Annotated in this window: 108 protein-coding genes (2 of these 108 cut by a window edge); 49 read left to right on the top strand and 59 right to left on the bottom strand. The window is 67.5% G+C overall.

Going from position 1 to position 111,560, the window contains the following annotated elements; all coding sequences use genetic code 11:
- The 4 genes from E5P3_RS29810 to E5P3_RS29825 form a co-directional block, all read left to right on the top strand.
- Positions 1-575: the end of a PepSY domain-containing protein gene (locus tag E5P3_RS29810; protein WP_162589260.1), read on the top strand. Its footprint begins 1,642 nt before the window's first position; 575 of the gene's 2,217 nt are visible here — the last part of the coding sequence; its start codon lies off the left edge, out of view; it ends in the stop codon at positions 573-575.
- The gene (locus E5P3_RS29815) at positions 556-1,524 is read left to right on the top strand and encodes an FAD:protein FMN transferase (protein ID WP_162589261.1); all 969 of its coding nucleotides are present in this window, start codon (positions 556-558) and stop codon (positions 1,522-1,524) included. Before E5P3_RS29810 ends, E5P3_RS29815 begins: the two co-directional genes overlap by 20 nt.
- Positions 1,525-1,645: 121 nt before the next feature.
- A complete protein-coding gene (locus E5P3_RS29820; protein ID WP_162589262.1) occupies positions 1,646-2,005 on the top strand; it encodes an HPF/RaiA family ribosome-associated protein in 360 nt (119 codons plus the stop codon).
- A 15-nt stretch (positions 2,006-2,020) separates the two neighbouring features.
- Entirely contained in the window at positions 2,021-4,204 is a 2,184-nt protein-coding gene (locus tag E5P3_RS29825) for a hypothetical protein (RefSeq protein WP_162589263.1), read from the top strand.
- 24 nt (positions 4,205-4,228) lie between these two features.
- On the opposite strand, the gene E5P3_RS29830 is transcribed toward E5P3_RS29825, so the two are convergent.
- The 7 genes from E5P3_RS29830 to phnG all read right to left on the bottom strand — a co-directional run bounded on the left by E5P3_RS29830 (position 4,229) and on the right by phnG (position 10,500).
- Positions 4,229-5,383, bottom strand: coding sequence for an alpha-D-ribose 1-methylphosphonate 5-triphosphate diphosphatase (locus E5P3_RS29830; RefSeq protein WP_162589264.1), 1,155 nt, complete (start codon positions 5,381-5,383; stop codon positions 4,229-4,231).
- A 58-nt stretch (positions 5,384-5,441) separates the two neighbouring features.
- Positions 5,442-6,158: a phosphonate C-P lyase system protein PhnL gene (gene phnL, locus E5P3_RS29835; RefSeq protein ID WP_162589265.1), complete on the bottom strand. Its 717-nt coding sequence runs from the start codon at positions 6,156-6,158 to the stop codon at positions 5,442-5,444.
- A gap of 56 nt (positions 6,159-6,214) precedes the next feature.
- Complete coding sequence (phnK, locus tag E5P3_RS29840) at positions 6,215-6,994, bottom strand: phosphonate C-P lyase system protein PhnK (RefSeq protein WP_162589266.1); 780 nt, start codon at positions 6,992-6,994, stop codon at positions 6,215-6,217.
- 8 nt (positions 6,995-7,002) lie between these two features.
- Positions 7,003-7,890 carry an alpha-D-ribose 1-methylphosphonate 5-phosphate C-P-lyase PhnJ gene (locus E5P3_RS29845; protein ID WP_162589267.1) on the bottom strand — a complete coding sequence of 296 codons (888 nt, stop codon included), beginning with the start codon at positions 7,888-7,890 and terminating at the stop codon, positions 7,003-7,005.
- A gap of 107 nt (positions 7,891-7,997) precedes the next feature.
- Positions 7,998-9,092, bottom strand: a complete 1,095-nt coding sequence (locus tag E5P3_RS29850) for a carbon-phosphorus lyase complex subunit PhnI (protein ID WP_162589268.1) — start codon at positions 9,090-9,092, stop codon at positions 7,998-8,000.
- Between the two features lie 4 nt (positions 9,093-9,096).
- On the bottom strand, positions 9,097-9,726 hold the full coding sequence (phnH, locus tag E5P3_RS29855; protein ID WP_162589933.1) for a phosphonate C-P lyase system protein PhnH: 630 nt from the start codon (positions 9,724-9,726) through the stop codon (positions 9,097-9,099).
- A 258-nt stretch (positions 9,727-9,984) separates the two neighbouring features.
- Positions 9,985-10,500 (bottom strand): phosphonate C-P lyase system protein PhnG, encoded by a 516-nt coding sequence (gene phnG, locus E5P3_RS29860; protein ID WP_162589269.1) that lies wholly within the window; start codon positions 10,498-10,500, stop codon positions 9,985-9,987.
- Positions 10,501-10,578: 78 nt separating this feature from the next.
- Here phnG and phnF point away from each other — a divergent pair, with 78 nt between their 5' ends.
- Positions 10,579-11,349 (top strand): phosphonate metabolism transcriptional regulator PhnF, encoded by a 771-nt coding sequence (gene phnF / locus E5P3_RS29865; RefSeq protein WP_162589270.1) that lies wholly within the window; start codon positions 10,579-10,581, stop codon positions 11,347-11,349.
- Positions 11,342-12,832 (top strand): phosphonate metabolism protein/1,5-bisphosphokinase (PRPP-forming) PhnN, encoded by a 1,491-nt coding sequence (gene phnN / locus E5P3_RS36355; protein ID WP_332107397.1) that lies wholly within the window; start codon positions 11,342-11,344, stop codon positions 12,830-12,832. Before phnF ends, phnN begins: the two co-directional genes overlap by 8 nt.
- On the opposite strand, the gene E5P3_RS29880 is transcribed toward phnN, so the two are convergent.
- Both E5P3_RS29880 and E5P3_RS29885 read right to left on the bottom strand, forming a co-directional pair.
- On the bottom strand, positions 12,816-13,628 hold the full coding sequence (locus tag E5P3_RS29880) for a hypothetical protein (protein WP_162589271.1): 813 nt from the start codon (positions 13,626-13,628) through the stop codon (positions 12,816-12,818). The genes phnN and E5P3_RS29880 overlap by 17 nt on opposite strands.
- A 178-nt stretch (positions 13,629-13,806) precedes the next feature.
- Complete coding sequence (locus tag E5P3_RS29885) at positions 13,807-14,655, bottom strand: LysR family transcriptional regulator (RefSeq protein WP_162589272.1); 849 nt, start codon at positions 14,653-14,655, stop codon at positions 13,807-13,809.
- 107 nt (positions 14,656-14,762) lie between these two features.
- Between E5P3_RS29885 and E5P3_RS29890 the strand changes: the two genes are divergently transcribed.
- A complete protein-coding gene (locus tag E5P3_RS29890; RefSeq protein WP_232073373.1) occupies positions 14,763-15,809 on the top strand; it encodes a zinc-dependent alcohol dehydrogenase family protein in 1,047 nt (348 codons plus the stop codon).
- Between the two features lie 36 nt (positions 15,810-15,845).
- Here E5P3_RS29890 and E5P3_RS29895 read toward each other — a convergent pair whose 3' ends face one another.
- Positions 15,846-16,529, bottom strand: coding sequence for a peroxiredoxin-like family protein (locus E5P3_RS29895; protein ID WP_162589273.1), 684 nt, complete (start codon positions 16,527-16,529; stop codon positions 15,846-15,848).
- Positions 16,530-16,710: 181 nt separating this feature from the next.
- On the opposite strand from E5P3_RS29895, the gene E5P3_RS29900 reads away from it, so the two are divergent.
- From E5P3_RS29900 to E5P3_RS29930, 7 genes are all read left to right on the top strand, one after another.
- A complete protein-coding gene (locus E5P3_RS29900) occupies positions 16,711-19,701 on the top strand; it encodes a GAF domain-containing protein (RefSeq protein ID WP_162589274.1) in 2,991 nt (996 codons plus the stop codon).
- A 23-nt stretch (positions 19,702-19,724) separates the two neighbouring features.
- On the top strand, positions 19,725-20,801 hold the full coding sequence (locus E5P3_RS29905; RefSeq protein WP_162589275.1) for an ABC transporter substrate-binding protein: 1,077 nt from the start codon (positions 19,725-19,727) through the stop codon (positions 20,799-20,801).
- 16 nt (positions 20,802-20,817) lie between these two features.
- The gene (locus E5P3_RS29910) at positions 20,818-21,210 is read left to right on the top strand and encodes a response regulator (RefSeq protein WP_162589276.1); all 393 of its coding nucleotides are present in this window, start codon (positions 20,818-20,820) and stop codon (positions 21,208-21,210) included.
- A complete protein-coding gene (locus tag E5P3_RS29915; protein ID WP_162589277.1) occupies positions 21,207-22,448 on the top strand; it encodes an adenylate/guanylate cyclase domain-containing protein in 1,242 nt (413 codons plus the stop codon). The genes E5P3_RS29910 and E5P3_RS29915 overlap by 4 nt, the downstream gene beginning before the upstream one ends.
- A 149-nt stretch (positions 22,449-22,597) precedes the next feature.
- Positions 22,598-23,137 (top strand): hypothetical protein, encoded by a 540-nt coding sequence (locus tag E5P3_RS29920; protein ID WP_232073375.1) that lies wholly within the window; start codon positions 22,598-22,600, stop codon positions 23,135-23,137.
- 30 nt (positions 23,138-23,167) lie between these two features.
- The gene (locus E5P3_RS29925; protein ID WP_162589279.1) at positions 23,168-23,542 is read left to right on the top strand and encodes a hypothetical protein; all 375 of its coding nucleotides are present in this window, start codon (positions 23,168-23,170) and stop codon (positions 23,540-23,542) included.
- 101 nt (positions 23,543-23,643) lie between these two features.
- Positions 23,644-23,991, top strand: a complete 348-nt coding sequence (locus E5P3_RS29930; protein WP_162589280.1) for a hypothetical protein — start codon at positions 23,644-23,646, stop codon at positions 23,989-23,991.
- 17 nt (positions 23,992-24,008) lie between these two features.
- Here E5P3_RS29930 and E5P3_RS29935 read toward each other — a convergent pair whose 3' ends face one another.
- A complete protein-coding gene (locus E5P3_RS29935; RefSeq protein WP_162589281.1) occupies positions 24,009-24,404 on the bottom strand; it encodes a response regulator in 396 nt (131 codons plus the stop codon).
- Positions 24,405-24,551: 147 nt separating this feature from the next.
- Here E5P3_RS29935 and E5P3_RS29940 point away from each other — a divergent pair, with 147 nt between their 5' ends.
- On the top strand, positions 24,552-25,016 hold the full coding sequence (locus E5P3_RS29940; RefSeq protein ID WP_162589282.1) for a GAF domain-containing protein: 465 nt from the start codon (positions 24,552-24,554) through the stop codon (positions 25,014-25,016).
- Positions 25,017-25,094: 78 nt separating this feature from the next.
- Positions 25,095-26,009, top strand: coding sequence for a YihY/virulence factor BrkB family protein (locus tag E5P3_RS29945; protein WP_162589283.1), 915 nt, complete (start codon positions 25,095-25,097; stop codon positions 26,007-26,009).
- Positions 26,010-26,037: 28 nt separating this feature from the next.
- On the opposite strand, the gene E5P3_RS29950 is transcribed toward E5P3_RS29945, so the two are convergent.
- Entirely contained in the window at positions 26,038-26,817 is a 780-nt protein-coding gene (locus E5P3_RS29950; RefSeq protein ID WP_162589284.1) for an AraC family transcriptional regulator, read from the bottom strand.
- A gap of 126 nt (positions 26,818-26,943) precedes the next feature.
- On the opposite strand from E5P3_RS29950, the gene E5P3_RS29955 reads away from it, so the two are divergent.
- The 3 genes from E5P3_RS29955 to E5P3_RS29965 are packed head-to-tail and all read left to right on the top strand — an operon-like array spanning position 26,944 to position 29,265.
- Complete coding sequence (locus E5P3_RS29955; RefSeq protein WP_162589285.1) at positions 26,944-27,915, top strand: Bug family tripartite tricarboxylate transporter substrate binding protein; 972 nt, start codon at positions 26,944-26,946, stop codon at positions 27,913-27,915.
- Positions 27,908-28,810 carry a PhzF family phenazine biosynthesis protein gene (locus E5P3_RS29960; protein WP_232073377.1) on the top strand — a complete coding sequence of 301 codons (903 nt, stop codon included), beginning with the start codon at positions 27,908-27,910 and terminating at the stop codon, positions 28,808-28,810. Before E5P3_RS29955 ends, E5P3_RS29960 begins: the two co-directional genes overlap by 8 nt.
- Positions 28,807-29,265 carry a RidA family protein gene (locus E5P3_RS29965; protein ID WP_162589286.1) on the top strand — a complete coding sequence of 153 codons (459 nt, stop codon included), beginning with the start codon at positions 28,807-28,809 and terminating at the stop codon, positions 29,263-29,265. The genes E5P3_RS29960 and E5P3_RS29965 overlap by 4 nt, the downstream gene beginning before the upstream one ends.
- A 48-nt stretch (positions 29,266-29,313) precedes the next feature.
- On the opposite strand, the gene E5P3_RS29970 is transcribed toward E5P3_RS29965, so the two are convergent.
- Together E5P3_RS29970 and E5P3_RS29975 are read right to left on the bottom strand one after the other, a co-directional pair.
- Positions 29,314-30,297: a Bug family tripartite tricarboxylate transporter substrate binding protein gene (locus E5P3_RS29970; protein WP_162589287.1), complete on the bottom strand. Its 984-nt coding sequence runs from the start codon at positions 30,295-30,297 to the stop codon at positions 29,314-29,316.
- A gap of 60 nt (positions 30,298-30,357) precedes the next feature.
- On the bottom strand, positions 30,358-31,740 hold the full coding sequence (locus E5P3_RS29975; protein ID WP_162589288.1) for an FAD-dependent oxidoreductase: 1,383 nt from the start codon (positions 31,738-31,740) through the stop codon (positions 30,358-30,360).
- A 122-nt stretch (positions 31,741-31,862) separates the two neighbouring features.
- Here E5P3_RS29975 and E5P3_RS29980 point away from each other — a divergent pair, with 122 nt between their 5' ends.
- Together E5P3_RS29980 and E5P3_RS29985 are read left to right on the top strand one after the other, a co-directional pair.
- Complete coding sequence (locus E5P3_RS29980) at positions 31,863-32,645, top strand: IclR family transcriptional regulator (protein WP_162589289.1); 783 nt, start codon at positions 31,863-31,865, stop codon at positions 32,643-32,645.
- Positions 32,646-32,738: 93 nt separating this feature from the next.
- Positions 32,739-33,323, top strand: a complete 585-nt coding sequence (locus E5P3_RS29985) for a BPSL1445 family SYLF domain-containing lipoprotein (protein ID WP_162589290.1) — start codon at positions 32,739-32,741, stop codon at positions 33,321-33,323.
- A 30-nt stretch (positions 33,324-33,353) separates the two neighbouring features.
- On the opposite strand, the gene E5P3_RS29990 is transcribed toward E5P3_RS29985, so the two are convergent.
- Positions 33,354-33,596: a hypothetical protein gene (locus E5P3_RS29990; RefSeq protein WP_162589291.1), complete on the bottom strand. Its 243-nt coding sequence runs from the start codon at positions 33,594-33,596 to the stop codon at positions 33,354-33,356.
- A gap of 72 nt (positions 33,597-33,668) precedes the next feature.
- Positions 33,669-34,433: an alpha/beta fold hydrolase gene (locus E5P3_RS29995; protein WP_232073379.1), complete on the bottom strand. Its 765-nt coding sequence runs from the start codon at positions 34,431-34,433 to the stop codon at positions 33,669-33,671.
- A 207-nt stretch (positions 34,434-34,640) separates the two neighbouring features.
- Between E5P3_RS29995 and E5P3_RS30000 the strand changes: the two genes are divergently transcribed.
- The gene (locus E5P3_RS30000; protein WP_162589292.1) at positions 34,641-35,075 is read left to right on the top strand and encodes a hypothetical protein; all 435 of its coding nucleotides are present in this window, start codon (positions 34,641-34,643) and stop codon (positions 35,073-35,075) included.
- 82 nt (positions 35,076-35,157) lie between these two features.
- Here the strand turns inward: E5P3_RS30000 and E5P3_RS30005 are convergent, their stop codons facing one another.
- From E5P3_RS30005 to E5P3_RS30035, 7 genes are read right to left on the bottom strand one after another with little or no spacing between them, the layout of a single operon-like run.
- Complete coding sequence (locus E5P3_RS30005) at positions 35,158-36,438, bottom strand: porin (RefSeq protein WP_162589293.1); 1,281 nt, start codon at positions 36,436-36,438, stop codon at positions 35,158-35,160.
- Between the two features lie 42 nt (positions 36,439-36,480).
- The gene (locus tag E5P3_RS30010) at positions 36,481-37,446 is read right to left on the bottom strand and encodes a Bug family tripartite tricarboxylate transporter substrate binding protein (protein ID WP_162589294.1); all 966 of its coding nucleotides are present in this window, start codon (positions 37,444-37,446) and stop codon (positions 36,481-36,483) included.
- Positions 37,443-38,552 (bottom strand): CobW family GTP-binding protein, encoded by a 1,110-nt coding sequence (locus E5P3_RS30015; RefSeq protein WP_162589295.1) that lies wholly within the window; start codon positions 38,550-38,552, stop codon positions 37,443-37,445. Before E5P3_RS30015 ends, E5P3_RS30010 begins: the two co-directional genes overlap by 4 nt.
- Positions 38,549-38,923, bottom strand: coding sequence for a hypothetical protein (locus tag E5P3_RS30020; protein WP_162589296.1), 375 nt, complete (start codon positions 38,921-38,923; stop codon positions 38,549-38,551). The genes E5P3_RS30015 and E5P3_RS30020 overlap by 4 nt, the downstream gene beginning before the upstream one ends.
- Positions 38,924-38,931: 8 nt before the next feature.
- Positions 38,932-40,728, bottom strand: coding sequence for a hydantoinase B/oxoprolinase family protein (locus E5P3_RS30025; protein ID WP_162589297.1), 1,797 nt, complete (start codon positions 40,726-40,728; stop codon positions 38,932-38,934).
- Positions 40,725-42,809: a hydantoinase/oxoprolinase family protein gene (locus tag E5P3_RS30030; protein ID WP_162589298.1), complete on the bottom strand. Its 2,085-nt coding sequence runs from the start codon at positions 42,807-42,809 to the stop codon at positions 40,725-40,727. The genes E5P3_RS30025 and E5P3_RS30030 overlap by 4 nt, the downstream gene beginning before the upstream one ends.
- A gap of 14 nt (positions 42,810-42,823) precedes the next feature.
- Entirely contained in the window at positions 42,824-43,675 is an 852-nt protein-coding gene (locus tag E5P3_RS30035; RefSeq protein WP_162589299.1) for a fumarylacetoacetate hydrolase family protein, read from the bottom strand.
- Positions 43,676-43,830: 155 nt separating this feature from the next.
- Between E5P3_RS30035 and E5P3_RS30040 the strand changes: the two genes are divergently transcribed.
- Positions 43,831-44,769: a LysR family transcriptional regulator gene (locus E5P3_RS30040; RefSeq protein ID WP_162589300.1), complete on the top strand. Its 939-nt coding sequence runs from the start codon at positions 43,831-43,833 to the stop codon at positions 44,767-44,769.
- Between the two features lie 273 nt (positions 44,770-45,042).
- Here the strand turns inward: E5P3_RS30040 and E5P3_RS30045 are convergent, their stop codons facing one another.
- Genes E5P3_RS30045 through E5P3_RS30055 form a run of 3 tightly spaced genes read right to left on the bottom strand, consistent with a single transcriptional unit; the run spans position 45,043 to position 47,896 of the window.
- Positions 45,043-45,678, bottom strand: a complete 636-nt coding sequence (locus E5P3_RS30045; RefSeq protein ID WP_162589301.1) for an aspartate/glutamate racemase family protein — start codon at positions 45,676-45,678, stop codon at positions 45,043-45,045.
- Entirely contained in the window at positions 45,675-46,580 is a 906-nt protein-coding gene (locus E5P3_RS30050) for a polysaccharide deacetylase family protein (protein WP_162589302.1), read from the bottom strand. The genes E5P3_RS30045 and E5P3_RS30050 overlap by 4 nt, the downstream gene beginning before the upstream one ends.
- Positions 46,577-47,896, bottom strand: coding sequence for an MFS transporter (locus E5P3_RS30055; protein WP_162589303.1), 1,320 nt, complete (start codon positions 47,894-47,896; stop codon positions 46,577-46,579). Before E5P3_RS30055 ends, E5P3_RS30050 begins: the two co-directional genes overlap by 4 nt.
- A gap of 124 nt (positions 47,897-48,020) precedes the next feature.
- Between E5P3_RS30055 and E5P3_RS30060 the strand changes: the two genes are divergently transcribed.
- Positions 48,021-48,950: a LysR family transcriptional regulator gene (locus E5P3_RS30060; RefSeq protein WP_162589304.1), complete on the top strand. Its 930-nt coding sequence runs from the start codon at positions 48,021-48,023 to the stop codon at positions 48,948-48,950.
- Positions 48,951-49,005: 55 nt separating this feature from the next.
- Here E5P3_RS30060 and E5P3_RS30065 read toward each other — a convergent pair whose 3' ends face one another.
- From E5P3_RS30065 to urtA, 10 genes are all read right to left on the bottom strand, one after another.
- Complete coding sequence (locus E5P3_RS30065; RefSeq protein WP_232073381.1) at positions 49,006-49,635, bottom strand: ANTAR domain-containing response regulator; 630 nt, start codon at positions 49,633-49,635, stop codon at positions 49,006-49,008.
- Between the two features lies 1 nt (position 49,636).
- Positions 49,637-50,788 carry a transporter substrate-binding domain-containing protein gene (locus E5P3_RS30070; protein WP_162589305.1) on the bottom strand — a complete coding sequence of 384 codons (1,152 nt, stop codon included), beginning with the start codon at positions 50,786-50,788 and terminating at the stop codon, positions 49,637-49,639.
- 39 nt (positions 50,789-50,827) lie between these two features.
- Entirely contained in the window at positions 50,828-52,810 is a 1,983-nt protein-coding gene (locus E5P3_RS30075) for a nitric oxide reductase activation protein NorD (protein WP_232073383.1), read from the bottom strand.
- 15 nt (positions 52,811-52,825) lie between these two features.
- Positions 52,826-53,584, bottom strand: a complete 759-nt coding sequence (locus tag E5P3_RS30080; protein ID WP_162589940.1) for a CbbQ/NirQ/NorQ/GpvN family protein — start codon at positions 53,582-53,584, stop codon at positions 52,826-52,828.
- A 109-nt stretch (positions 53,585-53,693) separates the two neighbouring features.
- The gene (locus tag E5P3_RS30085) at positions 53,694-54,731 is read right to left on the bottom strand and encodes an aliphatic amidase (protein ID WP_162589306.1); all 1,038 of its coding nucleotides are present in this window, start codon (positions 54,729-54,731) and stop codon (positions 53,694-53,696) included.
- A 51-nt stretch (positions 54,732-54,782) separates the two neighbouring features.
- Positions 54,783-55,469 (bottom strand): urea ABC transporter ATP-binding subunit UrtE, encoded by a 687-nt coding sequence (gene urtE / locus E5P3_RS30090; RefSeq protein WP_162589307.1) that lies wholly within the window; start codon positions 55,467-55,469, stop codon positions 54,783-54,785.
- Positions 55,470-55,479: 10 nt separating this feature from the next.
- Positions 55,480-56,214: an urea ABC transporter ATP-binding protein UrtD gene (gene urtD / locus E5P3_RS30095; protein WP_162589941.1), complete on the bottom strand. Its 735-nt coding sequence runs from the start codon at positions 56,212-56,214 to the stop codon at positions 55,480-55,482.
- Positions 56,215-56,279: 65 nt separating this feature from the next.
- Positions 56,280-57,326 (bottom strand): urea ABC transporter permease subunit UrtC, encoded by a 1,047-nt coding sequence (urtC, locus tag E5P3_RS30100; protein WP_162589308.1) that lies wholly within the window; start codon positions 57,324-57,326, stop codon positions 56,280-56,282.
- A gap of 3 nt (positions 57,327-57,329) precedes the next feature.
- Positions 57,330-58,232 (bottom strand): urea ABC transporter permease subunit UrtB, encoded by a 903-nt coding sequence (gene urtB, locus E5P3_RS30105; protein ID WP_162589309.1) that lies wholly within the window; start codon positions 58,230-58,232, stop codon positions 57,330-57,332.
- A 40-nt stretch (positions 58,233-58,272) separates the two neighbouring features.
- A complete protein-coding gene (gene urtA / locus E5P3_RS30110; protein ID WP_162589310.1) occupies positions 58,273-59,466 on the bottom strand; it encodes an urea ABC transporter substrate-binding protein in 1,194 nt (397 codons plus the stop codon).
- 470 nt (positions 59,467-59,936) lie between these two features.
- Here urtA and acuR point away from each other — a divergent pair, with 470 nt between their 5' ends.
- From acuR to acuI, 5 genes are all read left to right on the top strand, one after another.
- Positions 59,937-60,572, top strand: coding sequence for an acrylate utilization transcriptional regulator AcuR (gene acuR, locus E5P3_RS30115; RefSeq protein WP_162589311.1), 636 nt, complete (start codon positions 59,937-59,939; stop codon positions 60,570-60,572).
- 88 nt (positions 60,573-60,660) lie between these two features.
- On the top strand, positions 60,661-62,325 hold the full coding sequence (locus tag E5P3_RS30120; RefSeq protein ID WP_162589312.1) for a GMC family oxidoreductase: 1,665 nt from the start codon (positions 60,661-60,663) through the stop codon (positions 62,323-62,325).
- A gap of 21 nt (positions 62,326-62,346) precedes the next feature.
- On the top strand, positions 62,347-63,606 hold the full coding sequence (locus E5P3_RS30125) for a CaiB/BaiF CoA transferase family protein (protein ID WP_162589313.1): 1,260 nt from the start codon (positions 62,347-62,349) through the stop codon (positions 63,604-63,606).
- Between the two features lie 28 nt (positions 63,607-63,634).
- Positions 63,635-64,519 (top strand): enoyl-CoA hydratase, encoded by an 885-nt coding sequence (locus E5P3_RS30130; RefSeq protein ID WP_162589314.1) that lies wholly within the window; start codon positions 63,635-63,637, stop codon positions 64,517-64,519.
- 22 nt (positions 64,520-64,541) lie between these two features.
- Positions 64,542-65,522 carry an acrylyl-CoA reductase (NADPH) gene (acuI, locus tag E5P3_RS30135; RefSeq protein ID WP_162589315.1) on the top strand — a complete coding sequence of 327 codons (981 nt, stop codon included), beginning with the start codon at positions 64,542-64,544 and terminating at the stop codon, positions 65,520-65,522.
- On the opposite strand, the gene E5P3_RS30140 is transcribed toward acuI, so the two are convergent.
- Positions 65,523-66,974 carry an amidase gene (locus tag E5P3_RS30140; protein ID WP_162589316.1) on the bottom strand — a complete coding sequence of 484 codons (1,452 nt, stop codon included), beginning with the start codon at positions 66,972-66,974 and terminating at the stop codon, positions 65,523-65,525.
- A 142-nt stretch (positions 66,975-67,116) separates the two neighbouring features.
- On the opposite strand from E5P3_RS30140, the gene E5P3_RS30145 reads away from it, so the two are divergent.
- On the top strand, positions 67,117-68,010 hold the full coding sequence (locus tag E5P3_RS30145; protein WP_332107399.1) for a LysR family transcriptional regulator: 894 nt from the start codon (positions 67,117-67,119) through the stop codon (positions 68,008-68,010).
- An 85-nt stretch (positions 68,011-68,095) separates the two neighbouring features.
- Here the strand turns inward: E5P3_RS30145 and E5P3_RS30150 are convergent, their stop codons facing one another.
- The 5 genes from E5P3_RS30150 to E5P3_RS30170 all read right to left on the bottom strand — a co-directional run bounded on the left by E5P3_RS30150 (position 68,096) and on the right by E5P3_RS30170 (position 73,107).
- Entirely contained in the window at positions 68,096-68,677 is a 582-nt protein-coding gene (locus tag E5P3_RS30150) for a hypothetical protein (RefSeq protein ID WP_162589318.1), read from the bottom strand.
- Between the two features lie 153 nt (positions 68,678-68,830).
- Positions 68,831-69,727, bottom strand: coding sequence for an NAD(P)/FAD-dependent oxidoreductase (locus E5P3_RS30155; protein WP_162589319.1), 897 nt, complete (start codon positions 69,725-69,727; stop codon positions 68,831-68,833).
- Positions 69,714-70,196, bottom strand: coding sequence for an Rrf2 family transcriptional regulator (locus E5P3_RS30160; RefSeq protein ID WP_162589320.1), 483 nt, complete (start codon positions 70,194-70,196; stop codon positions 69,714-69,716). The genes E5P3_RS30155 and E5P3_RS30160 overlap by 14 nt, the downstream gene beginning before the upstream one ends.
- Positions 70,197-70,289: 93 nt before the next feature.
- The gene (locus E5P3_RS30165) at positions 70,290-72,014 is read right to left on the bottom strand and encodes an adenylate/guanylate cyclase domain-containing protein (protein WP_162589321.1); all 1,725 of its coding nucleotides are present in this window, start codon (positions 72,012-72,014) and stop codon (positions 70,290-70,292) included.
- Between the two features lie 139 nt (positions 72,015-72,153).
- On the bottom strand, positions 72,154-73,107 hold the full coding sequence (locus E5P3_RS30170; protein WP_162589322.1) for a GlxA family transcriptional regulator: 954 nt from the start codon (positions 73,105-73,107) through the stop codon (positions 72,154-72,156).
- Positions 73,108-73,215: 108 nt separating this feature from the next.
- Here E5P3_RS30170 and E5P3_RS30175 point away from each other — a divergent pair, with 108 nt between their 5' ends.
- Positions 73,216-74,211 (top strand): SLAC1 anion channel family protein, encoded by a 996-nt coding sequence (locus E5P3_RS30175; RefSeq protein ID WP_232073385.1) that lies wholly within the window; start codon positions 73,216-73,218, stop codon positions 74,209-74,211.
- Positions 74,212-74,240: 29 nt separating this feature from the next.
- On the opposite strand, the gene E5P3_RS30180 is transcribed toward E5P3_RS30175, so the two are convergent.
- From E5P3_RS30180 to E5P3_RS30190, 3 genes are all read right to left on the bottom strand, one after another.
- Positions 74,241-74,594, bottom strand: a complete 354-nt coding sequence (locus E5P3_RS30180) for a DUF2200 domain-containing protein (protein ID WP_162589324.1) — start codon at positions 74,592-74,594, stop codon at positions 74,241-74,243.
- An 83-nt stretch (positions 74,595-74,677) separates the two neighbouring features.
- A complete protein-coding gene (locus tag E5P3_RS30185) occupies positions 74,678-74,941 on the bottom strand; it encodes a hypothetical protein (protein WP_162589325.1) in 264 nt (87 codons plus the stop codon).
- Between the two features lie 100 nt (positions 74,942-75,041).
- Positions 75,042-80,162, bottom strand: a complete 5,121-nt coding sequence (locus E5P3_RS30190; RefSeq protein ID WP_162589326.1) for a non-ribosomal peptide synthetase — start codon at positions 80,160-80,162, stop codon at positions 75,042-75,044.
- Positions 80,163-80,388: 226 nt separating this feature from the next.
- Here E5P3_RS30190 and E5P3_RS30195 point away from each other — a divergent pair, with 226 nt between their 5' ends.
- Complete coding sequence (locus E5P3_RS30195) at positions 80,389-80,889, top strand: glycine zipper domain-containing protein (protein WP_162589327.1); 501 nt, start codon at positions 80,389-80,391, stop codon at positions 80,887-80,889.
- Between the two features lie 52 nt (positions 80,890-80,941).
- On the opposite strand, the gene E5P3_RS30200 is transcribed toward E5P3_RS30195, so the two are convergent.
- Positions 80,942-81,850 carry a LysR substrate-binding domain-containing protein gene (locus E5P3_RS30200; RefSeq protein WP_162589328.1) on the bottom strand — a complete coding sequence of 303 codons (909 nt, stop codon included), beginning with the start codon at positions 81,848-81,850 and terminating at the stop codon, positions 80,942-80,944.
- Positions 81,851-81,956: 106 nt separating this feature from the next.
- Between E5P3_RS30200 and E5P3_RS30205 the strand changes: the two genes are divergently transcribed.
- The 9 genes from E5P3_RS30205 to E5P3_RS30245 are packed head-to-tail and all read left to right on the top strand — an operon-like array spanning position 81,957 to position 91,561.
- Complete coding sequence (locus E5P3_RS30205) at positions 81,957-82,841, top strand: dioxygenase family protein (protein WP_162589329.1); 885 nt, start codon at positions 81,957-81,959, stop codon at positions 82,839-82,841.
- Positions 82,842-82,871: 30 nt separating this feature from the next.
- The gene (locus tag E5P3_RS30210) at positions 82,872-83,678 is read left to right on the top strand and encodes a citryl-CoA lyase (RefSeq protein WP_162589330.1); all 807 of its coding nucleotides are present in this window, start codon (positions 82,872-82,874) and stop codon (positions 83,676-83,678) included.
- Positions 83,675-84,811 carry a CaiB/BaiF CoA transferase family protein gene (locus tag E5P3_RS30215; RefSeq protein ID WP_162589331.1) on the top strand — a complete coding sequence of 379 codons (1,137 nt, stop codon included), beginning with the start codon at positions 83,675-83,677 and terminating at the stop codon, positions 84,809-84,811. The genes E5P3_RS30210 and E5P3_RS30215 overlap by 4 nt, the downstream gene beginning before the upstream one ends.
- Positions 84,812-84,833: 22 nt before the next feature.
- Positions 84,834-85,799 (top strand): Bug family tripartite tricarboxylate transporter substrate binding protein, encoded by a 966-nt coding sequence (locus tag E5P3_RS30220; protein WP_162589332.1) that lies wholly within the window; start codon positions 84,834-84,836, stop codon positions 85,797-85,799.
- Positions 85,800-85,848: 49 nt separating this feature from the next.
- Positions 85,849-87,066 (top strand): amino acid ABC transporter substrate-binding protein, encoded by a 1,218-nt coding sequence (locus E5P3_RS30225; protein WP_162589333.1) that lies wholly within the window; start codon positions 85,849-85,851, stop codon positions 87,064-87,066.
- A 14-nt stretch (positions 87,067-87,080) separates the two neighbouring features.
- Positions 87,081-87,944 carry a branched-chain amino acid ABC transporter permease gene (locus E5P3_RS30230; protein WP_162589334.1) on the top strand — a complete coding sequence of 288 codons (864 nt, stop codon included), beginning with the start codon at positions 87,081-87,083 and terminating at the stop codon, positions 87,942-87,944.
- Positions 87,945-89,795 (top strand): branched-chain amino acid ABC transporter ATP-binding protein/permease, encoded by a 1,851-nt coding sequence (locus E5P3_RS30235; RefSeq protein ID WP_232073387.1) that lies wholly within the window; start codon positions 87,945-87,947, stop codon positions 89,793-89,795.
- A complete protein-coding gene (locus E5P3_RS30240) occupies positions 89,788-90,492 on the top strand; it encodes an ABC transporter ATP-binding protein (protein ID WP_162589335.1) in 705 nt (234 codons plus the stop codon). The genes E5P3_RS30235 and E5P3_RS30240 overlap by 8 nt, the downstream gene beginning before the upstream one ends.
- A gap of 43 nt (positions 90,493-90,535) precedes the next feature.
- Positions 90,536-91,561, top strand: coding sequence for a uroporphyrinogen decarboxylase family protein (locus E5P3_RS30245; protein WP_162589336.1), 1,026 nt, complete (start codon positions 90,536-90,538; stop codon positions 91,559-91,561).
- Positions 91,562-91,623: 62 nt separating this feature from the next.
- Here the strand turns inward: E5P3_RS30245 and E5P3_RS30250 are convergent, their stop codons facing one another.
- On the bottom strand, positions 91,624-91,833 hold the full coding sequence (locus E5P3_RS30250) for a KGG domain-containing protein (RefSeq protein ID WP_162589337.1): 210 nt from the start codon (positions 91,831-91,833) through the stop codon (positions 91,624-91,626).
- Positions 91,834-91,940: 107 nt separating this feature from the next.
- Complete coding sequence (locus E5P3_RS30255) at positions 91,941-92,861, bottom strand: manganese catalase family protein (protein ID WP_162589338.1); 921 nt, start codon at positions 92,859-92,861, stop codon at positions 91,941-91,943.
- 198 nt (positions 92,862-93,059) lie between these two features.
- Between E5P3_RS30255 and E5P3_RS30260 the strand changes: the two genes are divergently transcribed.
- The 3 genes from E5P3_RS30260 to E5P3_RS30270 all read left to right on the top strand — a co-directional run bounded on the left by E5P3_RS30260 (position 93,060) and on the right by E5P3_RS30270 (position 94,491).
- Positions 93,060-93,623: a DUF4142 domain-containing protein gene (locus E5P3_RS30260; protein WP_232073389.1), complete on the top strand. Its 564-nt coding sequence runs from the start codon at positions 93,060-93,062 to the stop codon at positions 93,621-93,623.
- 138 nt (positions 93,624-93,761) lie between these two features.
- Positions 93,762-94,043, top strand: a complete 282-nt coding sequence (locus tag E5P3_RS30265) for a hypothetical protein (protein ID WP_232073390.1) — start codon at positions 93,762-93,764, stop codon at positions 94,041-94,043.
- Positions 94,044-94,128: 85 nt separating this feature from the next.
- Positions 94,129-94,491: a hypothetical protein gene (locus tag E5P3_RS30270; RefSeq protein ID WP_162589339.1), complete on the top strand. Its 363-nt coding sequence runs from the start codon at positions 94,129-94,131 to the stop codon at positions 94,489-94,491.
- A gap of 60 nt (positions 94,492-94,551) precedes the next feature.
- Here the strand turns inward: E5P3_RS30270 and E5P3_RS30275 are convergent, their stop codons facing one another.
- The 4 genes from E5P3_RS30275 to E5P3_RS30290 form a co-directional block, all read right to left on the bottom strand.
- Positions 94,552-94,779: a hypothetical protein gene (locus E5P3_RS30275; protein WP_162589340.1), complete on the bottom strand. Its 228-nt coding sequence runs from the start codon at positions 94,777-94,779 to the stop codon at positions 94,552-94,554.
- Between the two features lie 17 nt (positions 94,780-94,796).
- Positions 94,797-95,684: a ZIP family metal transporter gene (locus E5P3_RS30280; RefSeq protein ID WP_443083301.1), complete on the bottom strand. Its 888-nt coding sequence runs from the start codon at positions 95,682-95,684 to the stop codon at positions 94,797-94,799.
- A 38-nt stretch (positions 95,685-95,722) separates the two neighbouring features.
- Positions 95,723-96,334, bottom strand: a complete 612-nt coding sequence (locus E5P3_RS30285; RefSeq protein WP_162589341.1) for a hemerythrin domain-containing protein — start codon at positions 96,332-96,334, stop codon at positions 95,723-95,725.
- Between the two features lie 69 nt (positions 96,335-96,403).
- Positions 96,404-96,901 (bottom strand): hemerythrin domain-containing protein, encoded by a 498-nt coding sequence (locus E5P3_RS30290; RefSeq protein WP_162589342.1) that lies wholly within the window; start codon positions 96,899-96,901, stop codon positions 96,404-96,406.
- 240 nt (positions 96,902-97,141) lie between these two features.
- Here E5P3_RS30290 and E5P3_RS30295 point away from each other — a divergent pair, with 240 nt between their 5' ends.
- Both E5P3_RS30295 and E5P3_RS30300 read left to right on the top strand, forming a co-directional pair.
- Positions 97,142-98,872, top strand: a complete 1,731-nt coding sequence (locus tag E5P3_RS30295) for a RecQ family ATP-dependent DNA helicase (protein WP_162589343.1) — start codon at positions 97,142-97,144, stop codon at positions 98,870-98,872.
- Between the two features lie 155 nt (positions 98,873-99,027).
- Positions 99,028-99,810, top strand: a complete 783-nt coding sequence (locus tag E5P3_RS30300; RefSeq protein ID WP_162589344.1) for an OBAP family protein — start codon at positions 99,028-99,030, stop codon at positions 99,808-99,810.
- A 56-nt stretch (positions 99,811-99,866) separates the two neighbouring features.
- Here the strand turns inward: E5P3_RS30300 and E5P3_RS30305 are convergent, their stop codons facing one another.
- The gene (locus E5P3_RS30305; RefSeq protein WP_162589345.1) at positions 99,867-100,553 is read right to left on the bottom strand and encodes a hypothetical protein; all 687 of its coding nucleotides are present in this window, start codon (positions 100,551-100,553) and stop codon (positions 99,867-99,869) included.
- A 127-nt stretch (positions 100,554-100,680) separates the two neighbouring features.
- Positions 100,681-101,259 (bottom strand): molybdopterin-dependent oxidoreductase, encoded by a 579-nt coding sequence (locus E5P3_RS30310; RefSeq protein WP_162589346.1) that lies wholly within the window; start codon positions 101,257-101,259, stop codon positions 100,681-100,683.
- A 183-nt stretch (positions 101,260-101,442) separates the two neighbouring features.
- On the opposite strand from E5P3_RS30310, the gene E5P3_RS30315 reads away from it, so the two are divergent.
- The 3 genes from E5P3_RS30315 to E5P3_RS30325 all read left to right on the top strand — a co-directional run bounded on the left by E5P3_RS30315 (position 101,443) and on the right by E5P3_RS30325 (position 104,910).
- Complete coding sequence (locus E5P3_RS30315; protein WP_162589347.1) at positions 101,443-103,008, top strand: ATPase domain-containing protein; 1,566 nt, start codon at positions 101,443-101,445, stop codon at positions 103,006-103,008.
- A complete protein-coding gene (locus tag E5P3_RS30320; protein WP_162589348.1) occupies positions 103,005-104,276 on the top strand; it encodes a sensor histidine kinase in 1,272 nt (423 codons plus the stop codon). The genes E5P3_RS30315 and E5P3_RS30320 overlap by 4 nt, the downstream gene beginning before the upstream one ends.
- A gap of 124 nt (positions 104,277-104,400) precedes the next feature.
- The gene (locus tag E5P3_RS30325; RefSeq protein WP_162589349.1) at positions 104,401-104,910 is read left to right on the top strand and encodes a ferritin-like domain-containing protein; all 510 of its coding nucleotides are present in this window, start codon (positions 104,401-104,403) and stop codon (positions 104,908-104,910) included.
- An 81-nt stretch (positions 104,911-104,991) separates the two neighbouring features.
- Here the strand turns inward: E5P3_RS30325 and E5P3_RS30330 are convergent, their stop codons facing one another.
- From E5P3_RS30330 to E5P3_RS30350, 5 genes are all read right to left on the bottom strand, one after another.
- Positions 104,992-107,373, bottom strand: a complete 2,382-nt coding sequence (locus E5P3_RS30330) for a phosphocholine-specific phospholipase C (protein ID WP_162589350.1) — start codon at positions 107,371-107,373, stop codon at positions 104,992-104,994.
- A gap of 117 nt (positions 107,374-107,490) precedes the next feature.
- The gene (locus E5P3_RS30335; RefSeq protein WP_162589351.1) at positions 107,491-108,252 is read right to left on the bottom strand and encodes a TSUP family transporter; all 762 of its coding nucleotides are present in this window, start codon (positions 108,250-108,252) and stop codon (positions 107,491-107,493) included.
- Positions 108,249-109,358, bottom strand: a complete 1,110-nt coding sequence (locus E5P3_RS30340; RefSeq protein ID WP_162589352.1) for a CaiB/BaiF CoA transferase family protein — start codon at positions 109,356-109,358, stop codon at positions 108,249-108,251. Before E5P3_RS30340 ends, E5P3_RS30335 begins: the two co-directional genes overlap by 4 nt.
- Positions 109,355-110,374, bottom strand: coding sequence for a LysR family transcriptional regulator (locus E5P3_RS30345; protein ID WP_332107400.1), 1,020 nt, complete (start codon positions 110,372-110,374; stop codon positions 109,355-109,357). Before E5P3_RS30345 ends, E5P3_RS30340 begins: the two co-directional genes overlap by 4 nt.
- Positions 110,375-110,420: 46 nt before the next feature.
- Positions 110,421-111,560, bottom strand: the 3' portion of a protein-coding gene (locus E5P3_RS30350; RefSeq protein WP_162589353.1) for an acyl-CoA dehydrogenase family protein. 15 nt of this gene lie beyond the right edge of the window; the window shows 1,140 of its 1,155 coding nt (coding positions 16-1,155); the start codon falls outside the window, past its right edge — the gene reads right to left on this strand; it ends in the stop codon at positions 110,421-110,423.

The following is a 111,560-nucleotide window of genomic DNA, read 5'->3' on the forward strand; positions in this document are numbered from 1 at the left end:
CCCGCTATTACTCCCTGGTCAGTTCGGCTTCGGACGGTGTGATCGAGATCTGCGTGCGCCGCCAGGTGGGCGGTATCTGCTCCAGCTACCTCACCGGTCTGTCGCCGGGCGCAACCATCCAGGCTTTCATCCGGCCACATGAGAGCTTCCGCCTTGCAGCCAGCGCGGCGCCAGTGATCCTCGTCGGCGCGGGAACCGGCATCGGTCCGCTGATCGGCTTCATCCGCCACAACAGCGCGGGCCGCCCGATGCACCTGTACTTCGGCGCGCGCGGCGCCGAAGACGGCTTTCTCTATCGCGACGAACTGAACGGCCTCGTCGGCGACCATCGGCTGCGCACGCTGACGACCGCCTTCTCGCGCGCCGCCAGCCCAGCCTACGTGCAGGACCGGCTCCTCGCGGATGCCCAGCGGCTGCGCGCGTTGATCATGCATGGCGCCGCCCAGGTCATGGTGTGCGGCGGACGCCAGATGGCCGACGGCGTGATGAACGCCTGGGAACGCATCCTGGAGGGCTCCGGCCTGTCGGTCGCACAGCTGAGGACACAGGGGCGCTATGCCGAAGACGTCTATTGAGTGGCTGCGCGATGAACGACTGAAGGACTGCCGCACGAGCGGCGCGACGATGGGCACCCGCTACACCGCGCGCTTCGTCGTGTCCCGGCACGCCCAGGTGCAGGCGATCGTCGCCGACCTCGAGTCGGCGGTCACCGCCGTGGACATGCAGATGTCCAATTGGAAGCCCGGTTCCGACCTGTCGCGGCTCAATCGCGCGGCGCCGGACACCTGGATTCCCGTCCCGGCGAACCTGGCGTCCGTGCTGGCGCGGGCGATCGAGATCGGGCGCGAGACCTGCAATGCATTCAACATCGGTGTCGGCGAGCTCGTCGACACGTGGGGCTTCGGCCCGGCGGGAGGGCGCGGCCCGCGAGGCGCATCGGCCGGTCCCCACGCGTGCCGACCGGTCGACGAACTGCTGGAGGTCGACGTGCCGGGGCGCCGGGCGCGCAAGCATGCGCGCGTCGCCCTGGACCTGTGCGGCATCGCCAAGGGCTTCGGTGTGGACGAACTCGCTCGCGTGCTCGACCGGCATGACGTCGGCTCGTGGCTCGTGGGCATAGATGGCGAAATGCGCGCCCGCGGCTGCAGGCCCGATGGATCACCGTGGGCCATCGCACTGGAGGCGCCCGAGGACGGCCGCCGCGCGGCAATGGGCGTGATCGAGCTCGGCGACGCCGCCATTGCGACCTCGGGCGACTATCGGCACTGGATCGAGATCGGTGGCGCGCGCATCTCGCACACCATGGACCCCCGCACGGGTGCGCCTTTGCAGGGAGACGTCGCCTCGGTCACGGTCATCGCGCAGACCTGTGCCGATGCCGACGCCTACGCAACGGCCCTGATGGTCCTCGGTGCAGAGGCTGGCCGCGGCCACGCACGGCGGCGGGGCCTCGATGCACTCTTCGTCGCGCGCAAGGACGGTGAGCTTCGCACGACCGGCACCGGTGTCTTCGGTGACGCATAGCAGCGGCGCCAGGGTTGGAATCTCCTGCGCAGGCATGCTCCAAATGCCTACGAAGCGAGGCCGTCAAGGCGGACACCCTGAGGGGCATTGACTCAAGCTCGAGAATCGAAAGGTACCTGACATGCAGATACAAGTGAACACCAGCAACGGCGTCGAGAACAAGGACACGCTCGAACGCTGGGCCGACGAGGAGATCAGGCAGTCGCTGGACCGCTTCTCCGCAGACGTGACCGGGGTCGAGGTGCACCTGAGCGACGAGAACCACGACAAGGGCGGTGCAGCGGACAAGCGCTGCGCGATGGAAGCCCGCATCGCGGGGCGCCCGCCGGTGGCCGTGACCCAGCACGCGCCGAGCATCGACGAGGCCTTCCGCGGCGCGACCGAGAAGCTCAAGCGCGCGCTGGACAGCGCCCTGGGCCGCCAAGACAAGCACCGCGACCGCGAATCGATTCGCAAGGATGGCGACGCATCCGTCGAGTGAGGGCTCCATCCGCGCATGCAGGAGGCACACGACTTCAAGTTCTTCCGCGCCGGCGGCGTGGACCAGGTCCTGATCCGCAATGGGTCCGACATCGCGCACATCGGTGAACTCGATCAGAAGCTCTGGGTCGCGCTCGCATGCCCGACGCGCGGTATCGAGTTCGACAGCGGCACGCTCGACCTCATCGACACCGACCACGATCGGCGGATCCGGCCGCCGGAGCTGATCGCCGCCTGCGAGTGGGCGTGCGCGCACCTGCGTGACGCCGACGAGCTGATCGACGGCGGCGACGGCATCGCACTGGGCTCCTTTCGCCAGCCGGAGACGGACGACTTCTCCCTGGCCGACGAAGCCCGCCACGTCCTGCGTCTGCTGCGCAAGGAGGACGCGAACGTCATCACGCTCGACGACATCGAGCGGCGCAATGACATGCTCGCCGCGATGCGCTTCAACGGCGATGGCATCGTCACGCCCGAGACTACGACCGAGGAGCCGGTGCGCCGCACGCTGCAGCGCATCATGGAAGCCCACGGCAGCGTGAAGGACCGCAACGGCCGCGACGGCGTCGATCGCGCGCGCGCCGAGGCCTTCTTCGCCGAGGCCGAAGCCATGCGCCGCTGGCAGGCCGGCGAGGGCAGCGCGGCCTGCAGCGGCGGGCACATGCTGGAGGCCGCCGAGGCGGTGGGCGCAGTCCGCGAGAAGGTCGACGACTTCTTCGTACGCTGCCGACTCGCGGCCTACGACTTCCAGGCAGTGCCGGCGCTCAATGCCACGCCCGGGACGTACGAGGCGTTGGCCACGCAGGCGCTCACGCTCGAAGACCAGCGCATCGCCGCGCTGCCGATGGCCCGCATCGCCCCGGGACGCACGCTGCCGCTGCGCGCAGGTGTGAACCCGGCCTGGGACGGCGCGCTGGCCAGGCTGCAGCAGAAGGCCGTCGTGCCGCTGCTCGGCCATGCCGGCGAGCAGGCCGACCAGCTCGACGAGCAGGCGTGGACCGAGCTCCAGCGCCGCGTCGAGTCCTGTCGCGCCTGGCTCGCGGCAAAGCCGGCGTCGCCGCTGTCGAACCTGGACGGCGCGGCCATCGGCGCGCTCCTCGCCACGCGGGACGCGGTCATGGCGCTCATCGACGAGGACAAGGAAGCCGAGCCGCACAACGCACGCTTGCGCGACCTCGAGAAGCTGCTGCGCCTGAAGCGCGACCTGCACCGGCTGCTTGAGAATTTCGTCTCGTTCAAGGCCTTCTACAGCGGCAAGGGTGCGATCTTCCAGGCCGGCACGCTCTACCTCGACAGCCGCAGCTGCGATCTCACGGTGCGGGTGGACGACGTCAAGCAGCATGCGGCACTGGCGGGCCTGGCCCGGACCTGCCTGGCTTATTGCGAGTGCCGACGCGGGGGCGAAAGGATGAACATCGTGGCGGCCTTCACCGCAGGCGATGTCGACTACCTCTTTGCCGGACGCAACGGCGTCTTCTACGACCGCCAGGGCCGCGACTGGGACGCGACCATCACGCGGCTGATCGAGAACCCGACGAGCGTCGCACAGGCCTTCTTCTCTCCCTACAAGAAGTTCGTGCGCATGATCGAGGAGCAGGTCGCCAGGCGTGCCGCCGCCGGGGATGCCAGCGCGCAGGGGGCGCTCGGCTCACTGGCGACAAGCATCGCGACCACCGGCAGGACTGCCGCGCCCGCCGGCGCGCCCGCCGCACCTGCCGCAACGGCACGCCTGCCCGGCAGCCGCATCGACGTCGGCACCGTGGCAGCGCTCGGCGTGGCCATGGGCAGCATCAGCGCCGTGCTGGTGGCGCTGTTCAGCAAGTTCATCGATCTGGGCCAATGGATTCCCATCGCGATCGCGGGCATGGTCCTCGCCATCTCCGGTCCGAGCATGCTGATCGCCTGGCTCAAGCTGCGCCAGCGCAGCCTGGGGCCGATCCTGGACGCCAGCGGCTGGGCCATCAACGGCCGCATGAAGATCAACGTGCGGCTGGGCGCCTCGCTGTCGAAGACCGCGCGCATCCCGCGGCAGGCGATGCGCGTGCTGCGCGATCCCTACGCCGAACGCGGCGGCGTGACGGGCGCACTCGCGGCGCTCGCCCTGGTGGCGGCGGTCGCGGTCCTCGCGTGGCGGCTGGACCTGCTCGACAGGCGACTGCCGCCTGCGCTGCAGCACACGGCATCGCCGCAAGGCAGCTGAGCCACCCGGCCGGCACGCGCCGGGTTAAAGGACCCGCTGCCCCTCGCGCCAGACTCCACGCACGACCGCGTGGCGCGAGCCGTCGGGCAGCTCGGTCATGCGCACACGCACCAGGTCGGCGCGCAGGCCAGGCTCGATCGCCCCGCGGTCGGTGAGGCCGGTGGCCTCTGCCGGCGACCGCGTGACCATGGCCACCGCCTGCGGCAGGGTGACGATGTCGTCGGCCACGAGCCGCATCACCGCGCCGAGCAGGCTGCCGGGCACGTAGTCGGAGGACAGGATGTCCAGCAGCCCGTGCCGCGCCAGTTCGGCGGCCGAGACATTGCCCGAATGCGAGCCGCCGCGCACCACGTTCGGCCCGCCCATCACGGTCGAGAGCCCGCGTTCTCGCGCGGCCGCGGCAGCAGCCATCGTGGTCGGGAATTCCGACATGCTCGCGCCCTCGGCATGCGCCTGCTCGACATGCGCCACGGTGGTGTCGTCATGGCTCGCCAGCGCGATGCCGTGCGTGCGGCAGTAGTCCACGAAGTGGCGGCGGTGCGGCTCGGCGAACCGGGCCTGCAGCGTGGCGGCATGCGCGACCTGGCGCTCGAACTTCTCGGCGCTCCAGCCCTTCTTGCCCGTGTAGTAGACGCGTGCGACCTCGATGTTCTCCCACTGGCGCTGGCCCGGCGTGTGGTCCATCAGCGAGATCAGGGACACGCGCGGGTGGCCATGGAAGGGCTCGAAGAGCTCGATGGTGTTGGGCGCGGGCAGCTCGCAGCGCACGTGCAGGTGATGGTCCGCGCGCAGCAGGTCTTTCTCGCTGCAGTTGTCGAGCGTGGCCACGGTCTTGGTCCAGGTGCTGCCGCGCAGGCTCTCGGCGTCGGCCTCGCCGACGCCCAGCGCGTCGAACACGGTGGTGATGCCGGCGGCCGCCACCTCGGCGTCGTGCGCCAGCAGCGCCGGCAGCTCGGCCCATTGCACCTTCGGGCGCGGCATCAGGTGGCGCTCGAAGTTGTCGGTGTGCACCTCGACCAGGCCGGGCAGCAGGTAGTCGTTCTCGAGGTCGACGATGCCGGCGGCCGTGTTGCCGCCGTCCAGCGCGGCGATGCGGCCGTTGGCGACCGAGAGGCTGCCGCGCACCACCTCGCCGGGCAGCACCATGCGCGCGTTCGAGAACACGATGGCCTCGGTCATTGGATTACCTCCGCGCCATGCGCTGCGGTGCTATTCGGCTCAGGAGCGGCCCGGCGTCTCATGCCACGCTCCTGAAGTCCGCAACGTTCACCCTGCGCGTCGCCACCGCCGCGCCCACCTCGGCGTCATGGAAGATGCCGACCAGCGCCGCGCCGCGCGCGGTCGCCTCTCGGATGAGTTCGATCACGGTGCGGGTGTTGGCTGCGTCGAGCGAGGCGGTGGGCTCGTCCAGCAGCAGCAGGGGCTTGGGCTTGATCATGTTGCGTGCAATGTTGATGCGTTGCTGCTCGCCGCCGGAGAAGGTGGCGGGCGGCAGGTGCCACAGCCTTTCGGGGATGCGCAGGCGCTCGAGCCACCTGCGCGCCTCGGCACGCGCGGCCTCGAGGCCCTCGGCATTGTCGCCGGCGTCCTCCGCCAGCGGCTCGGCCACCACGTCGAGCGCGGGCACCCGCGGGATCACGCGCAGGAACTGGCTCACGTAGCCGATGGTGTCGCGGCGCAGGCGCACCAGCTCGCGCGGCGTGGCCGCGGTCACGTCCACCGCCTCGCCCTCGTGCGGCTGCACCAGGATGCGGCCGGCACTGGCGCTGTAGTTGGCATAGATGAGCTTGAGCAGCGTGCTCTTGCCCAGGCCCGAGGCGCCGTCGAGCACCACGCACTCGCCGGGCGCGACGCTGAGCTCGACGCCGTCGAAGACCGGCAGCGAAAGCTGGTTCTGGTGATGGAGGGTGAAGCGCTTGGCCACCCCCTGGAGCTGGAGCAGGGGTCGATTCATTGGAATACCTTCGCCTTCGGCTGCGGTGCTATTCGCCTTCGGAGCGGCCGTGCGGCTCATGGTTGCAGCACCGAGGAGACGAGAAGCTGGGTGTAGGGATGCTGCGGGTCGTCGAGCAGCTGGTCGGTGAGCCCGGCCTCGACCACGCGTCCGCGCTGCATCACCATCATGCGGTGCGCCAGCAGCCGGGCCACCGCGAGGTCGTGCGTGACCACGATGGCGGCGAGCTGCATCTGGCGCGTGAGCTGGCGCAGCAGGTCGAGCAGGCGGGCCTGCACGGACACGTCGAGCCCCGAGGTCGGCTCGTCCATGAAGACCAGCCGCGGGCGCGTGACCAGGTTGCGCGCGATCTGCAGGCGCTGGCGCATGCCGCCGGAGAAGGTGCGCGGCGCGTCGTCGATGCGCGCCGGGTCGATCTCCACGCGTGCCAGCCATTGCGTCGCGGTGGCGCGCAGGCGGCCGTAGTGCCGCTCGCCCAGGCCCATCAGCCGCTCGCCGACATTGGCGCCGGCCGAGACGTCCATGCGCAGGCCCTCGGCCGCGTTCTGGTGGACGAAGCCCCAGTCGGTGCGCGCCAGCAGGCGCTGCTCGGCCTCGCTCATCGCGAAGACCTCGCGCAGGCCGCCGGCACGCGTCTGGAACTGCACGCTGCCGCAGTCGGGCTTGTCGCGCGCCGCCACCGCGTTGAGCAGGGTGGACTTGCCGGAGCCCGACTCGCCCACGATGGCCAGCACCTCGCCGGGCCAGAGATCGAAGCTCGCGTCCTGCAGGGCGACGCGATCACCGTAGCGCTTGCCGATGCCGCGCACGCGCAGCAGCGGCTGGGGGGAAGCCATGGCCGCGCTCATGGGGCAAGCTCCTCCATGCGCGCGGCCGGCAGCGGCGCGGGTGGTTCGGGCTGCGCCTGCTGCCGCGACTGGCAGTAGTCCGAGTCCGAGCACACATGCATGCGCGTGCCGTTGTCGTCGGTGATCAGCTCGTCGAGGAAGCTGTCGATCGCGCCGCACAGCGCGCAGGCCGCGTTCCAGCGCTGCACCTCGAAGGGATGATCCTCGAAGCCCAGGCTCTCGACCGGCGTGTAGGGCGGCACGGCGTAGATACGCTTCTCGCGGCCGGCGCCGAAGAGCTGCAGCGCGGGGTTCATGTGCATCTTGGGGTTGTCGAACTTGGGGATGGGCGAAGGCGACATCACGTAGCGATCGTTCACCAGCACCGGGTAGTCGTAGGTGGTCGCGATGTGGCCGTAGCGTGCGATGTCCTCGTACAGCTTGACGTGCATCAGCCCGTACTCGGCCAGGCCGTGCAGGGTGCGCGTGACGGTCTCGCGCGGTTCCAGGCGCTGCATGGGCTCGGGCACCGGCACCTGGTAGACCAGCACCTGGCCCTCGGCCAGCGGCGTCTCGGGGATGCGGTGGCGGGTCTGGATGAGCGTGGCTTCCCGCGTGCGGGTGGTGGTCGCGACGCCGGTGGTGCGCTCGAAGAAGCGGCGGATGTTGACCGCGTTGACGGTGTCGTCCGAACCCTGGTCGATGACCTTGAGCACGTCGCGCGGACCGATGACCGAGGCCGTGACCTGGATGCCGCCCGTGCCCCAGCCGTAGGGCAGCGGCATCTCGCGCGAGCCGAACGGCACCTGGTAGCCGGGGATCGCGACCGCCTTGAGGATGGCGCGGCGGATCATGCGCTTGGTGCGCTCGTCGAGGTAGGCGAAGTTGATGTGGGGGGTGGTCATGGGGCGGGCTCCGTGGCACTCTTTCGCTTGATCTCGTACGTTGCTGCTGGTTGGAGTCCGGAGCCGGGAATTCGCCCCGGCTCCAGCCTCAAACAATGCGCAAGATCTCATTCGTCATCGTCCTTCGCCACGTGGCCGGCGCGCATGCGGCGCACCAGCTCGAGCTCGGCCTGGAAGTCCACGTAATGCGGCAGCTTCAAATGCTGCACGAAGCCCGAGGCCTCCAGGCTGTCGCTGTGCGAGAGCACGAATTCCTGCATCTGCGCAGGTGACTCGACGGTCTCGCCGAGCTCGTCGGCGCGCAGCGCGCGGTCGACCAGGCTCATTGCCATCGCCTTGCGCTCGCTGTGGCCGAAGGCCAGCCCATAGCCGCGGGTGAACTGCGGCGGCTCGGTCTTGCTGCCGGCGAACTGGTTGACCATCTCGCACTCGGTGATCTCCAGATCCCCGATGGAGATGGGAAAGCCCAGCTCCTCGGGCGCCAGCTCCAGCGCCACGCTGCCGAAGCGGATCTCGCCGACGAAGGGATGGCTGTGCGAGTAGCCGCGCTGGGTCGAATAGGCCATCGCGAGCAGGAAGCCTTCGTCGCCGCGTGCCAGGTTCTGCAGGCGGGTGGCCCGGTCGGCCGGAAAGCGCAGCGGCTCGCGCGTCAGGTCCACCGGCGCGGGGTCACCGGGGGGCACGGGGCGGGTCTCGATCAGGCGCTCGTGGTTGAGCAGGTCCACCACGCGCGGCGTCGCCACGGGCGCCTCGGCCGGCGTCGTCGCGGCCTCGGTGCGCGCGGGCGCCTCGCCGTTGGCGAGCAAGGTGAAGTCGAGAAGGCGCTGCGTGTAGTCGTAGGTCGGGCCCAGCACCTGCCCGCCGGGCAGGTCCTTGAAGGTGGCGGAGATGCGGCGGTCCAGCTGCATGCGCGCGGTGTCCAGCGGCAGGCTCATGCCCAGCCGCGGCAGCGTGGCGCGGTAGGCGCGAAGCAGGAAGATGGCCTCGACCAGGTCGCCCGCGGCCTGCTTGATGGCGAGCGCGGCGAGCTCCGGGTCGTACACCGAGCCCTCGGTCATCACGCGGTCGACGGCCAGCTTGAGCTGCTCGCGGATCTGCGTGACGGAAAGCTCGGGCGTGGCGCTGTCGCCGCGGCGCTGTTCGGCCAGCAGGCGATAGCTCTGGAGGATGGCGGCTTCACCGCCCTTGACTGCGACGTACATCGGCTCAGTCCTCCAGCTCGATGTGCGTGGTGCGCGGCAGGCCGACGATCTGGTGCTGCGTCGCAAGGAACAGGTCCACGCCGCGCGGGAAGGCCGCCTGCTGCGCCGCGCGCTGCGCTACCAGCCGGCGTGCCGTGTCGCTGGGCAGGCCGTCGACGCACAGGCGCGCCTGCGTGCGGATGCCGGGGCCGCGCAAGGTCCAGCCTTCGTCGTCGTCGCCATCGGCCAACGAGGGCACGTCCACCACGCAGGTGGCGGACTGCTCGGGCGCGACGTCCGTGCCCTGCGCGAAGCGCTCCAGCGCCGGCGCCTCGTCGCTGCTCGCGATCCATGCGAACTGGGCCTGGGCGGGGTCGTCCACCAGCGTGCAGCCGCTGTGGAAGCGCACCCATGCCGCTGCGTCGCTGGCGGCGAGCGAAGGCGAAAGCCACAGCTTGCAGTCCGGGTCGAGCAGTGCGAGCAGCAGTGCGGCCGAAGCCGCATGTCCGCGCGAAGGCACTTGCGCGTCATGCGGCAGGTCGACGATGCGGCCCGGGTGCGAGAGCGCCTCCAGCGCGGCGCGGAACACGGCCTGGCTGCCGAGCGCGAGATCGGAGAAGCCTGCGCCGATGGCGGAGAGATCATGGGTGCTCATGGTGGTGCTCATCAAAATGGCTTCAGCTGCGGTGGGAGCGCCTTCGGGCGGGCGGTGCTCATAGGACAAACTCACTCGCGGTTCTCATTGCGACTGGTTGGCTTGGCTTGGCTTGGCTTGGCTTGGCTTGGCTTGGCTTGGCTGTCGATTCGTACGTTGCTGCTGGGTTGAGGCCGGAGCCGGGATTTCGCCCCGGCCTCAACCCAACAGCAACGTCCAAATCAGCCCACCGAGCGCTGGGGCTTGCCACCCGATGTCTCATTCGCCTTCCTCTTCGTCGCCATCGGCCCCACCAGCTTCACGCGCAACGGTGAAGAACTCGACCTTGCTGGCCTGCGCGCGCGCATGGCGCTCGGCACGTTGTTGCGCCAGGTGCCGGCGCACGGGCTCGAGCAGGCTGGCGTCGAGCGCCTCCTGCTGCGCCGGGTCCTGCAGCAACGCGTCGGCCACGGCAGCGAGCTGCGCGTGCCGGTGCGAGCGGCCCATCACGTACGCAACGCCGACGGCCGCGCCGTCCTGCGCGACGCCCGCCAGGCGCAGCGCGCAGCGGGTGACCGTGACTTCGCCGAGGTTGAAGCGCTCGCCCGTGCCGCCGGCGCGGCCCTGGACCATCATGAGACCTGTCTCCGGCGCACGCAGCCATTGCGGCGTACGCTGCGCATGCTCGCCCAGCGCAGGCTCCAGCATCGAAAGCGGTGCCCGCGCCAGCACGGCCATCCATTGCGCCCGGCCCGACGGCCGGTTCGCAGGGTGGTTGTCAAAGGCATGAAACATCGGGGTGATACTCTGGAAAAAGTTGTATAGACAAATTAGACCACTGGCGCCAGCTTAGGCGCGACCCATGTCCTTTTCATGACAACCTCGACGTCGTCTTCCCCTCCCCTGGCCTTCGCGCCGCGCCCTGCGCGCCCGTCGCGTGACAGCTTCTGGACCCGCATCGCGGCCGAGCTCGCCGAGGCCATCGCGCGCGGCGTCTATCCGCCCGGCGAGCGCCTGCCCTCGGAGCATGCGCTGGCCGAGCAGTTCGGCGTCAACCGCCACACCATCCGGCGCTCGCTGGCCAGCCTCAGCAGCCAGGGCCTGCTGCGCGTGACGCAGGGCAGCGGCACCTACGTGGAGGAGTTCGCGGTCGAGCTGGTGCTGGCCAAGCGCACGCGGCACCACCAGAACATGGCGCTGGCCGGCCTGCGCGGCGTGCTGCGCGTGCTCGATGCGAGCAGCGTGCGCGCGAGCGCGGCACAGGCGCGCGTCCTGCAGGTGCCGGTGCGCAGCATGCTGCTGCGCCTGCAGGTGCTGGGCGAGGCCGAGCAGCAGCCGCTGCACGTGGGCGAGCGCTTCTTTCCGCTGCCGCGCTTCGCGAAGCTGGAGGCCGTGGTGCGCGAGACCGGCTCCATCACCGCCGCCTTCGCCGCCCACGGCGTGGACGACTACACCCGCCACGAAAGCCGCATCACGGCGCAGATGCCGAAGCCCGAGGTGGCGGCGCAACTGCGGCAGTCCGTCGCGCGGCCGGTGCTGCTGGTCGAGAGCGTCAACGTGGACACCGAGGCGCAGCCGATCGAGTTCGCGCGCACCTGGTTCGCGGGCGACCGCATCACCCTGACGGTCACGCACGATGACTGAGGCCCCGCATCGCTTTGCGATCTACTTCGCGCCGCGCGCCCACAGCCCCTGGTGGCTGGCCGGCAGCCGTTGGCTGGGCCGCTGCGCGGAACTCGGCGAGCCACTGCCGCAGCCCCAGGTGCCAGGCTTGTCCACGCCCGATCAGCATCGGCTGACGAAGGCGCCGCGGCGCTATGGCTGGCATGGGACGCTCAAGGCGCCCTTCACGCTCGCACCGGGCGTCGACGAAGCACGGCTGCGCGCCGAACTGCGCGCGCTCGCCGGCGAGTTCGAAGCCTTCTCGCTGCCGCCACTCGAGGTCGCGATGCTCGACGACTTCCTCGCGCTGGTGCCCGATGGGGATGCACAGGCGATCGATGCCCTGGCCGCCGCCTGCGTCACCCGCCTGCAGCCGCTGGCGGCGCCGCTCGCGCCGGCCGAGCTCGAGCGCCGCCGCGCGGCCGGGCTCACGCCCGAGGAAGACGCGTTGCTGCTGCGCTGGGGCTACCCCTTCGTGCTGGAGCGCTTCCGCTTCCACCTCTCGCTCACCGGCTCGCTGAAGGACGCCACCCCCGCGGCGATCGACGCGTTGAAGGAGGCGGCGCGCCACCGCTTCGATACCCTGCCCGCCTGCCGCGTCGACAACCTCTCGCTCTTCGTCGAGCCCCGGCCGGGCGCGGACTTCATGCTGGTCGAGCAGATGGCGCTGGCTCCAGTGAGCCGCCCGGCCGCTCCGAAGGCGAATAGCACCGCAGCCGAAGGCGAAGGTACTCCAGTGAGCCGCCCGGCCGCTCCGAAGGCGAATGGCACCGCAGCCGAAGGCGAAGGTACTCCAGTGAGCCGCCCGGCCGCTCCGAAGGCGAATGGCACCGCAGCCGAAGGCGAAGGTACTCCAGTGAGCCGCCCGGCCGCTCCGAAGGCAAATGGCACCGCAGCCGAAGGCGAAGGTACTGCCGTGAAGGGCCGCCTCGTCTACGTGATGGGCCCCTCCGGCGCGGGCAAGGACAGCCTGATCGCCTGGCTCAAGGACCACCTGCCGCCGCACCTGCCCCTGCACCTGGCGCGCCGCACCATCACGCGGCCGATCCGCCACGGCGACGAGCAGCACTTGAGCGTGAGCGAGCAGGCCTTCGCGCTGCTGCACCAGGCGCAGGCCTTCGCCCTCGACTGGCAGGCCAACGGCCTGCGCTACGGCGTGCGGCACGACGAACTCGCGCCGCTGCATCGCGGCAAGTGGGTGCTCGTCAATGGTTCGCGCGCCTACCTGCCGCACGCCTTGGCGAGGTTTCCGCAGCTGACGGTGGTCCACGTCACGGCCAGCCTCGAGGTGCTGCGGCAGCGCCTGCTGGCGCGCGGGCGCGAGACGCCCGACATGGTCGAGGCCCGGGTGCAGCGCGCGCTGGCATACCTGCCGCCGCCCCACGCCATCGAGGTGCGCAACGACGGCGACCTCGCCGACGCGGGCGCGCAGCTGCTGCGGGCCCTGGCTAGAACCGCGCCTTGAGAAACGCCGAAGGCCCCTTCAGCTTGACCCGCAGCCGCGCCGTGCTGCTCAGCGCATCGAAGTCCCGCTTGAGCTCGACCTCGGTCACCCCATAGGAGAGCACCACGCCCACGTTCTTGACGGGGAACCACTCCACGCCGAGCGCGGCGTTGTAGATGTGGCCGCGCAGGTTGTTGCCGCCCTTGCGTACGCCCGACACGTCGGCGAAGAGGCGCAGGTCGGGACTGATGGCGTGGCGCACGCCGATCTCCAGCAGCGGCGCGAAGGCGTCGTCGCTGTCGTGCTGGCTGAAGGTGGCGGTGGCGCCGTTCACGCCGGCCAGGGCGTTGCTGTCCAAACTGACGCGGTAGTAGGCCAGGCCCGCGCCCAATCCCAGCACCGTGTTGCCCGATCCGATCCACCATTTGTAGGCCAGCTTGGCGAAGTCCAGCTTGAGGTCGAGGTTGACGTTGCCCAGCGCCGTGACCGAGGTCGGCCCGATCGCGAAGTTATTGGCAAAGCCGGTGCCGTAGTCGCGGTTGAAGCGGTAGTAGTCGAGCGAGAAGCCCTGGCTGTCGCCGATCAGCACATCGGCCGTGATGCGCGGCATGGTCACCTTGCTGCCTTCGATGTCGCGCGTGTCGAAGCGGCCGTAGGGCGTGTTCAGCCCGGCGTCGAGGGTGGGTTCGGCGTGGAAGGCGCCGACCGAGAAGCTGAAGCGATCCAGTGCGGGCGAAGGCTCGGCGAGAGCTGGAGTCGACATGGCGAAGCCGGCTCCGGCCAGCGCGACGAGGACGGATGGACGCAAGAACATCATGAACAGGAAACCGATGGACGGCGGATGCCCGGCATGAAGAACCGATGTCGTGGCCGCCGCGAAGCTCCCCTGGGCGCGAACGCCACTCTAGGCGGCGCGCGCCGGCCTGCAATTTCCGGATGGCGGCTCCGTATGTAGGAGGGCGCCTTGCGAACGTCCGCTCGCTCCGCAACGGTGTTTATCCGAGTGCGCTCGTCATGTGGTCGATCAGCGCCCGCAGGCGGGCGGACTGTCGCATGTCGCGGTGGTAGCCCAACCACACGTCGCGGCCGGGCGGCGGCTCCCCGAGGTCGATCGATTGCAGCTGCGAAATCCGCGCGGCAAGCGGCATGGGCAGAACGGCGAGCCCGAGGCCTTCGGCGCACATCGCCGCCTGGGCCTCGCGGCTGTTGCTGCCGAACGCGATGCGTGCGTTGGGCAGCATGCGCCGCAGCCACAGGGCGTCGGGAAATCCGCGGAATGCGGTGTCCATCGTCAACAGCGTGGCCCCTGCGCCGTCGCCGGCCTTCGGTACGGCGCCACCGGCCGCGCCGTAGAGCGCGTAGGGCACGTGCATCAGCTTGCGCTGCAGGACGTCGGGCTCGTCGAACGGATGGATGCGAAGGACCAGGTCGGCCTCGCGCCGCGAGAGGTTGAGCAGCCGCGAGTCGGTGAGGAGCTCGACCTGCACGCCGGGGTGGCGGCGCATGAAATGCGCGAGCACCGGGGACAACATGTGCACCCCGAACCAGTCCGAGGACGAGACGCGAAGCAGTCCCTCCAGTTGCCTCGACTCGCCCGCGACGTCGCGCTCGAATGCGAGCGCCTCCTCTTCCATCTGCTCGGCATGGGCCAGCGCCGCCTCGCCCGCGGCGGTGAGCACGAAGCCTTCGGGCGTGCGCTGGAAAAGCGATGCGGACATCGAGGCTTCCAGGGCCTTCAGGCGCCGGCCCATCGTGGGCTGCGACACGCCAGCCTGGCGGGCCGCGGCGCCCAGCGTGCCGTGGCGCGCGACCGCCAGGAAGATCTTGATGTCGCTCCACTCCATGACTGCCCATTCAGTTTTGCATGAGGAGCTTGCGATTCTGTCGATTTACATTCATTCGTGCAGCACCAACACTGGATGCCATCTCCCACCCTCCGAGGAATGAATCCATGTCCACCCTGTCTGCTCCCGTTTCCGCTCCCGCTTCCGCTTCCACCGTCGCGCGCATGCGCGCCCACGTGCTGGACGAGGTCGATGGCCCGCTGCAGCTGCGCGAATTACCGCTGCCTCGCGCCGGTCACGGCCAGGTCCTGGTCCGCATCGATGCCAGTGGCGTCAACCCGCTGGACACGAAGATCCGCGCCGGCCAGGCGGCCCACGCGCGCCAGCCCCTGCCGGCGGTCCTCGGCATGGACCTGGCCGGCAGGGTCGAAGGCGTCGGCGACGGCGTGAGCCGCTTCGTTCCGGGCGACAGGGTCTACGGGCTGGCCGGCGGCATCGGCGGTCTGCAAGGGTCGCTGGCGGACTACGCCGCGGTCGACGCCGACCTGCTGGCCCGCGCGCCGTCGAACCTGTCGCCGCGCGAGGCCGCGGCCCTGCCGCTGGTGTTCATCACCGCCTGGGAAGGCCTGGTCGACCGCGCGAACGTGCAGCCGGGCCAGACGGTGCTCGTCCATGGCGGTGCGGGCGGCGTCGGCCACGTCGCGATCCAACTGGCGCGCGCACGCGGCGCGCGGGTCTTCGCAACCGGCAATGGCGCGCAGCAGGAGACGATACGTCGCCTCGGCGCTACGCCCATCGACTACACCGCCGAGACAGTCGCGCAGTACATGCAGCGCCTGACGGACGGCGAGGGTTTCGACATCGTCTACGACACGGTCGGCGGGCCGGTGCTGGATGCGTCTTTCGAAGCGGTGCGCATCTACACCGGGCATGTGGTCAGCGCGCTGGGCTGGGGCACCCATCGGCTCGCGCCGCTGTCCTTCCGGGCGGGCACGTACTCGGGCGTGTTCACCTTGCTGCCCATGATCTCCGGCCGTGGCCGCGCCCACCACGGCGAGATCCTGGCGCAGGCGACCCGCCTGGCCGAGTCGGGCCAGCTTGCGCCGCTGATGGACGCGAGGCGCTTCGGTTTCGAGGATGCCGATGCGGCACAGCGGGTGGTGGCCGCGCAGCAGGCGCAAGGGCGCATAGTGGTCGAGATGGGCACGGCATGAGCGCTCGCAGCCAACGGCCGCGCTGCCGGCCGGCGGTCAGCGCCCGAGCGAGCCGGCCGCGGCCGTGATCTCCGCCGCGTCCGGGAAGTAGCACAGGCTGCTCGGCCCATCCGGCGCCTCGATGTGCTCCCAGGCAATGATGCCGGCTTCGTCGATCAAGAAGTGCCCGACCAGCTGCGTGGCATGGCTTGCCATGATCGCGCTGTCGGCGTCGTCCAGCTCGAAGCCGTCCTGCGCATTGAGCGCGGCATTGGCGGCCATCGGCTGCGTGGGCTGCGGCAGCTCGCCGGTGGGGTTGATGCGTGCCGCCTCGAAGTCCGCCATCCGCGTGCGCGAAGGCCACTGGGGCACCTCGCTGCTGCCCTCGGGCAGGAATTCGAGGCGCGGCACGCCGAAGGCCCGGTGCGTGCGGCAATCCGGGTCCGCCAGCAGCAGCAGCGGCATCGGCCGGTAGCCGAAGTACAGGCGTGCGCGTTCCACCGGCGTGTTGATCACCGCCACCGTCTCGACCCCCGCGGCGCGCAGGGTCGGCTGCATGTCGGCGAGCTGTCTCACCTGGCGGCGGCAGAAGGGGCAGTGCAGCCCGCGAAAGAGGCCGAGCACGAAGGGGCGCCCGCGCAGGTCCGCGAGCGACACCATGCCGCCTTCACGGTTGGCCGCGGGGAGCGTGAATCCGGGCGCGGGGTCTCCCGGTTGCAGCGGGTGGTGCAGGTCTCCCACGGGGCACTCCTTGGTCGGGTGGCTCTCGCGAGCGGGCGGGGCGTTCGACCGTATCACTTGTCGTGCGGCGGCACAACGTGGCGTGCCCCCGGCCCGCTCCCCCACCTGCCCCTGTGCGGCGGCGCGCGGGTGAACCACAATGCCATCGGGATGAATGGACCGGCACACGGTGGAGGTGTCCATGCTGATCGACGCGGATTCGGACATGGCCCGCGCGCCACCGGGCTCAGCCCCGGCGCCGCCGGCAACGGACGCTGCGCCACGCGGGGAGGCGCTGCAACGGACCGCACGCCGCTGGCACCTGTTCCCCAAGTACGCGCTGCTGATCATCACGCTGGTCTGCGGCATGCTTGTCGCGAGCGGTGCGGTCGTCATCTACTTCTCTTACCGCGAGAACCAGTCGCACGTCGTCGCGCTGCAGGCCGAGAAGGCCCAGGCCGCAGCGACGCGCATCGAGCAGTACGTGCTGAACATCGAGCAGCAACTGGGCTGGACCGCGCTGCCGCGCGCCGATGGACCCGGCAGCAATGCGCGGGAGGCACGCTACATCGAATACCTGAAGCTGCTGCGCCAGGCACCGCCGATCACCGACGTGGCGTGGATCGACAGCACCGGGCACGAACAGCTGCGCATCTCACGCCTGGGGATGAACGAGCTCGCCAGCGCCGTGGACCGCTCGGCCGAGCCGGCCTTCCGCAGCGCGATCGAGGGCCGGACCGGGTTCGGCCCTGTCCACTTCCGCATGGGCACCGAGCCCTACATGACGCTCGCGCGCCCCGCCGGGCCCGGCGGCGGCGTGACGATGGCCGAGCTCAACCTGAAGTTCGTCTGGGACGTGGTCTCGCGCATCCGCATCGGCGCGGGCGGCCTGGCCTACGTGGTGGATGCCGACGGCACGCTCATCGCCCACCCCGATATCAGCCTGGTGCTGAAGAAAACCGACATGAGCGCACTGCCACAGGTGGCGGCACGGCTGCGGCCCGGCGCCGACGACGCGAGGGAGCTTGCGCGCGACCTGTCCGGCCAGCGGATGCTGGCGGCCCATACCCCGATTCCGTCGCTCGGCTGGACGGTGTTCGTCGAGTCGCCCCGCGCCGAGGCCTTCGCGCCGCTGTACGTCATGCTGCAGCGCATGGGGCTGGTGCTCGTGCTGGCGGTGCTCGTCTCGATGGCGGCGACCTTTTTCCTGGCGCGCGCGCTGGTGCGCCCGCTGCGCACGCTGCAGGCAGGCGCGGCGCAGATCGGCGCCGGTGACCTGGACCGGCGCATCGAGGTGCACACCGGCGACGAACTCGAAGGCCTTGCCGACCAATTCAACCGCATGGCCGCGCAGTTGCGCGAGTCGTATGCAGGGCTGGAGCGCAAGGTCCAGCAACGCACTGCCGAGCTGCGTGAAGCGCTGGCCTACCAGACCGCCATCAGCGAGGTGCTGCGCGTCATCAGCGAGTCCCCGACCGACGTGCAGCCGGTCTTCGAGGCGATCCTCGACTGCGCGGTGCGGCTGCTCGGCAGCCCGACCGCCGCGGTGTTCCGCTACGACGGGCGTCTGGTGCACCTGGTGGGCCAGCGCAACTGGTCGCCCTCTGCGATCGAGAACGCCAGGCGCTTCTACCCCGGGCCACCGGACCTGCGCATGATCAGCGGCCGGGTGATCGCGTCGCGCAAAGCCGTGACGATCGTCGATGCCTCGGCGGATGCAGCCTACGACCCCGCCACTGCCACGACCGGCCACTGGCGCCGCATGCTCGGCGTGCCGCTGCTGAAGGACGGCGCGCCCATCGGAGCGATCGCAGTGGCCTGGACCGACGCCGGCGACACGCCGCAGCGCCAGGTCGAGCTGCTGGAGACCTTCGCCGGCCAGGCCGCGATCGCCATCGAGAACCTGCGGCTCATCAACGAGACCCAGGACGCGCTGGCGCAGCAGACCGCCAGCGCCGAGGTCCTGCGGGTCATCAGCAGCTCGGTGGCGGATACGAGGCCGGTGTTCGATGCCATCCTCGGCAGCTGCGAGCGCTTTCTCTCGGCGAGCGGGCTGGGCATCGCGCTGGTCGGCGACGACGGCATGATGCACAACGGCGGCTTTCGCGGCGCCCGCGAGCAGCTGCTGCGCGCCATCGTCGGCGTCTTTCCGCGTCCGCTCGAGGGCAGCGCGACGGGGCTCGCGCTGCGCGAGCGGCGCGTCATCCACTACCCCGCCGTGCGCCATGACGCAGACGCACCGGCCGGCTTGCGCCACGCGGCCGAGTCCACCGGCGATTTCACGATCGCGATCGCGCCGATGCTGTGGGACCAGCGCGGCGTCGGCGCGGTGCTGGTGCTGCGCGAGCCACCGAATGCCTTCTCGACCCAGGAACTCGCGCTGCTCAAGACCTTTGCCGACCAGGCCGTCATCGCGATCCAGAACTCGCGCCTGTTCGGCGAGATCCAGGACAAGGGCCGCCAGCTCGAGCTGGCCAACAAGCACAAGTCGGAGTTCCTGGCGAACATGTCGCATGAGCTGCGCACGCCACTGAACGCGATCATCGGCTTCAGCGAGGTGCTGGCCGAGAGAATGTTCGGCGAGGTCAACGACAAGCAGCTCGAATACCTGAAGGACATCCACAACTCCGGCCACCACCTGCTGAGCCTGATCAACGACATCCTCGATCTGTCCAAGATCGAGGCCGGCCGCATGGAGCTGGACCTGTCGAGCTTCAACCTGCCGATGCTGCTCGACAACACTGTCACGCTGGTGCGCGAGCGCGCGCTGCGGCATGGGCTGACGCTGGCGCTCGAGATCGACCCGGCCATCGGCGACTGGGTGGCCGACGCGCGCAAGCTCAAGCAGGTGGTGATCAACCTGCTGTCGAACGCGGTCAAGTTCACGCCCCCGGGCGGGCGCGTGACGATGCGAGCACGCGCGCTCGACCAGGCCGTCGAGATCGCGGTGGTCGACACCGGCGTGGGCATCGCAGCCGACCAGCAGGCGCTGGTGTTCGAGGAATTCCGCCAAGCCGGCGGCGACTATCTGCGCAAGGCCGAGGGTACCGGCCTCGGCCTTGCGCTGGCGAGGCGCTTCGTCGAGCTGCACGGCGGCACCCTGCGGGTGGAAAGCGCCCCGGGCGAGGGCTCGACCTTCGCCTTCGTGCTGCCCCGGCGGGCGCCGGGGGACACGCCGCAAGAACGGGATTGATCGCCGAGGGCAAGAGGAGGAACATGGCGCCCAGGCTCCACATTCCGCGCGCCCGCCCACGGCGCGTCGACAAGGTGATCGGCATGACATCGAACGGGGCAAGGATCGTGCTTTCGCGGCGTGCCGCGATCGTCACCGCGTTCGCGGCTCTCGCGATGCCGTCTGGGGGGCAGCCGCGAAGGGCGGAAGCGGCCAAGGCGCGGCTGGGCATCCTCAGCGCCTCGACCCCCGACCCGGTCACGCTGCGCACCCAGATCGAGCCGCTGCGCCAGGGGATGCGCGAGCTGGGCTACGTCGAGGGGCAGAACCTGTCCATCGAACTTCGCTGGGCGGAGGGAAAGTTCGAGCGCCTGCCCGCCTTGCTCGACGAGTTGCTGCGGCTCGACATCGACGTGCTGATGACCACCAGCCCGCGGCCGGCGATGCTCGCAAAGGAGGTGGTGAAGACCTTGCCGATCATCGCCGTGGGTGTCGACGACCCCGTGAAGTCGGGACTGGTCGCCGACCATATACGCCCAGGCGGGAACATCACCGGCATCTCCGCCGCGTTCGACGGCCTCATGCAAAAGCGCCTGCAGCTCCTCAAGGACATCCTGCCGACGGCGCGCCGCTTTGCCATCGTGTTCAACCCGAACACCCTGCCGAGGGCGGAGCTCGCGCGGGGCGTGGCCAGGTGGGAACCGGCCCTCGGCGTGGCGCTGCAGATCGAGGAAGTACGCGGGCCGGATGATTTCGAGCCCGCCTTCGCGTCCATCGTCGGCGCAGGCACGAACGCGATTGCCCTCGTGGCCGACCCCATGATCTGGACCGAGCGCACCAGGCTCGGCGCGTTGTGCACAAAGCACCGCCTGCCGTCGATCTGGGGAGGCGCGGCCTACCTCGAGGCCGGCGGCCTGCTTTCCTACCAGGGCGACTGGTCCGCGCTCTTCTACCGCGCCGCCGCCTTCGTCGACAAGATCCTTAAGGGCACCAAGCCCGGCGACATCCCCTTCGAGCAGGGCACCAAGCTGGAACTCGCCGTCAACCTCCAGGCGGCCAAGGCGCTCGGCCTGACGATTCCGCACAGCGTGCTGGTGAGCGCCGACCGGTTGATCGAATGACGCCGGGGGCACCACCATGACCCGGACCGTGAGCACCATCCTGATCATCGAGGACAACGACAAAAACATGAAGCTGGTGCGCGACATCCTCCGGCACGAGGGCTACGCCACGCTCGAGGCGGCGACCGGCCGCGAGGGCCTTCGCCTCGCCCTCGAGGCGCGACCCCACCTGGTGTTGATGGACATCCAGCTGCCCGACACCGACGGCATCGCCGTGCTGCGCGAAATCCGCCGCGACGCCGCGCTCGACGCGGTGCCCGTGCTCGCGGTCTCGGCCTCGGTGATGCCCGACGAGCAGCAGAAGATCGTCAGCTCCGGCTTCGACGCCTTCATCACCAAGCCGATCCAGCTGCAGCAGTTTCGCGAGACGGTGCAGCGCATGTTGAAGGAAGGCCGTCCGCAACGATGACCACCGCCCGGCCGCCCGAACGCGCGAGCACCCCCTCGGGGGGCAGCGCAGTACACGAAGTGACGAGCGTGGGGGCGCCATTCCCCCCCACCATCCTCGTCGTCGACGACACCCCGCTCAACGCCAAGCTCCTGGCCGACCTTCTCGGCGCCAAGGGCTACCGGCCCGTGACCGCCGCCTCGGGCGCCGAGGCGCTGAAGAAGCTGGCCGACGAGAAGCCCGACCTGGTGCTGCTCGACGTGATGATGCCGGGCATGAGCGGCTACGAGGTGTGCGCCGCAATCCGCGCCGACCCGGACCACGCAATGCTGCCCGTCGTACTGGTCACCGCACTCGATCCGGCCAGGGAGCGGGTCAAGGGCCTGGAGGCCGGCGCCGACGACTTCCTGAGCAAGCCGGTCGCGCAGGCCGAGCTGCTGGCGCGCGTGAAGTCGCTGCTTCGAATCAAGCAGCTCTACGACGAGGTCGAGCGCCAGAGGAGCGCGCTGGCCGAGTGGAACCGCACGCTGGCCCAGCGGGTGCATGAGGGCGTGCGCGAGCTCGAGCGCGTGGGCCGCCTGCGACGCTTCTTCTCGCCACAGCTCGCCGAGGCCATCGTCAATGGCGGGGCCACCGATCCGCTCAAGAGCCATCGTTGCGAGATCACCGTCGTCTTCCTCGACCTGCGCGGCTTCACCGCCTTCACCGAGACCGCGGACCCGGAGGAAGTGATGGCCGTGCTCGCCGATTACCACGCGGCGATGGGGCAGCGCATCCTCGAGTTCGAGGGCACGCTGGAGCGCTTCACCGGCGACGGGATCATGGTCTTCTTCAATGATCCGACACCGATCCCCGACCCCGCCCCGCGCGCTGCGCGCATGGCCCTGGCGATGCAGGAAGACGTCGCGCTGCTGGCCGAGCGCTGGCGCAAACGCGGCCACGCGTTGCAGATGGGCGTAGGCATTGCGCAGGGCTTCGCCACGCTCGGCGGCATTGGCTTTCCGGGGCGCATCGACTACGGGGCGATCGGCACCGTGACCAACCTGGCGGCACGGCTGTGCGGGGAGGCGCGGGGCGGCGAGATACTGGTGTCGCAGCGCGTGTGGGGATTGATCGAAGGCATCGTCGACGGCGAATCCGCGGGCGCGCTCGTGCTGAAGGGATTTGCGCGGCCGGTGGAGGCGGCCCGGCTGCGTGGCGGCAGAGACACCGCTGCCGACGCGGACATCAGCCCCCGCCCTGACTGCGCTCCCACGTAGGCCATCCGCCATATGGAGAGAGCCGCGCTTTGGGCGTACAACATTGACGCCCGAGGGGCCCGAGCGGCTGTCGGTGGGTGTGTGCAATGTCCAGAGGTGATCGGCTTTGGCCCTGGTATCACCGCCCGTGGCGGGGCAAGGGAAAGACCATGGACAAACCTTGCGGTAAGGCCGTGCTCTGCGCTGGCGCAGCAGCGGCGGCGCTGATGTCGATGAGTTTTGCATGGGCCCACGAACCGGGCCGGATGACTGGCGGCGGCAGCTTCTTCTGCCCCTACTACGGTGGGTATCAGAGAGTGACCCACGGATTCGAGCTGCATTGCGGAACGGGTGGCGCATTCGAAGGGGCCGACCCCGCGGAGCCGAACAACCTCGAGATCAACTTCTCCGGTGGCGACAATTTCCACCTGACCACCCTGACGAAAGGTCTTTGCAGCGACGACCTCGCCATCGACCAGAAGCCTCCTGTCGCGCCCTTCGACACCTTCGTGGGCGAAGGCACCGGAACCTTCAACGGACAGCCCGCGACGATCAGCTTCACCTTCGTCGATGCCGGAGAGCCGGGCACATCGGACACTGCCCGGGTTCTCATCACCGCCGGATCGACGGTGCTGGATTGCGATGACGCAGCTGCCCCGCTGACCTTCGGCAATCACCAGGCGCACAAGCTGACGGGCGGCAGCAAGTAACGTCCCCGCGCCGACCCAGGAGGCTCCCTCGTGGCCAGCGGAAAAGGAAAGCATCGAGCGCGCCGGGCATGGGCAGGCCTGTGCCTGGCAGCGCTTTCGCTGGCCCCGGCCGGAGCGTTGCTCGCCGCCGAGACCGGCAGGAGTGCCTTCATCGAATTCGGCACGGGCCAGCAGCCCGGCCATGTCGATGTCCAGGGCGCCGAGCCGGACTTCGCGAGCCTGGGCGGCGCGCTCTACAACCCCTTCAGCCCCGCCTTCGAGACGGTGGCTACGGCGCCCAGCGCCGCCTCGCCGCCGCGGCGCGAGAGCGACGATGGAAGCCGCGGCCTGGTCACGACGAGCGTCGCGGCTTTCATCGCGGCCGGGTGCCTGGGCCTACTCGTTCGCCTCCTGGTGGCGAGCTAGGAGCGCGCGGCTGCCGGCTTTCATGCCCCTTCAATTGTTTGCAGCCTGGTCCAGAAAAGCCGCAAAGTTACAGGGTCGGCCGGCCCGAGCGGGAGAGCATCATGATCTCGACGATTGCGAAACAAGTCTGCTTCCAGCTCGACAGCCGATTGACCGCGGCTGAAGCAACGCTGGCGGCCGACGCAATGGCATCTCCAGTTCTCGCGGCGGTTGTCGCGGAGTTTCGGCGGAAGTTCGCGAAGACGCGACCTTCGATGGAAGGCGACGCTGCAGGCGGCCAACGGGAGGCCGTGGTGGAACTTGAGCAGGCGGCCGACAGTGCCAAGTGGGCGGCTTTGGCGGACCCGGGTGCGTCCGAACAGAGCAAGCTGGCAGTCGTCGCCGCGCACGACGCGATCTGCTGGTTCAAGGCGACCGGCTCACTGCTCGACCGGGAGTTCGCCGAATAACCCCGCAGGCAGACTGGCTAGTCGCCGGGTGAACCGGGCTTCGCCCCGCCCAGCGCACAGCAGAAGTCGAACAGCTCTTCAAGTTCGGTGGACTTGTCGAACACGGCGTCTGCACCCAGCGCGGCGCAGCGTCGGCGGATTTCTGCCGTGGGATAGTTCGTCAGCACGACAACCCGCTGATGCGACGCACGCTCGCGACAGCCATGCAGCACACCCAGTCCGGAACCCTCTCGCAGGAACATGTCGACGATCGCCAGGTCCCAATGCCCGTCGTGCCCCTTGAGCCAATCGATTGCGTCCTTCTCGCCCTCGGCAAAGGCAACGACGCGAGCCCCGCCGAGGTCGGCGAGGGTAGGGATGAGATTGCTGCGGATCGTCGCGCTGTCTTCGACGAGAAAGGTGACCAGGACCATGGATGTTCGGAGTTGGACACCAGCGTATGAACACGCCGCGCTCTGCGTCAGGAGCGAGTTGCGCGCAGGCTTGTAGGCATTTGTCCTTCAAGGGGGATAGACTGCCAGGGAGATCCTGCCCGGCGGGAGCACCCGACAAGGAAGGCCATGCCCCACCCACGAGATCCAGCAACCTTTTCCACGATCCTCCACGAAGGGGGCCCAGCGGCCGCGCTTGCCTACCTGAACGAGGCGGTGCCGCATCGATACTCCGCGGTCTATCGGCTGGATGGCGACAAGCTCCAGAACCTGTTCCTGCATGACAAGCAGGGTGAGGTTCGGCCCGAGTTCCTGGCAACCGTGCCCTTCGAGGTGAGCTTCTGCCAGTTCGCTCTGCGCGATGGCACGTTTCGAACGCACGACTCGGCCCAGGACGCGCGGCTCGACGGTCACCCCTATCAGGGCGTCATGGTCAGCTATCACGGGGTGCCCCTCCTCGACGACCTGGGTGAGCTGTTCGGAACGCTCTGCCATTTCGACGTCAGCGCGCACGGCCTCCCCGACGACGAGTTCGAGCTGCTCGAGAAGGCGGCGCGGATTTTTCCGGCGTACCTGCAGTTGCATAAAGGCTGAAGGCTGAAGGCTTGGCCGTGCGTTGCGCACATCGATTCAGGCTGTTCGCGAAGCCGAGCACTTCCTGCAGGAGTTGACTTGGCACCGCACCCCGTGAGCCTCCTGAGCAATGCCTGGCACCGGCTGCGGCGTGCCGTGATGGCCACGCCGGGGCTCGGCGTCCTCGTGCTGGCGATGCGCAACTACATCCTGCACCAGAGCGCAAACCAGGCCGGCAGCCTGGCGTTCTCGTCGGTGCTGGCGATGTTTCCGCTGCTGATCCTGGTGTCGGCCGCCGCCGCCTTCGTAGGGCAGCCGGGCGACGCGGCGGCGCTGGCCGAGCGCGTCATGGGCTACGCGCCGGAGATGGTGCGCGAGGCCGTGCAGCCCGTCATCAAGCAGGTGCTGGCCCAGCGCAACCAGGCGCTGCTGACCATCGGCGTGCTGATCACGTTGTGGACGGCGTCGTCCGGCATGCAGGCGGTGCGTACGGCACTGAACCGCGCGTACGGCATCGGGCGCGGCCTCCCCTTCTGGAAAGCGCGCCTGAAGGTCACCCTGTTCACCGCCGTCGTGGGAATCGGAGTCCTGGCTGCGTTCAGCTCCGTGGTCATCATGCCGTACGTCTGGCAACTGGTGGAGGCCAACGCAGAGCCCGGGCCAGAGGCGCTCTGGATGCGCAACAGCGTTCGTTACGGCCTGGCCTTCGTCACGCTCGCGACGCTGTATGCGCTCCTGTACGGCTGGCTGCCGGACATTCGCCAGCGGCTGTACACCGTTCTGCCGGGCGCCCTGGTGGGCGCGGCGCTATGGGTGGGGGCTGCTGCCACGCTGTCGTACACGCTGCGCACCGCCGGAAAGCTGGCCCTGCTGTACGGCAGCTTCGCAGGCGTGGTCGCCACGCTGGTGTTCCTGTACATCAGCGCAACCACGCTGATCTTCGGCGCCGAGATCAACGGCGTGCTGCGCGAGAAAGCCGCGCCGCCGGAGCCACCGGCGGCCCCGCAGGTCTGAAGAAGGCCGCCGCGGCCGGATCCGACCATCAGGACGTCGATTCGGGTACGGACTTCAACAGCCGCGACAAGTGCCCGCTGTTCGAGAAGTCCAGCCGCCGGCTGACCTGCGCCAGCGTGCAGCCCTCGCGCAGCAGCGTGCGCGCGTGCGCAGCCAGCAGGCGGCGCCGCACGGTCACCGGGGTGGCACCGAGTTCGGCCTCGAAACACCGCTGCAAGGTCCGTGCAGAAACGCCCAGGGAGCAGGCAAGCTCGGGGACGGAGGGCAATCGCTCCTCGCGAAGCAGCGCGCGCCTGAACTCTGCGACCGCCTGGCAGGATATCGGGGCGCTCGCAACGGGGACATGGACGAACTGGGCGGAGCGCACTTGTTCCACCAACGCGTCGACCAGGGTGGCGGCGCTGCGCGTGTGCAGGGTGGGTGCGAGCAATGCATCCAGCATGGCGATGGCGGCGGGATCCAGCCGCATGGCGCCGAGGCGTACGCCGTTGCCGAGCACCTCGGGCGCGAGATACAGCTCGCCATGGCGCTGCTGGCGGGTCGCCGTGCGCGTGCAGTGCTCGGTTCCCATGGGCAGCAGGACCGCATTGCCACGCGTGAGCCGCGCCCGGAGAACACGCGAGTCTTCCTCGACATCAGTCCCGGAGTTCCAGCAGGTCTCCAGTGCGCCCGTTTGCGGCCAGAGCAGCATCGCGCAGTCGTGCCGATGCCATTCGGACTCGTAGGCCGCCAGCCGGCTGCGTTGCACGTAGAAGCCCTGCTGCGCCAGGACCGGCAGTTTGGCCGAAAGCACGGCGGGCGACTTCATGGTTCATTCATTCTAGTGAGGCCTCCCGCCGGTGCCTGGCGCGATTTGGATCGGTCGCCGACGCGGCGCGGGTTGGTCGGCCGCAGGGGCACTCCTAGGATCGCATCGACTGTCCTGGAGCCTCTCATGAACACCTTCCATCGTGCCCGCAGCCTTGTCCTGATGACGGCAATCGCCGCCATGGCGACGACGACTTTTGCTCAAACATGGCCGGCCCGGCCATTGACCGTGGTGGTGCCCTTTCCTGCCGGCGGGGGAACGGACCTGGTCATCCGAGCCATTCAGCCTGAACTCCAGCGTGAACTGGGCCAGCCGCTGGTGATCGACAACCGTGGGGGCGCCGGCGGAACGATCGGCTCGACCGCAGTTGCCAGGGCACCGGCGGATGGCTACGTCCTTGGCATCGCGACCACGAGCACCCACGCGGTGAGCCGGAGCGTCTACAGGAAGCTCCCCTACGACCCGATCGCGGACTTCGAGTACGCAGGATTCATCGGAACCTCCCCCTACGTGCTCGCCGTACACCCGGGCCTTGGCGCCGTTGACGCCGGCGCGGTCATCGCGGCATTGAAGAAGGCGCCCGACCGCTACAGCTATGCCTCCGTGGGCGCCGGGACCGTCTCGCACCTCCTGGCCGAGAAGTTCAAGCAGCAGGTCGGCGTGTCGCTGGTCCATGTGCCGTACCGCGGCGCTTCGCCGGCCTACATCGACTTGATCGCAGGGACGGTGCAGGTGATGTTCGACAACCCGGTCGGCCTCGCGCCGTACATCCGCGCAGGGAAAGTGCAGGCTGTCGCCACGACGGGCCCGAACGCGCTGGTCGCGGATGTACCCACGTTCGCACAGCAAGGCCTGCCTGGCCTGGACCAGCTGCTTTGGTACGGCGTGGTCTTTCCCAAAGGAACGCCGCCGGCCATCGTCCAGCGATTCAACGCCGCGCTCAACAAGGTGCTTTCGAACCGCAGCGTAGCGGCGGAGCTCTCGGCCAAGGGCGTCGATGCCAAGCCCGGACCACCGCAGGCGTTGCGCACGGCGGCGGCAAGCGACGCCGATTTCTGGGGCCGCATCGCGAAGTCGGTCGGAGCAACCCTTGATTGAACCGTTCGTCCCGATGCCGCCGAGCGGCCAGGTGGCCGGACTGCGCGTCTTCATTCATTCGCCGCACGGCGGCAACCCGGTACCGTTCGTGGCCGACGCCGGCCGCATGGATGATGAGCAGATGCGCGGCGTGGCGCAGCGCTACGGGCACGAGTCGGCCTTCTTGCTCCCCGCCTCCGATGCGCGCGCCGATTGGCGGTTGCGCTTCTTCGTGCCACGGCACGAAATGGAGATGTGCGGGCACGCCACGGTGGGTGCGTTATGGGCCTTGAGGCAATGGGGCATCTGGACACGGCCGGCCGCGGTGGTGGAGACGCTCAGCGGCCCGGTTCAGGTCGAGTGGGACGAGGCGTCGGGCCGGGCGTGGGTGTCTCAGCCGGCGCCCACCGTGCGGCATCTGCAGGACCACGAACGCGGCTGGGTCGCCAGGGCGCTCGGGTGGCCCGAGTCCCGGATGCCATCCCTCGTCGTGAATTCCTGCACCAGCCGGACAAAGACCCTGGTGGATGTCGGCAGCGTGGAGGAACTGCAGATGCTGCGACCTGGTGGCGAGCTCGTCGAAGCGGCCTGCGAGGCGATCGACTCGACCGGCCTCTACCCCTACGCCGTGGATGACCGCGCCGCGGACGGCGTGGTGTTTGCACGGCAGTTTCCGCGCTCGTCCGGGTATCCGGAGGACGCCGCCACAGGCATCGCCGCCGCAGCCCTGTGGGGCTTCCTGCATCAATCGGGCCGCATCGCCGTGCGCCGGGCTGACGCGCCGGCGGCATTTCTGGTCCGCCAGGGCGATGCCATGGGCAGGCCGTCGGCCATCGAGATCCGGCCTCGGCGCTCTGACGATGGGAGCGTGGTCGGCTGCTGGTTGAGCGGGCGCGTCGTCTTCGCCGCCTTATGAGCGCAACAGAGAGACTGAAGGCGCTGGGCATCGAACTGCCGCAGGACGTTCGGGCAGCGGCCGACTATCTGCCTGCCCGCGTCGCCGGAGGACTGCTTTTCCTGAGCGGGCAGACGCCGCGCGTCGGTGGCGAGCTCGTCGTGCGCGGCGTCGTCGGCGACGACCTCGATCTGGAAGCGGCCGCCCGGGCGGCCAGGATCTGCGCCCTGCGGCTGCTCGCGGCCGCCCGGGACTTGCTCGGCTCGCTCGACGCCATCGAGCACGTGGTCGAGCTCAGGGTCTACGTGCGAAGCAGCGCCGTCTTCGTGCAGCACAGCGTCGTGGCGGACGCCGCATCGGCGCTGTTCGTCACGCTGTTCGGCGAGCGCGGGACGCATGCGCGCACGGCTGTCGGAGTCGCCCAGTTGCCGGGCGGCGCGGCCGTCGAGATTGCGGCCGTGCTTGCGCTTACGTGACAGCTGCAGCGCCCCGGCGTCCCGGCCCTGCACCCGATCGATGCCCGCTCAATCCAGCTGGATCTTCGCCTTCTTGATGACCCCGCCCCACAGCGCCGAATCGGACTCGATCATCTTCTGGAACACCGCCGGGCTTCCGCCGATGGGCTGCGCGCCGAGGGCCGCCAGGCGGGTCTTGAAGTCGGGCTCCTGCATCGCCTCGTTGATGCTGGCGTTGAGCTTCTGCACGATCGCGTCGGGCGTGCCGGCGCGCGCCACGATGCCGAACCACGAGTAGAGCTCGAAGCCCTTGACGCCCTGCTCGTCCAGCGTGGGCACGTCGGGGAACTGCGGCGAGCGCTCCAGGCTGGTCACGCCCAGCGAGCGCAGCTTGCCGAACTTCAGCATCGACTGGGCGGAGAACTCGATGTCGAAGTACACCGGCACCTCGCCGGCCAGCACCGCGGTCAGCGCAGGCGCGGAGCCGCGGTAGGGAATGGGCGTCATTTCCACGCCGACCACCTGCTTGAAGCGCTCGGCTCCCAGGTGCGGCATGGTGCCGGCGCCGGACGAGGCGTAGTTCATGGCGGCGCCCTTCTCCTTGGCCATGCGGATCAGGTCCTGGATGCCCGTGCCCTTGAAGCCCGGTGCCACCACGACCTGGTGCGGGCTCTTGAAGACGCCCGCCACGGAGCGGAACTCGCGCAGCGGGTCGAAGGACATCGCCGGATAGAGCCACTTGCCGGTGGAAACCACGTTGCTCGCCATCAACAGCGTGTGGCCATCGGCCGGCTGTTGCAGCACGGCCTCGCTGCCGACGATCGCGCCGGCGCCGGGCTTGTTCTCGACGACGACCGGCTGGCCGAGCTTCTGCCCGAGCCCGGCCGCGATGGCGCGCGCGGTGGTGTCGGACGGGCCCCCCGCCGGGAAGGGCACCACCAGCCGGATCGGCTTGGACGGGAAGTTCTGGGCGAGGGCCGCGCACGGGAACGCGAGCGCGGCGGCGGCGGAGATCAGGAGAGAGCGGCGCAAAGTGAAAGTGAAAGTGAACATGAGGTGTCCTGGGAATTCAAGGCCTTCGTGGCAAGGCGTTCGTGAGAAAGATTCGGGGCCTCAGGCGGGCAGCGCCTCGATCGGCGCCTCGCGTTCGGACAGCTGTACCGCGGCATCGCTGGACACCAGCGCATCCTGCTCGACCAGCACGCGGCGGACTTCCTCCGCGTGCGGTTCCGTGCCCGCGGGCGCGGCGGCGGCCAGCGCCGCGTACACCCCGGCCGCATGGCCGAGGCACATCGCCGTTCCCATGTGCCGCGCGCCGCCGTTGGCCTCGCGCGTGGCCGAGATGGCGCGGCCGGTCACGACGAGGCCGGCGACTTCCTGCGGCAGCAGGCAGGCCAGGGGAATCTCGAAGGGTGCGGGCGGCATCCACAACGCGATGCCGGTGCCGCCCGCCTCGTGCAGGTCCATCGGGCCGGCGCCCAGCGCGACCGCATCGGCAAAGCGGACGCCGCCGACGATGTCGCTCTCCGTCAGCGTGTGGCGGCCGACGATGCGGCGCGTTTCGCGCACGCCGACCCGCTCGGCGATGCCGGCCAGCACCGAGGCCTCGAAGCCGGGCACACGCTCGCGCAGGAAGTCGACGACCGACTTCACCTGCTGGCGCCCGGTCTGCTCGGCACGCGTGAGGTCGCCCGCATCCAGCGCATCGATGCCGGGGATGCGGCTCATCAGGCAGATCGCGTCCTTCTCGCCGGGCGTGCTGCAGAAAGACAGGCTTTCCCAGAACAGCCGGCCCTGCTTCACCCCCTCGACGGCGAGCGCACGCTTGTCCTCGCGCGGAAGGGCCCGGAAGGTCTTCACATCGACGTTGGACATGCGGAACACCAGCGTGCAGGGCTGGCGCTGGTGCCGCAGCTCGGGCTCGGCGCCCGCGAAGGGCACGCCCGATGCGGCCGCAATGGCCGCATCGCCGCTGGCATCGACCACCATCGCGGCGCGCAGCGCGCTGCGGCCGGACGCGTTCTCGATCACCACGCCCTCGACCCGGCGCTCGCCGAGCAGGGGCCGCACCACCTGGGAGTGCAGGTAGACGTCCACGCCCGCTTCGCTGGTGATCTCGTCCGCCGCGATCTTCAGCACCTCGGGGTTGAAGGGGAAGTTGGTGATCGTCACCGGGCTGCTGCTCGCCTCGGCCAGCGTGTAGCGGCGAAAGCCCGTGCTGCCGCCGAGCGCGCGCACGCGATCGGTGAGCTCGAAGCCGATGCCGCCGACCACGCGCACGGGGCCGTTGAAGAAGCCGATCCACTGCGCCACCATGCCCGCCGTGCCGGTGCCGCCCAGACAGCCCGAACGCTCGACCACCGCCGTGCGCGCCCCGCTGCGCGCCGCCGCGACTGCGGCGACAAGCCCCGAAGCCCCGCCGCCCACGACGACGACGTCGTAGCGCGAGAGAACGGGCGTGGAAAGACTTTCGTTGATGAATTCGTCGCCTGGCATAAGGTCTCCGGAAGTGGCGCGGCGCCGATGGACGGCGCGCCCGATGTTGTGAAGTTTCCATACTGAACCTGTTTCCATTATACTTGCCACGCAGAATCGCTCCCGACAAAGCCCCTTTCGCCATGCAGACCACACCCCCCGTCAAATCCGCCGAGCGCACGCTCGACCTGCTCGAATTCATCGGCCGCAACGGCAATGCCGCTTCGCAGTCGGACATCGTCGTGGGCCTCGGCGTGCCCAAGGGCAGCCTGAGCAAGCTGCTGGCGACGATGCGCGAGCGCGGCTATGTGACGCTCGACGCCGAGGCCAGGGTCTATCGCCTCGGCCCGGCCGTCCATGCGCTGGTCGCGCAAGCCCAGGCCGCGGCAGACGTGGCCACGCTCGCCCTGCCCGTGCTGCAGTGGGCCACCGAGGTCACCGGCGAGGCCTCGTCGTACACCGCCCTGCGCAACGACGAGATGGAGCGCATGTGCGGTGTCGACAGCGAGCAGCCCCTGAGCTACCGCATGAACAACCACAAGCGCTTTCCGCTGTATTCGTCCTCGGGCGGCAAGGCGGTGCTGGCCGAGATGCCGAAGGCGCTGCGCGAGGCCTACCTCTCCCGCGCGAAGCTGCAGAAGCTCACGCCCTCCACCGTCGCGTCGGTTGCCGCGCTGCGCGCGCAGCTCGCCACCATCGCCGCCGAGGGTGTGGCGGTGTCGCGCAACGAGCACACGCAGGGCGTGGTCGCACTCGCGGTCGCGATCCGGCGCACGGACGACGAAACGCCGGTGGGCGCCATCACCATCGTGGTGCCCGATGCGCGCTTCACTGAAAAGCTGGAGGCGCTGTGCAGGAAGACGCTGAAGACTGCGCGGGCACGGATCGAGAAGGCGATGCAGATGGCGGGCGCTCGCGAGGCGTGAGCGGCGCCGCCCATGGTCCTACACCTCGACGCGCCACCGGCCGGCATCATCGGCCGGCTCCGCGCGCATGCTGAGGTTTGGAAAGGCACTGCCATGAACTCCACCAAGCTCCGAACCTTCTGTACTGCGACGGCGCTTGCCGCCTGCAGCGTCGCCTTCATCGGCTGCACCACGACACGACCCGATGACCGTGCCAGCACGGCATCGTCGCGTAGCTCCATCGAGGCGCAGGTCGACGCCACGCTCTCCAAGCTCTACGACACCGTGCCGGATTCACGCGAAATGGTCGCCAAGTCGAGGGGCGTGCTCGTGTTCCCGGCGGTGGTTGGCGGCAGCCTGGGGGTCGGCGCCGAGTACGGCCGCGGCGCCCTGCGCGTGGGCGGCCGCACCCAGGCCTACTACAGCACGACGGCCGGCTCGGTCGGGCTCCAGGCCGGTGCGCATTCGAGGGCGATGATCTACCTGTTCACCACCCAGGAAGCGCTCGACAAGTTCCGCAACAGCAAGGGCTGGACCGCGGGCGCGGACGCCTCCGTCGCCGCCGCGACCCTCGGCGCCAACGGCAGGATCGATACCAACACGATGCGCCAACCCGTCGTCGGCTTCGTGCTGACCAACGTGGGCCTGGAGGCCGGCGTTTCGCTGCAGGGTGCGCGCATCGCCGAGGTTCGGCTCTAGCCGATCCGCCAGACCCGCCAGACCCGCTGGCTAGTCGGCGTCAGTGTCGTCCGGCGATGTCTCCACCGGGCCCTCGAGCTCGTCGTCGACGTACGCCATCAGCGCCTCGTTGCCGGCGTCGTAGGCATCACGCCAATTGTCGAAAGTGTCATCGCCCGTTTCCAGGTCGAGCCAGACGGCCGGATCGTCCGTGCTTTCCAGCAGGATCCAGTTGAAGTGGCCCGGACTCGGCCGGTCCACGAAGACGGCAAGGCGGCGGTATTGGTCGGTCATGCGAGACAGGGTAGACGCGAGCGGCGACGGGCGCCAGAGGCGATCACCTATGCCAGGAGCCCATGGCGGCCCTCATGGGCGCGTCGGGTCGGGGTAGAACGCGCGCAGGCCCGCCGGTGGGACGAAGGGAGCCCAGCCGCCTTCCGCCTGCGACAGCCGCTCTGCCACCGCATAGAACACCGCCGGGTGAACGCCCAGACCCAGGTGGCTCGCGTCGACCTCGATGTTCTCGGTGAACGGCGTCTCTTCCTGGAAGCTGCTGCGCCAGGACACGATCCCGTCCGAGCGGCTGAAGATGGACGTGGCGGGCACCAGCGGCGTGGGCCTGACCCACTTCTGGCGCCTGGGATCGTTGGCAGAACGGCCGCTCAGCAGCTCGTACACCTTGGCGGCGCGGGTGGCCTTCGGGCTGCCGTGCAAGGGGCTGCCCAGCGTGACGACGCCCCGCACCGACTCGGGCGACCTCGAGGCAAGCATCCGGGCGAACACGCCGCCGAGGCTCCAGCCCACCAGGCTCACCTTGCCCGAGGACTCGTGCAGGCGGCGAAGCAGGCCGAGCAAGCCCTTTTCCACGCCCGGTAGAGGCCCGCAATTGGCGCCAAGGCCCCAGCCATGGACCGTGTAGCCCCGCGTCTCCAGGAACTTCCGGAGCATCTCCGTGGAGCCGTCGCTCGCGCCGAGGCCGGGCAGCACGATGACCGCATGGCCGTCACCGCGAGGCGCCAGCTGAAGGAGCGGCCAGAGCGCGAGCGTCGCGCCGGCTTCCCATACCGCCCGCCCCTCGGCCAGCAGCAGGATCTTGGAGGGCGGATGGGCCGCGGTGGCTGTCATTGGCATGGTGGTTCTCCCGTGGTCTGGCCTGAAGCGCACAAGGTAGGGCGCAAGCGACGGATTCCGCTGGGACAGGAGCCATCCACTGCGTAGGCGGACTTGCCATTCTCGAGGCGGCATGTCTTTTGACATGGAGTGCGCCTTCGATGTCGCCCGGCGTCTTCATCGTCCTACTCGCGCGGCTTGCCCGTGGGCTGTTTGATAGCTCGCACCATGCACCCCATTGTCCAGACCGCACTGCGGAGTTTGCAAGGCTTGGCTTGTGCCAGGGTGGCCGAGCAATGCCGGCGGGTGGCGTGGCTGTCGCGCGTACACATCGCGTCGCCCCTTCTGGAAGAACGTGCGCGCAGCGTGGTCGCCTGGGAGAACCAGCTCGCGATGCTGCGGCTGGCCATGACCCCGGAGGAACGGGTCGAGCTCAAGATCAAGCGCGCGATCTACCTGCGCATGCTGATGGAGAGCGCGCCGGCACGGCTGCAGCCCTGGGTGGATGAGGATGATCTGGCGGACATGCCGGCCTCGCATCTTTTTGAATGGGTTGCGTATGACCTGGAGCGGCTGGAGCTGGATGAGATCGAGGCGACGTTGACGCCGCGGGAAGAGGAGCGGTATGCGAGGGAGGCGGGGGAGTTCAAGGGGTTTGAGTAGGCGGGCTTACGCAGGACGGCCCGGCGAACACTGCCGTGGAGGTTCACGTGTTCAATGACCGCCGTCCGATCAGCCCGTCATATCAGAACGCATGCCGGATGCCAAAGTCGTATCCGGTTGAACTGCGTGGTGCCAACCCTGATGCTCCTGCACCTGTAGACAGATAGGCCCCGCCGCCCGTCACCGCCCCCATGATCGCCGGATTGTTCTGACCGTCCTTGACCCGAATGCGGGCAACCGTGGCGTACAGCGCCGTGCGCTTTGAGAGGTTGTAGTCGTACCCGACGGCAAGCTTGTTCACCGATGCGTCTCGTCGCGGCGTGAATGGGGTGGCCAAGGGGCCCAGGTCGTTGTCGAACTTGACGCGTGAGTACGACGCCTTGATCAGACCTGCGCCGACGGGCACGGTGACGCCCAGAAGCCCGCCCTTGTACTTGTCTGAATCACGAAGCGCGACAGAACCTAGCACCGGCGACGGCGCCGCTGACAACGCTCGATCCGTGACTTGCGAGACTTCGCCGAAGACCTTCATGAAACCAAAATCGTACGAGGCACCGAGATTGATGGTTTTGATCTTCTCGTCCAGATTGACGCCAGTGGGAAATCCGGCGGCGTTCATGCCAATGGTGTCCGCTGCCGTGCTTTCCCCATAGGCCAAGGCAGCGTCGATCGGCCCGGCAGCGTAACCCAACCGGCCGCCGAAAAAGCGCCCCCTATGGCTTGGACTTCCCGGCATATTGCTCTGCGAGACGTTCTCGTGCAGTGCGTACTGCAGCTGTCCATAGACCCCGCCCAGATTGGGCGGAAGGAAGTAGCCGATGCTGTTGCTGGTGCGAAGGTAGTTGTCGGAAGCGGCCACGGGCGACCCAGGACCTCTTACCGTCTGCAGATTCGTCCCAACAGTCGAAACGACATTGGCGCCGACTCCGATCGTGCTGAATGGGCTGAAGACCGAGTCGTTCCAGAAGGTTGGCGTGAAGTCGCGGCCCAGCCTAAGCTCGCCAAAGGGGCCGGACAAGCTGACGGTCGACCGTCGGTTGAAACTTGCGACCCCGGTTGCGCCGCTGTCCGGCGTCGTGCCCGCTTCGAGCCAGAAGCTGGCCGCGAGTCCTCCGCCAAGATCCTCTGTGCCCCGAAAGCCCAAACGGCTGTTCGATTGCCCGCTGTTGGACAAAACCGTCTGGCTCCGGGTGACGCTCGGCAGCGGAGGCATCAGTGCAGCCGTGTTGTTGTAGAAGTCGCTCTTCGAACTGTAGTGGCTGACCCCGACATCCACGACGCCGAAGAGCGTGACAGACGATTGGGCTGTGGCCGCGGTGACGCAAGTCAGCATACCGGCGGCAGCGACGATGGTTCTGTTCATGGTTGTGATCTCTATGAATGAAGCGTTGCGAGGCGTCTGGCTTTACTCAGGCTTGAAGCCTGCACTCTTGAGAAGTTCAGCGCTCTGGGAGACGAAGCCAGCGACATAGCGCTTGAACTGGTCGACATCCTGAGTCACAGGCTCGACGCCAAGGCTTGCCAGCGCGCCGGACTTGCCCAACTCAGTGATGGCGGCGTTGATGGCAGTGTTGAGCAGCTGGACCCGATCGGCGGGGGTGCCCTTGGGCGCCCACACGCCGTACCACGATCCGTAGGTGAAGCCCGGTAGCCCGCTCTCCTGCACTGTCGGAACCTCGGGTGCTAGAGGGCTGCGCTTTGCTGAGGTGATCGCGATGGGTCGAACCCGGCCCGCTTTGGCCAGCGGCAGCACAGAGATCATCGAGTCCATCAGGAGCTGAACGTGTCCGCCCCCTACGTCGACCAACGCTGGTTGTGTACCCTTGTAAGGCACATAGGTGAACTTCACGTTGCCCTGTTTGGCAAGAAGCAGCGTGGCCAAGTGACTTGGCGCACCCGCAGCGGGAATGGCTGCCGTCCACTTGTCCGGCTCCTTCCTTGCAGCAGCCAGCACGTCGGTGAGCTTGCGAGGCTCAAGCTGGGGCGCGATGACGAGCATCAGCGGCGCCTCGGCAACGCGCGCAATCGGGGAGAAATCGGTCTGCGGGTCGTAAGGCGGTGTGGCGACGACCTCCTTGGCCAGCACGTGCGTAGCCGCGGAGAACAGCAACGTATAGCCGTCGGCGGTGGCGGTCTGGACTGCCTTGCCACCCAGCGCGCCGTTCGCGCCGGCGCGGTTTTCCACAATCACCGATACCCCGAGCTGCGTGTGTAGCTGGTTGGCCAGCAGGCGCGCGATGTTGTCTACCCCGCCTCCCGCAGCGAAAGGAACGACGATGCGGATCAAGCGGTCAGGGAATTTGGCAGTCTGCGCCCATGCGGGTGCGACCGCGAGCATCGCGCACGCGACCAATACTTTCAGTGATTTCATGGAGTCTCCGTTGATTTGGATGAGGGGTCCGGTGAAGAGGCCGCGCGCGGTCCCGGACGTCGTCGTCGCTCGAAAACGCGCAGCGACTCGTCCATCGACTCTGCGTCGACGCCTCGGGTGATGAACACGATCCGGGTGCGTCTGTCTGCGCTTGGCCAGGCCGGCAATGACTCGGGCGGCTGGTACAGGTGCTGTACGCCGTGGAACACGAGCGGCTGTCCCGGCTGCTCCTGCAGGTTGACGATTCCCTTCACGCGCAGCAGGTCTTCGCCCCGCATTGCGATCACCATGTCGAGCCAGGCAAAGAAGCCGTCTCGCGGTAACGGATCGTCGCGAGTGATCACGAATGAAGTGATTCCGGCCGAGTGCGCCGGTGCATCACCCGCTTCGCCGGTGGTTGTCACCGGTCTGTAGAAGGATCCACTCTCCGAGGATAAAGACCGCGCGTCAGTGGCAGGCGTCTGCATCGTCTGCCGCAGCGCCGCCACGTACTTTCCGCGCTCCTGATGCACTGCAGCCGTCGGGTTCAGGCCCCTCAAGCGGTCAAGCAACTCCTGGGAGATCGGTTCGCTCAGCAGATCGGCCTTCGTGAGAAAAAGGTGATCGGCCATGGCAACCTGTCGGGCAGCTTCGGAATAGCGATCAAGCGTGCCAGGCGCCAGAACGGCGTCGACGGTGCAGCACACGCCGGCCAATGTGAAGCGATGCTTGACGGCGGGCTCTCCCATCACCGTCCGGAGGATCGGCGCAGGGTCGGCGAGACCACTCGTCTCGACCAGTACATGGCGCAGTACTGAACCACCCGATGCGCCGCGTTCCGCGAGACCCACCAGCGCACCGATAAGATCGCCGCGCACCGCACAACACATGCAGCCGTTGGGCAACAGGATGGTGTCCTCCGTCGTGTTGGCGATCAGGTCATGGTCGATACCGACTTCACCGAACTCGTTGACGATGACTGCGGTGCCGTGCAGATCAGGCTCGCGCAGCAACTCGTTGAGGAGCGTCGTCTTTCCGCTGCCGAGGAATCCGGTCAGTACCGTCACAGGGACGCGCACCTGCCCGGTCTGGCTTGCTCCCAGCAACGAGGAGAAGTGGCCGGTCATGATCCGCCCTGCTGACGCCCGCCGTGAAGTTCAGCGAAGGATCTCAAGGTTCGCTCCAGCCTTGCCAGCAACCACTCGCTCGCCTCGGCGGCAAACTCGTCGCGCTCCAGATCTTCCAGCAGGGTCTGAAGCGGGAGACCGGTTGCTTCAAACGTCGGACGGGCCCGGAAGAATGCCTCCACATCGGCAATACCGGAGCGAAGGCCTTGGTCCTCCAGGTAGTCCACGATGTCAAGCTCGAAGTCGACAAGCTGGAGGCTCACACCGCCGGCACCGCAGCCGCAACTGGAGCCGAGTGCAACGTGACGCATCGCAAGTTCGCTCCACAGGCGTGAGAGCCTGGAGGCGCGCTGCGACACGTCATCGGCCATGACGAGGCTCACTGTCCGTCCCAGGCGACGTCGAGAGACGCACCATTGCGCAAGGCTTTCGGCGCCCTGCGCAGCATGCGCGTCGCCTCTTGGTCGACCTGCCCCTTGGAGCCCAGGGCGACGCGATAGACCTCACGCGCCACCTCGCTGCTGACGTAGCCCTCGCGCACGTCCTCTGCGACAAGGTCCATGTCGCGGGCAAGCGGATCGCCGAAGCCGCCACCGCCGCCCGACAGCATCTTGTAGGCGTCGCCGCGCTCCAGCCGCACGTTGAAGATCTTTGCGTTCAGGTGGTCGGTCTTCCACTCACCTTTGTGACGCACGGCGAGGCCGTTGCCCATGGCGTCCCCGCCGCCTTCCAGGCCCCATGGCTTGCAGTGGACGCGATCGATGCGGGTGGTGACGGTGAAAGGCGACAGCGCCTGCACCACCATCTCCGCGCCCAGACCACCGCGGTACTGACCGGCGCCGGCACTGTCCTGGCGAATCTGGTACTTCTCGACCAGCACCGGGTACTTGGCTTCGAGCTGCTCGGTCGGACTGTTGTGGGTGTCGCCGTCGTTGATGCACACCGTGACCGAGACGCCGTCTTCCGTCGACTTGGCGCCCCATCCTCCGCCCAGCGGTCCGATGCCGACGATGAAGAGTCGCCCATCCTCCGGGGAGATGCCGTGGATGTTGGGAAACACCAGGTCGGCGTGGTGACCTGCGATCGAGCGGTCCGGGATGGCTGGAGCCAGCGCCTTGAAGATGGTGTCGATCACCGTCATCGGAAAGGTCATCCACACCCGCATCGGGTACGGCCGCTCGGCACTGATGACCGTGCCCATCGGCATGATCACCTTCAGCGAGCGGAAGCTTCCGTCGTTGACCGGGTAGTCGGTCGGCGTGGTCAGGCACTTGTAGGCCACCTGTGCGCAGGCGATGCCGGTCGTGAAGCCCGAGTTGTAGAAGCCACGTACCTGCTTGCTGACGTCGGACAAGTCCACCGTCATCTCTTCACCCGTGACGGTCACCTTGACGCGGATCGGGATGCGCTTGCCGATCTCGAGTCCGTCGTCGTCCATGAAGGACTCCGCCTCATACACGCCATCGGGAATCGAAAGGGTGTTCTTGCGCGCCACAGCCTCTGAAGAGTCCATGATCTGGCGGATTGAGCCGTTCACTGCATCCACTCCATAGCGCTCCAGGAGCTCGACGTAGCGGCGCTCGCCTGTGGTGATGGCGGTGATCTGCGCGCGTAGGTCCCCCAACGCCCGATCGGCCAGTCGCACGTTCATCGCGATGATGTCGATCAGATCCTGGTTCACCACGTTTTCGCGTTGGTACTTCATGATGGGAATCTGGATCCCCTCGCTGAAGATGTCGGTGGTGACGTTGCCGAGCGTGCCGCCCACGTCAAGCCAGTGCGCCATGCAGCAGGTGAACCCTTCCAGCTTGCCCTCGTGGAACACCGGCATCGTGAACGTGAAGTGGTTCAGATGGCTGCCGGTGGTATAGGCATCGTTTGTGACCAGGATGTCGCCCGGCAGGATGTTCTCGTAGCCGAAGTGCCTGATCTTGGCCTTGACCGTCTCGGACATGCCCCGGATGAACATCGGCAGGCCCAGGCCGATAGAGACCGTGTCGCCCTCCCTGGTGAAAAGCCCGACGGTAAAGTCCAGCGCCTCGTAGATGATCAGGTTGTAGGCGGTGCGCGTGAGATTGGTTTTCATCTCCTCCGTCACGGCGTACAGGCCGTTGCGGATGATCTCGACGGTGACCGGGTCAACTGCGGCCGCTTGGGTTTTAGGGGTGCTGCTCATGACCGGTCGCTCCCGATGGAAATTTGAAGGTTGCCGAGTTCGTCCACGCGCATCTCATCGCCTGGTTGCATCACGGTGGTGGAGGCGTGCTCCTCGATCAGCGCCGGGCCGCTGACGACGTTGCCGGAGCGCAGAAGGTCGCGCTTGTAGACGGGCGTGTCGGCCCAGCCGCCGGAGCGGAAGTACACCGGCTTGACGGTGCGCACCGCTGCCTTCTCCGGCTTGGACGAACCCTCATCCACGCGGTGCTTGGGCGGCTTCTTCATGATGCCGAGCACGGTGACGCGCAGGCTCACCAGGTCAGCCGGCTCCTTGGGTGCCGAAGTGCCGTAGCGCACCTTGTGCAGTTCGTCGAACTGCTGCTTGATGGCCGAGCGGTCCTTGCCCTCAAAGAAAGCCATCGGGAGGTCCACCGTCACCGCGTGCTCCTGGCCCACGTAGCGCATGTCGGCCGCACGCTCGATCACCACGCCGTCCGCCTTCACGCCGGACTGCGCCAGCGCGGCGCGGCCCTCGTCTTCCATCGTCTTGTAGGCCGATTCAATTTCCTCGAAGGAGACGTCGTTGAGCTTGCGGAACACCGAGCGCACGTAGTCATAGCGCAGGTCGGAGAACAGCATCCCGTAGGCGGAGAAGTAGCCCGGCGCGTACGGGATCAGCACTTTGCGGATGCCGATCTCGCGTGCGATCGCCGAGGCATGCAGCGGGCCGGCGCCGCCGTACACCACCATGGTGAAGCTGCCGGCGTCCAGGCCGCGTTCGGTGGTCACCGCCTTCACGGCGTGCGACATCTGCGTCACCGCGATACGCAGGATGCCGTCGGCTGCTTCCGTCGGTGCCAGGCCCAGCGGACCGGCCACACGCTCGTCCATCTGCCGCTTGCAGCCTTCCATGTCGAGCTTGAGCTCGCCGCCCAGGAAGTTGTCGGCGTCGAGCCGGCCCAGCACCAGGTTGGCGTCGGTCACGGTCGGCTCCTTGCCGCCGCGGCCATAGGCCACCGGGCCCGGGATGGAGCCGGCGCTTTGCGGTCCCACACGCAGCGCGTTGCCGGTCTCCACGCGGGCGATCGAGCCACCGCCGGTACCGACCTCGTGGATGTCCATCATCGGGATCTGGATCGGCAGCGCGCGCTCATAGCCGCCAATCAGCGCCGAGCCCGTCGTGAGCGGCCGGCCCTTGCTGATCACGCCTGCCTTGGCCGTCGTGCCGCCCATGTCGAAGGCGATCGCATCGCCCATGCCGAGTTGCGCACAGATGGCCTGTGCACCGATCACACCGGCCGCGGGGCCCGACTCCAGCATCCGAACGCAGCCGACGCGCGCATGATCGATCGGGAACAGGCCCCCGGTCGACTGCACGACGTAGAAGTCGCCGCCGAAGCCCTTGGCGGACAGGTGAGTCTCCAATTGACCAAGGTATTCGGAGACGCGGGGCCCAACGTAGGCATTGGCCACGACGGTGGAGACCCGCTCGAACTCGCGGTATTCCTGTGAAAGCTCGTGCGAAGCGGACACGAATGCGCCTGGCAGCTCTTCTTGCAAGATCTGCTTGACACGCTGCTCGTGCGCCGGATTGCGATACGAGTGGAGCAGCAACACCGCCACTGCTTCGATGCTCTGGCTCTTCAGCTCGCGGGCCAGCTCGCGCACCGCGCCCTCGTCCAGCGGCTTGTGCAAGCTGCCGTCGGCGCGAAGGCGTTCGGCCACCTCGAAGCGCAGCGAGCGCTTGACCAGCGGCTGGTGCTTGTTGAAGAACAGGTTGTACGCATCCGGACGGTTCACGCGGCCGATCTCGTAGATGTCGCGAAAGCCTTCCGTGATGAGCAGCGCCGTGTTGGCGCCGTTGCGCTCCAGCAGCGTATTGATGGCGATGGTGGAGCCGTGCAGGAACAACTGGCCGTTGCGCACATCGATGTCGGCGCTGTCCAGCGTGGCCTGGATGCCGTTGACGAGCTGGCCGTGCGTCGAAAGCGCCTTGCCGAACAGCAGCTTGCCGGTGGTCTCGTCGAAGGCGGCCATGTCGGTGAAGGTGCCGCCGATGTCGACCGCGATGCGCAGATTGGGAGTGGAATGGGTTGCCATGGTTTTCGCGGCGCTCAGGCTGCCGTTCCGATGCGGTTGCGGAGAACGCCGAGGCCGGTGATTTCCACCTCGACCACGTCGCCTTCCTTCATGTAAAGGGGCGGCTCGCGGCGGTCGCCGACGCCGCCGGGCGTTCCGGTCGCGATCACGTCACCGGGCGACAGCGGCGTGAAGCGCGAGATGTACTCGACCAGAACGGGGATGTCGAAGATCAGGTCGTCGATGCTCGCGTGCTGCATCACGTTGCCATTGACACGCGTCTCCAGCGTCAGCTTGGTGACGTCCGGCACCTCGTCCCTGGTGACCAGGTACGGGCCGAACGGGGCGGTGCCGGGGAAGTTCTTGCCCGGCGTGAACTGGTGCGTGTGGCGCTGCCAGTCGCGAACGCTGACGTCGTTCAGGCAGGCATAGCCGGCGATGTGCTCGAAGGCCTGCGCCTTCGGGATGTAGCGGCCGCCCTTGCCGATCACGAAGGCCAGTTCGCCTTCCCAGTCGAAGCGCTCCGAGAAGGCCGGGCGCAGCACGACGTCTTCGTGCGCCGCCAACGTGTCGTTGAAACGAAGGAACAGTGAGGGGTATTCGCTCTCCCCCCGCTTGGTCTCGGCGACGTGGGTCTTGTAGTTCAGGCCCACGCAGATCAGCTTTGGCGGGTTGGGGATCACCGGAAGCGCGCGCACCGCGCTCGCCTGCACGGCGTTCCCGCTTGCCGCCGCCGACTGCTCGAGTTCGCGCAAGGCGTCGGCCTGCAGCACCGATACCAAGTCCGGGTAGCGCCCGATGAAGTCTGCCGACGGCAGTTGGTAGCGCTCTTCCTGGACCACTCCGTAGGTGGCCTGTCCAGCGTGTATGAAGCTAGCGAGTTTCAAATGGGTCCCCTTGGATTCATCACTGCGTTGGTTGCTCGAAATGATCAGTTCGCAGTGGGTACAGGGACTGTAGAAATCCAGGAGCTCTTCGCCTAGATAGAATTCAGAGCAACCAGCCTTGCCAGATTTGGCATGGCCATACGCGGGTAATCCCTATGAACGTTGCGACCGTCAAGCTCTTCTTGGAGGTGCTGGAGGCTGGCAGCCTCAGCAAGGTTGCGGCCCGCCGCCAGACCGTGCAGTCGCACATCAGCCGCCAGATCAGTGACTTCGAGGCGACCTTTGGCGGACCGCTTTTCCGGCGCACGGGCAGGGGTGTCGCGCCGACCGAGTTGGGCGAGCGCGCTGCAGTGCGGCTACGTTCCTGGCTGTTGGAGACAGACCGTCTGGCACAGGAGCTGCGCGAAGAGTCGGGCAAGCTGCTTGGCGAGGTTCGCCTGGGCGTCATCCCGTCTGCAGCGCATCCGCTGATGACCCGACTTTTTCAACGCCTGCAGGTCGAGCACCCGGGCATCCGCCTCAACATCGCCGAGGCTCAGGGCACTGAACTCAACGCGATGCTTGATAGCGGCGCCGTCGACATGGCGATCCTCTTTCGATTCAATCGCCCAAGCGGTCACGAAGAAAAACTGCTGAGCGTTGCACATACCTATTTGATCGCTGCACCGGGCGACGCGCTCACGAAGGAACCCACGGTCAGCTTCTCGCGACTGTCGGGGCTGCGCCTCGTGCTGCCTCGCCGTCCCAGTCACTGGCGCAATGCGCTTGACGAAGCAGCTCGGAGCTTGGGATTCACTCTGATGCCTGTCGCCGAAGTAGATTCATTGACGATGCAGAAAGAACTCGTGGCGACTACGACAAGCCTCTATTCGATGATGGGGCCGTACTCGATTGCCGAAGAGCTCCAACGGGGCCGTCTTCAAGCCAGCAAGCTCGTAAAGCCTGATCTCTTTCGCCACGTGACGCTGGCGTTCCCGAAACAGGGGAAGCTATCGCCTGCGTGCAGGTTGGTCGCCGAGACCATTCAACAGTTGGTCAACGCTTGGGGAAGCCTGACCGAGCCGACAGTCGAGGACGAGGCCGGGCACGCTTAGCACCAGTGCAGGCTGAGTCCTGGCCGAGGCTACGAGGCGCAATTGCGCAATTTGACGTCAAGACTGAACGACTGGCTTGGGCCGGACCCCGACCTAAGTCCAGTGGACCCGTTAGGCGGAACAGACAGGCCGGGAGGCTGAGCAGTCGACCTTTACGGTTCCATGAAAGGCACAGCGTCGCGTTCCTCGATGACGGATGCTGCTGTGGCGTGGGTCAGGAGCCAGCCTTGCCTCCGTGCGTTTGCCCAGGCCTGGAGCGAGATCGAGCGAGACCTATGCGCTGCCGAGCCAGCCGAGCAGGTCGGCCACTGGATCGACGAGCCCTGTCATGCCGTCCTTTCGCAGTTCGTCCGTCAGCGCGAGGCCGACCGCTCCCACGACAAAGATCGGATGCATCGATGTCCTTGCCAGGTCCCGGCATACGGTGCGCAACTCCTCCAGTGCCAGGCTGGGCTGCGCCGCGACGGCGGCCGGCAGGCGATCGACAACTGTCCAGCCTGCGACAACCGCGCGATGCCCGGTGGCCTCGACGGTGCTTGCGTAAAGAGCGGTCATCGCCTTGTCGAACGTGACGATCTGCAGTTGCTGGCCAAGCCTGCGGTGCTGCGCAAGCACGCTGCGCGTGAACCCGTATGCCTCGTCGCCGAACAACCGGTGGGCGACGTCGTAGCCCGTGTCGACCGAAGACATCATGACCACCCGGTCGAATCCGTTGCTGAGCGCCGGCAGTGCCCGTTCCAACGCAGCCTCGGCTTCGGCGTTCTGCGATGCGGTGCCGATGATCCTCGGGGCATCGTCGACCTTTGCAACCTCCCACCGGTCCGCCGGCCATCCGCATCGCCCGATGTGGCGCCGCAGCGTCGCCGTGATCTCTTCGCTCGAGTTCGGGTTGAGGAACAGCGTTTTCATCGTGGAGCCGGGAACTTGAGTCGCCAGAAATCCGCGATGTCGCGGCGCCGGCAGAACCAGACGTCGGGAAACTGCCGCGCCGACATGAGAAATTCGCGCAAGGCCTCTGCGCGACCGGGTCGACCGGCGAGCCGCAGGTGCAGGCCGATCGACATCATGGTCGATTGGCGATTTCCCTCTCGGCGCAGGCACGCGAGCGTGCGCCGCAGGTGATCTGAGAAGTCATCCGGGGTGTTGAAGCCAGGTGTCGAAGCGAATCGCATGTCGTTGCAGTCGAAGCTGTACGGCAGCACGAGGTGCTGCCGGCCGCCGACCTCGGTCCAGTACGGCAGATCGTCGCTGTAGCCGTCGCTGTCGTACTGCATGCCTTGCTCGACCGCAAGGGCGCGCGTGTTGGGGCTGACCCGGCCCGTGTACCAGCCGACCGGACGCTGTCCGCACAGGCGCTCCAGCACTTCGAGCGATCGGATCATGTGCTCACGCTCGGTAGATTCCTCGACGTTGTCGTAGTCGATCCAGCGGGCGCCGTGTGATACCACCTCGTGCCCTGCTGCGACGATCGAGCGCGCGGCCTCCGGGTGCTTCTCCAGTGCGCTCGACACCGCGAAGTAGGTGGCCGGAATGTCGCATTCCTGCAGCAGATCCAGGATGCGCCAATGGCCGACCCGGCTGCCGTACTCGTAGTGCGACTCGACCACCAGGTTGCGGCGCCCCGCGCGGGGCACGGCGCCGGCCACGTCGCTGTTGAGCACCTCCGAGTGGGTGTCGCCGTCCAGCACGCAGCTCTCGCCGCCTTCCTCATAGTTGACGACGACGCTGACGGCGACCCGCCGCCCCCCAGGCCATTCGAAGGCGGGCCGCGCGCGACCGTAGCCGACGAAGTCTCTTGCCGGGGTCTTCATTGCTGCGGCCTCGCCTTGATCACGCACAATGCGATCACAGCCAGGCCTGCCGTGCAGTACGCCGAGATGTACAGCGGGTTGTCGAACCGATCGAGCAGCCACACGCACACGGCAGGTGCCAGTGCACCACCGAAGACGCCTGCGAGCTGGAACCCGAGCGATGCCCCGGTGCACCGGATCTTGGGCTCGAACATGTCCGGAATGAACGCGGCCAACGGTGCCCACAAGGCTGCCTGGCACACCATGCCGATCATGGAGGCGACGATGACGAGCGTCGAATCGCGGGTCTCAAGCAGAGGAAAGTAGGCGAAGGACCAGATGATCGACGCCGCGACACCGACGAGCAGCAAGGTCTTGCGCCCGATGCGATCCGACAGGGCGCCGAACAGGGGTATCGCAATGACACCGACCGCGGCACCCAGCAGCACGGCATTCAGGGCGACTTGGCGCGGCAGGCCGAGCCGCGTAGGCACATAGACCAGCAGCAGCAGCGAAAAGACGTACCAGATGATGCCCTCGCCAGCCCGCACGCCGATGGCCAGCAAGACTTGCCTCCAGTGATTGCGCAGCGTTTCGAGCAGCGGTGCCTCGGCCTTGTGCGAGGTCTTTTCAAGGCTCTGGAAGACCGGAGACTCGGACACGCTGCGGCGAATGAAGTAGCCGATGCCGACCAGCAGGATGCTTGCGAGGAAGGGGATGCGCCATCCCCACGCCATGAACTCTGCGTCGTCGGTGATGACGTTCATGAAGCCGAACATCGCGTTGGCGAGCAGCACACCGATCGGACTTGCCACCTGCACCAGGCTGCCGTAGAAGCCGCGGCGACGCCCGGTCGTGTCGAATTCATTGACCATCAGCGCTGCACCGCCCCATTCCCCGCCGAGCGCCAGGCCTTGGGCAAATCGAAGCAGCGCCAGGAGCACCGGCGCGAGCAGTCCGACCTGGCCGTACGTCGGCAGCAGCCCGATGAGGAACGTGGACAGGCCCATGATGAGCAGCGTCGACACAAGCACGAAGCGCCGCCCGAGCTTGTCGCCCATCGAGCCGAACAGCGCCGCTCCGAAGGGTCGCGCGACGAAAGCGATGCCGTATGACAGGAGCGACAGGATAGTGGCGACGAACGGATCGGACTGGGAGAAGAAGAGCTTCGGAAATATCAGGGCCGCCGCGGTTCCGAAGATGAAGTGGTCGTAGAACTCCAGGGTCGTGCCGACGAGGCTGGCAGCCGCCACGCGCCGGGGGTTGGTGGCGGGGGATGCTGTTGCCTGCTGCTGGTCTGCTGAGGTTGCCTGAAGGCCTTGGGAGAGAACGGTCATGGTTGCTCCTGGAAGACGTGCTGATCGGACCACCGGCGCTTGGCATTCCTGGGTGGATGCGGCGATTGCAGCACCGCGCCGTTGCTAAGACAATTTCATTTATTTGAGCGATTCCTCAGGACATATGAATATCACTCTGAGGCAGCTGCGCGCCTTCATTGCCGTGGCGGACACCGCCTCCTTTGCACGGGCGGCCGAGCGGCTGCACGTCTCCGCGTCGGGGTTGTCGATGCTGGTGCGTGAGCTGGAGAACCAGCTTGAGTTGAAGATGTTTTCCCGCAGCACCCGCCAGGTGCGCCTTACCGACGCTGGCGGTGAGTTCCTGCCCCTGGCTCGCAAGTCCCTGAGCGACCTGGAGGCCGCCATCGCTGCGACGCGCTCCCTGGCCACCATCCAGCGCGGTCGCGTCACAGTGGCGGCATCGGTGGTTCCTGCTGCCACGGTCCTGCCGTGGGCGGTCCGCGACTTTGTGCGTGCCTATCCGGGCATCCAATGCGCGGTGAAGGACGGGTTCGAGGAGGAGATCCGCGATCAGGTCAGGCGTGGCGAGGTCGATCTTGGCGTCGGCACGCTGTTGGAGGACGACACCGGGTTGGACGAAAGCGTGCTCTACGAAGACCACCTGATGGCTCTGATGCCCGACGAGCATCCGCTCGTGGCGCGCGGTACCGTGAGCTGGAAGGAGCTGTCACGGCACCCGCTGATCGCGCTGACGGCCGCCAGCCCATCCAGACACCTCGCAGATCAAGCCTTCGCCACGGCGGGTGTGACAGCGGTGCCAAGGTACGAAGCGTCCTTCTCGTCCACCATCATCAGCATGGTCGCCGCCGGTCTCGGGGTGGCGGCACTGCCGATCAACGTTCGCCAGGTTTCGCCACGAGTGAAGGTGCATGCACGACTGCTTGTGCGTCCGACCGTGAAGCGCAGGCTTGGCGTCTATTCGCGTTCAGACACCGAACTCTCGCCGGCGGCGAAGGCGTTTCGGCAGCACCTCGAGTCGTTCGTCACGCAGATGCGTGGCATCCCGGCGGAGGTCGTCTCGAACGGTGGTTGAGCCCTTGGACTCCTCGACGGCGGTTCGCTTGGCCTCGGACGCTGCACGGAACGTCTCAGGTTTTGCCCAACGAAAGGATTTCGTTGGCGTTCAGGATCGTCTGCGCGATCTCCTCGATGCTGACCCGTTTGCTCATGGCCTGTTCGCGGATCAGGTCGTAAGCCTTGGTCTCGCTGATGCTTCTCGTGCGCATCAGGACATTCTTCGCCTCCTCGATACGCCGCACGCCGAGCACCTTGCCGCTGAGCTTGCGCAGCTGACGCTTCTGGGCCTTGAGATCGCCATGCACCTGTCGCGCCACCACCAGCGCAGACAGCAGCCCGAAGGAGCGTACCGGCGACGGCAGCGTCGCCTTGGCCCCGATGCGAAGAACGATCTCGACGATCGTCGGGTTCTCGTAGTTCACGACGGCGATGATGGTCGGCCCTTCGTCCGCGTTGAACCATTCGAAGTTCATGTCGATGCAGTCCGGACGAACCGCAAGGAATACCACGTCGGTGAGTTCGGGCAAGACAGGCAGCGGCGGCCAGAACGCCTGGACATGGCAGCCGATGCGGCGAAGCTGCTGGGTCATCTGCTGGCCGTCCGCGTCGTCGGGATGACAGACTGCGACCCGCAGCATCCGCAGGTTCTTCAGCTGGGTGGGTGTCGGCCCGGCCTTCTGACGGACGGATTCGGGCTCCACGTCAAAGCTCCAGCGTGCTCAGCTCTGCGGCCCAGTCACCCATCGAATGGGTCACCATGTAGGGATCAGGGTGAACCGCGCGCGTCGCCTCGCGCACGATGGTGAACTGGCCCTTGGAGTTGACGACGCCGATGCGCGGATAGAGACAGGTGTGGTGGTTCGTCGGATCGATGCGAATCCTACCTTGAGGTGCATCGAGCTCGCTGCCGAGGATCTTGGGCACGAGTTGCGCCGGATCGTCGGTCCCGGCGCGCACAAAGGCATTCGCGAAGACGTGCGTCTGGAAATAGGCCGCTTCCCAGCATTGGTTCGGAACGCAATGCGCGCCGAATCGTTGCCGAAATCGCTCGAGGCAGCGCAGGTTTGTCTCGGAGTTGATGGACTGGAAATAGGGCGCGGAGGTGAAGTGGCCAATGCCGGCCCCACCCATCTGCGATACCTCGGCCTCCGACGTCGTCAGGCTCCCGATGGGCATGGTCCTGGGGTCGAGGCCGGCATCTGCATAGGCTCGATACAGGCAGGCCGCGGAGTCTCCGACGACAGTGGAGAAGATGAAGTCCGGTTGCAAGTTCCGGATCTCGTCGATGATCGGGTCGAAATCCTGTTCGGTGGCATCCAGCGCCACATAGCGCTCTGCCACCTTTTCGCTGTTCTGGCGCTGCAGCACCAGCTCGCTCATGATGCGGTTCGACTCGTACGGATAGATGTAGTCCGAACCGATCAGGTACACCCGCGACCCGAAATTGGCAGTCATGAACTCTGCGAGTTGAACGCTGTTCTGATTGGGCGCGGCGCCGGTATAGATGATGTTGTTGGAGAACTCGAACCCTTCGTAGAGGGTCGGGTAGAACAGCAGCTTGTTCCACTTTTCCACCAGCGGCAGCACCGCCTTGCGGCTGCTGGACATGTAGCAGCCCAGAATCACGTTGACCTTGTCCTCGAGGATCAGGCGCTCGGCCAGCCTGGCATACACCGCCGGGGTCGACTGCGCATCGTAGAAGACCGGCACCAGTTCCCTGCCGTCGAGGCCACCCGCCTCGTTGATCTCGTCGATGGCCAGCAGGGTTCCCTGCAGCTGCGACTTTCCGATGGTCGAAGTCACGCCTGTCTCCGAGTAGAGCACGCCGACGCGAACGGGATCTTTGTTGGCCACGGGCAGTCCTCGGGTTCGATTGCGGATTCTTTCAGCGATTCATGCGGCACTCAACCGAGCATACAACCGGCACAGCCTGGCCGGAAGCGTACGGGGATCGTCCACGATGTCGAAATGGCCCCAGCCGAAGATCCTGCGCACATAGGCGTGCCCGTGCGGATCGACCGCCAGGCCGTGCACGTGGACGCCTTCGTCGCGAGCCTCGTGTACCGCCGCGCGTGCATCCTCGACAAGGTAGCCGGGCTCGTGGACGTCGACGTCCGATGGCGCACCATCCGTCACGAGCAGCACGATGTGGTTGTCCGAAGGCTCGTCGGCGAAGGCGCGCACCGCATGGCGCACTGCGGCCCCCATCCGTGTCGAATGGCGACCCGGCGCGCAGGCGATCATGGCCTCGGCCATCTCGTCAAGTGGCGAGCCGAACTCGAGCAACCGGTAATTGCTGACCTCGGTACGCGTATTCGTTGAAAAGCCGTGGATCGCGATCCGGTCCGGACCTTGGGCGACCGCCCGCGCGAGCAGCAAGGCGGCCTGCTTTTCGATGTCGAGGAGGCTGGGACCTGCGGCATCGAGCCTGTCGTTGGTGGATTCCGAGAGATCCAGCAGCACCAGCACGCTGCTTGTGCGCTCCTGGTTGGCGCACCGGATGAACAGCCGTGGGTCGGTGGCCATGCGCGCCCGCTGCGCCACCATCACCTCGATGGCCGCGTTGAGATCGAGATCGTCGCCTTCCCACTGCCGACGCAGACGATGGGCACGGCTGAACCGGTGGGCGCGCACGAGGCGCAATGCCTGTCCGGCGCCCGTCATGGCCTGGCTTCCAGGGCCGCCGTCCACTGTCCTCCAAGATGGCAGCTTGTCGATGACCGTGCACCAGTCGCTGCGCATGATCGCCGGGCGATGGTCCCACTCGGGGTAGGCATGGCGGCCCAGTTCGATCTCGTGGGCTCCTGGTGCATCGGGGGGCGGGTCGGCATCGTCCCCCTTCGGGCGCTGCCCGCGCGGTGCCGCCGGCGGGTCCTGCAGTTCGATTTCCAGAGACTGTGCGGTTTCGCTCTCGAAGGCCCACAGGAAGGTGTTGTCGTCGCGGTAGGCGGCCGGCACCCGGTACAGCTCGGCCCTGAAGGGCACCCGCATCTGGCCCAGGTCGTTCGCGAGCACGGATCCGATGTGCCTGAACGCAGCGTAGTCGTCCAGTTGAATCGATGCCTGCGACTCGAAGAGACTCCGCGCCTTGTTGACCCAGTAGTTGTCGTCCTGGTAGCTCGGGTCGATGAGCGCGAGGTTCATTCGCGAAATGAGCGCCGAAAAGCTCAGGGCACCTGGTTGTAGCGCATGGGCAAGCGCATCCGCGAACCATCTGCGCATGCCCGGATAGTCGCGCAGCAACAGGCGCTCCACGCGCGCGTCCTCGATCGCCGAGATGACCGCCATGCTCATCGGCTTGAGCTTGCCCGCAGGGCGACCTGGCGTCGAATGAAGCAGGTGGGCCGCCGCGTGTGCGGCCGCGGCACGGTAGAGGTGGTAGCGGTCCGCACCGTCCAGCGCGGTGTAGTCGTTGGGCAGCAGCAGGTGAGTCGGCGTCAGCGTGGGACGAAGGGGCGCTGCGTAAAGATGGTCGCGGTCGCGTGCATGGATCGCAATCGGGCGCTCGGTGAGTCCCTCCAGCAGCCATGCAAGTGCAGTCGCGACACCCTGCGCACCACCCTCGGCGATCTCCCGATCCAGCGACTTGACGGCATGAGCGTCCGCCAGCGCGAGGTAGGCGCGCAGACGCGAGCGGTCGCCGACATGCGTGCGCAGCCCGGTAACGATCCACCGACCCAGTGCCTCGACCGACGCGCGTGCGAGGAGCAATGCGAGCTTGCTCGCCAACGCGACCGCGCATGCCGGATCGTCTTCGTGCAAGGCATGCAGCCAACTCAGCAGCTGCTTGCGCCGCCCCTCGCTCGGCGACTCACGCGAGGACACCAGTGCGCGATCCACCATCGCGGTCAGATCCAGGACGCCGGCGGATGTCATCGGGCCCTCTCCCGTTCAGTCGAAGTGTGCTTCGACGAAGCCCTGCAGGGCTTTCGCCATGTCGGGGTCATCGGTCAGGGCCCGCGTCATCGTCATCTCGCAACTCTGGCGTGGACTGACGCCCGAGCCGATCAACCGCCCCGCATAGATCAGCATGCGCGTCGAGATCCCTTCGTCGAGCCCGCGGTGCTTCAACGCCCGCGACCGATGCGCAATGCTCACGAGCATGCGCGCCGTCTCCAGTGGAAGCGCGGCCTCCTGCGCCACGATGGCGCTTTCGACCTCGGCGTCCGGGTAGTCGAACTCCAACGCGGCGAAACGCTGCCGCGTCGAATGCTTCATGTCCTTGCTGCGGCTCTGATAGCCGGGGTTGTACGACACGACGAGCTGAAAGTCGGGATGCGCGTGAACCACCTCGCCTTTCTTGTCGAGCGCGAGCATGCGCCTCGCATCGGTCAGCGGGTGGATCACGACCGTCGTGTCCTGCCGTGCCTCGACCACTTCGTCGAGGTAGCAGATGCCGCCATGGCGAACCGCCATCGTCAACGGCCCGTCGTGCCACGCCGTGCCTTCGGCATCCAGCAAGTAGCGTCCGACCAGGTCGGACGCCGTCATGTCCTCGTTGCACGCAAGCGTGACGAGAGGCCGGTCGAGCTTCCACGCCATGTACTCGATGAAGCGGGTCTTGCCGCAACCCGTCGGGCCCTTCAGGAGCATGGGCATGCGATGGACGTAGGCTTGCTCGTAAAGCGCGATTTCGTCGCCTGCCGGCATGTAGAAGGGCTTTGCGCGCAGCCTGTAGCTGTCGATGGAGGTTGACACGGTTTTCCTTGGATTGGCAGGGGCGCAGGTTGATCGCCAGCGCCCCGCGGAGCCGGTGGATTCAGCGGTGTTTCGCCGCCTCGTTCGGGATGCCCTCGATCGGGCACTCGGGTGTTCCGGGTGTCGACCGGGTGAGTCCCTCGACCATCTTGCGGGTGCCTTCGGGATCGTTGATCCACTTGCCGTAGAACTCGTACGGGCACGCGGCCACGCCGGCTGCGCTCTCGCCGGAATTGATCTTGCCGGTGTAGCCGCGATGGACCAGCTTGTAGAGGAAGTTGTTCGACTGCTGGTTCTTGCGCGCATCGCGAATGGCACTCACCGACATCTCGGCGTACTGGATGCCCATTTCTTCGGTACCGCAATCGCCCAGGCTGCGGCCGTCGAAGCCGATCAAGGCTGAATGCCCGAAGTACGAGTACACGCCATCGAAGCCGGTCGCATTGGCGACGGCCACGTACACATTGTTCATCCACGCCATGGTGCGCGCGACCATGATCTGCTGTTCCTTGGCAGGGTACATGTAGCCCTGGCAACGCACCACGAGTTCGGCGCCGCGCATCGCGCAGTCGCGCCAGATCTCGGGGAAGTTCCCGTCGTCGCAGATGATCAGGCTGACCTTCATGCCCTTGGGACCGTCGGACACGTAGGTGCAGTCGCCGGGGTACCAGCCTTCGATCGGCGTCCACGGCATGATCTTGCGGTACTTCTGGACGATCTCGCCCCGGTTGTTCATCAGGATCAGCGTGTTGTAGGGCGCCTTGTTCGGGTGCTCTTCATGGCGCTCGCCGGTCAGCGAGAACACGCCCCAGACGTTGGCGCGGCGGCAGGCGTCGGCGAAGATCTCGGTCTCGTCGCCCGGAATGGTGGACGCCGTTTCGTACATTTCCTTCGGGTCGTACATGATCCCGTGCGTCGAATACTCGGGAAAGATCACCAGGTCCATGCCCGGCAGGCCCTGTTTCATGCCGACGACCATCTCGCCGATCTTGCGGGCGTTGGCGAGCACCTCGCCCCTCGTGTGCAGGCGTGGCATCTTGTAGTTGACGACGGCGACGCCGACACAATCGTTGCTGCTTCCAATATCTCCGTGTCGCATGACAAACTCCTGGTGGTTGAGGTGAAAGAAGGGGGTGAGAGAGGACGGGGGTCAGATGGTCAGGAAGGACTTGACCTTGTCCTGGTCCAGTTGGGCGCGCGCTTCCTCATGGACGATGCGCCCGCGGTCGATGACCAGGAATCGGTCGGCCAGGTCGAGCGCGAAGCTCAGCACCTGCTCGGACACCACGATCGCGATCTGCCGCTCGACGCGCAGCAGGTTCAGGATGCGAGCGATGTCCTTGATGATCGAGGGCTGGATGCCCTCGGTGGGTTCGTCCAGGATCAGCACCTTGGGGTTGGTGACGAGCGCACGGGCAATGGCCAGCATCTGCTGCTGGCCGCCCGACAGGTTGCCGCCGCGGCGCGATTTCATCTCGGCCAGCACCGGGAAGAAGCGGTAGATGTACTCCGGCACCGTGAGCTGGGGATGCCTGAGGCCGACGAGGATGTTCTCCTCGACGGTGAGCTGCGAGAAGATCATTCGTCCCTGCGGCACGAATGCCAGGCCCTTGAGGACCCGCTGGTGGCTGGGGCTGCCTGCGAGCTCTTGCGACTCGACGCGGATGCTGCCCGAACGGGATGGGAGCATGCCGATCAAGGACTTGAGCAAGGTGGTCTTGCCCATTCCGTTGCGTCCCATGATGGCCACCGACTCGCGATTGCCTACGCAGAAGGAAACATCGCGAATCGCCTGCGACTCGCCATGGAAGACGTTGAGATGGCTGACTTCCAGCATGTCCGCTCCTTCAGTGCCCGAGGTAGACGTCGATGACGCGGGGGTCCGCCTGCACCTGCGCTGCGCTGCCTTCGCTGAGAAGCCGCCCCTGATGCAGCACGGTGACCTTGCTCGCGATGCGCTTGACGAAATCCATGTCGTGCTCGATCACGATCACGGACTTGCCGCGCGAGATGCGACGCAGCAGGTCGCCGGTCTGCTCCCGTTCGCGCGGGCTCATGCCCGCGACAGGCTCGTCGAGCAGCAGCAGCTCGGGCGCCTGGATCAGGAGCATGCCGATCTCGAGCCACTGCTTCTGACCATGGCTCAACCGGCCCGCCCTCTGATGCAGCATGGAATGCAGGAACACCTCCTGCGCCACCGCGTGGATGCGGTCGAGCACGTGCTCCTTGCGGCGGAAGAAGATCGAGCCCAGCACGTCCTGCTTGCCGGGGATCGAGATCTCGAGGTTCTCCATCACCGTCAGGTCTTCGTAGACCGAGGGCGTCTGGAACTTGCGCCCGACGCCGGCACGCACGATCTCGTGCTCCGGCAAACCGACGAGTTCCTGGCCGTTGAAGCGCACGCTGCCGGAGCTGGGGCGCGTCTTGCCGCAGATCATGTCCAGCAGCGTGGTCTTGCCGGCCCCGTTCGGGCCGATGATCACCCGCAGCTCATCGCGGTGAATGGAGAGGCTCAGCGCATCGACTGCCTTGAAGCCGTCGAAGGAAACCGTGAGGTCCTCGACTTGCAGGATCTGCTCCATGGCGGATGAAGGGCAAGACACGGTGGCGTTCCCGGGATTGGAGGTGGACAGTGGCAGCACGACACTCATGGCATCACCTTTGCCGCGGCGCGGCCTGAGGCCAGGCGCTGTACGACGCCAGCCATCCCCAGCGGCATGAATGCCACGACCACGATGAAGAGCGCGCCGAGAAAGTACAGCCAGATCTCGGGGAAGGCCTCGGACAGGTACGATTTCAGGAAGCCCACCAGCAAGGCGCCAACGACCGCGCCCGGGATCGACAGGCGGCCCCCCACGGCCGCCAGGATCACCATCTCGATCGAGGCCACCACACCCACGGCGGTTGGCGAGATCAAGCCGACCTGGAGGCTGTAGAAGGCGCCACCGATGGACGACAGGAGGGCCGAGATCGCGAACACGAACGCCTTCATGTGGGCGGTGTTGTAGCCGCTGAAGCGCACGCGGTCCTCCTTATCCCGGATGGCGATCAGGACCTTCCCGAAGCGGCTTCGCAGGAGCGCCACGCAGCACAGCATCGCAACGCAGAGGACGGCCGCCTCGATGAGGTAGAGGGTCTGCTTGGCATCGTCGCTGACGATGTCCATGCCCAGCAGCGTGCGGAAGTCGGTGATGCCGTTGGCGCCGCCCGTGTCGCCCTGCTGTCCGACGATCAGCACCGTGCCGGTGAGCGCCAGCGAGAGTGTCACGATCGCGAAGTACACGCCGCCCACGCGCTTCTTGAAGATGGCGTAGGCGAAGAGGTAGGCCGCAACGGGCGCCACGGTGAGGATCAGCAGCAGCGTGACGGGGAAGCTGCGGAAAGGCTGCCACCACAGCGGGAGGTGCTCGACGCTGCTCCACACCATGAAGTCCGGCAGCTCCGGCGCCGAGGCTTCGAGCTTGAGGAACATGGCCATCATGTAGGCACCGGCGCCGAAGAACAGGCCCTGGCCGAGGCTCAGCACGCCGCCGTAGCCCCAGAGCAGCACGATGCCGAGCGCGACGAACGCAAAGGCCATGTACTTGCCCATCAGATTCAGGCGGAACGGATCGAGCACGGCAACCATGGCCATCAGCAGCGCGGCAACGAGAATCGTGGCGCGGGTGTCTGGGGCGCGTAGAAGGGATTTCATCGCTCAGCTCCTCGACCGCGTTGCGAACAGGCCGTTGGGCCGGAAGTAGAGGACCACGATCACGAGCAGGAGAATCGTGACGCGCGCCATCGACCCGCTCATGAGGTACTCCAGCGTGGTCTGCGACTGCGCGATCGCGAACCCTGACAGCGCCGTGCCGATGAGGCTTTGCACGCCGCCGAAGACCACGACGATGAACGAGTCCACGATGTAGAGCTGGCCGGTGCCCGGATTGGTCGAGCCGATCATCGTGAACACGCATCCCGCGATGCCGGCCAGCCCGGCGCCGAGTGCGAACGTCAGCGCGTCGAGGCGTTGGGTATCGATGCCCACGGCCTCGCTCATCGCGCGGTTCTGCGTTACGGCACGGACCTTGAGGCCCCAGCGCGTACGGTTCAGAAGCAGGTAGACGCCGACGGCGACCGCGATGGTGAGCCCGATGATGAATATCCGGCTGATCGGCAGCTGGATGCCCGCCACGGGCTCCCATGCGCCACTGAGCCACTGCGGCAGCGGCACGCTGACTTCCTGGGCACCGAAGATGGAGCGATAGGCCTGTTGGAGGATCAGGCTCAAGCCCCAGGTCGCCAGCAACGTGTCGAGCGGACGGCTGTAGAAGAATCTGACGAAGCCGCGCTCCAGCAGGTACCCGAATGCGAACGTGGCGGCGAATGCCAGCGCGATCGCGGCGAACAGGTACACCCCCATCCACTGCGGGGCGAATTTCGAGAACCCCATGGCCGTCAGATAGGTGACGTACGAGCCGAGCGCCATCAGCTCGCCGTGGGCCATGTTGATCACGCCCATCAGGCCGAAGACGATCGCCAGGCCAATGGCCATGAGGAGCAGGATCGTGAACAGGCTCACGCCGTTGAAGACCTGCATCACTGCAATGTCGAAGGTCATGGAAGACTCCGGTGTCTGGAGGTGTGTGCCGCGCCGCCGACTACAGCGTGGGGAAGGGGTTGGGCTCGACGAGGTTGGGCGACTCCCAGACGATGTCGAACTGGCCGTTCGGCAGCGCCTTGCCGACGCGCACCTTCTTCCAGACGTGCTGGTTCGTCGCGTGCACACGCACCTTGCCCTCCGGCGCATCGAGCTCGACGCTCGCACTTGCGGCCAGCACCTTCTCAGGGTCGAAGGACTTGGCCTTCTCGACCGCGAGCTTCCACAGGTAGACCGAGTTGTAGGCGACCTCCATCGGATCGCCGATGACGCGATCCTGTCCGTACTTGGACTTGAAGGCCTTGACGAACTTCTCGTTCGCGGGGTTCTTGATGCTCTGGAAGTACCCCATGCAGGCGTAGTAGCCGACGGCATTGTCCTTGCCGATTCCTTCGATCTCGTTCTCCGAGACGACGGTGGACAGGAGCGTCTGCTTGGTGCCGTCGAGCCCGGCTGCGCGCAGCTGCTTGTAGAACGCGACGTTCGATCCGCCGACGACGGTGCTGTAGATGCAATCGGGCTTGGCAGCCTTGATCTTGTTGATGATGGATGAGAACTCGGTATGCCCGAGCGGGGCGTACTCTTCACCCAGCACCTTGCCGCCCAGCTTGGCAATGGTCGGCTTGGCGATCTTGTTGCAGGTGCGCGGATAGATGTAGTCGGAGCCGACGAGAAAGATGGTCTTGCCTTTCTCGCGCACCAGCCACTCGACCGCGGCGACCACGGACTGCGTGGCCTCCTGCGAGGTGTACACCACGTGCTTGTCCTGCTCCTGGCCCTCGTAGTAGGTCGGGTAGAAGAGCAGGCCCTTCGCACGGCTGAGCGCCGGCAGCACCGCCTTGCGCGAAGCCGACGTGTAGCAGCCGACGATCGCGGCGACCTTGTCGCGCTCCAGGAGCTTGCGCGCCTTCTCGGCGAACACCGAGTTCTCGCTCGCGCCATCCTCCACCACCGCCTCGATCTTGCGGCCCATGACTCCGCCCGCGGCGTTGATCTCGTCGATCGCCATCTTCTCCGCATCCACCAGCGAGGCCTCGGCAATGGCGATGGTGCCCGAGAGCGAATGCAGCAGGCCGAGCTTCACGCCTTCCTGCGCATTGGCGGCTGCGGTGAACAGCGCGCTGCCCGAGGCAGCGCCAAGAACGAACATGGTGCCGCCGGTCTTGACCAGGTCGCGGCGATTCATTGGGCTCATCAGATCTCTCCTTCAAGGGTTGAGGTGCTTGGCTCTGACGGCTCCACCGCTGGCATCTCGCTCGATTTCTTGAGGCCGAGTTCACCCCTGGGCGCAACTGCGTCCATTTCGATGAAGTCGTTTCAGAAGCCGAAAAAGCAAAAGGGCCTGACCCGGGGGTTAACCGGTTCAGGCCCTGTTGCCTTGCACCTGACTGGCAACACTGGCAGTCGGTGCGAAATGATGAGCGACGAAGTTCTCGTCTGCGAAGAAATTTAGCACGCAGCCTGTCGGCGCGAATAGGGGTTTGCCATTACAAATCCTAGACGATCGGTCTATTTCGGCAGCTACCGTCGCCCATCGCCAGGGGTTCTGAAGGAGGCTGCGACCGCCCCTCTCCCTCACAAAAATAGCCGTCAGGAATCACGCGCCGGCTCGACGCTGCATGAAAGAGCTTGATTTACAGAGACAAGCGGTCTAATAATCTTGCCATGAGTTCCATCACTGTTCTGCCACGCAGGCGTGGCCGCCCCGCCAAGGATGCAGGCGACTATCGTGCGACGCGCGAGGCGCTTCTCAATGCCGGCGTCGCTGCATTGACGGAGAAGGGCTTCTCGGCGACCGGCATCGACGAGATCCTCAAGTCCGTAGGCGTTCCGAAGGGCTCCTTCTATCATTTCTTTGCCAACAAGGAAGCGTTCGGCGCGGAGCTCATCGCACGCTACGACGAGTACTTCGTCCGTAAGCTCGACAGGTTCTTGCTGGACGAGACCAAGTCTCCGCTCGACCGAATCGACGCCTTCTTCGCCGACGCCGAGCGTGGCATGAAGCGCTTCGGATTCCGTCGTGGCTGCCTGGTCGGTAACCTGGGCCAGGAGATGGGCACGCTGCCCGAAGCCTTTCGTTCCCAGCTGACCAACGTGCTGCTCGACTGGCAACGCCGCACGGCAGTGGTGCTCGAGCAGGCCAGGCGCGACGGAGAGATCGGCAAGGCAACGGACTGCGCGGAATGGGCGGCATTCCTCTGGACCGGTTGGGAAGGCGCGGTGCTCCGCGCCAAGCTCGAACGCAAGGCTGCACCACTCCAGATGTTCGCCAGGCTTTTTCGGCAAAGCATCGGGGCCTGACCGCCCTTTTTTTTGACCTTCAATAGACGATCGGTCTAATAATGATGAAGACAACGCTTCTTGAACTCGGAGATCGCGGAGGCGCGCCATGAGCGTGCACGCCTTCGACTACGTGGTCATCGGCGCGGGCACCGCGGGCTGCCTGCTCGCGAACCGCCTGAGTGCCGACAGCGAACGCAACGTCCTGCTGCTCGAGGCGGGCGGTCCGGACAGCTACCCTTGGATCCACATCCCGGTCGGCTATCTGTACTGCATCGACAACCCGCGCACCGACTGGCGCTTCCGCACCGAGGCATCAGCAGGACTCAACGGCCGGTCACTGCTGTATCCACGAGGAAAGACCCTGGGCGGGTGCTCGAGCATCAACGGAATGATCTACATGCGCGGCCAGGCCCGCGACTATGCGCGATGGGCAGAAGCCACCGGCGACGCTGCGTGGACCTGGGAGAACTGCCTGCCCGACTTCCGTGCACACGAGGACCACTACCGCCTCGATGCGTCGAGGCTTGCCTCATCCGATGACATGGCGGCCTTCAAGGCGCTCCATGGCTCCGGCGGGGAGTGGCGCATCGAGAAGCAGAGGCTGCGCTGGGACGTGCTCGATGCGTTCGCGCTTGCCGCACAGCAGGCCGGCATCCCGGCCACCGAGGATTTCAATGGCGGGGACAACCGCGGCGTCAGCTATTTCGAAGTGAACCAGCGTGGCGGATGGCGCTGGAACGCCTCCAAGGCGTTTCTTCGTCCCATTCGCAAGCAACGCAGGAACCTGACAGTCTGGACCGGGGCACAGGTTTGCCGCCTGCTGTTCGAGCAGGACGCCGATGGCGTTCGCGTGTGCCGGGGGGTCGAGCTCGTGCACGCTGGCGAGCGGCGCACCGTGAAGGCGACACGGGAGGTCGTCTTGAGCGCCGGCGCGGTCGGCACACCGCAGATCCTGCAGCTCTCCGGGATCGGTGATGCCGCCCTGCTCCAGTCGCACGGCGTGCCTGTGGTCGCGCACGTGCCGGGTGTCGGGCGCAACCTGCAGGACCACCTCCAGATACGGTCGGTCTACAAGGTGCACGGCGCAGCGACGCTCAACACCCAGGCGACTCGGCTCATCGGCAAGGCGAAGATCGCGCTCGAGTACGCATTGAAACGCAGCGGCCCGATGAGCATGGCTCCTTCGCAGCTGGGCATCTTCACGAAGAGCGACGCGTCGCGCGCTCACGCGAATATCCAGTACCACGTGCAGCCACTCAGCCTGGATGCCTTCGGGCAGCCCTTGCACGATTTCCCTGCGATCACGGCCAGCGTGTGCAACCTCAATCCGACGAGCCGAGGCAGCGTGAATATCCGAAGTGCCGACTTCGCGGATGCGCCGCGTATCGCACCCGACTACCTGAGCACCGAGGAAGACCGGCGGGTTGCCGCCGACTCGCTGCGCGTCACCCGGCGAATCGCAGCGCAACCCGCGATGGCCCGCTACAAGCCGGAAGAATTCAAGCCCGGGCCCCAATACGAAACCGACGAGCAGCTCGCCCGGCTCGCGGGCGACATCGGCACGACGATCTTTCACCCCGTCGGCACCGCAAAGATGGGAGCCGCCTCGGACCAGATGGCGGTGGTGGACAGCCATCTGCGCGTTCGCGGCTTCCGTGGCTTGCGTGTGGTCGATGCCAGCGTGATGCCGACCATCACCAGCGGCAATACCAACAGCCCCACGCTGATGATCGCCGAGAAGGCCTCGCGCTGGATCGCTGCCGGGCAATAGACCTCTACAGGAGACAACGACATGGAGACATCTACCTCCGACACCGGCCGCAAGGGGCCGCTCAACGGCATCACGGTGCTCGACTTCTCGCGCGTCCTGGCCGGGCCCTACTGCACGATGATCCTGGCCGATCTCGGTGCGCGCGTCATCAAGATCGAGAAGCTCGGCACCGGCGACGACACTCGCGCCTTCGGCCCCTTCGTGGAAAAGGAGTCGGCCTACTTCATGTGTTTCAACCGGGGCAAGGAAAGCATCGCGCTCGACCTCAAGAGCCCGCGCGACCGCGAACTGCTCGAGCGGATGCTCTTGCACGCCGACGTGGTCGTCGAGAACTTTCGACCGGGCGTGATGGACCGCCTGGGCTACGGCGCCGAGCGACTCGCCCGTACCCATCCACACATCGTGTACGCATCGATCTCCGGCTTCGGACACACAGGCCCTTTCAGCGACCTGCCGGGGTACGACATGGTCGTGCAGGCGATGGGCGGTGTCATGAGCCTGACCGGTTGGCCCGATGCGCCGCCTGCGCGCGTAGGGACGAGCTTCGGCGACCTGAGCGCCGCCCTGTTCGCGGCGGTCGGCATCGTGTCATCCCTCTACAAGCGCACGCACGATGCCCAAGGCATGCGGGTCGACATCGGCATGCTCGACTGCCAGGCTGCCCTGATGGAGACCGCCCTGGCGCGCTTCGATGTCGAGGGCAAGGTGCCGACCAGGACCGGCGACAGCCACCCTTCCCTGGCACCTTTCGAAACCTTCGCGGCGCGGGATGGCCGCTTCGTGATTGCCGCAGGGAACGATCAGCTCTTCATGCTCATGGCCGACGCGCTTGGCAGTCCGGCGCTTGCGCTCGACCCGCGCTTTCTCAGTAACGACCTGCGCTGCCGCAACCGGCCGGCGATGGTCGCCGCCATCGAGGCCATCACCGGCACGGAGGCCATCGAGCACTGGATCGATCGTCTCAACGAGGCCGGCGTTCCATGCGCGCCCATCAACACCATCGACCGGCTGTTCGGACATCCGCAATTGCTCGCTCGCAACATGATCATCCAGGTCCAGGGCAAGTCGGAGCGATCGGTGCGCACGGCCGGCAATCCCATCAAGCTCGGCGGATTCGAGGACATCGACGTGAACACCCCCATGCGTGCGCCAGGACTGGACGAACACCGCGAACGCATCCTCGCCGAGCTGATGTCGGGGACAGGCGACTACGCACCGGCCGAGCGTCCTGCAGATCTTCCGGCACGCGAGCTGCCCGCCTCCCTGACCGAAGCAGCCTGAGCCACGACTTACCGAACAAGGAGTAGACATGTCCGCCACAGCAACCAAGGCTTCACCCGTGTTGTCCCCACAGCCGTCCACCGCCAAGACGGACCGCCAACCCGCTGCGGGAAACACATCCCCTCGCGCATCGGGACCGGCGCTGTACGAAACAATCCTCGTGGAGCGCCGAGAGCGCGTCGGCCTGATCACACTCAACCGTCCGCGAAGCCTCAACGCGCTGAACACCGTGCTGTCTCACGAGGTGGTCGCGGCACTTCGCGCATTCGATGCAGATGCCAACGTTGGCGCCATCGTGATCGCCGGAAGCCCGCGTGCCTTTGCGGCAGGCGCGGACATTGCCGAGATGGCCGACAAGACCTTCGCCGAGCTCCAGGCGAACGACGTGTTCGCGGCCTGGCAGGGCGTGCAGGCGATCACCACGCCGATCATCGCCGCCGTCAGCGGCTATGCCCTTGGAGGAGGCTGCGAACTCGCGATGATGTGCGACTTCATCATCGCCGCCGACGACGCACACTTCGGCCAGCCGGAGATCAAGCTGGGCATCCTTCCGGGCATCGGTGGCACGCAGCGCCTGACGCGATCCGTCGGCAAGGCGCTGGCGATGGATCTGATCCTGACCGGCAGGAGCATCAACGCCGCGGAGGCGAAAGCGTCCGGCCTCGTTGCGCGCGTGGTGCCCGCCGCCGAGCTCCTGCAAACGGCGCTCGAGGCGGCGCACACCATCGCGGGCTACAACGCCCCCGCCGTCCGCATGGCGAAGGAAGCCGTGAATCGTGCACACGAAGTCTCGCTCGCCGAGGGCCTGCTCCACGAGCGGCGCCTGTTCCAGGCGGCGTTCGCCACGGACGGCCAGAAGGAGGGAATGCACGCATTCCTGAGCAAGCGCGCGCCGGTGTTTCGTCATCGCTGAATGCCGCATTCGAGGAGCAAGCATGTTCAAGGCACTGGTACTGGACAAGTCACCCGGGTTCGCCGCGGCGATTCGCGAGGTCGACGATGGGTTTCTACCTCCCGGCGACGTCACGATCGACGTCGACTACTCGACGCTCAACTACAAGGACGCCCTGGCAATCACCAACAGGTCGCCGGTCGTCCGTGAATGGCCCATGGTGGCCGGGGTAGACGGCGCGGGTACCGTACGGGAAAGCAGTCACCCAGCCTGGCGACCCGGCGACCGTGTGGTGCTCAACGGCTTTGGCGTCGGCGAGAGGCACAAGGGCTGCCTGGCGCAACGCGCACGCCTGAGCGGAGACTGGCTGGTACGCCTGCCGGAGACGTTCACGACCAGGCAGGCCATGGCGATCGGGACGGCGGGCTATACAGCGATGCTCTGCGTGATGGCACTCGAGCGCCATGGACTCGAGCCGGGAGACGGCGAGGTGCTGGTGACCGGCGCGACCGGCGGCGTCGGGTCGGTGGCGGTCGCCCTCCTGTCCGGGCTCGGCTACCGGGTCGTGGCAGCAACGGGGAAGAGCGCGGAGGCGCCCTACCTGGAGGCGCTGGGCGCCGCGATGGTAATAGACCGCGCCGAGCTCTCGGCCCCGGGCAAGCCGCTGCAGAAGGAGCGCTGGCGCGCGGTCGTCGATGCGGTGGGCAGCCACACGCTGGCCAACGCCTGCGCGCAGACTCGCTACGGCGGTGCCGTCGCTGCCTGTGGCCTTGCGCAGGGTGCGGACCTGCCCGCCACGGTGATGCCATTCATCCTGCGCGGCGTCGCGCTGCTCGGCGTGGACAGCGTGATGGCGCCGCTCGCACTGCGCAACGAAGCGTGGACACGGCTCGGGCGGGATCTCGATGCGTCGCGGCTCGAGACCATCACCCGCGAGATCACGCTGTCGGACGCCATCGATGCCGCCGAGGCATTGATGGCCGGCAGGATCAGGGGCCGCATCGTTGTTCGCACGGCGGACTGACTACGCCCGACCTGCCCAAACCGCCGGACGCCGGGCGGCCCAGGGCACCGACTGTTCGAGCTGCCCGGCCAGGCGCAGCAACAGGTCTTCGCGCGCAAAGCCGGCGGCGAACTGGATGCCGATGGGCAGGCCGTGGCCGGGCTCCACGGCCAGCGGCAAGGACATCGCGGGTGTTCCCGCCACGTTGGCCGGCGGTGTGAAGGAGGCATGCCGGAAGACGCGCGCCGTCCATTCCAGGCCACTCATGCGCTCGGCGCCCTCGCTGTAGGTCGCGAGCAGCCCCGGCAGCTGCGGGAGCGTGGGCGTCATCAGCACGTCCATCTTCACGAACCATTCACCGACCGCGCGCGCGACGGTATTGCGCACTTCGAGCGCAGCGGCGAAGTCGACAGCGCTCGCGCTGCGGCCATAGCGATAGTTCGCGAGCGTAGAAGGCTCGAGGGTCGTCGCATCGACGGGGCGGCCGGTTGCGGCGGCAAGCCCATCGATCCAGCGCACCAGCGTGGCGCACCAGATCTGCGCATTGGCATGGACGAAGGCTTCCCACGACACGCCAAGCGCCGGCGTGGCCTCTTCGACGTGATGACCGAGCGACTGCAGGTGACGCGCCGCGTCGCGCGTGGCCTGCGCAACGGGCTGCGACGTTGGCTCGCCGTTCCACGCGTGGACCATCAGCCCGATGCGCAGCCTGCCAGGGTCGCGCCCCACCTCCGACAGGAAATTGTCCGCGGGCGGCGCGGTGTAGTACGGATCGCCCGCCGAGTAGCCCTGCACCGCATCCATCAGTGCGGCGCTGTCGCGCACCGTGCGGCTGACGCCGAGTTGCACTCCGAGGCCCGCGAAGACCTCATCGAGCGCAGGGCCGTTGGACGTGCGGCCGCGCGTGGGCTTGAGGCCGACCAGACCGTTGCAGGCAGCAGGCACGCGGATCGAGCCCGCTGCATCCGTTGCATGCGCCATCGGTACCACGCCCGCCGCCACGGCTGCGCCGGAGCCACCACTGGAGCCGCCCGCGCTGACGCGGGTGTCCCAGGGGTTGCCGGTCGCTCCCTGCAATGCGGACTCTGTCTCCGTACTGAAGGCCATTTCGGGCGTGGTCGTGCGGCCGATGGTGACCAGGCCGGCCCGCCTGAAATGGCTCATGAGACTCGAGTCACCCGATGCGACAACACCCTGAGCCAGACGGCTGCCGAGTTCGTTCGTCCTGCCCGCCATCTGGATGGCGAGATCCTTGATCAGAAACGGCACGCCCGCGAGCGGGCCGCCGGTCGGCAGCGTAGCCAGATCCGATTCTTCAGGCGCCCAGTGCTCGATCACGGCATTGATTCGAGGGTTCACGGCATCAGCTGCGGACCTTGCGAGCGCAGCAAGTTCTACCGGCCGGATTTCGCCGGCAGCGACGAGTTGTCCCAGGCCGACGGCGTCATAAGCCGTGTATTCGCTCAGGTTCATGGTGTTTCTCCAGAGGTGGGACACCGAAGATAGGGAAGGCCAGCCGTTTTGATTAGCCCACCCAGATGGCAAGAACTGGCCCACGGATGGGACAATGCCGGACTTGTGAGCCCTCGAACGGACGTTGAACATGGCAAGAGATATGAACGACACGCTCGTGTTCATCCGGGTGGTACAGGAGGGCAGCTTCACCGCCGCGGCGCGCGCACTGCAGGTCCCCAAGACCACGGTCAGCCGACGCGTCTACGAGCTGGAGAAGTACATGGGGGCGCAGTTGCTCCGGCGCACCACGCGCAAGCTGAGCCTGACTGAAGCGGGAGCGATCTATTTCGAACAATGTCGTTCCATCGCCAGCACACTCGAGGCCGCCGAGGGTGCCGTGCACCAACTGCGCGACGGCCCGCGCGGGTGGCTGCGCGTGACCATGCCCTATTCGTTCGGCGTGAGCTGGTTCGCGCCGCTCCTGCCCGGATTCCGCGCGAGCTACCCCGACGTGAGGCTGGAGATCGTCGCCTCACACGCAACACTCGACCTGGTCGACGATGAGATCGACATTGCACTGCGCCTCGGCGAGCTGCCGGACTCCAGCCTCGTGGCGCGGCGACTCGCGAGCTTTCCTTCCGGCACCTTCGCAAGCCCTGCATACCTTCGCCGCGCGGGACCACCAGAGACGCCTGAAGCCCTCCGCGGCCATCCGACACTGGCGCTGCATCAGGCCCGTCGCGACGTCGGCTATGTGTGGCCGTTGCGAAAGGGCAGTGGCAAACCCCGCGGCTACCTGATCGACCCGGTCGTTGTGGCAAGCGATCCGGCGCTGCTCTATGACGCCTTGTGCCAAGGGGAAGGCATTTCACTGGCCATGGAGCAGAGCATGGCGACGGATGTCAAGGCGCGCCGCTTGGTGCGCGTGCTGCCACAATGGGTCGGCCCGCCGCAGGATCTCAATGCGCTTTCTTCCCGGGAGCGGATGCCGTCTCCGAAAGTGCAGGCATTCATCTCCTATCTCAAGCAAAGACTCAGCTTCGATCGCGTCTGAGTGGGGTGCGGCTCGTTGCCTTGCATACCGCGCCTGGCAGATGGCAACCCACACACAAGCCCATGCCGCGGGGCCGCCTGGCTGACTACTTCGTTTTCGTGGACTCGCTCGTCCGCGTCGCCTCGGCCCATCCGCCAAACGAGCCGGTCGTGTAGCCGTTCGTTCCGACAAAGGATTCGCCGAACATTTCGGTGCGAAAGCTGTAGCTTTCCTTGAGACCTGGCAGTTCCGTTCTGGAAGTGCCCTCCGTCGTGGTGTGAACGGTTCCGTCTGGATTGCCGGTCAGGTCGATGACAACGGTCGAGGCGTTGAAGCTGCTGCAATCCGCGGAAGACGGATTGAGCGTGGCACTGACGGTAATTCGTCCGTTTCCTGGATTGAGAGACGCTGCATTGGCGTACGCAGGTCCCCGACAAGTGACGTAGCTCAGCGTCGTCGAGGACGTGCGGTAGCTGCTCGACACCACGCCCTGGGTGACTCCATCGAGATCCTCATAGATCCAGACGGAAAATTCGCTGCAATTCCCTGCGGCATCGCACGAACCGCCTTGGGCTTGGAGCTGTGTTCTCCTCAGTCTTGTGGCATCGGAGGGGGCGCCCGATGCGAACGGCGCCGCGCCGATCGCCAAGGCCAAGATGGACGCCGCGGCGACAAGGCGAATGCGCATGTTCGACTCCTAGGGGTTGCTCACCTCGAGCAGTGTGGCACTTCACCTTTCGCTGGGCTTGATATGGATCAAGCCGTTTCGCGCACGGGCGCCTCGCTTCGCGCTCGACCAATGTTCAATCACGTCATGTTGGCAGCAACGGCATCGAACGCTTCAGTACATGGTCGACCGGTGCGCGGCGACCCCGGCCATGGCGCCGTCCGCGACCGCCAGGGCCACGTTGCCAGCCGCCCGTGCGGCATCGCCACAGGCGAGGACGTTCGGCACAGAGGTCTGCTGCATGGCATCCACTTGAATGAAAGCCCCCATCGGGCCTTGGGCCAGCGCACAACCCAGCTGGGCTGCGATGGAGCTGCCGATGTGGCTGCGCGGCTGGGTGAAAAGGCCATTCATGGACAGCGTCCGACCATCGGCCAGCACCACGTCCGCCCTGCCTTCGATCCGCACGATGCGCGCGGCCTCCACCTGCGTACCGCGACGCGCGAAGGCGGCCAGGTCTTCGTCGGATGGGCGGTAGGCATCGTTGAGGAACAGGGTGGGCGTTCCCCAGTCGGGCAGCATCATGGCCTGGTGTTGCGCCATCTCAGAGGCCGCGATGATGCCGATGGGCCCGGCTTCCAACTCATAGCCATGGCAATAGGGGCAGTGGAAGATGCTGCGGCCCCAGCGCTCGGCCAGGCCCGCGACTGCCGGCAGCTCGTCGCGCACGCCGGTAGCCAACACCAGCCGCGCCGCCTCCACCGTGCGTTCGCCCACGCGAAACTCGAAGTGTCCGCCTTCGCGCTGTCGGGCGTCCTCCGCCATGCCCTCCATCCATCGCACCGTGGGATAGCGCAGCAGCTGCCGCCGGGCTTCCGCAGCGATGGCGCCGGGTGCCACCCCGTCGCGGGACAGGAACCCGTGCGACGTGCCGCCGGCCTCGTCGACGAAACGGTTGCGGCGCAGCCCGGCGTCCACCACCGTGACGTCCCGGCGAGCCCGAGCGAGCTGCAGGGCGGCGGACAGACCTGCATAGCTGCCGCCGATGACGGCGAATTCAGTCTTGACCATGGTGGTCCTCCAGACGATGGGTGATGGACGCGCCCGCCGGGCGGTGCGTCTTGAGGCGGCGCTCGAAACCCTTCAACAGCTCGGCCAGCGTGATGCCTTCCAGGCGCTTCAGCAGGGAGGCCTCGGCCTGCTGCACGGCGGTCTGCAGCGATTCGTTGACCACCTGCGCAACCAGGCACTCCGGCCGGTCCTCCCGGAACCCGAGCGACACCAGCGCGGGCGCGCCCAGCGCCATGTGCACATCGCGCAGCGTGACGCTTTCCACCGGCGCGGACATGACCCAGCCCCCGCCGTGCCCTTTCCCGGATGAGACGAGGCCCGCCTCACGCAGGCCGACCATCAGCCGGCGCAGCACTACAGGGTTGGTGCTCATCGCGGAGGCGAGCGCCTCGGAGGTGAGTGGAGCGTCGGCTTGCGCCAGGTGCAGGATGACGTGCAAGACGTCGGAAAGCTGACTGCTTGATTTCATGCAACTATTGTAGTTGCATAAAATGACCCGGCGCTCGGCAATGCCATCCGCCCTGCCCTGCCCACGACCTTCACGCACGCTGGCGGCTGCCGATCACTCCGGCAGGCCGCATTCGACGAGGCCGCGGCAGAAGCGCGACCCCTGGTCCGGGTCCTGGAACGGCCACCTTCTCAGGTCGCGCAGCCGAAATTCGGGGCATGCCGCCCGCAGGCTGTGGGCCGCTCGCCGCGCCAGGTCGAACTGCCCCGCGTGCCACGCGGCCGTGGTGAGAAGCAGAAGGTACCGAGGGACGTTGCGCTCGCGTTGGTCGGCACGCTGAGCCCATTCGACGGCATCGTCGTATCGCTGGAGAACGAAATATCCGAGCGCCACGCTCTGCATGAACCATGCGTTGGCGGGGAAGCGAGGATTGGCTTCGGCCGCCTTCAGGCAATGCGCAACACCTGCTGCAGCATCTCCTGAAAAGATCATCGCGGCGCCTAGAAGGTCCATCGCCATGATGTAGGTTGCGTTCAGCTCGAGACTCCGCTTGGCCTCGCGAATGGCCGAGGCAGTATCACGCTCGCCATAAAGGTGGAAGGTTCCGAGAATCGAATGGCCGAAATCGCTTCGCTCGTTCAGGTCGATGGCCCTGCGCGCGAGACGGCGGCAGTCGGCGGCCTCTTCGGCGGACATCTCCTTGTAGCCGCAAATCACCTGCGTCATCGCGCCAGCCGCGCGGATGCTCAGCGCCATGAAGTTGTCAGGACTCCTGCCGATCACCCGATCAATCAGCTCCCTGGAGCGCCGCCATTCGGCGGGCCTGGAGCACAGGAGGATATGACCTGCCTGCGAGAGCAGCTCCTCGTCGCTGAGTTCTTCGGGCGCATGGCACGCAGCCATCTCGGTTTCACGCGCATGGATCTCGTAGCGCACGGCCGTCGAGGCGCGCAGGGCAAGATCGTCGATCGCCTGGAATACATCGGCCGATGTGGAGTCGAAGCGCTGCGACCAGAATTCCTTTGTCGTGTGCTGATCGAGCAGATGGACAGTGGCCCGAACCCGGCCTGCGGCGTTCTGGACTCTTCCTCTTACCGCGTAGTCGGCCATCTCGGCGGAGGTGACCACGGTAAGGCCGGTCAGCTTTGCCAGCGCAGACGCTATTTCCTCGGTGGCAGCGGTGGCAAGCACTTGACCTTGTGCGTCGTCGCCGAGCGATTCGAGCCCAAACAACATCACGCTCGGCTTGGCATCCGGGCTTCTCGACCTGCGGGTCGGGGGCGCGGCCCGAGGCGGCGGCACGCCCGTGCCTTCGGTGTGGATGCGAAATGCCCGAACGGGGTACGGTATGTTCTTGACCGATTGCTCGCCCAGGTCTTCGAATGTCGCCTGGAGTCGATTGCGCACCGCCTCCTGGGTCATTCCCGAGATGGTCAGGCCACCCGGATGGGCCAGCCCTTCCAGCCGCGCAGCGATATTCACGCCATCACCGTAGATCGTGCCGTCGGCCTTTTCAATCACATCGCCCAGATGCACGCCGATTCGAAATCGCATCCGGCGATCGTCGGGAGTCTGCTCGATCGACGCGTTGAGCGTCTTCTGTATCTCGAGTGCAGCCGTCACTGCGCCGATGGCCGTCTCGAACATGGCGAGCACCGAATCCCCGGCCATGTCGATCACGCGGCCTTGGTGGGATTCGATCTGGGCCTTGAAGACGCTGCGCCCGGCATCGAGCGCGGCGATGGTGCGACGCTCATCTCCTGCCATGAGCCGGGAATAGCCCGACACGTCCGCAACCAATATGGCTGCCAGGCGCTGCCGAATGCCGGTGTCGTCCATTGCCTGCCCCCGATGGGTTAGAGAGCAGGATCGTAGACCTCAACCGGCGGCGGCGCCATATGGAGGCGTCGACGAGAAGCTCTTGCTTGAGAGTCGTTGAGCGGCGCGGGCCAGCCGATGGCTGCAGGGTCTGCTCACATCATGCCGAGAAGCGCCTTCGATACTCGCCAAGGCTCACCCCGAGCCGACGCCCGAACGCGCGTCGAAACCCGTCGACGTTCGCATAGCCCACCGCGGCGGCCAATCGCTTGGCCGGCAGGTCCGACTGCTCCGCCAGGCGGCGGGCTGCGTCGATCCGCGCGTGCTCGACGAAGGCCGCGGGCGTCGTGCCGGTCTCGCTGCGGAAGATCCGCGCGAAGCTGCGTTGGCTCATGCCGGCGCGCGAAGCCAGGGCAGGTATCGACAGGTCGTCGGTCAGTCTCGCAAGGACATACTCCTGCACCGCGCGCACGCTGGAACGCTCGGAGGTCTGCGCGGCCAGGTGCGCGCTGAACTGGCTCTGCCCGCCCGGGCGCTTGAGGAACATCACCAACTGGCGCGCCACCTGCAACGCGAGTTCGCGCCCATGGTCCTCCTCCACCATCGCAAGGGCGAGGTCCATGCCGGCAGTCACCCCGGCGGACGTGAACAGCTTGCCGTCCTTCACGTAGATGGCGTCCACTTCCACGCAGGTACCCGGATAGGCCGCAGCGAGTCGGGCGACGGCATTCCAGTGGGTCGCCACGCGCTTGCCCTGCAGGAGTCCCGAGGCGGCCAGGACGAAAGCGCCGGTGCACACCGAGCCATAGCGCCGCACGCTGCGGGACTGGCGCCGCAGCCAGCCTTGCAACTGCGCATCGCTCGCCATGTCTTCGATGTCGGGGCTTCCCGCGACCAGCAAGGTGTCGATGCGCGCGCGGTGCGTCGCCACCGTCGCGTCGACGGCCAGGCGCAACCCGCTGCTGCTTCGGAGCATGCCTTCGTTGGTGCCGATCACCTGCACTTGGTAGGCGCGCGGGTTGCCGAGCTGGCGCGATGCCTCGGCGAAGACGTCGGCGGGTCCGGCAACATCCAGCAGTTGGAAGCGCGGAAACGCGAGGATGGCGATGCGCATGGCTGACTTGGCCCGATGATTGGCAGAAAACGCCGGCGCTTGGCAGCGGCAATGAGGAGAGCTTGGCAGAAACTATCAAGTCCTGCAAATACTGCCAACCGAACCGCCGTGCAAAGTCCCGCTCTCAGCCCATCTTCCTCGCCCTCGGGCCTTCGCAGCGAAGGCTCCGTGAAGAACCTGCCGGTCAACCTGTTCGCCTCGGTCATGGGCCTGGCCGGACTGGCGCTGGCCTGGCGGCTCGCACACGACAGCCTCGGCGCGACGGCTTTGGTCGGCGAAGCCATTGGCGTGTTCGCACTGGGCGTGTTCGCGCTGATCTCGCTGGGGTATCTGACCAAGCTCGTGAAGCATCCCGAGGCGGTGTACGCGGAGTTTCACCACCCGGTGGCGGGCAGCTTCTTCGGCACCATCGCGATCTCGATCCTGTTGCTGTCTGCCGTTGTCGCGCCTTATGCGGCGGCCGCTGCGCCGGCCATCTGGACGATCGGCGTGGTGGCAACCCTCGCGCTGAGCTTCATCGCCGTCTCGCGCTTGCTCAAAGGCCAGGTCGATGCATCGCACGCCGTGCCCGCGTGGATTGTTCCGTGCGTGGCCACGCTGGACATCCCCGTCACGGGGCAACACATGTCCATGGCCTGGGCTTCGGAAATCAACCTGATGGCTTGCGCCGTCGGCGCCGTGATGGCGCTCGTGATCCTCGTGATGATCATCAGCCGGCTCGTGCATCGCGACCCGCTTGCGGCCGCCATGACACCGTCGCTCATGATTCTGGTCGCGCCATTCGCGGTAGGCTTCATCGCCTACACGAATGTCGTTGGCGGCATCGATCGGTTCGCTGCACTGCTCCTGTATTTCGGGTTGTTCATGTTCGCCGTGGTCGCACCGAAGGTGTTCCGGCCGAGCGTGAGCTTTTCTCCGTCCTGGTGGGCGATCGGCTTCCCGATGGCAGCGCTGGCCAACGCGGCGCTCAGGTACTCCGCGTTCCGGGACAGCGGCCCGCTGTGGTGGCTCGCGGTCGGGCTGTTGGGTGCGCTGAGTCTTGCCATGGCGGTGCTCACCGTCCGAACCATCCACATCGCGCTGAACGGCAAGCTTTTCACATGAGGCCCGGCAGGAGGAAGATGCACATTCGCCTATGGGTGCCGGAGGATCTGCTCCATCTTCCTGCCCTTCGCGAGCTCGTCGATCAGCTTGTCCAGGTAGCGAATCTTCTGCATCAGCGGATCGCCAACTTCTTCGACGCGAACACCGCAGATGGTGCCCTTGATCAGTGAGCTGTCCGGATTCATGGCTGGCGCTTGAGCAAAGAAGGTCGCGAAATCGTTCTCCTGTTCGATCTGCAGCTTCAGGCCAGCCTCGTCGTAGCCGGTCAACCAGCAAATGATTCGATCCACTTCCTCCTTCGTCCGATTCTTGCGCTCGGCCTTCTGAACGTACAGCGGATACACCTTTGCAAACGCTGTCGCGAAAATCTGATGCTTCGGCATGAACATGACTCCGGGAGCTGGGGCCTCGACTTGCGTCCCGCCACGCAGTGCGTCACTGGGATGCTGCGGATGGAGGGCTTGTGCTACGCCAGCGGCGTCCACCCCGAAGGATTTTCGTCCTCGTCCAGGGCTTCGCGACGCGGACCGCGCTCGTGCGTGTCATAGAGCCTGCGAAGCGCGTTCACGCCCTCCCGCAAGGCGTGCTCGTAGCTGTCGGTTCCGCGAGGCGCCGAATGCAAGAGGCGAAAGTCGTCGCCAGGCCCTTGCGCTTCCAGCAGGACCCAATAGAAATGGCCCGGATCAGGCTCATCGACGGTGACTGCAATGGATCGGAGAAAACTTGGCATGTTGCTTGGGGTGAATGTCGAGCGGGCGCTGTGACCAAAAGGGAGCCGGGGGCCCGCACTCTCGATTCGATGGGAGCAGCGGGGCGCTGCTGCGCGAAACTCAGCTGCTTCTTTGCGCCTTGCCCCAGCCGGAGAACATTCTGCCGAGCAGGCCTCGTGCCGGCGCATCGTCGCGCTTCGCGCCGCTGCCGGCGCGCCGCGCTTCGGCCACGGGCACGGCAAGAGCAGCCTCCCGGGAGGCGAGTTGGCCCAGGTTTTCGAACACATACCGGGGCGGCGCGGTGCGCAAGCCCAGGGTCCGTTCCGTCAGCTGGATCACGCGCATGGCCTGCAGTGAATCGCCGCCGAGGTCGAAGAAGTTGTCGCTGGGCCGGATGTCGGAAGTCTCGATCTTGAGCACGTCGGCCCAGATCTGCGCCAGCCGCAGTTGACTGGGGGCAAGCGCGGCAGGGGCCGACGTCGACGCGGCCAGGCCCATCGCAGGCTCGGCGCGCTCGCGGGATGCCGGCTCGGCCGCATCGCCGCGCGACAGGTGCACGAGCTGCGCGGCTTCGGCCGAATCGCCGTCTGCGACCAGGGCCGCCAGGCTCTCTTGCGCTTGCGCTGCCACGCGCCGCAGCAACTCCACGTAGCGGTCGCGCAGGGCGAAGGCTGTTTCGCCCCGGTAGATGTCGGCGTTGTAGGTGAGGCCGCCCTCCAGGCCGTCAGGGCCCTCGGTCAGCCACAGGCCAAGGTCCTCCGTGGCGCCGCGCTGCGAGACCTGGACTTGGCGAAGGTGCAGCGGGCCCAGGCTCTGCGCGCGCTCGCGCGTGTCCTCGAAGGAGAACAGCACCTGGTACAGGCCGACGCCCTTGGCGCGCGCCGAAAACTCCGGCTCGCCCGCGAAGCGCTCGAAGGGAATCTGCTGGTTGTCGAGCGCCGAGATGAGTCGCTGCTTCAGGGACTGCATGAACTGGCCCAGCGTCTGCTGAAGATCCAACTCCACCGGGAGCGGCAGCAGGTTGCCGAACATGCCCATCACGGGCTCGGTCTCCGGGAGCTGGCGGCCGCGCACGGGCGTGGCGACCACCAGCGAGCGCACATCGGCCACGCTGCCCAGCAGGAGGACGTACACGCCGAGCGCGAGCATGTTGAGCGTGACCTGGTGGCTGCGCGCCACGGCGTGCAGCTGCTGCGTCAGCTCGCCATCGAGGGCCATCCAATAGGTGTGGCCCTGGCCGGTCATGCCTGCCCCGCGCGGCCTGTCGGTGGGCAGGGCCCTGGGCGGTGGAGCATCGGCAAAGCGCTTCTTCCAGAAGCCCAGCTGTTCCTCGAACTGCGGCGAGGCCAGCCAGTCGAGGTACCACTCGGCATAGTCGGCGTGCGTCACGGTCAGCTCGGGCAGCGCATGCGGCACGCCACTCAGCCTGGCTTGATAGAGCGCCGACAGTTCGTTGATGAGCAGGTCGACCGAAGCCCCGTCCCACACCAGCCGGTGCGCCACGAAGACGAAGACGTGGTCGTTGTCGTCGATGCGGATCAGGGCTGCATTGAAGAGCGGCGCACGATGGATGTCGATGAGCTGGTCCGCCACCTCCTGCAGCTTCTCGACGAGTTCTGGTTCGCGCTGGTCGGCAGGCAAGCCAGCCAGATCGAAGCGCATTAGCTCGACCGGTGCCTCGGCGGCGATCGATGCGGTGAACTCGCCGGTCTTTGCGTCTCTGGTGAACGATGTGCGCAGCACGGGCTGGCGCTGCACGACCTGGCGCAGCGCGTCATGGAAGACCGCGGTGTCCAGCGCGCCCGTCAGGCGGTGGGCCGAGGGCGTGTTGTAGACGGACCGGCCGGGATGCAGTTCCTCGAGGAAGAGGATGCGTTCCTGCATCGGCGTGAGCGGCGCGCTGCTGCGCCCCGCCCGGCGGCGGATGTGCTCGACGGGCGCGACGCCGCTGGCCTGCAGTTCGCCCATGGCCGCCGACAGGCGCTCCGCCGTCGGCGCCGCGAAGAGCGTGCGCAGCGGCACGGTGACGCCGAACTCGCGAGACAGCAGCGTGGCAAGGCGCGACGCCAGGAGGGAATGGCCGCCCAGCGCGAAGAAGTCGTCCTGAATGCCAAGGCCCGGCAGGCTCAGCACCTGCTCCATAGCCGCCAGCACGATGCGCTCGCGCTCGTCGCGCGGCGCGACGGTGTGCGCGAGCTCGGCGGCCTGCACGGCACCGGAAGACGCGCCAGGCGCGGGCAAGGCCTTCCTGTCGATCTTGCCGTTGGGCAGCCGCGGAAGTTCGGCGAGCACGACGAAGTGCTGCGGCAGCATGTACTTCGGCAGGCTTGCGCACAGCGCCCGTTTCGCGGCGGCAGTGTCGACCTGCGCACCGGCCGCCGCGACGAGGTAGGCGACCAGGCGCACGTCGTCCGGCTGGTCCTCGCGTGCAACGACGACGCTGGCGCCCACGCCGGGCAGGTCGTTGCAGCACGCCTCGATCTCTCCGGGCTCGATGCGGTAGCCGCGCACCTTGACCTGGTGGTCGAGGCGGCCCTGGTGCTCGAGCAGGCCGTCGTTGCGCCAGCGGCCGCGGTCGCCGGTGCGGTAGAGCCGGCCGCCGGTATTCGAAGCAGGGTCTGGGATGAAGCGCTGCTGCGTCAGCTCGGGACGGTCGAAGTAGCCGATGGCAAGACCGGCGCCGCCGATGCAGATTTCACCCGGCACGCCGACAGGGCATCGCTGTCCCTGGGCATCGATGATCCAGACGCTGGTGTTCGCGATGGGCCGGCCGATGGAGACGCCGTTGCGCGCGAGCTGCGCACCGTCGACGCGCCACGCGGTGGAGTAGACGGTGGTTTCGGTGGGGCCGTACATGTTCCAGAGCTCGCCGCAACGTGCGCTGAGCGCCAGGGCCAGGTCGCGGGGCAGGGTCTCGCCGCCGGTGATGGCCTTCAACCCGGGGCTGCCTTGCCATTGCGCATCGAGCAGCAGGCGCCAGGCGGTCGGCGTGCCCTGCAGCACGGTGACCTGTTCACGCTCGATGAGCTGGCGGAAGGCCTGGCCGTCCTTGGCCGTCTCGCGCGCGACCAGCACGATTTCCGCGCCGGCCTCGAGCGGCAGGATCAGCTCCATCACGGCGATGTCGAAGCTCAGCGTGGTTGCCGCCGCGACGCGGTCGTCGGGGCCGATGCGCAGCGTCTCGCGCATGCTTTGCAGCAGGTTGGCCACTGCCTCGTGCGCGATGCCCACGCCCTTGGGCTTGCCGGTGGAGCCGGAGGTGTAGATGAGGATGGCCATGTCGCCGGGCTGCGCGTCCTGCGGGCCGGGGAGCAGCGGCGTCGGCGGTGCGTCCAGCCATTCGACGTCCTTGTCCAGCCAGAGGATCTGCCCGTCGCCGTCCTCACACCAGGCGCTCGGCGCGTGGGCGATGCGGGACGTGGTGATCAGCAGGCCGAGCCGCGCGTCCTCTGCCTGGTAGTCGAGGCGCGCCTTCGGGAAATCCGGGTCCAGCGGGACATAGGCTGCGCCGCACTTGAGCACGGCCAGCACGGCGACCAGCATGTCCGCATCCCGCTCGAGGCACAGGCCGATGCGTTCGCCGCGGCCCATGCCGCGAGCGCGCAAGGCGTGGGCCAGGCGGTTGGCGCGCGCGTCCAGTTCGAAATAGGTCCACTGCCGGCCTTCGTGGCGCAGCGCGGCGCGATCGGGCTGCGCCTCCACCGTCCGCTCGAAGCCTGCGTGGACCAGGCTGCCGCGCGTGAGCGGGGTGGGTGCCGGCTGGAGAGCGAGGAGGCGCGCTTCCTCGGCGGCGTCGAGGAGGTCCACTCCGCCGAGCGCCACGCCGGGCTCGCGCACGGCCGCCCTCAGCAGGCCTTCGTACATCCTCATCCATCGGGCGATGGACTCGTCGTCGAACAGGTCGACGTTGTATTGCACTTCCCATTGCATGCCGCCGGCGACGGGCGTGAGGTTGAGGAAGAGCTCGAAGTTTTCGTACGCGCGCGGGATGCTGCGCAGTTGCGCCTGCAGGCCCGGAAACTCGCCGGCGAGGCGCTCGGTGCTGGCGTCGACATTGAAGAGCACGCTCACCAGCGGCAGGCGGCTCGGGTCGCGCGGCACCAGCAACTTCTTGAGGAGCGTGCCGTAGGTGAGGTTCTGGTGCTCGAAGGCATCGAGCAGCAGGCCTCGGCTCTGGCTGGCGAGTTCGGCCAGCGGCGTCGCGGCGTTCACCGAGACCCGCAGCGGCAGGAGGTTGACGCAATGCCCGACGAGCCGGGGCATGTCGCTGGCGAGCTGGCCGGCCGCAGCGATGCCGATGACCACGTCGTCCTGGCCGGTAAGGCGATGCAGCAGGCCGGCGAAGGCGCCGAAGAGCGCGGCGTAGAGGCTGGCGCTCGATCCGGCGGCCAGCTTGCGAACGCCGTCGACGAGCTCGGCGTCGAGCAGCCCGTCCATCCGGCGCGACCGGAAGGTCCGCACCGCGGGGCGCGGCCGGTCGAGCGGCAGTTCGAGCACCGGCACGCTGCCTCCGGCGAAACGGCCCAGCCAGTAGTCGACGTGGGCCTGCATGCGCGGGCTCGCCGTCTCCTCGGCTTCCCACTGCGCGTAGTCCGCATAGCGAGGCGCGGGCTCGGGGGTTGGGCGCATGCCCCGCTCGTGCGCGTAGAGCTCGCCGAGCTCGGTGCAGATCACGCTCAAGGACCATCCGTCGCAGACGGCGTGGTGGGCGCTGATCAGGAGGGTGTGGTCTTCCGGTCCGGTGCGGTAGAGGCTTGCGCGCAAGAGCGGGCCCTGCTCCAGGATGAAGCGTTCGCGGACTGCGGTGTCGAAGCCTGCGGCCAGCCGGCGCTCCCGTTCCGCTGCATCGGCATTCGACAGATCGATGCGTTGCAGCACGCAGGCCGGGGGTGGCGCGATGAAGAGCTGCGTGCCCTCCGGCGAGAAGGTCGCACGAAGGCTATCGTGGCGCTCCACCAGGCGGTCGATCGCGCGCTGCAGTGCGGCCTCGTCGAGCGGGCCGGCGAGCCGCAGCGCGCTGGCCTCGTTGTACGCCAGCCCTGCTTCCTCGCTCAGGCGATCGCCGAGCCAGATTTCGCGCTGCGCCTCGGTGGTGGGAATGATCGTCTCGACCTCGCCGAAGGCGAAGGGATCGAACGCGTCGGAGTCCGGCTCGTCAGTGCCCTGTCGAGCGGGCCCGAGGGGGCCGTCCGATGGGGACCCGGCTGCTGGAGCGGTGTAAGAGTTTGAAAGACTCCGCATTGTCTGCAGCATTGCTGCTGAGCTGAACGGAGCGTGTCGGACGGCGGCGCACAGGCCTGAAGGTGAAGACCCGCCGACATCGCAGCATCGCAGTGATGCGTGTAGGCGGGCACCGTCGTGGGGCACAGCAGACACCCTTCAGCGGGACGGGACCATCGACGCTGTGCTTCGCGGCGTGGTGATTAGAACCTTGGTTCTCCCACTTTTTTGAACCAAGGAGACTTCGATGGCCGAACGGAATGACACAAAGGAAAAGACAGCCGCCACTGGCGTTGGCGCGGTGGTTGGCGGCGCCGCGGGTGGCGTGGCAGGCGGCGCAGCTGCGGGAGCCGCTGTCGGCGGCATGACCGGCCCCGTGGGCGCTGCTGTCGGGGCCGTGGTTGGCGCGGTTGCCGGAGCGGTCGCCGGCCGCATGGCCAAGGCGGACCCGGAGGCGGAAGACGCGTACTGGCGCGACAACTACACCGGGCGCCCCTACGTCGAGAGCGGATCGAGCTACGACGACTATTCGCCGGCGTACCGCTACGGTGTGGACGCCTATTCGCGCTACCCCAACCGCCAGTTCGATGAGGTCGAGCCCGAGCTGAGCCGCGACTGGGGCACTTCGCGTGGTCGCTCGTCGCTGGAATGGGAACGCGCCAAGCACGCGACTCGCGATGCCTGGCAACGCCTCAGCGACAACGTCGAACGTGCGGTTCCCGGCGACTCGGATCGCGACGGGCGCTGAGTAGCTGCGCAAAGGAAAAACGGCCCGAAGGGGCCGTTTTTTTTGCCTCGACTCATCCAGGGCCCTCGCGCCGGAGGCTGTTGCTCAACGCCGTCTTCCGCAAGATCACCGCGAAGGACTGCACCGCCGCCGGCTTGGTCTCCCCCAGCCGCCACAGGATGCCTGGCGTCCTCACCGGAGTGGGGCTCTCCAGCGGGATCATCTTCAGCCCCGCCATCGCCTCCGGCACGGCGTTGATCGCCACGATCGAGCCGATCATCGTGCGCGCCACAAGCGCGAGCATCGGCGCCACGGTCGACATCTCGGCCACCACCGTCGGCTCGGCGCCGCAGGCGTGGAAGCACTCGTCGAGCATGGTGCGGGTCGAGAAGCTGGAGGACACCAGCACCAGATCCTGCCGGTGCAGCTCCACCATGCGGATGCGCTTGCGGTGCGCAAGCGGATGCGCGGTCGAGACGACGAGCACCATCTCCTCGTTGTAGAGCGGCTCGAACCACAGGCCGGTCGGGTCCTGCGGCCGGTAGGAGATGCCGAGGTCCAGCTCGCCGGCCGCAAGCCGCGCGGCAATCACCTCGGCCGCGAGCTCCTCGACGCTGATGCGCACCGTGGGATGCCGCGCGAGGAACTGCGCGACGCATTCGGGAATGAGCCCGATGTTGAAGGTGTGCGTGGCGCCGATGCGGACCTTGCCGGTGAGGTTGCCGGCACCGGGCTTCAGCAGCGCCACGCCCTGGTCCACCTCCTTCAGGGCGCGCGAGGCAAAGCCGCGCAGCAGTTCGCCGGCCTCGGTCGTCACCACCTTCTTGCCGATGCGCTCGAAGAGGGGCTGGCCCAGTTCTTCCTCGAGCTGCTTGATCTGGTGGGACAGGGTCGACTGGGTCACGTGCACGCGCTCGGCAGCCCGCGTGAAGCTCAGGCAATCGGCCAGCGCGACGAAATAGCGTAGATGCCGCATCTCCATGAAAACCCCTGCGAATGATCGATGCCATCGATGATATCCATGGAAATTCATCATTTGCCGCGGCCTCCTGCGCGGCCTATCGTCCGGCCAGAAACAGGAGACAGCCATGGCCGACTACAACCAGGACAGCATCACGCAGGACGTGCTCGACGCCTTTGCGAAGACGCCCGACCCGCGCCTGCGCCAGCTCATGACCGCGCTGGTGAAGCACATCCACGCCTACGCGCGCGAGGTGGACCTCAAGCCCGGGGAATGGCTCGCGGCGATGAAGTTCCTCGAGGCCACGGGGCAGATCTCGACCGACAAGCGGCCGGAGTTCATCCTGCTGTCGGACACGCTGGGCCTGTCGATGATGGTGGTGGCGCTCGACCAGGCGCGCGCCGGCGCCGGCGCGCAGGGCGCGACCGAGGCGACGGAAGCCACGGTGGAAGGCCCGTTCTACTGGGCCGGCGCGCCCGACATGCCGCTGGGCGCGGACATCAGCGGCAGCGCGCGCGGCGAGCCCACCTTCTACATGGGCCGCGTGACCGACGTGCACGGCGCGCCGCTGGAAGGCGCGGTGCTCGACGTGTGGTCGGGCGACGGGGAGGGCAAGTACGACGTGCAACTGAGCACCGAGCCCACGATGGCGGCGCGCGGGCGCTTCCGCACCGATGCGCAGGGGCGCTACTGGTTCTGGTCGATCCGGCCAGCCTACTACCCGATTCCCGACGACGGGCCGGTGGGGCAGATGATGCATGCCACCGAGCGCAGCATCTACCGGCCGGGCCACATCCACCTCATGGTTTCGGCACCCGGCCATGTGACCCTTACCACCCAGGTCTTCGTCGGCGGCAGCCCGTACATCGACCAGGACGCCGTCTTCGGCAAGCGCGACAGCCTGGTGGTCGACTTCGAGAAGCACGCGCCGGGCAAGGCGGTGGACGGGCGCGAGATGCGCGAGCCGTACTACTCGGCGAGCTTCGACGTCAGGCTTGCACCTGCGGCCTGAGTCCCCTTTCTCTTTCTTGCAAGGACCCTCATGAAGATCGGCAAGGCCACCGTGCCGCGCACGGCCATCTGCACCTCGGACGAACACACCATCGTGATCCGCGGACACGACCTCTCGAAGGAACTGATCGGCAAGATCTCCTTCGTCGACCATTTCTTCCTGCTGCTGACGGGGCAGATGCCGACGCCGGGGCAGGCCGCGGTGCTCAACGCCACGCTCGTCGCGATTGCCGAGCACGGGCTGGTGCCCAGCGTGCAGGCCGCGCGCATGACCTTCGCCGCCGCGCCCGATGCGATGCAGGGCGCGGTGGCGGCAGGCATCCTGGGCTGCGGCTCGGTGGTGCTGGGTTCGTCGGAAACGGCGGGGCGGATGTACGTGGAGATCGACGCCAAGCTGCAGGCCGGCACTGCGATGGACGAGGCGGCACTCTCGGTGATGCAGGCCTGGCGAGCGGCCGGACGCTCCATTCCCGGCTACGGCCATCCGCTGCACAAGGAGCGCGACGAGCGCGTGGGCGCGCTGTTCGACGCGGCCAAGGCGGCGGGCACGAGCCTGCGCTTCGTCGAGATCGCGGAAGCCTGCGAGCGGCTCCTGCCCGGCTTCCTGGGCAAGCCGCTCAAGCTCAACGTCTCGGGCGCGATCCCCTCGGTGCTGCTCGGCGCGGGCTTCCCGGTCGAGGCGCTCAAGGGCGTGCCGATGCTGGCGCGCACGGCGGGGCTGATCGCGCACATGGTGGAGGAGATGCGCCAGCCCATCGGCTTCGCGCTGTCGTACCAGGCGACGCGCGAGATGGAATACGACGGCGTCGTGCCCGCGGGCTTCGGGAAGCACGCATGATCCCTGTGCTGCAAGGCCTCAAGGTCATCGAGCAGGGTACCTTCATCACGGGCCCGGCCGCCGGCATGCTGCTGGGCGACCTGGGGGCCGACGTGATCAAGGTGGAGCAGCCGGGCACGGGCGATCCCTTCCGCGCCTTCAAGAACGGGCTGTACAGCCCGCACTACCAGACCTACAACCGCAACAAGCGCAGCATCACGCTGGACACCAAGAGCAGCGAAGACCGCGAGGTGCTGGACGCGCTGATCGCCGATGCCGACGTCTACATCCAGAACTTCCGCCCCGGCGTGGCCGAGAAGCTGGGCGTGGGCGCCGAGCGGCTGCAGGCGCTGAACCCGAAGCTCGTCTACGTGGCGATCAGCGGCTTCGGCTCGACGGGCCCTGCCGCCAACCGGCCGGCCTACGACACGGTGGCGCAGGCGGCGAGCGGCTTTCTCAACCTGCTGGTGAATCCCGAGAACCCGCGCGTGGTGGGGCCGGCCATCGCCGATTCATTGACTGGCTTCTACGCTGCCTATGGCGTGCTGGGCGCGCTGTACGAGCGCAGCCGCACCGGCATCGGCCGCAAGGTGGAGGTGTCGATGCTGGAGGCGATGGCGCATTTCAACCTCGATGCCTTCACGCACTTCTTCCAGGTCGACGAGGTGATGGGGCCGTACAGCCGGCCGAGCGTGTCGCAGTCGTACGTGCTGCGCTGCGCGGACGACAAGTGGATCGCACTGCACATGTCCTCGCCGGAGAAGTTCTGGCGCGGGCTGGCGGTGACGATCGAGCAGCCCGACATCTTCGAGGACCCGCGCTTCGCGACCCGCGACGCGCGCATCGAGAACCAGGAGGCGCTGATCGCACTATTGGGCGCGCGCTTCGCCACGCAGACGCGCGACGAATGGTGCGCCCGCCTGCAGCGCGAGGACGTGCCCAACGCGCCGATGTACGACACCAGCGAGGCGCTGGAGGACCCGCAGGCCAAGCACCTGCAGTTGATGACCTCGGCCGAGCACCCGGTGATGGGGCTGTTCCGCACGGTGCGCTCGCCGGTGAGCTTCGACGGGGAGCGCGCACTGCAGGTGCGGCCGCCGCCGATGCTGGGCGAGCACAACGACGAAATACGCGCTGCATTGAAGCGCAAATAGATCAAGACCACGGAGACAAGCGATGAAGATGAAGACAAGCCTGCGCAAACTATTCGCCGCAGGCGTCCTGCTCGCGGCTGCGGCCACCCACGCACAGGACAAGGGACCGGTGAAGATGGTCGTACCCTTCGGCGCCGGCACCACCACCGACACGGTGGCGCGCGTGGTCGGCGAAGCGCTGGGCAAGGCACTGCAGCAGCCGGTGATCGTGGACAACCGTGCAGGCGCGGGCGGCTCGACCGGCAGCGACCTGGTCGCCAAGTCGGCGCCCGACGGCCGCACGCTCGTGATGGGCACGGTGGGCACGCACGCGATCAACGCCGCGCTCTTCAGCAAGCTCCCTTACGACCCGATGCGCGACTTCGCGCCGGTCGCCTTCATCGGCTACACGCCGACCCTGCTGGTGGTGGCGGCGGATTCGCCGATCAAGTCGCTCAAGGACCTGGCCCAGGCCGCCGCCAAGCCGCAGGGCGTGACCTTCGCCTCGGCTGGCAACGGCACCTCGGGCCATCTGGCGGGCGAGCTGCTGGCACAGCGGCTGGGCGGCAAGATGATCCACGTGCCCTTCAAGGAAGGCGCGATGGCGCTGACGGGCGTGATCGCGTCGCAAGTCGACTTCATGTTCTATCACCCGGCGGCGGTGATGCCGCAGGTGAAGGCCGGCAAGCTGCGCGCGCTGGCCGCCAGCGGCGCGGTGCGCAGCGCGGCCGCGCCGGACGTGCCGACGGTGATGGAGCAAGGCATTGCCGACTTCGACCTGGTCGCGTGGTTCATGCTGTACGCACCCGCCGCCACGCCGGCGGCCACGCTGGCCCAATTGCGCACCGCCGGCGCCACCGCACTCGCGCAACCCGAAGTGATGACCAAGCTGCGCGAGCAGGGCGTCGAGTCGCGCCCGATGAAGCCCGAGGAGATGCAGCCCTTCAACAAGGCCGAGCTCGGCAAGTGGGCCGGGCTCGTGAAGCGCTCGGGGGCACAAGTCGACTGACGGTTTTTTCGTTCGTTTCGCTCACAAGAATTTATAGGAGACAGGAACCATGAAGACGCAGCAGAACCTTCGAGGCATCGGGCGGCGCGCCGCCGTGGGCGCCATCGCGCTGGCCGCGGCCGGCTTCGCGCTGGCACAGCAGCCGTCGGGTGCGCCGATCCGCATCGGCAGCACGCTGGCGCTGACCGGGCCGCTCTCGGCCACGGCGCAGATCCACAAGGTGGTGGGCGAGATCTACGTCGAACAGCTCAACAAGCGCGGCGGCCTGCTCGGGCGGCCGGTGGAGTGGGTGGTGAAGGACGACCAGTCCAAGCCCGACCTGGCCCGCACGCTGTACGAGCAGCTGGTGACTGCCGACAAGGTCGACCTGCTGATGGGGCCCTACGCGACCGGCGCGATCCTCTCCGCCATGGGCGTGGCACAGCGCTACAACAAGGTGCTGGTGCACCACACGCTGGGTATTCCCTCGCTGGCCAAGTACGACATGCAGTTCCCGGCCTGGTCGATCGGCTCGGACCCGGCCACCACGGTGCCCAACACGCTCTTCGATGCGCTCGCGGCCTCGCCCAAGCCGCCGAAGACGGTGGCGGTGGTGACCAGCAAGTTCCCCTCGATCCAGTTCATGAGCGCGGGTGCGCGCGAGGTGATCAAGAAGCGCGGGCTGACCGAGGTGCTGTTCCTCGAATGGGACTTCGGCAACCGCGACTTCGGGCCGATCGCCAACCGCGTGAAGGACGCCAAGCCCGACTTCGTGTGGGTCGGCGCGATCGGCCTGGAAGGCAACCTGCTGCTCGACGCGATGAAGAAGATCGACTACTCGCCGCCGCAGCACTTCTACCTGTACCCGGCGCCCGGGCCGCTGCTCGCGTCGCCCGACGCGAAGAACGCGCTCTCGGCCACCATCTTCGAGGCGCAGCCGCCCTTCACCTCCAACAAGGGCGCGGCGGAATTCGTGAAGCTCTACACCGAGCGCGCGACCAAGGCCGGCTTCTCCGACACCTCGGTCGAGACGCAGGCCGCGGCCTCCTACACCGCGTGGCAGATCCTGGAGGCCGGCGTGGTCAACACCAAGAGCCTGGACGACAAGGCGATCGGCACCTGGCTCAAGGCCAACAAGGTCGACACGCTGCAGGGCAAGCTGCGCTTCGACGGCACCGGCAATTTCGGCGACGACCTGATGCGCATCAAGCAGATCCAGAACGGCAAGTGGGTGGTCGTGTGGCCGAAGGAAGTGACCTCCGGCGACGCGAAACTCATCACGCCCTGACATGCGGTGCTGACATGGGCTTCACGCTGCCCAGCATCTCGCTGCTGTCCCAGTCCATTCTCTCCGGCATCTTCGTCGGTGCGCTCTACGGATTGATGGGGCTGGGGCTCAGCCTCAGCTGGGGCCTGCTGCGCCTGATCAACCTGGCGCATTTCGCCTTCGCCTTCCTGGCGGCCTACCTGTGCTACCAGATGGCGACGATGGGCATGGACCCGCTGCTGACGCTCTTCGTCATCGTGCCGCTGTTCTTCGCGCTCGGCGCGGGGCTGCACTGGGTGATGGCGCGCTTCGCGGTGACGCCCTTCAACTCGCTGCTGCTGACCTTCGGGCTGACGGGCATCGCCGAGAGCGTGATCCAGTCGATCTGGACGGCGGACTTCCGCAAGCTCGAGTCGCACTACGGCGAGCAGAAGTTCAAGCTCGCGGGGCTCTACATCCCGGTGCCGGAGCTGATCACGCTGGTGATCGCAGTGGCGCTCGCCTTCGCGGTGTGGGGCGTGCTGCGCTACACCGACCTGGGCCGCTCGCTGCGCGCGGCGGCGCAGGACGGACCAGTGGCCGCGGCTTTCGGGGTAAACGAGAAGGCGCAGGGGCTGCTGCTGGCGGGCACCTGCGCGGCGCTCGCGAGCATCGCGGGCGTGTGCCTGGCGCTGAGCTTCACGCTCACGCCCTCGCAGATGTACGCCTGGGTCGGCGTGGTATTCGCGGCGGTGATGCTGGGCGGGCTGGGCAGCGCGCTCGGGCCGCTGGTCGCGGGGGTATTGATCGGCGTGAGCGAGGCGATCACGATGGCCGTGACCGCACCCTCGTGGGCGCCGATCGTGTCGTTCACGCTGTTGATCCTGATTCTTCTGTTCAGGCCGGGAAAGAGTGCGTAGATGAAGCAGCAGAGCATCGGACTTGGCTCCCTCTCCCTCGGGGAGAGGGAAATTCCTGTCGCCTCGCGGCCCACCGGGATGAAGCGCACCCCGCTCCTCATCGTCGCCGCCGGCATCGCCCTCGCCTTCGTCCCGCAGCTCGGCCTGCCGGCCTTCTACGACTCGCTGCTCTACCTGATGCTGCACTGGGTGGTGCTCGCGACCTCGTGGAACATCCTCTCGGGCTACTCGGGCTACTTCTCCTTCGGGCACGGCGCCTTCTTCGGCGCGGGCATCTACACCAGCGCGAACCTGATGGCGCGCTACGACTGGCCCTTCCTGTGGACGCTGCCCGCCGCGGCGGGGGTGGCGATGGTGCTGGGCGTGGCGTTGGGCGCGATCGTGTTCCGCGTGAAGGGCGTGCGCGGCGAGCTCTTCGCACTGCTGACGCTGGCGATCACCTTCGTGATCGGCACCATCGTGGTCAACACGCCGCTGGACGGGGGCAACGGCGTCTCGCTGGCGGCGGTGGCAGTGCCGAAGATCGGGCCCACGGCCTCGTCCACCTTCTACCTGCTGGCGCTGGCCGCGGCGGTGGCGACGCTGCTGATCGCCTGGGGCATCCAGGTCTCGAAGTTCGGCGCCGGGCTGTTCGCGATCCACGATGACGAGGAAGCAGCCGAGGTGCTGGGCGTGCCGACCTACCGCTACAAGCTGATGGCCCTGGCCGTGTCGTGCGCGCTGGCGGGGGTGGCGGGGGGCATCCACGCTCTCTTCCTGTCGTACGTGACGGCGGGCGAGGTGTTCACCATCACGGTGCCGCTGACGGTGGTGCTGATGAGCGTGCTGGGCGGCACGCGCCACTGGGCCGGGCCGGCGATCGGGGCGGTGGCGATCACCGGGCTGCTCTACAGCTTCACCGCGGCGGACCATGCGGTGGCGGGCAAGGCGCTGATCGGGGTGATCCTGATCGCGGCGATCCTCTTCATGCCCGACGGCATCCTGGAGCGGGCGAAGCGGCTGTGGCGCCGTGTGCCGTCCGCGAAGCCGGCCGCGAAATCGGCCACGCAGGCAGCCGCAGTGGCAGCGCCCGCCGCGGTCCTGCCCGCAACGCCGTCGGTGGCGAGCGCGGGTGCGCAGGGCGAGGTGCTGCTGCGCGTCAAGGGGCTGAGCAAGTCCTTCAAGGGGGTGCGCGCGCTCGCCGGGGTGGACGTCGAAGTGCGGCGCGGCGAGATCCTGGGCCTGCTGGGGCCGAACGGCTCGGGCAAGTCCACCTTCATCAATGTCGTCAGCGGCCACTACACGCCGACCGCCGGGCACATCGAGTTCGAGGGCCGCAGCCTCAACGGCCTGCCCGCGCACCGCATCGCGGGCAGCGGCATCGCCCGCACCTACCAGATCCCGCGGCCCTTCGGCCACCTGAGCGTGCTGCAGAACGTGGCGATCGCCACGATGTTCGGCGGCGCGGTGCGCGACCCGACGGACGCCAACCGCCAGGCGATGCGCTGGCTGGAGTTCACCGGCCTGGAGGCCAAGCGCGATGCAAGGCCCGAAGACCTGAACCTGCACCAGCGCAAGTTCCTGGAGCTGGCGCGCGCGCTGGCCTCGCGCCCGCGGCTGGTGCTGCTCGACGAAGTGCTGTGCGGGCTGACGCCCAGCGAGATCGACGACGCGGTGGCGCTGATCCGGCGCATCCGCGAGCAAGGCTCCACCATCGTCTTCGTCGAGCACGTGATGCGCGCGGTGATGGCGCTGACGGACCGCATCGTGGTCTTCAACCACGGCGAGTTGCTGGCCGAGGGCACGGCGCACGACGTGATGCAGCGGCCCGAAGTGATGAGCGCCTACCTCGGAAAGGCCGGCCATGCTTGAGGTGCACGACCTGCAGGTGGCCTATGGCGCGGCCAACGCGCTGTGGGGCGTGTCGCTGGAGCTGCGGCGCGGCGAGCTGCTGTGCGTGGTCGGGCCCAACGGGGCCGGCAAGACCACGCTGATCGGCGCGCTGGCGGGCATGCTGCGCGCCCGCGGCGGGCGCATCGTGTTCGACGGGCAGGACATCACGCGCCTGCCCGCGCATCGTTTCTGCGAGGCCGGCATCGCGTTGGTGCCGGAGGGCCGGCGCCTCTTCACCGGCATGACGGTGCAGGAGAACCTGGAGCTCGGCAGCCTGCTGCCGCAGGCCAAGGCGCAGCGGCAGCAGACGATGGCGCAGGTGCTCGACCTGTTCCCGGCGCTGAACGAGAAGCTCGCGAACCCGGCGGGCGAACTCTCGGGCGGCCAGCAGCAGATGGTGGCGATCGCCCGCGCGCTGATGGCGCGGCCGCGCCTGCTGCTGCTGGACGAGCCCTCGCTGGGCCTGTCGCCGCGCATCGTGGGCGACATGTTCGCGGCCATCCGGCGGATCAACGCCGACGGCGTATCGGTGCTGCTGGTGGAGCAGAACGTCGCGATGGCGATGGAAGTGTCGCAGCGCGCCTATGTGCTGGAGGAAGGCCGCATCGTGGCCGAAGGCCTGCCGCAGGAGCTGCTGGCACGGCCCGAGATCCAGCGCGTGTACCTCGGCGTTTGAACCATCCCATTCAAGCCGTTCAATACTTTTTCTGGAGAAGACCATGCTGTTCCCCACCACCATCGTCGGCAGCTTCCCGCAGCCGGACTGGCTGATCGACCGCGCCAAGCTCGCGGGCCGCTTCCCGCCGCGGGTGCGCGCGCGCGAGCTGTGGCGCATTCCGCCGCAGTACCTGGAGGAGGCGCAGAACGATGCGACGCTGATGGCGATCCGCGCGCAGGAAGAGGCGGGGCTCGACATCGTGAGCGACGGCGAGATCCGGCGCGAGAGCTACTCGAACCGCTTCGCGACCGCGCTCGATGGCGTGGACCTGGACAACCCCGGCACGGCGCTGGACCGCTCGGGCCACCCGAACCCCGTGCCGCGCATCGTCGGACGCATCCGCCGCCGGCACCCGGTGGAGGTGGAGGACCTGAAGTTCCTGCGCGCCCACACCGACCGGCAGGTGAAGATCACCGTGCCCGGCCCCTTCACCATGCTGCAGCAGGCGCAGAACGATTTCTACAAGACCGAGGAAGAGGCGGCCATGGACTACGCGGAGGCGGTGAACGCGGAGATCCGCGACCTCTTCGCGGCGGGTGCCGACGTGGTGCAGATCGACGAGCCCTACATGCAGGCGCGGCCCGAGAAGGCGCGGCAGTACGGCCTGGCGGCGCTCAACCGGGCGCTCGAGGGCATCACCGGTACGACGGCGGTGCACATCTGCTTCGGCTACGCGGCGATCATCCACGAGCGGCCGAGCGGCTACTCCTTCCTGCCCGAGCTAGCGCAATGCAGCTGCAGGCAGGTGTCGATCGAGACCGCGCAATCGCACCTGGACTGCTCGGCACTGGCCGCGCTGGACGGCAAGCGGGTCATGGTCGGCTGCATCGACCTGTCGACGCCCGAGGTCGAGTCGGTGGAGACCATCGTCGACCGCATCCGGCGCGCGCTGCCTTATGTGAAGCCGGAGAACGTGATCCTGGCGCCGGACTGCGGCATGAAGTACCTGCCGCGGGACGCGGCGACGGCCAAGCTGCGGGCGATGGTCGCGGCGGCCCGGGTGTTGCGCGAGGAGCATGCGACATAGCCGCTCGCGCTTCGCTCCCGCGACCTCTCGCCCCTCCACCCAGGCATCGCCGTTTTCACCCTTCAGGGCTCCTCGCGCCTGCTTCGGTTGCGGCTCTTCAATCCCGCGGCGCGTGCCTCGGCCGGAGTGAACTCGTGGGCGGTGCCTTTCTCATGCGCCGAGCGCCCGCCCTCGCGGGCAATGTCGCGCTGCCGCGCGGGATCCATGCCCGCAAAGCCGCGTCGGCGCACGCGTGCTGCGCGCAGGACATCGTCGTCGTCGTTCAAAGCCATCAGGACTCCTATCTGGGTTTGGGAAGTCGAAGAAAAGCGGCAGCACGCGAAAGGGATGCTGCCCTCCACGTCGCGGCAAACGGCGTGCCTGCCTCAGGAGCTCCGGTTCACCTCGGCTTGCGGGCGGATGCTCCCGCTTTCGCGGGCGCATCCGGGTCGTCCGGGCCCATGCCCAGCTCGGCGCCGGTCTGCGGATCGCTCGCCGGATCGGAGCTGGTCCGCATTGCCATGTCGTCGCAGGCCGCCTGCTCCTCTTCCGTCAGCGAGACGGAGGGCTCGCCGCTGCCGCCGTCCACGGCCATCTGCGATTCGGGGTCGCTGCGGTAGTCCCAGTGCTCGCCCTGGTTCCAGGGGCCGCGCACCTCGTCGCCCTTGGACATGTCGAAGTACACGCCGGTGAACTCCGGCATGCCCGGCAGCTTGCCCGGCGGGAAGTTCGGCGTGATCGCGTAGAGCGCCTTCTCGAACGACTTCTGGTGCGCGATCTCGCGCGTCATCAGGAAGCCGAGCGCCTCCCTCACGCCGGGGTCGTCGGTGCAGGCGATCAGCCGCTCGTACACGATCTTGGCGCGCGCTGCCGCGGCGATGTTGGAGCGCAGGTCTGCCGTCGGCTCGCCGATGGTGTCGATGTAGGCGGAGGTCCAGGGCACGCCCGCGGAGTTGACCAGCGGCGGGCCGCCGCCGTAGAGCACTTGCGTGATGTGGCTGTCGTTGCCGGCACCGGTGATGCGCCTGTACATCTCGCCCTCGGTTTCCACCGCCTCGGCAAGCTGGCCCTTGGCGCCCTTGTTGAGCATGCCCACGATGGTGCCGATCACCTCCAGGTGGCTGAGCTCCTCGGTGGCAATGTCGAACAGCATGTCCCGGCGGCCGGGATCGTCCTCGCCGACGGCCTGGGTGAAGTAGCGCATGGCTGCGGCGAGCTCGCCCTGGGGGCCGCCGAACTGCTCGAGCATGAGGTTGGCGAGGCCGGGATTGCACTCGCTCACGCGCACGGTGTACTGGAGTCGCTTGTTGTGGGAGAACATGGGGCATCCTTCGAAATGAGAGGTTGAACACAACGGCCTTGGGTGCCGCGGGAGTGCAATCTCCTCCGTCGCCAGTGCATGCGTGTAGGCACCCCCGGTGCGCTCCTGTCTCTTTTCATTGATGAGTTCGGCTCGTCCGAGGCGGGCACGCCGCGTGCCGTGCTGCCAGACCCCTTACTCATTTCCAAGGAGATACAGATGACGCAAACCAGGATGCTGCGAATGCTCGCGGCTGCCGGCCTTGTTCACGCCGCCATCGCCGGCGTGCCCGCCCAAGCGCAGAGCGACACCATGCGCGCCACGACCGCGCCGGGAGCCATGTCGCCCGCCACCAAGCTCCAGCGTGCCGACCAGGGCTTGCTGCGCGACATTGCACAGGCCAACATGGCGGAGGTCGCCACCGGCAAGCTGGCGCTGGAGAAGTCGCAGAACGGCGAGGTCAAGAAGTTCGCCCAGATGATGGTGGACGACCATTCGACGGCGCTGAAGGATGTCCAGCAGCTGGCCCAGGCGAAGGCGACGACGCTGCCGAGCGAGCCCGACACGAAGCACAAGGCCGCGTTGAAGGCCATGCAGGACATGGACGGCGCACGCTTCGACCGTCAGTACATATCGCAGGCGGGCGTCGGGGACCACCGCAAGACGCGGGAGCTGCTGCAAAAGACCCAGGCCAATGCCAAGGACGGCGACCTGAAGGCGCTCGCTGGAGGCCGGGCTGCGTCTCCAGGTCGGTCAACCGCAGGTAGCCATTGGCCGACTTGATGGCCTTGCCCGGCGGGATGAGGTAGGCCACCGACGCGCAGGAAGACGTCCGACTCCGCCACGGCCTCTGCGCCCGCGCCACCACGTACGCACACCGGCGATGTTGTGGCCATGGCTCCCACAGCTCCAGGAGGCGACATGGAACAGCAGCAGAAGCAAGCCCAGCAGCAGCAGCAGCAACAACCGCCGGTCGTGCCGCCGCCGGACCAGAGCGGTTCGTCGGTCGCCGGCGAGGAAGACCCTGGCGCTGCCGTCGAACCCACGACGCCGAAGGCCGGCGACGAGGCGCCCCCGGGCACGCCGGGAACCGGCGAAGGGATCTGCCGCCGCTGCGGCGGAAGCGGACGCATTTCGGGCAGCGAGCCCTGCACCGACTGCGGCGGCACCGGGCACGTGACGGTCGGCATCGGTGGTGCCTGAACGGGGCTGCGCGGCTGGCACGCAGCTTGCCACTCCCCCTGCTCGGGAAGTTGAAAACCATCGGGTCTGCCCACCAGGAGTCGCCATGAACAAGTCCTTGAGTTCCTGCTTTCGCCGAAGCGCCAATCTCCACTGGGGCCTGTGGGCCCTGGCGGCAGCCGTCGGCCCGGCCGTCGCCCAGCCGACCGGCAATCCGAAGGGAACCGCGCCCATGAGCGCGGAAGGCAACAGCTCGAAGCGGCCCGCAACGCGCAACCGCGATGCGAATCGGAAGGAAGAGCGGCGCACGGAAGACGCCAGCGCTTCCACCCCCAAGGCTGTCCGAGAGGGTCACCTGCGCACGCCCGGTATAGGGACGACCGGCGGCCTCACGGGCCGGCATCCGGGTGACGGCTCGACCAACCGCACGACGGAAACCGACCAGGCGCCGCCGGTGAAGAAGCGCTGAGCCGTACGAGACCCGGCGCAGCGGGCCCGCCATTCGCGGCAAGACACGGCCGGCGGGTGGCTACGGTTCCGTCTTCCGCAACCCTCGGATGTTGAGCGCCGCAAGACAGACCTGCAGCGCGATCAACGCCCATGCGCGGTTCGGGATTCCCCAGGCGACCCAGAGAACGTTGCTGAGCAGGAAGATCCAGAAGCCTGTATTGCGCCTTGTGCGGGTGTTGGACGCCACCAGGTAGGCGGCCGCCAGGGACGACGCGAATGCAGGCCATTGAATCCAGTCGAGTTGCATCCGACGAAACCGCGTGATCAGCCCAGCGCGGTGTCCAGCACCATCATGACGACGAAGCCGAGGACGAGTCCGCCTGTGGCGCAGGCCTCGTGCCCCTGCCGGTGCGATTCGGGGATGACCTCGTGGCTGATCACGTACAGCATCGCGCCTGCCGCCATCGCCAGTCCCCAGGGCAGCATGCCTGCGGAGACGCTGATGAGCACGGCCCCCAATACCGCCGCCACGGGCTCCACCAGGCCGGACGCGATGCCGAGCGCGGCCGAGGCCAGCCGCCCGTAGCCGATCCCGCGCAGCGCCAGGGCCACGACCATGCCCTCGGGCACGTCCTGGATCGAGATGCCCGTGGTAAGGGCGGCGGCGCCGACCGGATCGGTGCCGGCGAAGGCGACGCCGATGGCGAGCCCTTCCGGCAGGTTGTGCAGCACGATCGCCAGCACGAAGAGCCAGACGCGCCGCAAGGTGCGCGCCTGCGGGCCTTCGAGCCCCTTCACGAAATGCTCATGCGGCACGGCGCGATCGATGGCCAGCAGCAGCAGCGCGCCCAGCACGATGCCGCAGCCGACGATGCCCCCGGCGCCCCAGGCAGTGGCGCCCTGGGCCTTGGCCGCTGCCAGGCCGGGAATCACCAGCGAGAAGGAGCTTGCCGCGAGCATCACGCCGGCGCCGAAGCCGAGCATGATGTCGTAGCTGCGCTGCGAGAACTGCTGCGAGAGCAGCACCGGCAAGGTGCCGAGGGCCGTGGCCAGCGCGGCGATCATTCCGCCGATCAGCGCGCCCTGGATGCGCGCATCCCCGCGTGCCAATCCTTCGAAGGCCTGGTGGGCGAGGATGACGACGCCCGCCAGGACGATGGCCACGCCCAGCCAGCGCCGCAGGGACAGCCGGCCGCGCGGGCGCAAACGCAGCGACGCGCCGGCCCATGGCGACCCTGGTTCCACGGCCGTCACCGATGGAAGATCGTCGCGCGCGGCAGGTGGCGCCGCGTGCGTCCGGCTCGGCTGGCCCACAACAGTCCGAGCGCCGCGAGCCCGGCGATCGAGAGCGCCGCCGTGTTGCCCGAGACCGCGCGGCCCATGTCGAGCGCGATCTCGCCGCTGCGCGGTGCGACGAGCTGCACACGGCGCTTGGTCATGCGTGCGCCCAGCTCGCCGAGCCTGTCGCCCAGCAGGCGCTCGGCCGCGGGCAGGACGACGGTTTCCTCGTCGGCCACGTGATGCAGCACCTCGCGCATCAGGGCCATCACGGTCTCGTCGTAGTCGACGGCCTCCGGCTCCATCCGGCGCAGCATCCCGATGAGGCGCTTCATCTCCTGGTGCTCGGCCATGCTCTCGCGGATGAGCTCATCCTCCGTGACCTCGCGCACCGCCGGGTAGAAGATCTCTTCCTCGAGGGTGGCATGAACTTCCAGCGCGGTGCAGATGGTGGAAGCGAGGCCCTTCCTCACGCGGGCCGGCGCACTGGCCTTGTACTGGTGGAAGGTGGACATCACGTGCGTGTGGTCCAGGCGAATCATGTTCGTCGCGGTCGGCAACAAACGGTAAACCAGGTTGTTCATGGCGTGCTCCGTTGCGTGCGCAAAAAAGGCGGTGGCCAAGCCACCGCCAACCACGTCGGGAAAAAAGGGTCAGGCGGCCGCGCTGGTGAGCTCGCCCATCAGTTCTTCCTTGCGCGTCTCCAGCTGCTCGCGCAGGGCGACCAGGTCGAGCCCGCGGGCCGCGCGCGCCTTGACGAAGATCTCGTTGCGCTCTTCCTTCACATGGTGGTCGATGTACTCGCCGAGCACCGTGACCTTGGCGTCGAACTTGTCGTCGACCTCGGCCGCGTCCTGGATCTGTGCGATCAGGTCCTTGGCGCTCGCATGCTCGACCTCTGCTTCGTCGAGCAGGTCGGTTTCCTTGATGGCTTCTCGCAGGGCCGGATAGAAGATCTCTTCCTCGATCTGCGCATGCACGGTCAGCTCCATGCAGATCTCGTTGGCGAGCTCGCGCTTCTTCTGGGTCGCACTGGCCGCCTTCGAGCCGGCCAGCGTCTCGTATTCCTTGAACATCTTCTTGACGTTGCGGTGGTCGGCGTCGAGCAGGCTGCAGGCATCGGGCTCTGCGCGTTTGGTGGTGGTGGGCATCTTGGCTCCAATGGTGTGGTGGTTGCGGGGAAGCACAGCTTGTGATGCCGCAATCGGGACTCGCGTAGGAGCGCGCCGCAGAGAAATGTCGATAAAGCGGAAGCGGCAGGAGCGCATGGCTTGACGCCAGCTCATGCGTGGCAGGCGCGCCGGTGGGCGAAACCTCTGTCGTCCTACCTGCCGGACCGGGGCTGCTCGTGTCAGATCGCGACTGGCACTCAATGAGACAGGAGACCCGTCATGCGCGTTCCGGAACGCCGGCTGCAGCACACGCTGCGCACCGTCTTTGGACTGCAGGCCTTGCGCCCGGGGCAGCGGCAGGTCATCGAGCGCGTGCTCGGCGGTCGTTCCACGCTCGCGGTCATGCCCACGGGTGCGGGCAAATCGCTGTGCTACCAGCTCCCGGCCCTGCTGCTCAAAGGCTGCACGGTGGTGGTCTCGCCCTTGATCGCGCTCATGAAGGACCAATGCGAGAAGCTGCAGTCGCTGGGCATTCCCGCGGTGCAGTTCAACAGCCACGTGGAAGCCGAGGAGAGCCGCTCGGGCGAGGAGGCCGTTCGCGACGGCTCGGCGCGCCTGGTGTTCGCCACGCCGGAGAGGCTTGCCGACGCCGGCTTCGCGGCACTGCTGCGGGGGCGCGAGATCTCGCTGCTGGTGGTCGACGAGGCGCATTGCATCTCGCAGTGGGGGCATGATTTCCGGCCGGCATTCCTGGGCATCGGCACGGTCGCGAAGGATATCGGCGATCCGCCGGTGCTGGCACTCACGGCGACGGCGAACAGCGAGGTCGCGGCCGACATCATGGAGAAACTGGGCATCCCCAGGTCCGGCTGGATCGACACGGGGACGTACCGGCCCAACCTGCACTTCGCGGTGGAACAGCATGCACGCGAGGACGACAGACTGCGGCGAACGCTCGCGCTGGTCGGCGCGGCGAAGGGCAGCGGCATCGTCTACACGGCGACGGTGAAGGCGGCGGAAGCGGTGTACGAGGCCCTGCGCTCGGAAGGCGAATCGGTCGGCCTGTATCACGGCCGGCGCAGTGCGGCCGAACGGCGCGAGGCACAGGACGCCTTCATGGCGGATCGCCTGCGCGTGATGGTGGCGACCAATGCGTTCGGCATGGGGATCGACAAGGCCGACATCCGGTTCGTCCTGCACTACCAGATGCCCTCGGGCCTGGACGCCTACTACCAGGAGTCAGGTCGCGCCGGGCGCGACGGCGCGCCCTCGGCCTGCACGCTGCTGTTCCTGCGTCGCGACCGGGCGCTGCAGCAGTTTTTCCTGACGGGGCGCTATCCCACGGAAGAGGAGCTCGACGCGCTCTTCGGGGCGCTGCAACGGGATCCGCCGCAGGCGGGGGGGCACACGCTGGCCAGCCTGAAGGACAGCACCGGCCTGCCGCAGAACAAGCTGAAGGCGGCGGTCGGCCTGCTGCGCAACCGCCGCATCGTGGGCGTGGATCGCGAAGGCCGCGTGCGCGTGCTGCGCGCCGATCTCGCCGCCACCGAGGTACACGAACTCGTGGCCGCCTACCGCCGCAAGCGCGAGCAGGACCACGCGACGCTGGAGCGCATGGTGTTCTACGCCCAGAGCGGGCAGTGCCGCTGGCAGGTGCTGCTTGCCTATCTGGAGGAAGAGGCACAGCAGGAGCGATGCGGGAACTGCGACAACTGCCGCCGCATCGCCCGGCACGAGGCGGCCATGGCAGCGTCGGGCGCGGTGGACGGCGAGGCCCCGAAACTGCGGCATCCCGCACGGCCCCGGCTGCCGCCGCCGGCCTTCGTTGCGCGCCAGCCGGTCAGGGTCAAGCGGTACGGCGAGGGCAACGTGGTGAGCGCGGATGCGTTGTCGATCACGATCGAGTTCGCCGACGGGAGCCGCCGCTGCTTCCAACCGGATTTCGTGCAGCCCATCGGCAGCCGGAAGAACCCGGGGCGGGCCTCGCGCCCGTCAGCCAGAACGGGATGAGACCGGCGCAGGTTTGCGTCCAACGCGCAGCGCTTCGAAGCGCCGGCGGGCTGCGCCTGCGTCCTGCAACAAGAGGCCGCCTGCGCCGTCAAGCCGCCCGCCGCTCATCGACACACTGGCCCGAGGTCGCATCCAACCAAGGAAAGGAGTTGCGAATGCCTGCAGATTCAAGCGCGGCGCGCACGCCGATCGCCATCACGCTGCTTGCAGCCTGCGCGTTTCTCGGATCGTGCGGCGGCAGCAACACGGCGTCCAACGCCCCTTCGCCCGGGGCCGCCAAGGAAGCCAGCACACGAGCCCTGGAGGGAGGTGCCGCGGCGCTGCAGGACAAGCCGCCCATCGAAGCGCTCAATGCCTACCTGGACGGCTTCCATTTCTACAACGGCAGCCCTCACATGCAGATGGAGGCGCACCACTACTGCGCCATCCTCAACGAGGAGCTGATCCAGTGCGTGATCTACGACGGCAACGTCAAGGGTGCGAAGCTCATGGGCGTCGAGTACATCGTCAGCGAACGCCTGTTCAAAACCCTGCCGGAGCAGGAGAAGGCGCTGTGGCACAGCCACGTCCATGAAGTGAAGTCCGGCCAGCTGATCGCGCCGGGCATTCCCGAAGCGGCCGAGCATGCGCTGATGACCAAGCTCGTCGGCACCTACGGAAAGACCTTCCACACCTGGCACACCGACCAGAAGAAGCAGCTGCCCACCGGCATCCCGCAGGTCATGATGGGCTTCACCGCGGACGGCCAGGCGGATGCCGCGATGGTCGCCGAGCGCGACAAGCGCTTCGGCATCGCCAGCGCGGACAAGAAAAGACAGCGGGAGGACATACCGGCGCCGGCCATCGCCGATGGCGCGGACGCGTGGCAGAAGGGACGGACGGTCCAGCTCGCGGACCCGACGGGCACGCAGCACGGCCATCCCGCAGGCGGCAAGTAGCCTGCGTTCGGGCTGGGAAACGCCGCCGGCCGGCAGGAAGAACGTCAGAGGCCCCGCTAGTTCGTGGCGAAGCAGTAGAGCAAGCCGTCCCCACCCGTCCCGCGCAACGCCTGCTGGCTGCACCCGCCGCGCGACTGATGCGAGGAGTTCCATGACGTGGACCAGGGGTCCGTCGTAGGGCCCGAGCGGTCGTGATGGCCCACGATCGCGACGCCCTCAGTGCCGCTGCGCGTCCAGTTCCCGCAGGTCATGTCGGTGTCGTTCGGCGAAAAGGCAGTGCCGTCCGTACGCGAGCCGGTCAGGATGTCGTGGCGGGTCGGCGTATCGCCGCGCCCTTCGACGAGTTGGCCCTTCTCGTTGAGCGCCGTCTGCTTCGTGATGTTGTTGGCCGCGTGCAGTTGCTCCACATCGCGCGCGATCAGCTCGCCCTTCGCGTTGAACCACGGGCCCTTGCCGATCCGGTCGCGCGCATTGACCGTGGGCACGCCGTCCTTGGCCTGCGTGCTCAGGTACGCACGCCATGTCTTGCTGCCCGCACCAGCCGCCGCCGCGAGCGATTGGCAGTGCCGGTCGGCCCCGGCCAGCCCACCCAGGTCGGCCCCCTTGCCGGCGCCGACGCTGCTCACGAAGAAGCTCATGCCCCCGCTCCCTGAGCCGCCGGACTTCATCGCCGTGCATGCCACGACGGCCAGGGGCAGGCAGATCAGCGCGGCCCGCAGGGGCCGGGAAAGACGTCTTGCCATGGTTGCGCTCCTTGTCGAAGGTTGTTGTTCGCGCACACCGATGGTGGGCGCCCCGGTTCAAGGTGGGCGGATTATGGGAGCCGCACGCCGGAATGACCACTAGGGTCAGCGCGGAGAAGCGGCGCCTTCAGCTGCGCGTGACCTCGACGCTGTACAGCCCCCAGGGGCACAGGGCGAAGCGTTCCTTGAGCGGCTTGTCCTTGAACGCGGGCAGCGTGTCGGCCTCGTAGACCGCCCACAACGGCCCCAGGCCGCCGAGCGCGAGCGGGGCGCCATCCATCTCGGTGGCCACGATCATCCGGTAGCTGCGCGCATCGGCCATGCGCACGGGCACGACATAGCCGTCCACGGCGCGCAGCGCCAGCATCGCGTCGGCGGGCACGCCCGCGGCTTCCATCACGCTGGTCAGCAAGGGGCCGGCGAGCGCGTGGACCTTGGCGTCGTACTCGAGCGTCGGCTTGATCCGCACGACCGGCAGGCGGTGCAAGGCCTCTGCGTCGAACACATAGGCCTTGTCGAACTTGACGCCGTGCTTCGCCATCAACTGGTCGAGCGCCGGATCGAGGGGGCCGCGGCTGGTCTTGCCGACCGCGCCGCTGACGGTCAGGAGGCCGGGGCCCTTCGGGGTCTTGTCTGCCGCCGATGCGTGGAGGGAAGGGAACGATGCGGCCAGCGCCGCCGTGCCGAGGAAGTGTCGTTTTTTCATCGGGCGATTGTGGGGGGAGGCGCCATCGCAGGGAAGCACGAAGTTCGTGCCCTGCAGGACCGCTGCGGGGAGAGATGCGCCAGCATCCTTCGAGTGTGTCTTTTCACAAGTGGGCAGGCGCCGTACAGTGGGCTGCGCGGAGTAAAGTCCGGCTCCCCGAGCAACAACCCAAAGGGCTACCAGATGATGCAAGACCCCGTGCGTACCGGCATTCCAGGGCTGGACGAGGTGCTTCTAGGCGGCGTCCAGCGCAACAACAACATCCTGGTCGAAGGTGCGCCGGGTGCCGGGAAAACAACCCTTGGCCTGGCTTTCATCCATGCGGGCGCAGCGCTATACGACGAACCCGGCGTGATCGTCTCTTTCGAGCTCGACGCCGAGAAGCTGTTGCGAGACGCCAGGGGGTTCAGCTGGGATCTGCAGCGTCTCATCGATGAGCGCAAGGTCAAGATCATCCAGACCTCGCCGGCCGTGCTGCTCAATGAATTCCGTTCGTCGGAAGGCGCATTCACCGCCGAGCTGGCGGCCATCGGCGCGCGCAGGCTGATGATCGATGGCTTGACGCCGCTGCGGCTGTACGCCGAGGCCAACGACAAGCCGTTTCGCGAGGATGTCCACCTGCTCATCGACGGACTCACCCGGCTCGGTGTCACGACGCTTGTCACCGCGGAGCGCGCGGACACGAAGGTGGAGGCCCATGCGCACGAGCGCTTCATCTTCGACACCATCATTTCGCTGACGCGCACCGAGGTGCGCCGGCGGGTCCATAGGACGCTGTCGGTGGTCAAGTCGCGCGGCCAGGATTTCATCAGCGGAAGCCACGCGATGCGCATCGAATCCGGCGGTGGCATCCTGGTGTATCGGCGTGCCCAGTCGCGCCCCAAGGTCGACGAGGACCAGCCCACGTCGAGCAAACGCGTGTCCGCGGGCTGCGCCGCGCTGGACCTGATCATGGACGGGGGGCTCTACGAGGGCTCGATCACGATGGTCACCGGCATCTCCGGCACCGGCAAGACGGTTCTGGGCGTCCAGTTCCTGACGTCGGCGATTCTGGCCGGGCGGCGGGCGCTGCTGGTGACGCTGGATGAGCATCCACGCCAGCTGATCCGCAACGCGGCGAGCCTGGGCTTCGACCTCGAAGGCCTGATGCGTCAAGGCTCGCTCTTCATCCACTATGAATCGCCCCTGGAGCTGGAGCTCGACGTGCACTTCGACCGGGTGGCGAAGCTGGTGGAGAAGGAAGGCATCGACTGCATCGTTTTCGATTCGGTGGCCGTGTACGAGATGGCGAGCACCGACCAGGCTTCCGACTTTCTCTATGCGCTGGCGGATTTCGTCAAGGGACGGCTTGCGACGGCGTTCTTCAACTACGAGAGTCCCGAGCTCCTGGGCGTCTCGCAGATCAGCGAGGAGCTCAAGGGATCGCACCTGGTCGACAACATCATCCTGCTGAGCTACGTGGAGATCTCCACGCGCCTGCGCCGCGCGATCGCGGTACCGAAGGTGCGCGGGAGCAAGAACATCCAGACGACCCGCGAGTACGTGATCGGCGCAGGCGGCATTTCCTTGCTCGATGAATCGGCGGTCGAGGGGGACGACACGACACCCGTGCCGCAATTGCCGTTCTCCTCCTACTACGGGCTCCTGGCGCGCTCACCGTCGCGCAAGAGCCCGGTGATCGAGGACGCCGTCGCGCACGGCAAGGCGCTGCCTGACTCGCCGGAACTCCCCCCCGAGACGGCCCGGTGAACGACAGCGCCGACTCCGACGGCCGTCCGACGGGGTTGGACTGGGAAGGCTGGCGTCATGCGCTGGCACGCTTCGCTGCGGCAACCGAACTCTGCGTCTGCGCCTACGACCACGACCTTGCAAGACAGGCAGGGCCCCTGGCCTCCTCCAAGGTTGCACGGCTTCTGGTGAACTCAGGCGTGTGGAACGCGGACCGCCCCGGGGACAGGATTGAAAGAGACCTCGCCGCGCGGGTCATTGAAACTGGCGTCGCCGCGCACGCCAGCGTATGCGACGAGCTGCGCTTGCGGGCAGTCCCGCTGTCGATGGGTGGCCAGGTGCGTGGAGCGATCGTCTACGGATGGGCGTTCGCCACATTCGGAACGCCGCTGGGATGCGAGCGCATCGGCCGCCAACTCGGCGTCGACGGTACGCGCCTTTGGGCGCAGGCGCGCCTTGAATCGCCGGTCACCGAGGGGCGCATGACCGTCTACACCGAGCTGCTCGAGACGATGATCGAATCGACGGTTCGCCATGCGGAGGCCGTCGAGCACCTCCAGGAGCTCAGTCGATTGCGCGAGGTGTTTCTTGCCAGCGTGTCGCACGAGCTTCGAACGCCGTTGTCCGTGCTCGGAACGCGAATCGAGCTCTTGCTGCGTGGTGCGCTCGCCGATCCGGAGGCCATCAGGGCCTCTCTGGTCAACATGAAGCACCACGTGAAGACCGAGGCGCGGCTGGTCGAGGACCTGATCGAGGCGGCGCGAACGCGCACCGGCCAGTTGCGCATCGATATGCAGCTGACATCGCTTCGCGACATCCTCAAGGCAGCGGTGTCTGCGGTGGTGCCGCATGCCGAGGCCAAGCAGATTGACATCGCAATTCCGGACCTGGATGAAGCCGGCCAGTTGCCGATCATCGCCGACGCGGATCGTCTGCAGCAGGTGTTCTGGAATCTTCTTTCCAACGCCGTCAAGTTCACCCCGGCGTCGGGGCACATTGCGATTCAGCTGCGTCGCGACACCCAGATGTATGCACTCTCGGTGACCGACACGGGCAGCGGCATTGAAGAAGCGCTGCTCCCGCATGTTTTCAAACCATTCACGAAGCAGCTGAAGGCGAATGCGCTGGGGCTGGGACTCGGCCTGTCCATCGCCCGCCACATTGTCGAACGCCACGGCGGAACCATCCGGGTGGAAAGCGCCGGACGCGACGCCGGAGCGGCGTTCCATGTCACGCTGCCCGTGGCTTCACCGCCCGCGCAGCTGCTTGCTCCTCGGCAAGAGGTCTGAACTGCAAATCCTTACAACAGTCGTCATGCCTTGATGACGATGGAGATCGAGCCTCGCACCACGATAAGGGATAGAGGAGGATTCTTTCCGCTTGCTGCCCGATGGCGCATCCAGGAGTCGCATCATGACCAAGGAAAATCGTCCTTCCGCCGATACGAACCCGGACGCTTCGACGGCGGCGCCGAGCGCCCCTCGTGTGGTGGACGTGCTCAACGAGTTGCTCGAGACCACGCGGGAGGCAGAGTTTGGCTTCCAGGCCTGTGCAGACGAGGCAGCGGCGGCGAGGCTTCAGGAGGTGTTCTATCACCGAGCCGAGCAGTGCCAGCAGGCAGCCGACGAGCTGGTCCGGTTGATCTGGCGCTTTGGAGGCTCGCCCGCCGAGGGGGACGCAGCCAGCGGAGCCTTGCACCGTGGCTGGGTCCACATCAAGGGCGCCGTGGGCGCGGACACCGACCTGTCGATGCTCGAGGAATGCGAACGAAGGGAGGATGCGGCAGTGGCGCGTTACCGCGAGGCACTGGCGCAGAACCTACCCCCCGAGGTGCGCAGTTTCGTGGAACGCCAGGCGCAGTGCGCTCAGCGCAACCACGACCAGATCGGTGACTTGCGCAGTGAAGCGAGCTCCCGCGGCTGACGCGGCTGGCGCGCGAGACTTGCAGTAAGTACTCCCGGGCCGGCGCACCCATCGCCATTGCTGCAGTCCATGCAGCCGGTTTCAGAAGCGCTCGGGCAGCCCCATCGCCGGATCGCTCACCGAGTGCCGGCCGGTCTCGACCCGCCCGGCGAAGCGGCGGTAGAAGGCGGTGTCGGCATCGCAGGTCACCACGAAGTCATACCAGTTGCCGGTGGCGTCCAGGCTCCAGCGCATGGTGGCGTCGTCGCCGCCCTTGACCCGCACGCTCCACGGGCCGCGGGGCTTGTTGCCGCGGTCATCGTGGTCGTCGTGGTCGTGGTCCCGGTCGTGGCGGCCGTGATCGTCATGGTCGTCGCGTCCATCTTTGCCGCCGGCCCCACGGCCGTCGAGGCGCGGGTAGGCCAGGTTGTGCTGGACGGTGAACCGGCAATCGCGCCGGCCGCCGTTGCGCATCTGCAGGTAGATGTCGCCCTTGCGCGCGTCGTAGCCTGTGCGGATCTCGGGAAGCGCTGCGCCCGCGGCGCGCAACCGGTTCAAGTCGCCCTTGAAGTGACGGTGGAAGCCGTTCGGCCCGAGCACCCACAGGTCGTACAGGCCGGCGTCGTCGATCGCGGCCGCCCAGTCGCCACTGAGCTGCTTGCCCGGCTCGACCATGTAGCGGCGCGGCACGCGATCTGCCAGGTGCAGCTTGTCGTAGACGTGGAACACGGCGGCGGCGCGGCCGCTGTTGGCGAAAGCCAGCTGGACGCGGCCGTTGGCGGAATCGACGCGCGCGGTGGTGTGCAGCTCGTAGGGCAGGGCGCGCGAGGGACGCACGCCGGTGGCCTGCACCGGCAGCGCGAGATCGGCCGGCGGCACGATCTTCGGCAGCGCCTGCTGGGCTGCCGTCAGCGCATCGACCTCGGCCTTGGTCCTGCGGCCGGCCAGCGTGGGCAGCGGCTCGTCGTTGGGGCGCTCGAAGTTGAAGGCGCTGGTCAGGTCGCCGCAGACGGCGCGGCGATAGGCGCTGATCTGCGGTTCGGCCACGCCGAAGCACTTCTCCAGGAACAGCAGCGTCGAGGTGTGGTCGCAGACCTGGGAGTTGACCCAGCCGCCGCGGCTCCACGGCGAGACCACCCACAGCGGCACGCGCGGACCCGGGCCGTAGGGCCGGCCATCCTTGGCCGGCTGGCTCGTGGTCGCGGGCGTGTAGTTGTGATACTCCACCGCGACGTCTTCGTCCTTCATCGTGGTGCCGCCGGCCAGCGTGCCGTCGGCATTGCGCGAGGGCACCGAAGGCGTCGGCACGTGGTCGAAGAAGCCGTCGTTCTCGTCGAAGTTGATCAAGAGGACGGTCTTGCTCCAGACCTCGGGGTTGGCGGTCAGCGCGTCCAGCACCTGCTGCACGTACCAGCCGCCCTTGGCCGGGCTCGACGGTCCGGGGTGCTCGCTGTAGGCCGAGGGCGCGATGATCCACGACACCGCAGGCAGCTTGCCGTTCTGGATGTCCTCGCGGAAGGTCTCCAGGAAGCCGTAGGGCATCGTGTTGTGGAAGCCCTTGGCGAGCGGGCTGAGCGCGTCGTCGACCACCGGGTCGTAGAAGGGGCCGGCGGCGGTGACCGGCTGCGTGATGTCCGTGGCCGGCACATAGACCGGACGGCGCGCCGGCGGCATCTGCTCGATCTGGGCGCGCCAGTGGCGAAAGCCCATCATCTCGTTGCAGCCGAAGTTGTCGATCAGGCTCTGGTAGACCTTCCACTTCACGCCGGCTTTCTCGAGCCGGTCGGCATAGGTGGTCCAGGTCCAGCCCTGCGTGGAAGCGCCGATGTCGTTGCCGCCGTTGAACTGGTTGTTCAGCGCCGCGACCTGCACCTTGCTGCCGTCGATGGGGCTGATGCCGTTCGGGCCGTTGGTGCCGCTCCAGTAGAACAACCGGTTGGCGATGGTGCCCGTGTGCATGCCGCAGTGGTAGTGGTCGCACAGCGTGAAGGCGTCGGCCAGCGCGCGCTGGAACGGCACTTCGGCCGTTTCGTAGTAGCCCATCGACAGCTGGTTCTTGGCGTCCGGCCACTTGTACATGCGGCCGTGGTCCCAGGCGGCCTGCGAATCGGACCAGGCGTGCGGCGTGCTGCCGGCGCGCTGCGCGTTGCCCTTGCTCTCGTCGAGGTGGTAGGGCACGAAGGTGCTCGCCGGCGTGGTCTTCGTGTAGGTCTGATAGAAGGCGTTCCTGCCGTTCGGCGTCGGGATCGCGAAGCGGTCGCCGAAGCCGCGCACGCCCTTGAAGGTGCCGAAGTAGCTGTCGAAGGAACGGTTCTCCTGCATCAGCAGCACCACGTGCTTGACGTCCTTCACGGTGCCGGTGTCGTGGTGCGCGGGAATGGCCAGCGCGCGGCGGATGCTGGGAGGGAAGGCGGCCAGCGTGGCGGCGGCGATGCCGGTGGTGGCGGTGCTCTGGATGAATTTGCGGCGGGAGTTGGCGGTCATATCGTTGGCGTGGGTTGCTCGCACTGGGGAGGCCCCGAGGCTAGGCAACAGCAATGTCACGACGATGACGCCGTGCGCGCTCCTTCTGCGCGCGGCATCGACGCCAGGGCCCGGCCGCTACCAGGGCCACGATCCTGCCGAGGCCGCGAGCGAAACGCCCGTCACGGCCAGCAGCAGGGCGGTGATCGTCCGCAGCGCGCGCTCCGACACCGGCAGCGGGTGCCGCACGCACCACCGGGTCACGGCATAGACGACGGGCAGGGCCATGCCCGACAGCAGCAGCGAGCGCATGGAGAAGTGGCCGGCGCCCGCGACGAGCACCAGGCGGAAGGCGTTGTTGGCCGAGAACATCAGCGTCAGGCAGCGGCGCACGAAGTTGGGCTCGAAGGGCTGGCGGTACAAGTGGAAGACGATCGGCGGCCCGGAGGTCGCGAACAGCCCGCCGAGCACCCCGGAGAGCAGGCCCGCCGCCGCGAAGGCCGCCGGCGGCGAGGGCTGCGCAAGCTGGCGATTGCGCAGAAGCAGCGCCAGGGCGCTGAGCACCACGACGACACCCAGCAACAGCCTCAGGAACTGCTGCGCGTTCGCGCTCAGCCACGCGAGCAGCCCGATGCCGATGACCACCCCGGCGAGGCTCGCCGGCATTGCGTGGCGCAAGGGGCGCCATGGAAGCTCGCCGCCATGGCTGCGAAAGAAAGCCGTCGCATTGACGAGCGCGAGCACCATGGTGGCGTTGACGGCCTCGGCCAGCGGCACGACGTGCAGAAGCTCGACCAGGCCCAGCAGCACCAGGCCCATGGCGAAGCCGGTGAGGTTCTGCACGAAGGTGGCGGCTGCCACGCAGCCGAGGAACAGGAAGGCCGTTTCGAGAGGGATCAAGAGGCTGTCGGGCCGCGGGCAGGGAGCGGCACCGAAGGCCAATTCTGCAGCACCTCGGCCATGGAGCAGCGGCGCGATGGTGGCGTCGGCGGCGGCCGCGCGCCGTCGAACACCGGGGCCGCCGCCGGCACCCGGCCAGCATCCCAAGGCATGAAGACCCCGCGCGCCTGCATGTGCGGATGCGCCATGGCCTCGGCGAGGGAGAGCACGGGGGTCACGCAGGCATCGCTGGCGGCGAAGTGGGCGGCCCACTCCTCGCGCGTGCGGCTGCCGAAGGCTTCCTCGAAGCGGCGCCGTATCTCGGGCCAATGTGCCGCCTCCTGCCGATCCGGCAACTGCCCGGCCAGGCCGAGCCGCTGCACCAGCTCGTCGTAGAACTGCGGCTCGAGCGCGCCCACGGCGACGAATCGGCCATCGCGGGTGCGATAGGTGTCGTACCAGGGGACGCCGCCGTCGAGTGCGTTGCTGGCGCGCCGATCGGTCCACTGCCCCATCAGCATCCGGCTGAAGATCATGGCCATGAGCACGGCGCTGCCGTCGACCATGGCGGCGTCGACCACCTGGCCACGCCCGCAGGCGCGCGCCTGCCAGGCGGCGGCGAGCACGCCGATGGCGAGGAAGGCGCCACCACCGCCGAAGTCGCCGACGAGGTTGAGCGGCGGCACCGGCTTGTCGGCAGTGCCGATCGCATGCAGCGCGCCCGAGAGCGCGATGTAGTTGATGTCGTGGCCGGCCTGCTGCGCCAGGGGACCGGTCTGGCCCCATCCTGTCATGCGGCCATAGACCAGGCGCGGGTTGCGGGCCATGCATTCCTGCGGGCCGAGCCCCAGGCGCTCCATCACTCCCGGGCGCAGTCCTTCGAGCAGGATGTCGGCGCGCTCGACGAGCTGCAGCGCGGCCTCGCGGCCTTCGGCCGACTTGAGGTCCAGCTCGACAAGCGTGCGGCCGCGGCGCACCGCGCCGAGCGTGTCGCGCTCGGCGGCGCTGCCGGGACGCTCGACGCGGACCACGCTGGCGCCGAGGTCCGCCAGCACCATGCCGCACCAGGGCACGGGGCCGATCGCGGCGAATTCGAGAATGCGAAGGCCGGAAAGAACAGCCGTCATGAGGGGTCTCCTTGCGCGGGGCTCGCGCCGGGCGCAGGCATGGCCGGGCCCGGGGCACGCACGAGCATGTCCAGGAAGATGCGGGCACAGCCCGGGAGTGCATCGATGTCGCGGTACAGCACCCGGCGCTCCCGAAAGGCCCAGGGGTCGGACAGCCGGACCAGGTTCAGCCGCATGCTGCGGGCGAGCCGGCTCGCCGCCGATTCGGGAACGATTCCGACGCCGACGCCGGCTTCGATCATGCGGCACATCGCCTCGAAGCTGCTCATCATCACGCGCACGTTCAGGGTCTGGTTGAGCTGGCTGACCGTCTGCGTCAGGAACAGGTCGAGCGTGCTGCCCTGCAGGCCGATGTGCGGGAACTCCAGCGTTTCCTCGAAGCGCATCTCGCTGCGGCCGCTCAAGGGGTGGACGAAGGGCGTCGCCAGCACGAGCCGGTCGGTGCTGAAGCACTGCGACTGCAGCGTCGACTCGGGTGCCGGGCCCGCGATGATGCCGATATCGGCGGAACCGTCGAGAATGCCGCGCACCACCTCGCGCGTGTTGCGCTCCTGCAGGTCGACGGTGACGCCGGGCCGCTCGCCCATGAACCGGGCCAGCACATCCGGCAGCACCTCGGTGATGGTGGTGGTATTGGCGAACATGCGGATATGGCCGGTGGCGCCATCCGAATGGACCGAGAAATCGCTCTTCACATGCTCGATCTGGCGAAGGATCACGCGCGCATGGCGCAGGAGCGTCTCCCCCGCCGAGGTGAGCGTCAGGCCTCGCGGGTCCCGGTAGAACAGGCGGCTGCGCAGCTGGCTTTCCAGCGACTTGAGACGCGAGCTCGCGGCCGCGGGCGAGAGCGCTGCGCGCTGCGCGCCGCGCGTGAGGTTGCCGAGCTCCGCGATGTGGACGAACAGGCGCAGGTCCGCGATGTCGAAATGCACGCGCACCGGCTCATCGGCGAAGGGCGCGCTGCGCCTGGCGGCATCGCCCGCTTCGCCGTCACCGGGCACGATTGGAGCTGGCATGGGCACCTCCGTCACCGAGGCCGAGGGCAGCAGCATATGTGGCACGTCAGGCAGGGCGGAACCCGTCGAAGCCGGTGATCTCGCGACCCTGGATGAGCGACAGGATGCCGGGCGTGCCGTCGGGGATCGCCAGCGTGCGCACGTCGCGCGCCATCTGCTCGAGCCCCAGCTCACGGCTCAGGCCCATGCCGCCATGGATGCGCATCGCGAGCTGGATGGCACGATCGCAGGCGTCCACCGCATAGCGCTTGGCCATGGCCGACAGTCCGTTCGCGCGCTCGCCCCGGTCGAGCGCGGCAAGCGCGTTGTAGCAGGCCAGGCGGCTCGTGACCACGGCCGTCTCGATCTCGGCGAGGTCGTGCTGGATCAGCTGGTAGGCGCCGATTGCCTTGCCGAACTGCTTGCGCACGCCCGCGTACTCGCGCGCCAGCTCGAAGGCGCGCTGGGCCAGGTGCACCGCCATCAACCCGACCGTGGGCCGGTTCGCCAGCCAGGTGATGGTCAGCAGCTTGGCCGTGTCGCCGTTGTCGGGGCACACGTTGGCCTGCGGCACCCGGCAGCCGTCGAAGAGCACCTCGCCCAACGGCGACTGGCGCAAGCCCAGCATGTCGACCTCGTTGGCCTCGAAGGGCGACTCGGCGCGGTCGACGAGGACGCGCGCCATGCGGTAGCCCGAGCCCTCGGGAATGCGGCAGGTCACGTTCATCACGTCGCATACCGTGGCGTTGGAAATCCACTGCTTGCGCCCGTTGAGGACCACGTGGTTGCCGTCGGGAGTCGCCGTCGTCTTGATGCCGCGCGGGTCCGAGCCGACGTCGGGTTCGGTGCTGCCGGTGCAGGCGATGCGGCGCCCGGCCATCAGGTCGGGCACGAAGCGCTCGCGCTGCTCGGGACTGCCGCCGAAATGGATGCGCGTCGTCGTGGCTTCGTGCGGCTGGACGATCAGCATCACCGTCGGCGGCAGCTGCTCGACGAGCAGGCCGTAGTCCAGCAGGCCCATGCCCGCACCGCCATCCTTCTCGGGAATGCGTGCCGAGGTCAGGCCGAGGTCGGCCGCCTTCTCGAGCAGCATGAGCACCGCGGACTTGGGCAGCGCCTTGTCCCGGTGGTGCGAAGCCAGCAGCGGCTCGACGAATTTCTCGTTCAGGCGTCGGGCCGCCTCGACCATCATCCGCTGGTCATCGTT

Source organism: Variovorax sp. RA8 (assembly GCF_901827175.1).
In the GTDB taxonomy this organism is placed as follows: Bacteria; Pseudomonadota; Gammaproteobacteria; order Burkholderiales; family Burkholderiaceae_C; genus Variovorax.

Excerpts from the sequence above, each read along its gene's own strand:
- E5P3_RS29815 (WP_162589261.1), top strand. The coding sequence starts at position 556 with ATGCCGAAGACGTCTATTGAGTGGCTGCGCGATGAACGACTGAAGGAC.
- E5P3_RS29820 (WP_162589262.1), top strand. The coding sequence starts at position 1,646 with ATGCAGATACAAGTGAACACCAGCAACGGCGTCGAGAACAAGGACACG.
- E5P3_RS29825 (WP_162589263.1), top strand. The coding sequence starts at position 2,021 with ATGCAGGAGGCACACGACTTCAAGTTCTTCCGCGCCGGCGGCGTGGAC.
- E5P3_RS29830 (WP_162589264.1), bottom strand. The coding sequence starts at position 5,383 with ATGACCGAGGCCATCGTGTTCTCGAACGCGCGCATGGTGCTGCCCGGC.
- phnL (WP_162589265.1), bottom strand. The coding sequence starts at position 6,158 with ATGAATCGACCCCTGCTCCAGCTCCAGGGGGTGGCCAAGCGCTTCACC.
- phnK (WP_162589266.1), bottom strand. The coding sequence starts at position 6,994 with ATGGCTTCCCCCCAGCCGCTGCTGCGCGTGCGCGGCATCGGCAAGCGC.
- E5P3_RS29845 (WP_162589267.1), bottom strand. The coding sequence starts at position 7,890 with ATGACCACCCCCCACATCAACTTCGCCTACCTCGACGAGCGCACCAAG.
- E5P3_RS29850 (WP_162589268.1), bottom strand. The coding sequence starts at position 9,092 with ATGTACGTCGCAGTCAAGGGCGGTGAAGCCGCCATCCTCCAGAGCTAT.
- phnH (WP_162589933.1), bottom strand. The coding sequence starts at position 9,726 with ATGAGCACCCATGATCTCTCCGCCATCGGCGCAGGCTTCTCCGATCTC.
- phnG (WP_162589269.1), bottom strand. The coding sequence starts at position 10,500 with ATGTTTCATGCCTTTGACAACCACCCTGCGAACCGGCCGTCGGGCCGG.
- phnF (WP_162589270.1), top strand. The coding sequence starts at position 10,579 with ATGACAACCTCGACGTCGTCTTCCCCTCCCCTGGCCTTCGCGCCGCGC.
- phnN (WP_332107397.1), top strand. The coding sequence starts at position 11,342 with ATGACTGAGGCCCCGCATCGCTTTGCGATCTACTTCGCGCCGCGCGCC.
- E5P3_RS29880 (WP_162589271.1), bottom strand. The coding sequence starts at position 13,628 with ATGATGTTCTTGCGTCCATCCGTCCTCGTCGCGCTGGCCGGAGCCGGC.
- E5P3_RS29885 (WP_162589272.1), bottom strand. The coding sequence starts at position 14,655 with ATGGAGTGGAGCGACATCAAGATCTTCCTGGCGGTCGCGCGCCACGGC.
- E5P3_RS29890 (WP_232073373.1), top strand. The coding sequence starts at position 14,763 with ATGTCCACCCTGTCTGCTCCCGTTTCCGCTCCCGCTTCCGCTTCCACC.
- E5P3_RS29900 (WP_162589274.1), top strand. The coding sequence starts at position 16,711 with ATGCTGATCGACGCGGATTCGGACATGGCCCGCGCGCCACCGGGCTCA.
- E5P3_RS29905 (WP_162589275.1), top strand. The coding sequence starts at position 19,725 with ATGGCGCCCAGGCTCCACATTCCGCGCGCCCGCCCACGGCGCGTCGAC.
- E5P3_RS29910 (WP_162589276.1), top strand. The coding sequence starts at position 20,818 with ATGACCCGGACCGTGAGCACCATCCTGATCATCGAGGACAACGACAAA.
- E5P3_RS29915 (WP_162589277.1), top strand. The coding sequence starts at position 21,207 with ATGACCACCGCCCGGCCGCCCGAACGCGCGAGCACCCCCTCGGGGGGC.
- E5P3_RS29920 (WP_232073375.1), top strand. The coding sequence starts at position 22,598 with ATGGACAAACCTTGCGGTAAGGCCGTGCTCTGCGCTGGCGCAGCAGCG.
- E5P3_RS29930 (WP_162589280.1), top strand. The coding sequence starts at position 23,644 with ATGATCTCGACGATTGCGAAACAAGTCTGCTTCCAGCTCGACAGCCGA.
- E5P3_RS29935 (WP_162589281.1), bottom strand. The coding sequence starts at position 24,404 with ATGGTCCTGGTCACCTTTCTCGTCGAAGACAGCGCGACGATCCGCAGC.
- E5P3_RS29940 (WP_162589282.1), top strand. The coding sequence starts at position 24,552 with ATGCCCCACCCACGAGATCCAGCAACCTTTTCCACGATCCTCCACGAA.
- E5P3_RS29950 (WP_162589284.1), bottom strand. The coding sequence starts at position 26,817 with ATGAAGTCGCCCGCCGTGCTTTCGGCCAAACTGCCGGTCCTGGCGCAG.
- E5P3_RS29955 (WP_162589285.1), top strand. The coding sequence starts at position 26,944 with ATGAACACCTTCCATCGTGCCCGCAGCCTTGTCCTGATGACGGCAATC.
- E5P3_RS29965 (WP_162589286.1), top strand. The coding sequence starts at position 28,807 with ATGAGCGCAACAGAGAGACTGAAGGCGCTGGGCATCGAACTGCCGCAG.
- E5P3_RS29970 (WP_162589287.1), bottom strand. The coding sequence starts at position 30,297 with ATGTTCACTTTCACTTTCACTTTGCGCCGCTCTCTCCTGATCTCCGCC.
- E5P3_RS29975 (WP_162589288.1), bottom strand. The coding sequence starts at position 31,740 with ATGCCAGGCGACGAATTCATCAACGAAAGTCTTTCCACGCCCGTTCTC.
- E5P3_RS29980 (WP_162589289.1), top strand. The coding sequence starts at position 31,863 with ATGCAGACCACACCCCCCGTCAAATCCGCCGAGCGCACGCTCGACCTG.
- E5P3_RS29985 (WP_162589290.1), top strand. The coding sequence starts at position 32,739 with ATGAACTCCACCAAGCTCCGAACCTTCTGTACTGCGACGGCGCTTGCC.
- E5P3_RS29990 (WP_162589291.1), bottom strand. The coding sequence starts at position 33,596 with ATGACCGACCAATACCGCCGCCTTGCCGTCTTCGTGGACCGGCCGAGT.
- E5P3_RS29995 (WP_232073379.1), bottom strand. The coding sequence starts at position 34,433 with ATGCCAATGACAGCCACCGCGGCCCATCCGCCCTCCAAGATCCTGCTG.
- E5P3_RS30000 (WP_162589292.1), top strand. The coding sequence starts at position 34,641 with ATGCACCCCATTGTCCAGACCGCACTGCGGAGTTTGCAAGGCTTGGCT.
- E5P3_RS30005 (WP_162589293.1), bottom strand. The coding sequence starts at position 36,438 with ATGAACAGAACCATCGTCGCTGCCGCCGGTATGCTGACTTGCGTCACC.
- E5P3_RS30010 (WP_162589294.1), bottom strand. The coding sequence starts at position 37,446 with ATGAAATCACTGAAAGTATTGGTCGCGTGCGCGATGCTCGCGGTCGCA.
- E5P3_RS30015 (WP_162589295.1), bottom strand. The coding sequence starts at position 38,552 with ATGACCGGCCACTTCTCCTCGTTGCTGGGAGCAAGCCAGACCGGGCAG.
- E5P3_RS30020 (WP_162589296.1), bottom strand. The coding sequence starts at position 38,923 with ATGGCCGATGACGTGTCGCAGCGCGCCTCCAGGCTCTCACGCCTGTGG.
- E5P3_RS30025 (WP_162589297.1), bottom strand. The coding sequence starts at position 40,728 with ATGAGCAGCACCCCTAAAACCCAAGCGGCCGCAGTTGACCCGGTCACC.
- E5P3_RS30030 (WP_162589298.1), bottom strand. The coding sequence starts at position 42,809 with ATGGCAACCCATTCCACTCCCAATCTGCGCATCGCGGTCGACATCGGC.
- E5P3_RS30040 (WP_162589300.1), top strand. The coding sequence starts at position 43,831 with ATGAACGTTGCGACCGTCAAGCTCTTCTTGGAGGTGCTGGAGGCTGGC.
- E5P3_RS30045 (WP_162589301.1), bottom strand. The coding sequence starts at position 45,678 with ATGAAAACGCTGTTCCTCAACCCGAACTCGAGCGAAGAGATCACGGCG.
- E5P3_RS30050 (WP_162589302.1), bottom strand. The coding sequence starts at position 46,580 with ATGAAGACCCCGGCAAGAGACTTCGTCGGCTACGGTCGCGCGCGGCCC.
- E5P3_RS30055 (WP_162589303.1), bottom strand. The coding sequence starts at position 47,896 with ATGACCGTTCTCTCCCAAGGCCTTCAGGCAACCTCAGCAGACCAGCAG.
- E5P3_RS30060 (WP_162589304.1), top strand. The coding sequence starts at position 48,021 with ATGAATATCACTCTGAGGCAGCTGCGCGCCTTCATTGCCGTGGCGGAC.
- E5P3_RS30075 (WP_232073383.1), bottom strand. The coding sequence starts at position 52,810 with ATGACATCCGCCGGCGTCCTGGATCTGACCGCGATGGTGGATCGCGCA.
- E5P3_RS30080 (WP_162589940.1), bottom strand. The coding sequence starts at position 53,584 with ATGCCGGCAGGCGACGAAATCGCGCTTTACGAGCAAGCCTACGTCCAT.
- E5P3_RS30085 (WP_162589306.1), bottom strand. The coding sequence starts at position 54,731 with ATGCGACACGGAGATATTGGAAGCAGCAACGATTGTGTCGGCGTCGCC.
- urtE (WP_162589307.1), bottom strand. The coding sequence starts at position 55,469 with ATGCTGGAAGTCAGCCATCTCAACGTCTTCCATGGCGAGTCGCAGGCG.
- urtD (WP_162589941.1), bottom strand. The coding sequence starts at position 56,214 with ATGGAGCAGATCCTGCAAGTCGAGGACCTCACGGTTTCCTTCGACGGC.
- urtC (WP_162589308.1), bottom strand. The coding sequence starts at position 57,326 with ATGAAATCCCTTCTACGCGCCCCAGACACCCGCGCCACGATTCTCGTT.
- urtB (WP_162589309.1), bottom strand. The coding sequence starts at position 58,232 with ATGACCTTCGACATTGCAGTGATGCAGGTCTTCAACGGCGTGAGCCTG.
- urtA (WP_162589310.1), bottom strand. The coding sequence starts at position 59,466 with ATGAGCCCAATGAATCGCCGCGACCTGGTCAAGACCGGCGGCACCATG.
- acuR (WP_162589311.1), top strand. The coding sequence starts at position 59,937 with ATGAGTTCCATCACTGTTCTGCCACGCAGGCGTGGCCGCCCCGCCAAG.
- E5P3_RS30120 (WP_162589312.1), top strand. The coding sequence starts at position 60,661 with ATGAGCGTGCACGCCTTCGACTACGTGGTCATCGGCGCGGGCACCGCG.
- E5P3_RS30125 (WP_162589313.1), top strand. The coding sequence starts at position 62,347 with ATGGAGACATCTACCTCCGACACCGGCCGCAAGGGGCCGCTCAACGGC.
- E5P3_RS30130 (WP_162589314.1), top strand. The coding sequence starts at position 63,635 with ATGTCCGCCACAGCAACCAAGGCTTCACCCGTGTTGTCCCCACAGCCG.
- acuI (WP_162589315.1), top strand. The coding sequence starts at position 64,542 with ATGTTCAAGGCACTGGTACTGGACAAGTCACCCGGGTTCGCCGCGGCG.
- E5P3_RS30140 (WP_162589316.1), bottom strand. The coding sequence starts at position 66,974 with ATGAACCTGAGCGAATACACGGCTTATGACGCCGTCGGCCTGGGACAA.
- E5P3_RS30145 (WP_332107399.1), top strand. The coding sequence starts at position 67,117 with ATGAACGACACGCTCGTGTTCATCCGGGTGGTACAGGAGGGCAGCTTC.
- E5P3_RS30150 (WP_162589318.1), bottom strand. The coding sequence starts at position 68,677 with ATGCGCATTCGCCTTGTCGCCGCGGCGTCCATCTTGGCCTTGGCGATC.
- E5P3_RS30155 (WP_162589319.1), bottom strand. The coding sequence starts at position 69,727 with ATGGTCAAGACTGAATTCGCCGTCATCGGCGGCAGCTATGCAGGTCTG.
- E5P3_RS30160 (WP_162589320.1), bottom strand. The coding sequence starts at position 70,196 with ATGAAATCAAGCAGTCAGCTTTCCGACGTCTTGCACGTCATCCTGCAC.
- E5P3_RS30165 (WP_162589321.1), bottom strand. The coding sequence starts at position 72,014 with ATGGACGACACCGGCATTCGGCAGCGCCTGGCAGCCATATTGGTTGCG.
- E5P3_RS30170 (WP_162589322.1), bottom strand. The coding sequence starts at position 73,107 with ATGCGCATCGCCATCCTCGCGTTTCCGCGCTTCCAACTGCTGGATGTT.
- E5P3_RS30180 (WP_162589324.1), bottom strand. The coding sequence starts at position 74,594 with ATGCCGAAGCATCAGATTTTCGCGACAGCGTTTGCAAAGGTGTATCCG.
- E5P3_RS30185 (WP_162589325.1), bottom strand. The coding sequence starts at position 74,941 with ATGCCAAGTTTTCTCCGATCCATTGCAGTCACCGTCGATGAGCCTGAT.
- E5P3_RS30190 (WP_162589326.1), bottom strand. The coding sequence starts at position 80,162 with ATGCGGAGTCTTTCAAACTCTTACACCGCTCCAGCAGCCGGGTCCCCA.
- E5P3_RS30195 (WP_162589327.1), top strand. The coding sequence starts at position 80,389 with ATGGCCGAACGGAATGACACAAAGGAAAAGACAGCCGCCACTGGCGTT.
- E5P3_RS30200 (WP_162589328.1), bottom strand. The coding sequence starts at position 81,850 with ATGGAGATGCGGCATCTACGCTATTTCGTCGCGCTGGCCGATTGCCTG.
- E5P3_RS30205 (WP_162589329.1), top strand. The coding sequence starts at position 81,957 with ATGGCCGACTACAACCAGGACAGCATCACGCAGGACGTGCTCGACGCC.
- E5P3_RS30210 (WP_162589330.1), top strand. The coding sequence starts at position 82,872 with ATGAAGATCGGCAAGGCCACCGTGCCGCGCACGGCCATCTGCACCTCG.
- E5P3_RS30215 (WP_162589331.1), top strand. The coding sequence starts at position 83,675 with ATGATCCCTGTGCTGCAAGGCCTCAAGGTCATCGAGCAGGGTACCTTC.
- E5P3_RS30220 (WP_162589332.1), top strand. The coding sequence starts at position 84,834 with ATGAAGATGAAGACAAGCCTGCGCAAACTATTCGCCGCAGGCGTCCTG.
- E5P3_RS30225 (WP_162589333.1), top strand. The coding sequence starts at position 85,849 with ATGAAGACGCAGCAGAACCTTCGAGGCATCGGGCGGCGCGCCGCCGTG.
- E5P3_RS30230 (WP_162589334.1), top strand. The coding sequence starts at position 87,081 with ATGGGCTTCACGCTGCCCAGCATCTCGCTGCTGTCCCAGTCCATTCTC.
- E5P3_RS30235 (WP_232073387.1), top strand. The coding sequence starts at position 87,945 with ATGAAGCAGCAGAGCATCGGACTTGGCTCCCTCTCCCTCGGGGAGAGG.
- E5P3_RS30240 (WP_162589335.1), top strand. The coding sequence starts at position 89,788 with ATGCTTGAGGTGCACGACCTGCAGGTGGCCTATGGCGCGGCCAACGCG.
- E5P3_RS30245 (WP_162589336.1), top strand. The coding sequence starts at position 90,536 with ATGCTGTTCCCCACCACCATCGTCGGCAGCTTCCCGCAGCCGGACTGG.
- E5P3_RS30250 (WP_162589337.1), bottom strand. The coding sequence starts at position 91,833 with ATGGCTTTGAACGACGACGACGATGTCCTGCGCGCAGCACGCGTGCGC.
- E5P3_RS30255 (WP_162589338.1), bottom strand. The coding sequence starts at position 92,861 with ATGTTCTCCCACAACAAGCGACTCCAGTACACCGTGCGCGTGAGCGAG.
- E5P3_RS30260 (WP_232073389.1), top strand. The coding sequence starts at position 93,060 with ATGACGCAAACCAGGATGCTGCGAATGCTCGCGGCTGCCGGCCTTGTT.
- E5P3_RS30265 (WP_232073390.1), top strand. The coding sequence starts at position 93,762 with ATGGAACAGCAGCAGAAGCAAGCCCAGCAGCAGCAGCAGCAACAACCG.
- E5P3_RS30270 (WP_162589339.1), top strand. The coding sequence starts at position 94,129 with ATGAACAAGTCCTTGAGTTCCTGCTTTCGCCGAAGCGCCAATCTCCAC.
- E5P3_RS30275 (WP_162589340.1), bottom strand. The coding sequence starts at position 94,779 with ATGCAACTCGACTGGATTCAATGGCCTGCATTCGCGTCGTCCCTGGCG.
- E5P3_RS30285 (WP_162589341.1), bottom strand. The coding sequence starts at position 96,334 with ATGAACAACCTGGTTTACCGTTTGTTGCCGACCGCGACGAACATGATT.
- E5P3_RS30290 (WP_162589342.1), bottom strand. The coding sequence starts at position 96,901 with ATGCCCACCACCACCAAACGCGCAGAGCCCGATGCCTGCAGCCTGCTC.
- E5P3_RS30295 (WP_162589343.1), top strand. The coding sequence starts at position 97,142 with ATGCGCGTTCCGGAACGCCGGCTGCAGCACACGCTGCGCACCGTCTTT.
- E5P3_RS30300 (WP_162589344.1), top strand. The coding sequence starts at position 99,028 with ATGCCTGCAGATTCAAGCGCGGCGCGCACGCCGATCGCCATCACGCTG.
- E5P3_RS30305 (WP_162589345.1), bottom strand. The coding sequence starts at position 100,553 with ATGGCAAGACGTCTTTCCCGGCCCCTGCGGGCCGCGCTGATCTGCCTG.
- E5P3_RS30310 (WP_162589346.1), bottom strand. The coding sequence starts at position 101,259 with ATGAAAAAACGACACTTCCTCGGCACGGCGGCGCTGGCCGCATCGTTC.
- E5P3_RS30315 (WP_162589347.1), top strand. The coding sequence starts at position 101,443 with ATGATGCAAGACCCCGTGCGTACCGGCATTCCAGGGCTGGACGAGGTG.
- E5P3_RS30325 (WP_162589349.1), top strand. The coding sequence starts at position 104,401 with ATGACCAAGGAAAATCGTCCTTCCGCCGATACGAACCCGGACGCTTCG.
- E5P3_RS30330 (WP_162589350.1), bottom strand. The coding sequence starts at position 107,373 with ATGACCGCCAACTCCCGCCGCAAATTCATCCAGAGCACCGCCACCACC.
- E5P3_RS30340 (WP_162589352.1), bottom strand. The coding sequence starts at position 109,358 with ATGACGGCTGTTCTTTCCGGCCTTCGCATTCTCGAATTCGCCGCGATC.
- E5P3_RS30345 (WP_332107400.1), bottom strand. The coding sequence starts at position 110,374 with ATGCCAGCTCCAATCGTGCCCGGTGACGGCGAAGCGGGCGATGCCGCC.